The 97,881-nt window shown below is 65.7% G+C and carries 91 protein-coding genes; 44 read left to right on the top strand and 47 right to left on the bottom strand.

The window, feature by feature from the left end:
- The 13 genes from EPD66_RS19450 to EPD66_RS19510 all read right to left on the bottom strand — a co-directional run.
- The coding region (locus tag EPD66_RS19450; RefSeq protein WP_142850189.1) for a hypothetical protein at positions 1 to 1,043 on the bottom strand (1,043 nt) is incomplete at its 3' end.
- A gap of 43 nt (positions 1,044 to 1,086) precedes the next feature.
- Positions 1,087 to 2,451, bottom strand: coding sequence for an HlyD family type I secretion periplasmic adaptor subunit (locus EPD66_RS19455; RefSeq protein WP_142850190.1), 1,365 nt, complete (start codon positions 2,449 to 2,451; stop codon positions 1,087 to 1,089).
- Positions 2,452 to 2,499: 48 nt separating this feature from the next.
- Positions 2,500 to 4,680 carry a peptidase domain-containing ABC transporter gene (locus tag EPD66_RS19460; protein WP_142850191.1) on the bottom strand — a complete coding sequence of 727 codons (2,181 nt, stop codon included), beginning with the start codon at positions 4,678 to 4,680 and terminating at the stop codon, positions 2,500 to 2,502.
- Positions 4,677 to 6,386 (bottom strand): peptidase domain-containing ABC transporter, encoded by a 1,710-nt coding sequence (locus tag EPD66_RS19465; RefSeq protein ID WP_185961521.1) that lies wholly within the window; start codon positions 6,384 to 6,386, stop codon positions 4,677 to 4,679. Before EPD66_RS19465 ends, EPD66_RS19460 begins: the two co-directional genes overlap by 4 nt.
- A gap of 320 nt (positions 6,387 to 6,706) precedes the next feature.
- Positions 6,707 to 7,492, bottom strand: coding sequence for an SDR family oxidoreductase (locus EPD66_RS19470; RefSeq protein ID WP_142850193.1), 786 nt, complete (start codon positions 7,490 to 7,492; stop codon positions 6,707 to 6,709).
- Between the two features lies 1 nt (position 7,493).
- Positions 7,494 to 8,426, bottom strand: coding sequence for a dihydrodipicolinate synthase family protein (locus EPD66_RS19475; protein ID WP_142850194.1), 933 nt, complete (start codon positions 8,424 to 8,426; stop codon positions 7,494 to 7,496).
- Positions 8,427 to 8,438: 12 nt separating this feature from the next.
- Positions 8,439 to 9,101: a GntR family transcriptional regulator gene (locus EPD66_RS19480; RefSeq protein ID WP_185961522.1), complete on the bottom strand. Its 663-nt coding sequence runs from the start codon at positions 9,099 to 9,101 to the stop codon at positions 8,439 to 8,441.
- Positions 9,102 to 9,109: 8 nt separating this feature from the next.
- Entirely contained in the window at positions 9,110 to 10,588 is a 1,479-nt protein-coding gene (locus tag EPD66_RS19485) for an amidohydrolase family protein (RefSeq protein WP_255448590.1), read from the bottom strand.
- Entirely contained in the window at positions 10,581 to 11,615 is a 1,035-nt protein-coding gene (locus EPD66_RS19490) for a biotin-dependent carboxyltransferase family protein (protein WP_142850196.1), read from the bottom strand. The genes EPD66_RS19485 and EPD66_RS19490 overlap by 8 nt, the downstream gene beginning before the upstream one ends.
- The gene (pxpB, locus tag EPD66_RS19495) at positions 11,612 to 12,355 is read right to left on the bottom strand and encodes a 5-oxoprolinase subunit PxpB (protein ID WP_142850197.1); all 744 of its coding nucleotides are present in this window, start codon (positions 12,353 to 12,355) and stop codon (positions 11,612 to 11,614) included. Before pxpB ends, EPD66_RS19490 begins: the two co-directional genes overlap by 4 nt.
- An 8-nt stretch (positions 12,356 to 12,363) precedes the next feature.
- Complete coding sequence (locus EPD66_RS19500; RefSeq protein WP_142850198.1) at positions 12,364 to 13,656, bottom strand: TRAP transporter large permease; 1,293 nt, start codon at positions 13,654 to 13,656, stop codon at positions 12,364 to 12,366.
- Positions 13,657 to 13,690: 34 nt separating this feature from the next.
- Positions 13,691 to 14,173: a TRAP transporter small permease subunit gene (locus tag EPD66_RS19505; RefSeq protein ID WP_185961523.1), complete on the bottom strand. Its 483-nt coding sequence runs from the start codon at positions 14,171 to 14,173 to the stop codon at positions 13,691 to 13,693.
- Between the two features lie 94 nt (positions 14,174 to 14,267).
- A complete protein-coding gene (locus EPD66_RS19510) occupies positions 14,268 to 15,269 on the bottom strand; it encodes a TRAP transporter substrate-binding protein (protein WP_142850270.1) in 1,002 nt (333 codons plus the stop codon).
- A gap of 214 nt (positions 15,270 to 15,483) precedes the next feature.
- Between EPD66_RS19510 and EPD66_RS19515 the strand changes: the two genes are divergently transcribed.
- The 6 genes from EPD66_RS19515 (at position 15,484) to EPD66_RS19540 (ending at position 21,056) form a co-directional block, all read left to right on the top strand.
- Positions 15,484 to 16,263 carry a LamB/YcsF family protein gene (locus tag EPD66_RS19515; protein ID WP_142850200.1) on the top strand — a complete coding sequence of 260 codons (780 nt, stop codon included), beginning with the start codon at positions 15,484 to 15,486 and terminating at the stop codon, positions 16,261 to 16,263.
- A 97-nt stretch (positions 16,264 to 16,360) separates the two neighbouring features.
- Entirely contained in the window at positions 16,361 to 17,203 is an 843-nt protein-coding gene (locus tag EPD66_RS19520; protein WP_142850201.1) for a MurR/RpiR family transcriptional regulator, read from the top strand.
- 241 nt (positions 17,204 to 17,444) lie between these two features.
- Positions 17,445 to 18,479, top strand: coding sequence for a TRAP transporter substrate-binding protein (locus EPD66_RS19525; protein WP_221931034.1), 1,035 nt, complete (start codon positions 17,445 to 17,447; stop codon positions 18,477 to 18,479).
- 68 nt (positions 18,480 to 18,547) lie between these two features.
- Positions 18,548 to 19,075 carry a TRAP transporter small permease subunit gene (locus EPD66_RS19530; protein WP_255448595.1) on the top strand — a complete coding sequence of 176 codons (528 nt, stop codon included), beginning with the start codon at positions 18,548 to 18,550 and terminating at the stop codon, positions 19,073 to 19,075.
- Positions 19,072 to 20,376, top strand: a complete 1,305-nt coding sequence (locus tag EPD66_RS19535) for a TRAP transporter large permease (RefSeq protein ID WP_142850204.1) — start codon at positions 19,072 to 19,074, stop codon at positions 20,374 to 20,376. The genes EPD66_RS19530 and EPD66_RS19535 overlap by 4 nt, the downstream gene beginning before the upstream one ends.
- Entirely contained in the window at positions 20,373 to 21,056 is a 684-nt protein-coding gene (locus EPD66_RS19540; protein WP_142850205.1) for an aspartate/glutamate racemase family protein, read from the top strand. The genes EPD66_RS19535 and EPD66_RS19540 overlap by 4 nt, the downstream gene beginning before the upstream one ends.
- Here the strand turns inward: EPD66_RS19540 and EPD66_RS19545 are convergent.
- The 10 genes from EPD66_RS19545 to EPD66_RS19590 all read right to left on the bottom strand — a co-directional run bounded on the left by EPD66_RS19545 (position 21,047) and on the right by EPD66_RS19590 (position 31,801).
- Positions 21,047 to 22,540, bottom strand: coding sequence for a sodium:solute symporter family protein (locus EPD66_RS19545; RefSeq protein WP_142850206.1), 1,494 nt, complete (start codon positions 22,538 to 22,540; stop codon positions 21,047 to 21,049). The two genes, EPD66_RS19540 and EPD66_RS19545, sit on opposite strands and share 10 nt — an antisense overlap.
- Positions 22,537 to 22,719 (bottom strand): hypothetical protein, encoded by a 183-nt coding sequence (locus EPD66_RS19550; protein ID WP_142850207.1) that lies wholly within the window; start codon positions 22,717 to 22,719, stop codon positions 22,537 to 22,539. The genes EPD66_RS19545 and EPD66_RS19550 overlap by 4 nt, the downstream gene beginning before the upstream one ends.
- Positions 22,720 to 23,035: 316 nt before the next feature.
- Positions 23,036 to 23,722 (bottom strand): HAD family hydrolase, encoded by a 687-nt coding sequence (locus EPD66_RS19555; RefSeq protein ID WP_142850208.1) that lies wholly within the window; start codon positions 23,720 to 23,722, stop codon positions 23,036 to 23,038.
- 40 nt (positions 23,723 to 23,762) lie between these two features.
- Positions 23,763 to 24,656 (bottom strand): ABC transporter permease, encoded by an 894-nt coding sequence (locus EPD66_RS19560; protein WP_255448591.1) that lies wholly within the window; start codon positions 24,654 to 24,656, stop codon positions 23,763 to 23,765.
- 22 nt (positions 24,657 to 24,678) lie between these two features.
- Positions 24,679 to 25,617 carry an ABC transporter permease gene (locus EPD66_RS19565; protein ID WP_142850210.1) on the bottom strand — a complete coding sequence of 313 codons (939 nt, stop codon included), beginning with the start codon at positions 25,615 to 25,617 and terminating at the stop codon, positions 24,679 to 24,681.
- Positions 25,618 to 25,632: 15 nt separating this feature from the next.
- The gene (locus EPD66_RS19570) at positions 25,633 to 26,598 is read right to left on the bottom strand and encodes an ABC transporter ATP-binding protein (protein WP_142850211.1); all 966 of its coding nucleotides are present in this window, start codon (positions 26,596 to 26,598) and stop codon (positions 25,633 to 25,635) included.
- Positions 26,595 to 27,593, bottom strand: a complete 999-nt coding sequence (locus EPD66_RS19575) for an ABC transporter ATP-binding protein (protein ID WP_142850212.1) — start codon at positions 27,591 to 27,593, stop codon at positions 26,595 to 26,597. Before EPD66_RS19575 ends, EPD66_RS19570 begins: the two co-directional genes overlap by 4 nt.
- Before the next feature lie 5 nt (positions 27,594 to 27,598).
- Positions 27,599 to 29,236 carry an ABC transporter substrate-binding protein gene (locus EPD66_RS19580; RefSeq protein ID WP_142850213.1) on the bottom strand — a complete coding sequence of 546 codons (1,638 nt, stop codon included), beginning with the start codon at positions 29,234 to 29,236 and terminating at the stop codon, positions 27,599 to 27,601.
- A 50-nt stretch (positions 29,237 to 29,286) separates the two neighbouring features.
- The gene (gene pehA / locus EPD66_RS19585) at positions 29,287 to 30,858 is read right to left on the bottom strand and encodes a phosphoric/sulfuric ester hydrolase PehA (RefSeq protein ID WP_142850214.1); all 1,572 of its coding nucleotides are present in this window, start codon (positions 30,856 to 30,858) and stop codon (positions 29,287 to 29,289) included.
- A gap of 184 nt (positions 30,859 to 31,042) precedes the next feature.
- Complete coding sequence (locus EPD66_RS19590; protein WP_142850215.1) at positions 31,043 to 31,801, bottom strand: MurR/RpiR family transcriptional regulator; 759 nt, start codon at positions 31,799 to 31,801, stop codon at positions 31,043 to 31,045.
- Between the two features lie 454 nt (positions 31,802 to 32,255).
- Between EPD66_RS19590 and EPD66_RS19595 the strand changes: the two genes are divergently transcribed.
- From EPD66_RS19595 to EPD66_RS19605, 3 genes are read left to right on the top strand one after another with little or no spacing between them, the layout of a single operon-like run.
- Positions 32,256 to 33,236, top strand: a complete 981-nt coding sequence (locus EPD66_RS19595) for a TRAP transporter substrate-binding protein (protein ID WP_221931036.1) — start codon at positions 32,256 to 32,258, stop codon at positions 33,234 to 33,236.
- A 55-nt stretch (positions 33,237 to 33,291) separates the two neighbouring features.
- The gene (locus EPD66_RS19600; protein ID WP_142850216.1) at positions 33,292 to 33,852 is read left to right on the top strand and encodes a TRAP transporter small permease; all 561 of its coding nucleotides are present in this window, start codon (positions 33,292 to 33,294) and stop codon (positions 33,850 to 33,852) included.
- Between the two features lie 12 nt (positions 33,853 to 33,864).
- Positions 33,865 to 35,145, top strand: coding sequence for a TRAP transporter large permease (locus EPD66_RS19605; protein WP_142850217.1), 1,281 nt, complete (start codon positions 33,865 to 33,867; stop codon positions 35,143 to 35,145).
- Positions 35,146 to 35,293: 148 nt separating this feature from the next.
- Here EPD66_RS19605 and EPD66_RS19610 read toward each other — a convergent pair whose 3' ends face one another.
- From EPD66_RS19610 to uxaC, 6 genes are all read right to left on the bottom strand, one after another.
- Positions 35,294 to 36,799 (bottom strand): tagaturonate reductase, encoded by a 1,506-nt coding sequence (locus EPD66_RS19610; protein WP_142850218.1) that lies wholly within the window; start codon positions 36,797 to 36,799, stop codon positions 35,294 to 35,296.
- Between the two features lie 41 nt (positions 36,800 to 36,840).
- On the bottom strand, positions 36,841 to 37,473 hold the full coding sequence (gene eda / locus EPD66_RS19615; RefSeq protein ID WP_142850219.1) for a bifunctional 4-hydroxy-2-oxoglutarate aldolase/2-dehydro-3-deoxy-phosphogluconate aldolase: 633 nt from the start codon (positions 37,471 to 37,473) through the stop codon (positions 36,841 to 36,843).
- Between the two features lie 10 nt (positions 37,474 to 37,483).
- On the bottom strand, positions 37,484 to 38,416 hold the full coding sequence (locus EPD66_RS19620) for a sugar kinase (protein ID WP_142850220.1): 933 nt from the start codon (positions 38,414 to 38,416) through the stop codon (positions 37,484 to 37,486).
- A gap of 37 nt (positions 38,417 to 38,453) precedes the next feature.
- Positions 38,454 to 39,395 (bottom strand): DMT family transporter, encoded by a 942-nt coding sequence (locus tag EPD66_RS19625; RefSeq protein WP_142850221.1) that lies wholly within the window; start codon positions 39,393 to 39,395, stop codon positions 38,454 to 38,456.
- 89 nt (positions 39,396 to 39,484) lie between these two features.
- Positions 39,485 to 41,008, bottom strand: a complete 1,524-nt coding sequence (locus EPD66_RS19630) for a UxaA family hydrolase (RefSeq protein ID WP_142850222.1) — start codon at positions 41,006 to 41,008, stop codon at positions 39,485 to 39,487.
- Positions 41,009 to 41,045: 37 nt separating this feature from the next.
- Positions 41,046 to 42,446 (bottom strand): glucuronate isomerase, encoded by a 1,401-nt coding sequence (uxaC, locus tag EPD66_RS19635; RefSeq protein ID WP_142850223.1) that lies wholly within the window; start codon positions 42,444 to 42,446, stop codon positions 41,046 to 41,048.
- Positions 42,447 to 42,975: 529 nt separating this feature from the next.
- Here uxaC and EPD66_RS19640 point away from each other — a divergent pair.
- A complete protein-coding gene (locus EPD66_RS19640; RefSeq protein WP_142850224.1) occupies positions 42,976 to 43,728 on the top strand; it encodes a GntR family transcriptional regulator in 753 nt (250 codons plus the stop codon).
- 155 nt (positions 43,729 to 43,883) lie between these two features.
- Here the strand turns inward: EPD66_RS19640 and EPD66_RS19645 are convergent, their stop codons facing one another.
- The 7 genes from EPD66_RS19645 to EPD66_RS19675 all read right to left on the bottom strand — a co-directional run bounded on the left by EPD66_RS19645 (position 43,884) and on the right by EPD66_RS19675 (position 50,486).
- Complete coding sequence (locus EPD66_RS19645; RefSeq protein ID WP_142850225.1) at positions 43,884 to 44,879, bottom strand: Gfo/Idh/MocA family protein; 996 nt, start codon at positions 44,877 to 44,879, stop codon at positions 43,884 to 43,886.
- A complete protein-coding gene (locus tag EPD66_RS19650; protein WP_142850226.1) occupies positions 44,876 to 45,757 on the bottom strand; it encodes a sugar phosphate isomerase/epimerase in 882 nt (293 codons plus the stop codon). Before EPD66_RS19650 ends, EPD66_RS19645 begins: the two co-directional genes overlap by 4 nt.
- A gap of 25 nt (positions 45,758 to 45,782) precedes the next feature.
- Positions 45,783 to 46,619, bottom strand: coding sequence for a carbohydrate ABC transporter permease (locus EPD66_RS19655; RefSeq protein WP_142850227.1), 837 nt, complete (start codon positions 46,617 to 46,619; stop codon positions 45,783 to 45,785).
- Complete coding sequence (locus EPD66_RS19660) at positions 46,616 to 47,533, bottom strand: carbohydrate ABC transporter permease (RefSeq protein ID WP_142850228.1); 918 nt, start codon at positions 47,531 to 47,533, stop codon at positions 46,616 to 46,618. The genes EPD66_RS19655 and EPD66_RS19660 overlap by 4 nt, the downstream gene beginning before the upstream one ends.
- Before the next feature lie 86 nt (positions 47,534 to 47,619).
- Entirely contained in the window at positions 47,620 to 48,822 is a 1,203-nt protein-coding gene (locus EPD66_RS19665) for a sugar ABC transporter substrate-binding protein (protein WP_221931037.1), read from the bottom strand.
- Positions 48,823 to 48,870: 48 nt separating this feature from the next.
- Complete coding sequence (locus EPD66_RS19670; RefSeq protein ID WP_142850230.1) at positions 48,871 to 49,860, bottom strand: alpha/beta hydrolase; 990 nt, start codon at positions 49,858 to 49,860, stop codon at positions 48,871 to 48,873.
- Complete coding sequence (locus tag EPD66_RS19675) at positions 49,857 to 50,486, bottom strand: GntR family transcriptional regulator (protein ID WP_221931038.1); 630 nt, start codon at positions 50,484 to 50,486, stop codon at positions 49,857 to 49,859. Before EPD66_RS19675 ends, EPD66_RS19670 begins: the two co-directional genes overlap by 4 nt.
- A gap of 156 nt (positions 50,487 to 50,642) precedes the next feature.
- Here EPD66_RS19675 and EPD66_RS19680 point away from each other — a divergent pair, with 156 nt between their 5' ends.
- Positions 50,643 to 51,755 carry an ABC transporter ATP-binding protein gene (locus EPD66_RS19680; protein WP_142850232.1) on the top strand — a complete coding sequence of 371 codons (1,113 nt, stop codon included), beginning with the start codon at positions 50,643 to 50,645 and terminating at the stop codon, positions 51,753 to 51,755.
- 158 nt (positions 51,756 to 51,913) lie between these two features.
- On the opposite strand, the gene EPD66_RS19685 is transcribed toward EPD66_RS19680, so the two are convergent.
- The 3 genes from EPD66_RS19685 to EPD66_RS19695 are packed head-to-tail and all read right to left on the bottom strand — an operon-like array spanning position 51,914 to position 55,836.
- Positions 51,914 to 53,677, bottom strand: a complete 1,764-nt coding sequence (locus EPD66_RS19685; protein WP_142850233.1) for an iron ABC transporter permease — start codon at positions 53,675 to 53,677, stop codon at positions 51,914 to 51,916.
- A 4-nt stretch (positions 53,678 to 53,681) separates the two neighbouring features.
- Positions 53,682 to 54,746, bottom strand: a complete 1,065-nt coding sequence (locus tag EPD66_RS19690; protein ID WP_142850234.1) for a PotD/PotF family extracellular solute-binding protein — start codon at positions 54,744 to 54,746, stop codon at positions 53,682 to 53,684.
- A gap of 16 nt (positions 54,747 to 54,762) precedes the next feature.
- Positions 54,763 to 55,836, bottom strand: coding sequence for an ABC transporter ATP-binding protein (locus EPD66_RS19695; RefSeq protein ID WP_142850235.1), 1,074 nt, complete (start codon positions 55,834 to 55,836; stop codon positions 54,763 to 54,765).
- 266 nt (positions 55,837 to 56,102) lie between these two features.
- Between EPD66_RS19695 and EPD66_RS19700 the strand changes: the two genes are divergently transcribed.
- On the top strand, positions 56,103 to 56,852 hold the full coding sequence (locus EPD66_RS19700; protein ID WP_142850236.1) for a GntR family transcriptional regulator: 750 nt from the start codon (positions 56,103 to 56,105) through the stop codon (positions 56,850 to 56,852).
- A 7-nt stretch (positions 56,853 to 56,859) separates the two neighbouring features.
- Here EPD66_RS19700 and EPD66_RS19705 read toward each other — a convergent pair whose 3' ends face one another.
- The gene (locus EPD66_RS19705) at positions 56,860 to 57,684 is read right to left on the bottom strand and encodes a creatininase family protein (protein ID WP_142850237.1); all 825 of its coding nucleotides are present in this window, start codon (positions 57,682 to 57,684) and stop codon (positions 56,860 to 56,862) included.
- Between the two features lie 43 nt (positions 57,685 to 57,727).
- Entirely contained in the window at positions 57,728 to 58,147 is a 420-nt protein-coding gene (locus tag EPD66_RS19710; RefSeq protein ID WP_142850238.1) for a cupin domain-containing protein, read from the bottom strand.
- 130 nt (positions 58,148 to 58,277) lie between these two features.
- On the opposite strand from EPD66_RS19710, the gene EPD66_RS19715 reads away from it, so the two are divergent.
- The 18 genes from EPD66_RS19715 to EPD66_RS19800 all read left to right on the top strand — a co-directional run bounded on the left by EPD66_RS19715 (position 58,278) and on the right by EPD66_RS19800 (position 76,167).
- Positions 58,278 to 59,456 (top strand): amidase, encoded by a 1,179-nt coding sequence (locus EPD66_RS19715; protein ID WP_142850239.1) that lies wholly within the window; start codon positions 58,278 to 58,280, stop codon positions 59,454 to 59,456.
- Positions 59,457 to 59,461: 5 nt separating this feature from the next.
- Positions 59,462 to 60,241: a cysteine hydrolase family protein gene (locus EPD66_RS19720; protein ID WP_142850240.1), complete on the top strand. Its 780-nt coding sequence runs from the start codon at positions 59,462 to 59,464 to the stop codon at positions 60,239 to 60,241.
- Between the two features lie 41 nt (positions 60,242 to 60,282).
- A complete protein-coding gene (locus tag EPD66_RS19725) occupies positions 60,283 to 61,905 on the top strand; it encodes a CocE/NonD family hydrolase (protein WP_142850272.1) in 1,623 nt (540 codons plus the stop codon).
- 23 nt (positions 61,906 to 61,928) lie between these two features.
- On the top strand, positions 61,929 to 62,309 hold the full coding sequence (gene hpxZ / locus EPD66_RS19730) for an oxalurate catabolism protein HpxZ (protein ID WP_221931040.1): 381 nt from the start codon (positions 61,929 to 61,931) through the stop codon (positions 62,307 to 62,309).
- Between the two features lie 41 nt (positions 62,310 to 62,350).
- Positions 62,351 to 63,934: a gamma-glutamyltransferase family protein gene (locus EPD66_RS19735; RefSeq protein ID WP_142850241.1), complete on the top strand. Its 1,584-nt coding sequence runs from the start codon at positions 62,351 to 62,353 to the stop codon at positions 63,932 to 63,934.
- A 136-nt stretch (positions 63,935 to 64,070) separates the two neighbouring features.
- Entirely contained in the window at positions 64,071 to 65,051 is a 981-nt protein-coding gene (locus EPD66_RS19740) for a LysR substrate-binding domain-containing protein (protein ID WP_221931041.1), read from the top strand.
- Positions 65,052 to 65,237: 186 nt separating this feature from the next.
- Positions 65,238 to 66,092, top strand: coding sequence for a VOC family protein (locus EPD66_RS19745; protein ID WP_142850242.1), 855 nt, complete (start codon positions 65,238 to 65,240; stop codon positions 66,090 to 66,092).
- A 28-nt stretch (positions 66,093 to 66,120) separates the two neighbouring features.
- Positions 66,121 to 66,843 carry a class II aldolase/adducin family protein gene (locus tag EPD66_RS19750; protein ID WP_255448592.1) on the top strand — a complete coding sequence of 241 codons (723 nt, stop codon included), beginning with the start codon at positions 66,121 to 66,123 and terminating at the stop codon, positions 66,841 to 66,843.
- A gap of 143 nt (positions 66,844 to 66,986) precedes the next feature.
- Positions 66,987 to 67,550, top strand: coding sequence for a TRAP transporter small permease (locus EPD66_RS19755; RefSeq protein WP_185961525.1), 564 nt, complete (start codon positions 66,987 to 66,989; stop codon positions 67,548 to 67,550).
- 3 nt (positions 67,551 to 67,553) lie between these two features.
- Positions 67,554 to 68,813: a TRAP transporter large permease gene (locus EPD66_RS19760; RefSeq protein WP_255448593.1), complete on the top strand. Its 1,260-nt coding sequence runs from the start codon at positions 67,554 to 67,556 to the stop codon at positions 68,811 to 68,813.
- Positions 68,813 to 69,757, top strand: coding sequence for a 3-hydroxyacyl-CoA dehydrogenase NAD-binding domain-containing protein (locus tag EPD66_RS19765; RefSeq protein ID WP_142850245.1), 945 nt, complete (start codon positions 68,813 to 68,815; stop codon positions 69,755 to 69,757). Before EPD66_RS19760 ends, EPD66_RS19765 begins: the two co-directional genes overlap by 1 nt.
- A 34-nt stretch (positions 69,758 to 69,791) precedes the next feature.
- Positions 69,792 to 70,760 (top strand): TRAP transporter substrate-binding protein, encoded by a 969-nt coding sequence (locus EPD66_RS19770; protein WP_142850246.1) that lies wholly within the window; start codon positions 69,792 to 69,794, stop codon positions 70,758 to 70,760.
- 118 nt (positions 70,761 to 70,878) lie between these two features.
- Positions 70,879 to 72,390, top strand: coding sequence for a 2-hydroxymuconic semialdehyde dehydrogenase (locus EPD66_RS19775; protein ID WP_142850247.1), 1,512 nt, complete (start codon positions 70,879 to 70,881; stop codon positions 72,388 to 72,390).
- A gap of 9 nt (positions 72,391 to 72,399) precedes the next feature.
- On the top strand, positions 72,400 to 73,188 hold the full coding sequence (locus tag EPD66_RS19780; protein ID WP_142850248.1) for a 2-keto-4-pentenoate hydratase: 789 nt from the start codon (positions 72,400 to 72,402) through the stop codon (positions 73,186 to 73,188).
- Positions 73,189 to 73,191: 3 nt separating this feature from the next.
- Entirely contained in the window at positions 73,192 to 74,136 is a 945-nt protein-coding gene (locus EPD66_RS19785; RefSeq protein ID WP_142850249.1) for an acetaldehyde dehydrogenase (acetylating), read from the top strand.
- Between the two features lies 1 nt (position 74,137).
- Entirely contained in the window at positions 74,138 to 75,178 is a 1,041-nt protein-coding gene (gene dmpG, locus EPD66_RS19790; protein ID WP_142850250.1) for a 4-hydroxy-2-oxovalerate aldolase, read from the top strand.
- Entirely contained in the window at positions 75,175 to 75,963 is a 789-nt protein-coding gene (locus tag EPD66_RS19795; protein ID WP_255448594.1) for a 2-keto-4-pentenoate hydratase, read from the top strand. The genes dmpG and EPD66_RS19795 overlap by 4 nt, the downstream gene beginning before the upstream one ends.
- A gap of 6 nt (positions 75,964 to 75,969) precedes the next feature.
- On the top strand, positions 75,970 to 76,167 hold the full coding sequence (locus tag EPD66_RS19800) for a 2-hydroxymuconate tautomerase (protein ID WP_142846222.1): 198 nt from the start codon (positions 75,970 to 75,972) through the stop codon (positions 76,165 to 76,167).
- Between the two features lie 76 nt (positions 76,168 to 76,243).
- Here the strand turns inward: EPD66_RS19800 and EPD66_RS19805 are convergent, their stop codons facing one another.
- On the bottom strand, positions 76,244 to 77,017 hold the full coding sequence (locus tag EPD66_RS19805; RefSeq protein WP_142850251.1) for an FCD domain-containing protein: 774 nt from the start codon (positions 77,015 to 77,017) through the stop codon (positions 76,244 to 76,246).
- A 229-nt stretch (positions 77,018 to 77,246) separates the two neighbouring features.
- Here EPD66_RS19805 and EPD66_RS19810 point away from each other — a divergent pair, with 229 nt between their 5' ends.
- From EPD66_RS19810 to EPD66_RS19850, 9 genes are all read left to right on the top strand, one after another.
- A complete protein-coding gene (locus EPD66_RS19810) occupies positions 77,247 to 78,272 on the top strand; it encodes a TAXI family TRAP transporter solute-binding subunit (protein WP_142850252.1) in 1,026 nt (341 codons plus the stop codon).
- Positions 78,273 to 78,347: 75 nt separating this feature from the next.
- Positions 78,348 to 80,357: a TRAP transporter fused permease subunit gene (locus tag EPD66_RS19815; RefSeq protein WP_142850253.1), complete on the top strand. Its 2,010-nt coding sequence runs from the start codon at positions 78,348 to 78,350 to the stop codon at positions 80,355 to 80,357.
- A 6-nt stretch (positions 80,358 to 80,363) separates the two neighbouring features.
- Positions 80,364 to 81,725, top strand: coding sequence for a Rieske 2Fe-2S domain-containing protein (locus tag EPD66_RS19820; protein WP_142850254.1), 1,362 nt, complete (start codon positions 80,364 to 80,366; stop codon positions 81,723 to 81,725).
- 3 nt (positions 81,726 to 81,728) lie between these two features.
- Positions 81,729 to 82,244 (top strand): aromatic-ring-hydroxylating dioxygenase subunit beta, encoded by a 516-nt coding sequence (locus tag EPD66_RS19825; protein WP_142850255.1) that lies wholly within the window; start codon positions 81,729 to 81,731, stop codon positions 82,242 to 82,244.
- Positions 82,245 to 82,258: 14 nt separating this feature from the next.
- On the top strand, positions 82,259 to 83,305 hold the full coding sequence (locus EPD66_RS19830) for an alcohol dehydrogenase catalytic domain-containing protein (RefSeq protein WP_221931042.1): 1,047 nt from the start codon (positions 82,259 to 82,261) through the stop codon (positions 83,303 to 83,305).
- Positions 83,306 to 83,317: 12 nt separating this feature from the next.
- Positions 83,318 to 84,346 carry a 2Fe-2S iron-sulfur cluster binding domain-containing protein gene (locus EPD66_RS19835; protein ID WP_142850256.1) on the top strand — a complete coding sequence of 343 codons (1,029 nt, stop codon included), beginning with the start codon at positions 83,318 to 83,320 and terminating at the stop codon, positions 84,344 to 84,346.
- 118 nt (positions 84,347 to 84,464) lie between these two features.
- A complete protein-coding gene (locus EPD66_RS19840) occupies positions 84,465 to 85,244 on the top strand; it encodes a hydroxypyruvate isomerase family protein (protein ID WP_142850257.1) in 780 nt (259 codons plus the stop codon).
- A 165-nt stretch (positions 85,245 to 85,409) separates the two neighbouring features.
- Positions 85,410 to 86,462 (top strand): glycosyltransferase family 4 protein, encoded by a 1,053-nt coding sequence (locus EPD66_RS19845; RefSeq protein WP_142850258.1) that lies wholly within the window; start codon positions 85,410 to 85,412, stop codon positions 86,460 to 86,462.
- Between the two features lie 21 nt (positions 86,463 to 86,483).
- Positions 86,484 to 88,679 (top strand): amylo-alpha-1,6-glucosidase, encoded by a 2,196-nt coding sequence (locus EPD66_RS19850; protein WP_142850259.1) that lies wholly within the window; start codon positions 86,484 to 86,486, stop codon positions 88,677 to 88,679.
- 31 nt (positions 88,680 to 88,710) lie between these two features.
- Here the strand turns inward: EPD66_RS19850 and EPD66_RS19855 are convergent, their stop codons facing one another.
- Positions 88,711 to 89,436 (bottom strand): SDR family oxidoreductase, encoded by a 726-nt coding sequence (locus tag EPD66_RS19855; protein ID WP_142850260.1) that lies wholly within the window; start codon positions 89,434 to 89,436, stop codon positions 88,711 to 88,713.
- A 121-nt stretch (positions 89,437 to 89,557) separates the two neighbouring features.
- On the opposite strand from EPD66_RS19855, the gene EPD66_RS19860 reads away from it, so the two are divergent.
- A complete protein-coding gene (locus tag EPD66_RS19860) occupies positions 89,558 to 90,523 on the top strand; it encodes a LysR family transcriptional regulator (RefSeq protein ID WP_142850261.1) in 966 nt (321 codons plus the stop codon).
- A 39-nt stretch (positions 90,524 to 90,562) separates the two neighbouring features.
- Here the strand turns inward: EPD66_RS19860 and EPD66_RS19865 are convergent, their stop codons facing one another.
- Positions 90,563 to 91,474, bottom strand: a complete 912-nt coding sequence (locus EPD66_RS19865) for a LysR family transcriptional regulator (protein WP_142850262.1) — start codon at positions 91,472 to 91,474, stop codon at positions 90,563 to 90,565.
- Between the two features lie 95 nt (positions 91,475 to 91,569).
- Here EPD66_RS19865 and EPD66_RS19870 point away from each other — a divergent pair, with 95 nt between their 5' ends.
- Complete coding sequence (locus tag EPD66_RS19870) at positions 91,570 to 92,451, top strand: alpha/beta fold hydrolase (protein WP_221931043.1); 882 nt, start codon at positions 91,570 to 91,572, stop codon at positions 92,449 to 92,451.
- Positions 92,452 to 92,718: 267 nt separating this feature from the next.
- On the opposite strand, the gene EPD66_RS19880 is transcribed toward EPD66_RS19870, so the two are convergent.
- Positions 92,719 to 93,351, bottom strand: a complete 633-nt coding sequence (locus EPD66_RS19880; RefSeq protein WP_185961527.1) for a TetR/AcrR family transcriptional regulator C-terminal domain-containing protein — start codon at positions 93,349 to 93,351, stop codon at positions 92,719 to 92,721.
- Between the two features lie 141 nt (positions 93,352 to 93,492).
- On the opposite strand from EPD66_RS19880, the gene EPD66_RS19885 reads away from it, so the two are divergent.
- The gene (locus tag EPD66_RS19885; RefSeq protein ID WP_142850264.1) at positions 93,493 to 94,122 is read left to right on the top strand and encodes an MSMEG_1061 family FMN-dependent PPOX-type flavoprotein; all 630 of its coding nucleotides are present in this window, start codon (positions 93,493 to 93,495) and stop codon (positions 94,120 to 94,122) included.
- Positions 94,123 to 94,306: 184 nt separating this feature from the next.
- Positions 94,307 to 95,287, top strand: a complete 981-nt coding sequence (locus EPD66_RS19890; protein ID WP_142850265.1) for an MBL fold metallo-hydrolase — start codon at positions 94,307 to 94,309, stop codon at positions 95,285 to 95,287.
- 174 nt (positions 95,288 to 95,461) lie between these two features.
- On the opposite strand, the gene EPD66_RS19895 is transcribed toward EPD66_RS19890, so the two are convergent.
- Entirely contained in the window at positions 95,462 to 96,385 is a 924-nt protein-coding gene (locus tag EPD66_RS19895) for a LysR family transcriptional regulator (protein WP_142850266.1), read from the bottom strand.
- A 540-nt stretch (positions 96,386 to 96,925) separates the two neighbouring features.
- On the opposite strand from EPD66_RS19895, the gene EPD66_RS19900 reads away from it, so the two are divergent.
- Complete coding sequence (locus EPD66_RS19900; protein WP_142850267.1) at positions 96,926 to 97,156, top strand: DUF6429 family protein; 231 nt, start codon at positions 96,926 to 96,928, stop codon at positions 97,154 to 97,156.
- 15 nt (positions 97,157 to 97,171) lie between these two features.
- Here the strand turns inward: EPD66_RS19900 and EPD66_RS19905 are convergent, their stop codons facing one another.
- Positions 97,172 to 97,600: a Mor transcription activator family protein gene (locus EPD66_RS19905; protein WP_142850268.1), complete on the bottom strand. Its 429-nt coding sequence runs from the start codon at positions 97,598 to 97,600 to the stop codon at positions 97,172 to 97,174.
- Positions 97,601 to 97,881 lie beyond the last annotated feature (281 nt).

The following is a 97,881-nucleotide window of genomic DNA, read 5'->3' on the forward strand; positions in this document are numbered from 1 at the left end:
ACCAGCAGGCTTTCCGAGCCGTCGGTATCGACCAGGGCGCTGTCGATCTCCAGCGCGATCCACTCGTTCTCCACCCCGGCGGCATCGTCCACCGCCAGCGTCGGCGCATCGGCAACGGCTTCGATGAAGACTTCCATCTTGGCCGAGATGATGGCCGTGCTGCCATTGGCTTCCCGGCTGATCGCCTCCACCAGGAAGACATGCTCTCCGCTGTGATGTTCGGGGCGGACCAGATAGAGATTGGTCAGTTCCTGGGCGGTGAAGGTCCAGACGCCGGGCGCGACCTGAACGCCCACAGCACGTCCGGTTTCGTCGCTGAAGGAGAAACCTTCCGGCACGTCGCGCAGCGTCACCGAAAGGGTTTCCCGGCCTCTGTCGCTATCGTTCAGCGAGGCGCGGATGTCCAGGCGAATCGGCTCGTCTTCGAGTCCCGAGGCATCGGACACCAGAAGAGTCGGCGTCTGGGCGACAGGCGGTTGCCCGTCCTCGTCTTCCGGCAGGGGGGCATCGCCCGGCGGGGGTTCCGGAACCTCCAGACTGGGGAGGGGCTGCCCGGCGGCGGCGGTCATGCCGGTCCAGTCATCATCGCCAAGGGTCGGTGGGAGAACGTCGAGCGTCCGGACCATATCCTCAGTCCGGGGAAGATCGTCCTCCTCCTCTTCCTCGTCTTCTTCTCTCTGATCGGCAGCAGGCTGTGCCGTGCCGGGCTGGACCGCATCGAACTCGGCTTCGACCACATGGTCCGTTTCCGTGGGCCGGTAGTCGTCGCCTACGATGGTCGAGGGATTGGCAAGAGTGCTGCCGACAGCAGCTTGATCCGCAAGGATGCTCTCCAACGTCTGACGCCGTCCGCTCTGGACATTGGCATGGGAGAACAATTCCTCGCGCTGGGCCTCCTGGCTGTCGGGCGAGAGGTCGTGCTCGACGGCATCATCGAGGGGAGAATGGCCTTTGCCGTGCAAATGCAATTGCTCGGCGACATCGACCTCGCCTTCAGCCGGGTTTTCAATGACTGCTTCGCCGTTCGGCTTCACGTCTGCCATTTCAATTCCCCCTCTTCATGAAACAGGTTTCTTGTCGTTCCGATCAGCGTTCGCGGAAGGCGTGGGTCAGCGAGACATGGATCGGTTTCAAGAGATATTGCAGCAGGGTCTTCTGGCCGGTCAGGATGTCTGCCTGAACGGTCATGCCGGGCAGGATCGCATTCTGATCGGGGTCATTGCCGACATAGCTGCGGTCCAGACGCACGAGGCCGCGGTAATAGGGCTGGCCGTCCTTTTCATCCACATAGGTCGTCGCCGAGACGCTCTCGAGTTGGCCCGGAACCGAGCCGTAGCGGACGAAGTCATAGGTGGCGAACTTGACCGTCACCGGCTGTCCCTCATGGACATGGCCGATGTCACGCGGCGACAGCTTCGCCTCGACCAGCAATTCGTCATCGACGGGCACGACTTCCATCAGCAGGCCGCCGGCCGGGACCACGGCGCCGCCGTTGCGCACCTGCAGGTTCTGCACGAAACCGCGGGCGGGCGAGAGGACATCCAGGCGGCGCACCTGGTCTTCCAGGCGCCCGATGGCCTCGTTGAGCTGCGACAATTCGGCGGTCACCGTGCCCAATTCGCCCAAAGCGTCCTGGCGCATGTTGGAATCCAGGTCGATGAGGCGTTCGCGCAATTCCTCGACGCTGCGCTGTGCCGTCTCGCGCTGCCCTTCCAGGCGCGAAATCTCGCTTTCCATGGCGGCATGCTGGCGGCTGATCTCGAAGAAGGCGATCTTGGTCGCATGGCCGGCGTCGAACAGTGTGCGGCGCATCTCGACTTCCTCGGCCAGCAAAGCCAGTTGCGAGCGGGTAGCGGTGATCTGGCGCGATGCCGCATCCATCTCGGCCTGTTCCTGGGCCAGTTCCCCGAGCAGCACGGCGCGGCGGGTGGACCAGCGTTCCAGATTGGCGCGATGGATGTCGATCTGGTCGCGCACCAGATGGGAATAGCGGTCATCGGCGAAGGAGAAATCCGGCTCGCGCCCTTCGGCGAAGGCGCGCAGGCGTTCGGCGCGCAGCCGCAATCCCACCTGCCGGGCCCGCACCTGTTCCAGTTCCGCCTCGGCCTGGACCGGATGCAGCCGCACCAGCGGCTGACCGGCCTCCACCATCTCCCGGTCGCGGACCAGGACGTCCTGCACGATGCCGCCTTCCAGATGCTGCACCACATGGACCTTGGTCCGCGGTACCACCGAGCCCGTGGTCACGGCCACTTCGTCGACTTGCATGAAATGGGCCCAGACCAGGAAGGCCAGGACGATGGCGCAGACGATGGCGACGGCCAGCGAGGCCAGCCAGGACATACCGCGCTCCTCCAGCAGGACGAACTGCGCCAGATAGCGGATCTGGCGGCCGCCACGGCGAATGGGACGCAGCTCTGCGCTTCCGGCTGGGGGGCTGGCGGTGGTCATGGCGAACTCTCCAAACGCGACAGGTTTTATTCTGCTTACAACTTGAAACTAAAAGAGACTGGGCGGCAGGCGTTCCAGCACCTGTTTCGCCGGTCCCATCATCCGGACCTGCCCCTGCACCATGACGACGATCTTGTCGGCCAGGCGCAGATGGCTGGGACGATGGGTGACGAGGAAGACGGTGGAATGACCCTTCATGCGTTCCAGGACCTTCATGAATTGCTGGTCGCCGATGAAGTCCAGGCCGTTGGCCGGTTCGTCGAACAGGGTGACCGGCGCGCGCTTGAGATAGGCCCGCGCCAGGGACAGGCGCTGCAGCAGGTTCGAGGGCAGGCGGCGTGTGCGGCCGTCGCCGATGCGCGTCTCGAAGCCCTGCGGCAGGGCCAGGATCTCGTCCAGGCATCCGGCCTCATTGCAGGCCCAGCGCAATTCCTCGTCCGAGGCGGTGGGCTTGGCCAAGCGCAGATTTTGGGCGATGGTGCCGAAGAAGACCTCGCAATGCTGCGGCACATAGGCCACGGCCGAGCGCAGGTCGATGGGATCGACCTGGCGGATGTCCACATCGTCGAGGCGGATGCTGCCCGCCTGGGGCCGGTACATGCCGAGGATCAGCTTGAGGATCGTGGATTTGCCCGAGCCGTTGGGGCCCACCACCGCGATCACCTCGCCCGGCTCGGCGGTGATACTTACGCCCGCGACGGCCGGATCGGATTCGGCCACATAGCGCATGGAAACCTGATTGAGCACCACCTTGCCCTTGTAGGTCTGGGGCGGCTGAGAGGACGGGCTTTCCGGACGTTCCGGTTTGACCTGCATCAGGCGGTTGATCTGGGTGATGGAAGAGCGCATGCGCTCGATCTGCGATAGGGTCGAGAAGCCGGTCTGCAGCGGCCGCAGCACCCACCAGACTAGGATCATCGAGGCCATCAGGGCGCCCACCGTCATCGTCCCGTCGAGCGCCGACAGCACCCCCCAGGCCAGGGTGATCAGCCCGGCGAAGATGACGATGCCCTGCGCCACGGCCGAGGAAAGGGCGGTCATCTGCGCCGAACGGTGGCTCGCCAGGGCAGCCTCGGCGGAGAGGGCGCGGAAGCGTTCCGCCCAGGCTCCCTCGGCGCTGGCGCCCTTGATGTCGGTCATCTTGGACAGCGCCTCGACCAGGAATTCCTGGCGCCGTGAAGCGGCTTGGCCGGCGGCGTTTACCGCCTTGCGCACGAAGGACAGGATCACCAGGCCGACCGCCACGTACAGCAGGATGGCGGCGATGGGCACCAGGACGATGGGACCGGCCAGGATCGCCATGACGATCAGGAAGATCGTGGCGAAGGGCAGTTCGAAGACGACGGTGGCGAGCGAGCCGGTGAAGAATTCGCGGATGACCTCGAAATCCTTCAGCCGCGCGACCTGCGAGGAAATATTCGCCATTTCCGTATAGGGCGGCGCCAAGCCGATGAGGCGCTGGAAGATGGCGGTGCCCAGGATGTGGTCGAGCCTTGCCCCCAGATAGGCGATCATGCGCGCGCGCAGGGCCTTCAGGGCGAAATCGCCGATCAGGGCGATGGCGATGCCGGCCAGCATGAATAGCAGCGTGATCTGCGACCCGGTGGCGACCACCTTGTCGTAGACGCCCATGATGAAGAGCGGCGTCGCCAGGACCAGGATATTGGCGATCAGGGTGACCGCCAGGGCCCGCAGGATCAGCGGCCGGAAGCGCCGGATCACGCTGCCGACGAAGGGGCCGGTCTCGGTCTGGGCCTGCGGCTTCTCGGTATTGGGCTGGAAGACATAGACCAATCCCCGCGCCTTGGTGGCGGGAATATCCACGTAATCCTGACGGTCGGGGTCGAAGACGTGGAGCGTCTCGCCGTCATGGCGGACAATGACCTTCGCGGCTCCCTCATCCGGCACGAACAGGCAGGGCGCCAGACGGGGGTCCATGTGGTCGAGGCGCAGCTTCAGGGACCGGCTGGTATAGCCCAGTCCCGCCATGACGTTCAGGAAATCCGTCACGTCCAGTTGATCGACGAAATGGGGCAGGGTCTCGGCCACGCGGCGGGTATCCCCCTCCCAATCCAGCGCGGCGAGCAGCGGCAGCAGGCAGGCGGCCAGATCGGTGACGGCCTTGAAGCCGCCCAGCGAACCCGAAAGCAGGTGTTCCTGAGACAGGACCTCGGCCTGGCGGGGAGTCGACCAGGAAAGGGCCGGAGCGGTCTGGGCGACGGTGCTCATGCCACCACCTCCGCGGTCTTGTCGCCGGACAGCGGGGGCGTCGCCGGAGCCCGGCCGCGCAGGGACGGATCCTCGCGCGGGTTCAGCCGGCCGTCGACGATTTCATAGCGGCGGTCGGCCAGTTTCAGCAGCGACGGGCGCAGGGTGACCAGGATCATGGTGATCTCGCCCTTCAATTCCTCCAGGGCCTGGCGCAGGCGTTCGTCGCCTTGCCCATCCATGGCGGTGTTGGCTTCATCGAACAGCAGGACGCGCGGCTTCAGGGCCAGGACACGGGCAATGGCGATGCGCTGGCGGATGCCGCGCGGCATCGAATCCGAAGCGCCGTCGGCAATGCGGGTCAGGAAGCCCTGGGGCATGGTCGCCACCAATTCGTCCAGTCCCAGCCGGTGGGCCGCTTCCAGCGCCGGTTTGCGCAATTCCTTGCGGAACATGGTCAGGTTGTCGAGCAGGGTGCCGCGGAACAGCTGCGCTTGGCTGGCGAGATAGCCGATGCCGCCATGGGCCAGGGACTCGCGGTCCCAGTCGCCGATCGGTACGCCGTCGAGCAGAACCTGCCCTTCGTTGGGCTGGATGCTGCCCCGGATCAGGCCGAGCAATGCCGATTTGCCGCAGCCATTGGCCCCGGAAATGCCGATGCATTCGCCCGGCGCCACCGTCAGGTCGAGGCCGGAGAACAGGTCTTCCTCGGCGCCTTCCCAGCGAAAGCGCACGGATTTCAACTCGATGGCGCCACGTACCTTGGCACGGTGAGGGTTGGCCGGGCGGGCGGGATGGGGCAGGGCGAAGATTTCCTCGGCCCGCTGGCGGGACAGGCGCACTCCCTGAAGGCGTGTCCAATAGGAAACGGCGCGCTGGATCGGCTGCATGGCCCGGCCGGCGAGCAGGGTGCAGGCCGCCAGCCCGCCCACCGTCAGGGCATTGTCGATGACGAAGGTCGAGCCGTAGGCGACCACCGCCACCATGGTCAACTGTCCGAACAGGCCCGACACGGCGAGCGCAGAAGTGTTGCGCATGACGATGTCGTGATTGGCTTTGGCGACCGCTTCCTGCAGGCGCACATAGCGTTGCAGCATCTGGCCTTCCATCGCCATGGACTTGACGCTGTGGATGCCGCCCAGGACCTCGATGTTGAAGCTCAGCCGGCGGTCGCGCACCGTGTTGTATTCGGCGATGGCCTTGCGCAGGCCGGTGGCCTGGCGCAGCACGATCAGCCCGAAGAGAAGGAGAAGGGCCAGCGGCACCAGGACCAGCGACCCGGCCAGCAGCCAGATCAGCCCCAGGAAGACCGCGACGAAGGGCAGGTCGAGCGCCAGGGTGACGCCGTTGTCGGCGACATTCTCCTTGATCGCCGGAATGGCCGACATGCGCTCGAAATGAACGCCCGTGCCGTCGCGTTCCAGCACATGCTCGGGCGTGCCCAGCAGATGGTTGAAGGCGGCGACGGACGCGGCATGCTCGAAGCGGGCACCGACCCAGCCGGTGATGGCCGAACGCGCCACACGCAGCACCGATTCCAGGATGAAGGCCGTGGCGACGCCCAGGACGAGAAGCAGCAGAGTGCCGTGGGAGGCATTGGGGATGATGCGGTCATAGACCTGCAGCAGCGCGAAAGGCAGGGCCAGGGCGAGGAGATTGAGGAAAAGCGAGGCGAGCGCAAGGATGGGAAGGCTTTTCCGCAGCAGTCCGAAGCTGCGCAGCGTCACTTTTGTATCAGACTTCCGATCCTTCGCGTGCATACCCTGTTTCCTTGGACCAGCATCAATGGCTTGAGACTTTCCCCTAAAGGAGAGGTCCCTAGCGGACAGGTGGCACGACCATACCTCGCCTACTCCACATTAGGAGAAGAAGTATCAATTTTATCTATTCTGTCTATTTCCGAAATGTAAAAAAATGTGACGAAAAGTGTTTGCATTCCCCGTTCGACTCCTCCGGCAGGCTCCCGGGCCGGAGAACGCCTCAAAAAGGAAAGGCTCCGGCGGGCCATGCCGCCGGAGCCTTTCTTCTTCCTTCAGGCCGGGTCTGCTCAGATCGAGCGGATCAGGCCGCCATCGACGCGGATCACCGAGCCGGTGACATAGCTGGCCGGTGCGCTGCACAGGAAGGTGGCGACCGAGGCGAATTCCTCGACACTGCCGTAGCGCCCGGCGGGGATGGTGGCGCGGGACTGGGCGGCCACCTCCTCGACGCTCTTGCCGCTGCGCTTGGCCGCGCCTTCGTCCAGTTCGGCCACGCGCTCGGTGCCGATACGGCCGGGAACGATGACGTTCACGGTCACCCCGTCGCGTGCCACTTCCTGGGACACGGTCTTGGCCCAGGCTACCAGCGAGGCCCGCAGGGCGTTGGAGATGCCCAGGTTGGGAATCGGCTGGACCACGCCGGAGGAGGCGATCAGCAGAACGCGGCCCCAGCCATTGGCCTGCATGCCCGGAAGCGCGGCGCTGCCCAGCTCGATCAGGCGCAGGACCATCTGCTGGAACTGTGCCGACCAGGTTTCAGAGGGCACGCCCAGGGTGGGGCCGGCCGGCGGGCCGCCGGAATTCAGCACCAGGACGTCCACGCCGCCCAGCTTCTGCCCGGCGGCCTCGATGATGGCCTGTGCGGCCTTCTCGTCGGCCAGATCCACCGAGAGGATTTCGGCGGACCCGCCCTTCGCGGCGATCTCGTCCGCTGCCGCCTGCAGCCGGTCGAGCGACCGGCCGCAGAGCAGGACCTTGGCGCCTTCGGCGGCAAGCTGATCGGCAATTCCCCTGCCCAGGCCGCGCGTGGCGCCCAGAACGACGGCGCGCTTGCCTTTCAAGCCTAGTTCCATGTCAGTTCCATCCCTTCATCTTCTTTTCCATGCGGGCGATCATGGCGGTCAGGTCGTCATGATCCTCGGCGCTGAACACCGGACCCGGCGCCCGCACCTTCGACGAGGCCAGGATGCCACGACGATGCAGGATTTCCTTGCGCACGGCCAGGCCCATGCCGGGCTGGTATTCGTGGCGCAGCAGGGGCAGGTAGATGTCGTAGAGGTCTTCGGCCTTCTCGGTCTCGCCCTTGCGGAACAGATCGACCACCTGGACCAGCACTTCGGGATAGGAGAAGCCGGACATGGCGCCGTCGGCGCCGCGGCGCATTTCCTGGCACAGATGGATGGCGCCGTTGCCGCACAGGATGCTGATGCGGCGCTGGCCCTTGGCCTCCAGCTTGCGGATCGCCGACAGCTTGTTCAGGCCGGGGAATTCCTCGTGCTTGAGCATGACGAATTGCGGGAATTCCTCGATCAGGCGCGACAAAGCGGGGACAGAAATGCTGACGCCGGTGAATTGCGGATAGTCCTGGAAGACGACCGGCACGTCCGCGCCCAGGGTCTGGAAGACGGTGCGGAAATAGTTCACCACCTGCTCGTCGGTCTTCAGGCCGGTGCCGGGCGCGATCATCACCCCGGCGGCGCCGGCGTCCATCACGTCGCCGACGAAATTCTTCATGTTGTCCAGGCCCGGAGAGCTGGCACCGACGACCACCGGCACGCGGCCGTTCACGCGCTTCAGCACGTGATTGGCATAGAGGCGGGATTCGTCGGCGGTCAGCTTCTGCGCTTCGCCCATCATGCCCAGGATGGTGAAGCCGGTGACACCGCTGTCGATGTAGAACTCGACCAGGCGGTCGGTGCTCTCCAGGTCCAGCCGTCCGTCTTCGCTGAAGGGCGTGACGGAGATGATGTAGACGCCGCTGGTGTCGCCGTTGATGGAAAAGGCCACTCTTACCTCCTGCTAAATCTCTCCGAGCTTTCGGAGAATTGCGTGTTTCACGTTTTCGATATGACGCTCCATGGCCTTGCGGGCCTTGGTCTCGTCGTGGTCGGCGATGGCGTCCAGGATGGTGAGATGCTCCTGTGCGCCGGGATCGCGCCGTTCCGGCAATTGGCGGGTGTTGAAGATGCGGGTCTTCAGGCGCAGGTTCTGGACCATCTGCATCAGCATGGCGTTGCCGGTCGCCGCCGCGATGCTGTTGTGGAAGTCGTCGTCCACCCGCCAATGGTTCTCGCTTTCCGGCTCCGCTTCCCGCTGCAGTTCCTGCAGGGAACGGCGGAGACGGTCGATGGTCGCCGCATTCATCCGGCTCGCGGCCAGGCGGGCGCCTTCGCCTTCGAGCACGCGCCGGATATGCAGCACCTCGATGATCTCGCGGACCGGGATGTCGCGGACCTGGAGCAGGCGGCCATGGGCACGTTCGACGATGCCGTCGCTTTCCAGCTTGTTCAGGGCCTCGCGGACGGGAGTCCGGCTCATATCCATCAGGTCGGCCAGGCGGCGTTCCTGCAATTGCGCGCCGGCGGGCAGTTCGCCGCTGATGACCATGGCCAGCAGGCGTTCGAAGGCGATGCTGGCGAGGCGGCGATCGGCGAGGCCGTCGGTCGAAAGAGCTTCAATCATGGCAGTTCCTATCCTTGCGCCTGAGCCGCAGGAGAGCGGCGCAGGAAGCGGCCCGCGCGGGCGGGCCCGACGGAGGTGTCTTGCCATGCGATCTGGCCGTTGACCATCACCAGATGAATACCCGCCGCCGGTTGTTGCGGCTCGTCATAGCTCGCCCTGTCCTTGACGGTGGCGGGATCGAAGACGGTGATGTCGGCGAAATAGCCTTCGCGGATCAGCCCGCGCTCGGGCAGACCGAAATTCGCCGCCGCCAGGCCGGTCATGCGGCGCACCGCCTCTTCGGTCGTCAGCACCTTCTCCTCGCGGGCGTAATGGCCCAGAACGCGGGGAAAGCTGCCCCACAGCCGCGGATGGGGATGCCGGTCATGGGGCAGGCCGTCCGAGCCGATCATGGTATGGGGGAAGGCGAGGATGCGCTTGATGTCTTCCTCGTCCATCATGAAGTAGATGGCCCCGCCGGGCAGCAGCCGCCGCGCCGCTTCCTCCCCGGAACAGCCCCAGTCGCGGGCGATGTCGGCGATATCGCGTCCGGCTTGGTCGGGATGGGGTTCCGACCAGGATAGCCGGACGCGCATCGAGCCGTCGCAGCGTTCCGGCAGCAGCACCGTCGAGGCGGCGGCGTAAGGATAGAGGTCGAGCATGACCTCCTGCTCGTCCATGGCCTGCGAGATGCGGGCCAGGGTCGTCTTCGACAGGCCCCAATTCTCGGCGCCGTTGATCTTGTGGTGGGAGATGACGACCGGCACGTTGGCGGCGCGGCCGATGGTCAGGGTTTCCTCCACCGAATCCACCACGCCCGAGGCCTCGTCGCGCATATGGGTGGCATACAGCCCGCCATGCCTGGCGACCACCTGGGCGAGCGCGATCACTTCCTCGGTCGGGGCCTGGCGGGCGCCCGCATAGAACAGGCCGGTGCTCATGCCGCTGGCGCCGTCGCGCAGGGCCTCGTCCAGGCGTGCCGACATGGCCTCGATTTCCGCCTCGGTGGCGGGGCGGTGGCAGAAATCCATCACCGAGGCGCGCAAGGTGGTGTGGCCGACCAGGGCGACGACATTGACCGCCGGGCGGGCCTCCTCCACCGCCGCGACGTAATCGCGGAAGCGGTGGAAGCGGAAGACGCCGGCTTCGCCCAGGATGCCGAGCGGCGCGACGAGATCGGTATCCTCGGCGCGGAAGGGGGCGAGGCTGGCGCCGCAATTGCCCACCACCACCGTGGTGATGCCCTGGCTGACCTTGGCGGGCATGGCGGGATCGATCAGCACCGCGCGGTCGTCATGGGTATGCACGTCGATGAAGCCGGGGGCGATGGCCAATCCGTCCAGGTCGATGACGCGGCGGGCCTCGATGCCTCGGCCGTCGCCGACATGGACGATGCGGTCGTCCCTGATGCCCAGGCAGGCGGCATAGGCGGGGGAGCCGGTGCCGTCGACGATGAAGCCGCCCGTCAGAAGAAGGTCGCAAGGCATGGAGGAAGGGGTATCAGACAACGGAAGGCTCCCAGGTCTCGTCCAAGGTGGAGACGGCACCACTGATCAGATTGACGGAGAGCAAGAACGAACTGTCGCGGCTGTCGCCCACCGGGGCGATGGCGGCGATGGCCTGTTCGAGACTTGCGCGATATTCCCGCAGCGCCCGATGCGCCTTGGGGATGGTGACGGCGGCGAAGCGGAAGGATGTCCCCGGCTGCAACTGCGCCAGCCGGCCCAGATCGGCGCCGATGACGGTGGCGATCTTGGGATAGCCGCCGGTGGTCTGGCGGTCGGCCAGCAGGGCGATGGGCTGGCCGTTGCCGGGAACCTGGATGCTGCCGATGGCGATGCCGTCGGAAACGATGTCGAAGCCGCCTTTATGCTCCATCACCGGGCCGTCCAGGCGGCTGCCCATGCGGTCGCTCTTGCCCGAGACGGTGAAGCTTTCGCCCAGGAAGGCCTGGAGGCTGGCGGCGGTGAAGTAATCGTCCTGCGGCCCCAGGATGACGCGGATCGGCCCTTCGTCCCGGCGGCGGGCCGCCTCGGGCAGGGCGAGGTTGGGGCGCTGCGGCAGGCCGGATTCGCGCAGCGGCAGTGCGGTATTGGCGCCCAGCGGGGCGGGGATGGGGCCGATTCCGTAGCGGACATGGGTCGAGCGGCTGCCCATCAGCGGCGGCAGGTCGAAGCCGCCCGCCACGGCGAGATAGCCGTAGACGGCATCGGGTGCGCCACCGATCTCGACCACCGATCCCGGCTCCAGGTCGAGGGAGCGCCAGGCGGAGAGCTTCCGGCCGTCCACGGAGATGGCGAAGTCGCCTCCCGTCACGGCGATGCGGGCTCCCTCGTCGCAGCGGAAGCGGCCGCCGGTGAAGGCGAATTCCAGGCAGGCCTCGCTTTGGTCGTTCTCCACCAGGGCGTTGGCGAGGCGCAGGGCGGCCTCGTCCATGGCGCCCGATTCCGGCACGCCGAGGGCGAGGAAGCCGCGCCGTCCCAGGTCCTGGACGGTGACGCAGGGGCCGGACTGAAGGATTGTGAGCGTGCTCATGCCGCCTCCTCCGATTCGGCCACGTCCTCGCCCTTTTCCGCCAGGGCCGACAGGCGGTCGAATTCCGCCGGGGAGATGGCGTGGAAGGAGACGAAATCGCCGGCGGCGAACAGCACGGGATGGTTCCGGCGCGGATCGAAGGCGCGCACGGGCGTGCGCCCCAGCAGGTTCCAGCCGCTGGGCGTGGGGATCGAGGCCACGGCGGCCTGCTTGCCGCCGATGGAGATCGAGCCTGCCGGCGTCATCATGCGCGGCGACTGGCGGCGCGGCGTGTGCAGGCTTTCGGGCAGACCGCCCAGATAGGTGAAGCCGGGGGCGAAGCCGATCATGAAGACCCGGAAGGACGCCCCGCTATGCAGGGCGATGACCTCGTCGGTGGTGAGGCCGTGCTGGCGCGCCACGTCTTCCAGGTCCTCGCCATGCTTCCCGCCATAGGCCACCGGCACATGCCAGCGGCGCGCCGCCTTGCCTTGCGCTTCGGTCGCCGCGGCCAGGGGGGCGATAGCGGCGACGAGCGCTTCGCGCTCCACCGCCAGCGGGTCGTAGCGCAGCAGCAGCGAACGATAGGTGGGCAGCACCTCCTGCACGCCCGCCAGCCGGGCCGCGCTCACCGCCCGGGCCAGCGCGACCACCTTCAGGTTGATCTCTTCCGACACGTCCTGGCCGAACTCGCAGACCAGATGGCCGTCTCCGGCATCCAGGAAGCGGGGGGTGGAGGGGTGGTCCGTCTGTGTTCCCATGTCCTGCGTCATCCCATGCTGTTCGGCAAAAAGGTAACGATTCCAGGGAAAACAGCCAGGAAGAGTGTGAAGAACACCATGATCAGGAAGAAGGGGAAGGTAGCCCAGGCGATCTCACCGATCTTCATGCCGGTCAGCGACTGGATGACCACCAGGTTGAACCCCACCGGCGGCGTGATCTGGGCCAGTTCGATGACCAGGATCATGAAGACGCCGAACCAGATCGGGTCGAAGCCGGCGGCGACCACCAGGGGCAGGGTGACGGGCAGGGTCATGACCATGATCGACAGCCCTTCCAGCACGCAGCCCAGCACCACGTAGAAGGCCAGCAGCAGCACGATCAGGGCCAGCGGCGACAGCTCGAACTGGGTCAGCCATTCCACCGCCATGCGGGGAATGCCCAGGAAGCCCAGGGCCACCGACAGGAAGACGGCACCGGCGATGATCAGGCTGATCATGCTGATGGTGCAGGCCGCGCCGATCAGGGCGTCGAGCAGGCCGCGCAGGGTCATGGTCCGCTGCAGCAGGGCAATGGCGAGCGATCCGGCGACGCCGACGGCGGCGGCTTCGCTGGGGCTGGCGATGCCGGCATACATGGAACCGACGACGGCGAGGATCAGCGACAGCACCGGCAGCAGGTCGACCAGGGCGCGCAGGCGCTGGCTCCAGGGCATGGCGGGTTCGGCGGCGGGCACCGTGGCCGGACGCAGCATCGAGGCCACGGCGATATAGATCATGTAGAGCGCGGCGCAGAGCAGGCCGGGAATGATGCCCGCGATGAACAGCTTGATGATCGAGGTCTGGGACAGTACGCCATAGATGATCAGCATGGTGCTGGGCGGGATCAGGAAGCCCAGTGTTCCCGCCCCGGCCAGCGAGCCGATGACGAGGTTGCGGTCATAGCCGCGCTTCAGCAATTCGCTGGCGGTGATGCGGCCGACCGTGGCGGTGGTGGCGGCCGACGAGCCCGAAACGGCGGCGAACAGGGTACAGCCCAGGACATTGGCATGGATCAGGCGGCCGGGCAGGCGGGTGGTCCAGGGGGCGAGGCCGCTGAACAGCATTTCCGACATGCGGGTGCGGAACAGGATTTCCGCCATCAGGATGAACAGGGGCAGGGCGATCAGTTCGGCCCCCGTCGTCGAATTGTAGACGACCTGTCCCAGCAGGCGTTCGACCGGCATGCTGCGGAACATCATCAGCAGCGAGGACCCGACTCCGAGCAGGGCCATCGCCACCCAGACACCCGTGCCCAGGAAGAGTGCAAGCAGCCCGATAAGTGCGACGACAGGAATGGCCATGACTGTTGTTCCGTCCTATGACGCCAGGGGCGCTCTAATCTTTGTCGAGGACCGAGGCTCTCGCGAGGTCCGCGGGATAGCCGCACAGGATGCGGGCGATGCGGGCGAAGAGCTGGATTTCGAAAATGACGATGCCGGCCAGCATGACGGTCTGGGGAATGACCAGGGGCGTCAGCATGGGCGTCGAGGCCACCGTGCCGTTGCGCCAGGATTGCAGGGTCATGGTGGCGAAGGCATAGAGCAGCAGGCCGACGATGGCCGCCGAGACCAGGGTGGCGAAGATGTCCAGGCCGTCGCGGGCGCGCGGCGACAGGTGGTCGAGCAGCAGGGTGATGCGGACATGCGCGCCGCGCTCCAGCGCCGGTCCGGCGGCGAGGAAGGTCACGGCTCCGGCCAGGTAACCGGCATATTCCCAGGTGAACTGGACGCTGAAGCCGAAGAAGCTGCGGGTGACCACTTCGAAGGACACGAGCAGGAAGATCAGCGCCAGGGCCAGCGCGGCCAGATAGACGCTCATCGTCGAGACGGCCCGGATCCAGCGGAGGGGGAGAGGGAGGCTCCTGCGAGCCTCCCGTCCATGGACCGGTTGGGGGGCGAGATCCATCGCCATCTCAGCGCCCGGTTTCCTTCAGGTAGTCGGCGATGATCTGTCCCGACGAGCCGCCGACCCGGTTGATGAAGTCCTGCCAGATGGGCTTGCCGGCGGCTTCGAGTTCTTCCGCGAAGCTGCTGCCGACTTCGGTGACGGTCATGCCGTTGCTGGCCAGCGTGGCGGTGTTGTCGGCATCCACCTTGGCGGCGGCTGCCCAGAATTCCGGCTGCAGGCGGGCGGCGACCTCTTCGATGGCGGCGCGGTCGGCCTCGGAAAGCTTGTTCCAGCTATCCATGTTGATGGTCATGACGTCGGAGGCCTGCTGCCAGTTGAAGCGGCTGAAATGGCTGAGCAGGTCCCAGAAGCTGCCGTCCACGCCCGAGGAGCTGGAGGTGGTGACGCCCTTCAGCGCGCCCGAGGCCAGGGCGGGCATGACCTCGCCCCAGGGCAGCTGCACCGGAGAAGCGCCCAGCGCCGAGAAGAAGCGGCTGCCGTTCTGGTCGATGGTGCGGATCACCACGCCTTTCAGGTCGGCGGCGGATTCGACGGGCTTGCCGGTAAAGACGCCCTGGCCCGGCCACGGCACGGCGAACAGGAATTTCTGGTTGAATTGCGCGGCGATGCGTTCGTATTCCGGCCAGATATGCTTGTGCAGGATCGCCGCGTCTTCCTGGTTGCGGGTCAGGAAGGGCAGGGACTCGATGCCCAGGAACGGAGCATCTCCGACCTGCTGGGTGATCAGCATCTGGGCCATGGGCACCAGGCCGTCCCGCACCGAGCGCATCAGTTCCGGGCCCTTCAGCCCCAGTTCCCCGCCGGCATGGATGCGCAGGGCCACGTTGCCGTTGGTGGCCTTCTCGACTTCCTCGGCGAAACGATGGGCGTTGGTAACGTGGTAATTGCCTTCCGGCCAGACCATCGCGACATCCAGAACGGTCTTGGCCTCGGCTTCGCTGTGGAAAGCGCCGAAAGAGGCTATGGCGGCAACACCGCAAAAGGTGGCCCGGGCGATGAATTTCATAATCACGCGCAGTCTCCTGCCTAGGGTCGTTGAGGGCAGTTTGAGTTCCGAAGGCGGCGTCGCCACATACCGTTCAGCGCACCGTCGGTATACCAATGACATTCCAGCGGCGCAAGGTCAACAAACAATGACCATTCCCGGGGCATTTTTTTATGTGCTTGTTTATTGAGCAGGATGGCGCTTAAAGTGGCGTTACCGAACCAATGGGGAAACCATGCGTACGATCGATTTGAACTGTGACTGCGGCGAAAGCTACGGGGCCTACACCATGGGCAACGACGAGGAGATGCTGAAAATCGTCTCCTCGGCGAATATCGCATGCGGATTCCATGCCGGAGATCCGCTGGTGCTGCACCGCACGCTCAGCCTGGCGAAGGAAAACGGGGTCGGGGTGGGGGCGCATCCCTCCTTCCTCGACCAATGGGGCTTCGGGCGGCGCCGGATCGAGGTCGACAATCTGCGGGAGCTGGAGCAGATCCTGGTCTATCAGATCGCCGCCGTCCAAGGCGTGGCGCAGACCCTTGGCCTGAAGGTGCGCCATGTGAAGCCGCATGGCTCGCTGGGCAACATGGCGGCGGAGGATTACGACCTCGCCCTGGCCATCGGCCGGGCGATCAAGGCCGTGGACCCGACGATGCTCTACCTTACCTCGCCGGGCAACCAGACCCAGCGCGCGGCCGAGGACCTGGGACTGCCCATCGGCATGGAGATCTTCGCCGACCGCGCCTATGACGAGGCGGGCAACCTGATGTCCCGCCGCCGCGAGGGGGCGATCATCCACGATGCCGATTATGCCGCCGAGCGCATCCTGCGCATCCTGGAGGAAGAGGCGATCACCACCGTCGACGGCAAGAAGATCCCGGTGAAGGCCGATACCATCTGCGTCCACGGCGACAATCCCAATGCCGTGGCGATGGCCCGCAAGCTGCGCGACCGCTTGGTCGAAGCGGGCTACGAGATCCGTCCCATGTGGAAGACCAAGGCGGAAGCCTGATTCCGCCGGGTGGAGGGCTTCAGGACGGGGGAGGGTGGATTGCCGGTTCGGTGTTTCCTGTCCATACTCCGTGAAATTCCAGTTTCCGGGTATGGCCATGGCACCTGCTGAACGATCCTTTCTCTCCCGCGTCCGCAACGCCTTGCCGGACCTGCATCCGGCGGAAAGGCGGCTGGGCGAGTTCCTCTGCGATTTCCCGGGGGAATTGGCAAGCTACTCGGCCCAGGAACTCGCCAAGCTCGCCAATGTGTCCAAGGCCACGGTGTCGCGCTTCGTGCGGCGTCTCGGCTATGAATCCTATGAAGAGGCGCGGCGGCATGCGCGGGCCGAGGGGCAGACGGGATCGCGGCTCTTTCTCGCCCTGCCCTCCGGCGATGGCGCGGAGGCGTCGCTGGCCGCCAATATCGAACAGGGCAAGGCCAATCTCGACCGCACCTTCGCCACCATCTCCCAGGTGGAAATCGATGCCGTCGCGCGGGCCATGCTGGCGGCGCGCAAGGTCTGGGTGCTGGGCTTCCGCGCCAGCCATCCCTTCGCGACCTACCTGCAATGGCAACTGACGCAAGTTATTGAAAATATTGTCGCGATTCCCTCCGGGGGGGAAACGCTGGGCGAGCATCTGGTGAGCATCCGCCCGGAGGATTGCGTCATCGTCTTCGGACTGCGGCGGCGTGTGGCGCGGATGGAGCCGATCCTCAAGGTCATCGGCCGGTCGGGCGCCAAATTCCTGTATGTCACCGACGAGGGGCTGGACCCTTATCGGGAAGCCGACTGGCATTTCCGCTGCCAGACCCTGGCCCCCGGCCCCCTGTTCAATCACGTTGCCGTCATGGCGGTGTGCCATCTGCTGGCGACCCGCGCCATAGAGATTGCCGGAGCCGAAGGGCGGGGGCGTTTGCGCGGTATCGAGATGCTCAACGACATGCTGGACGAACTGTAACCGGCGCAGCTCTGCCCTCCGAATAGACACCTCCTTCCGACACCGCTTATTTTTTAAGCAGAAGAATCTTTGCCGGTCCAGCGTCCCCGGGGCGGGTTGGGAGGATAAGGCTTTGGGTGGTCATGAAATTTCAGTTTCTCAGTAAACCGGCATGAAACATGCATCGTCATTCCCGAAGGCGCATGCGGTCCGGGGCAGGGTCGTGCGGCGCCGAAAGGTCCCATGCTGGAAGGAGACACACGTGGTCAAACCCATTCTTCTCGCGGCCGCCGCCGCCATCTCCTGCGTCTCGGTCGCCCAGGCCGAAACTCTGTCCTTCACCGTGCTCGGCCAGCCCGCCGGTTCGGGCAAGATCGCCCAGGACAAGGAAGCGCCCTTCTTCGAAGCCCTGGCCCAGCATTCGGGCCTCGACGTGACGGTCCAGTACCGGCCGGTCGATGTGGCGGGCATCCCGGATTCGGACGGTCTGCGCGTGTTGCGCTCGGGGCTGTTCGACATCGTCTCGCTGCGCGGTCCGCAGGTCAGCCGTGACGAGCCCACCATCCTCGGCCTCGATCTCGTCGGACTGAACACCAGCTTCGCGGCGGGCAAGGTCCATACCGAGGCCTTCGTCGATACGGTGGACGCCCGCCTGCAGGAACGTTTCAACGCCAAGCTGCTGGGCGTCTGGCCTGCGGGTCCCCAGGTCATCTTCTGCAAGCCCGAGATCGGCGGCCTTGCCGACCTGAAGGGATTGAAGGTCCGCGTGGGCGACCAGAGCGCGGCCAATTTCATGGCAGGCCTTGGCGCGACCGGGGTGCCGATGCCGTTCGGCGAGGTGCAGCAGGCCCTGTCGCGCGGCGTGGTCGATTGCGCCATCACCGGCCCGGCTTCGGCCAATTCCGCCGGTTGGCCGGAAGCCGCTACCACCGTCCTGCCGCTGGCGCTGCAACTGGCCGTCAACGGCTATGCCATCAATCTCGACACCTGGAACAAGATGTCGCCGGATGCCCAGGAAAAGCTCCAGGCGGCCATCGACGGTCTGGTGAGCGATATCTGGGCCTATTCCGAGGAACTCTACGAAGACGCCATGCGCTGCAATGCCGGCGCCGAGCCCTGCACCCAGGGCAAGAAATATGCGCTGAAGGAGGTGCCGGTTTCCGAGGCCGATATCGCCACGGTCTCCGCCGCCGTCAGCGGAACTTCGCTGCCGGTCTGGGCCAAGCAATGCAATGCCGTCTATGCCGGGTGTGAAGAGGAATGGCGCGCCAAGGTCGGCGCGAAGCTGGGTCTCTGATCTGCCGTGAATGAGGGAGAAGAATAGTGAGAAGGTTTTCTCGGTTCGCAGGAATCGTGTTCGGCGTGATGATGATTTCTCTCTCCTTCGTGATTGCGGCGGAGACGATCCTGCGGAAGTTCTTCTCCTTCTCCTTCGGCGGGGTCGATGAACTAGGCGGCTATGCCGTCGCCATCGCCGCGCCCCTGGCCTTTACCGTGGCTGCGGTCGAGCAATCCCATATCCGCATCAACCTTCTGTACACGCGCCTGCCGGAAGGGGTGAAGGCCGCGCTCAATGCCCTGGCGGCGGTTTCGATGGGGATTCTGTCGCTCTATCTGCTGCATTTCACCCTCCGCACCGTCCGGGATACCCAGGCCTACCAGTCCATCGCCCAGACTCCCTGGGCGACACCGCTGATCTATCCGCAATCCATCTGGCTGGCGGCGATGGCCCTCTTCGCCGTCGCCGCCGTGATCCTGTCGGCAAAGGCCTGCTACCTGCTGCTGCGCCGGGACTGGACGGGCCTGAACCGCCGCTTCGGCCCCGGCTCGGTCGAGGAGGAGCTTCAGGTCGAGCTGGATGACCTGAAGAAGCGCGGGGAAGCGAAACAATGAGCATTCTTTTCGTGGGCATCGGCTTTCTCGCCATGCTGCTTCTCATGTTCCTGAGCGTGCCGGTCGCCGTCGTCATCGTCGCGGTGGGGGCGGTGGGCGGCTATCTCGTCTATGGGGCGCCGCTGGTCGATATGATGGGCGGCGTCATCTGGAGCAGCCTCAACAGTCCCTACATCCTCGCCATTCCCCTGTTCATGATGCTGGGCGAGCTGCTGCTGCGCGGCGGCATCGCCGACCGCATGTATGACGCGCTGGCGGTCTGGCTGGGACGGCTGCCGGGCGGCCTGTTGCACACCAATATCGCCACCTGCACCTTGTTCTCGGCGACGTCGGGCTCGTCGGTGGCGACGGCGGCGACGGTCGGCACCATCGCCCTGCCGGCGCTGGAGCAGCGCAACTATCCCCTCAAGCCCTCGCTGGGCACGCTGGCGGCGGGGGGAACGCTGGGCATCCTAATCCCGCCCAGCATCAACCTGCTGGTCTATGGCGCGCTGGCCAATACCTCGGTGGGGCAGCTGTTCGCCGCCGGCCTCATCCCCGGCCTGCTGCTGGCCTTCAGCTTCTCGGTCTATATCTTCCTTTTCGAGCGCGGGGCGGGACGGAATGGCGGCAAGGCCGCGGAAATTCCGCTTAGCGTCAAGTTGTCCTATCTGCGCTTCCTGGTCCCGCCCTTCATCATCTTCGGCGTGGTCATGGGCAGTATCTATGGCGGCCTTGCGACTCCCACCGAATCCGCCGCTTTGGGCGTGGTCATCGCGCTGGGCTTCGTGTGGTGGAGCGGGCGCCTGTCCCTCGACCTGCTGGTCACCTGCTCGTTGCAGGCGGCGCGGACCACCGGGATGGTGGTGATCGTCCTGGCCTGCGCCCTGCTGCTCAATGTCACGATTTCCATGCTGGGCGTCACCCAGGCCGTCACCCAATGGGTCGGCTCCTTCGGTTTCGACCGGCTGACCCTGCTGCTGGTGATGATCCTCTTCTACCTGATCCTGGGCGCCTTCATGGATGCGATGTCGATGCTGGTCCTGACCGTTCCCATCGCCGTGCCGATGATGGCGGCGGTGGGCGTCGATCCCATCTGGTTCGGCATTTTCATCGTGCTGATGTGCGAGATCGCCCTGATCACCCCGCCGGTCGGCATGAACCTTTTCGTGGTGCAAGGGGTGCGGCGGGACGGCGGCAGCTTCGCCGACGTGATCTGGGGATCGCTGCCTTACGTCTTTATCATGCTGGGCTTCACAATCCTGCTGATCATCTGGCCGCAGATCGTGATGTGGCTGCCCGACATGCTGGCGGGCCGATGATGAGGCCGCACTTCACGAGACGCCTGCTGGTCATCAATCCCAACACCAATCCCGCCGTTACCGGGCTGATCCGCGAGGCCGCGCGCGAAGCGGCGGCACCGGATGTCGAGATCCTCGCGGTCAACCCGGCGCAGGGGCCGTTCTCGATCGAGACGCGCCAGCACCGCGCGTCCGCCGTGCCCCAGGTCCTGTCCCTGATACGCCAGCAAAGTCACGGGAAAATCGATGGCTGCATCCTGGCCTGTTTCGACGATATCGCCGTCGCCGAAGCCCGCGAGATGCTGCGTGTGCCGGTGGTGGATCTGTGCGAGGCGGGAATCGCGGCAGCCCTTTCCCTGGGCAAGCGCTTCGCCGTCGTCACCACCTTCGATGGCGCCGTCCCGACCATCACCCGTCATATCGCCCGCTTCGGCGCCGCAGGCCAAGGCTGTGTGCGGGCCGCCGGTATCGGCGTGGCGGCGGCTGCGGCGCAATCGGCAGAGACGGAAGCGCTGCTGCTGGACACCATCGCGCGTGCCATCCGCGACGACGGTGCCGAGGCGATCCTGCTGGGCTCGGGCGGCTTGGCCGGTGCCGCGCCGAGGCTGGCCCGGCGCTTTTCCATCCCCGTCATCGACGGGGTGGCGGCGGCCATCTGGAAAGTGTCTTCCAGCGAGCCGGTTTTTCTTCCCTACCGTTGAGAAACAGGCGGGGCCGTTTTCCGCCCCGGGGCTCCGTTCCTGACGGTGCCGAGGAAGTCCTCGGCGACCTGGAGCGGGGCCCTGGTGGCGAGGCTGACGGCGACGAACAGGACGGTGGAGACGATGATCCCCCATACCCCGGCGGGCAGGCCGAGGAAGGAATTGCCGGTCATCTGGACGTAGAGGACGAACAGGCCGGTGCCGACGACGCTGGCCAGCACCCCGGCCGCCGTGCCGCCCTTCCAGTAGAAGGCGCCGATGGTCGCCGGAACGATCACCACCAGCCCCGCCGAGGCCGCCACGGACAGCACCGCGATCAGGTCGAGCTGCAATTGGGCGAAGGCCCAGGACAGGATGGCGATCGCCGGGATGACGACCTTGCCGACCCGCAATTGCAGCTTTTCCGTCGGTTCCTTGCTGAGATTGCCGTAGACGTCGCGGGCGAACATCGACGACAGGGTGAGCAGGATTGAGTCGATGGTCGAGATGGCCGCGGCCATGATCGCCACCATCACCACCACCCCCAGAACGGGCGGCACGAATTCCGACGACAACAGGGTCGGCGTCGCCATGTCGGCGCGTTCCAGCCCGGGGAAGGCGGCCAGGGCGGCGAAGCCCCACAGCACCGAGATCAGCGTGTAGAGGAAGCCGAAGACCAGGAAGCCCATCAGCATGGCGCGCATCGACCGCAGCGAGGACGGCATGAACAGGCGCTGGCTGACCTGGGGGTTGGACAGGCAGAAGAAGAACCAGGGAATGGTCAGGCCCAGGAAGGTCACGAAGCTGAACAGGCCCGGCCCCGGCACGCTCAGATGGCTTGGCTTCTCCGCCGCCAGGGTCTCGAACAGGCCGGTGAAGCCGCCCAGCTGGGCCAGCACCACGATCACCACCACGGAGGAGGCGATGATCATCAGCAATGCCTGCAGCGAATCGGTCCACATCACCGAGCGGATGCCGGCGATATAGGAAAAGACGATGGCGACGAAGGTCGCCAGCATGACGCCGGTGGTGAAGGGAATGGCGCCGTTGGTCATCCCGCTCATCAGATAGCCGATGCCGGTCAGCTGCACGGCGGCATAGGGAATCAGGAAGACGCAGCTGAACACGGCGACGACGACGGCGACCATCTTGCTGTCATAGCGGTGGCCCAGCATCTCGCTGGGCGTGACGAAGCCGTATTTCTTGCCCACCACCCAGAATTTGGGCCCGAAGATGGCGACCATGGAGACGCCGGCGAAATAGATGATCTCGAAGCCGAGCGCCCCGACGCCGCCGGCATAGGTCAGCCCGGCCAGTCCGACCATCATGAAGGCGCTGAAGGTCGTGGCGCTGTAGCTGAGGGACGAGACCAGCCCGTTCATCTTCCTGTTGCCGAGGAAATAGGCCGTCATGTCGAGCGCCCGGCCCTGGCGGGCGAGAAGGGCGACGGCGGTGGCGATGACCACATAGAGGCCGATGCCCCACCAGATCGCGGCCGCGCTCATTCCCCGTCCTCCCAGTGGCGGGTGAGATGGTGATTGGCGAAGATGACCAGCAGCCCGATCACGCTCCAGAACAGGAAGGCACCCCACCAGGCCTGGACGTCGCGCAGCAAAGTGTAGGGGACGAGATAACTGAGGATGATCAGGACACCCCAGAACAAGAGCCATTTGTTGACAGCCATGGACGACCCTTCTTCACATTGCGCTGGCGCTGTTTGTCGGGAACAGGGCTCGGAACGACTTGGACAGGGCTACTCGGCAGGGAAGGCCGGGCCGAATATCCTGAATGCAAATAATCGGAAAGACTTCGCCGAGTCCAGGGATTCGCCCAAGGCAATAGGCCGCCCGTGCAGAGAGGCAGGGGCGGCGGATTGTCTTAGTGTCATGATTTCAAAGAACTTTCGTCGCTCCCGCGAAAGCGGGAGCCCATGTCGGCTTCGGAAGGCGCAGCGGCAGCATGGATGCCCGCCGGTACGGGCATGACGGAAATGATTGATGTCAGGCCGAGGCCTGGAGGGCGGTCATGTCGGTATGGGTGGCGATGATGCGGTTCAGTTCGGCCATGTCGCGGAAGGTGGCGCTGACGCCCTGGCGCAGCAGCTTTTCTTCATGGCCGTCGCGGATATGGCTGGCGCCGCAATAGCCGAAGCAGGTCATTCCGGCCATGCGGGCGGCGATGGCGCCGAGCGGGCTGTCCTCGATCACCAGGCAGCGGGCGGGGGACACGCCGAACTGGGCGGCGGCGTGAAGGAACAGGTCGGGCGCCGGTTTGGGGCGGCTCACATGGTCGGCGCTGTAGACATGCCGTCCGAACAGGGAAGCGAGGCCGGTGACCGACAGGCTGTGGGCGATGCGGTGGACGGGGCTGTTCGAGGCGACGCAGACGGGGACGTCTAGGGCGGCGATGGCGTCGGCCACGCCCAGGCAGGGCGCCAGGGAGTGGGCGAACAATTCCTCCCGCCGCTGGCGGTAAAGGGTGAAGAAGGTCTCCGTGGGGCGGATGCCGTAATATTCCTCGACCCAGTCGCACATGGCGCCCTCGGACAGGCCGACCAGGGATGTCAGGATGTCCTCGGCGCTCATGGGGATGCCGCAGGCGGCGAAGGCCTCGGCCTCCGCCTCTGCCGACAGCACTTCGCTGTCCACCAGAACGCCGTCGCAGTCGAAAATAACCAGATCGAACATTATCGAGCCTTGGATAGAGAGAAGAACCGGGAAAGGGAAATCACCGCAGGGTCGGGTCCAGGCGGTCGCGCAGCCAGTCGCCGAGCAGGCTGACGGCCAGGGTGGTGAGGATGATGGTGATGGCCGGGGCCAGCATGATCCACGGCGCCGTCGTCAGGTATTCCCTGCCATAGCCGACCATGCTGCCCAGGCTGGTCTGCGGCGGCTGGACGCCGAGGCCGAGGAAGGACAGGCCGCTTTCCATCAGGATGATCTCGGGGAAGACGATGGTCATCGAGACGATCAGGGTGGAGGCGGTGTTGGGCAGGATGTGGCGGAAATAGACCCGCGCGGGCGAGGCGCCGAGCTGGCGCACGGCGGCGGCATAGCCCTGGCCGCTGGAGGACAGCGCCAGGCCGCGGGCGATGCGGGCATAGCGTTCCCAACCGAGCAGGCCCATCAGGCAGACGAACAGCACCAGCGAATTGCCGAAGAAGGCCAGCACCGCCAGGGCCAGGATCAGGAAGGGCAAGGCGGCCTGGAAGTCGGCCAGCATCAGGACGATTTGCTCGACGACGCCCCGGAAATGCGCCGCCAGGAAGCCCAGCGTGGTGCCCAGCACCGCCGACAGCACGGCCGCGCCGAAGGCGATCAGCAGCGAGACGCGGATCGAGACGATCAGGCGCGACAGCACGTCGCGGCCCAGTTCATCGGTGCCCAGCCAATGGCCGGGCGTGCCGGGCGGGGCCAGGCGGTTGCGTAGGTCGAGGGCGGTGATGCCGTAGGGCGCCAGGATATCGGCCAGCAGGGCGACCAACACCATCGCCACCACCCAGCCCCCGGCCAGCCAGACCGCCAGCGGCACCGGCGGACGGCTCGGGCGGAAGCTGCCGGCGGGATGGCTGGCTTCGGTGCTTTCGGACATCTGGTCCGGGGAAATGGGCGTGTCTTTCATCGCAAGGCTCCCTCCGGGCATCTCAATGTCCGCCCCGGGCGGCGGGGGCTTGGCGCAGGCGCGGGTCGAGCACGCCGTACAGCAGGTCGACGATCAGGTTGGCGGCGACCATGGTGGCGGCGACCAGCAGCAGGATGGTCTGCACCACGGCGAGGTCGCGGTTGGCCACGGCGGTCACCAGCATCCGGCCGATACCGGGCCACGAGAACACGCTTTCCACCACCACCGCCCCGGCGATCAGATTGCCGACCATGAAGCCGATGATGGTGACGGTGGGGATCATGGCATTGGGTAGGACATGCCCGACCACCACCCGCCGCCACGGCACGCCCTTGGCGCTGGCGGTGCGGACATAGGGCTGGTTCAGGACCTCCAGCATGGCGCTGCGGGTGAAGCGGGCCAGGATGGCGGCGCCGCCGATGCCCAGGGTCAGGACCGGCAGCACGGCATGCAGCAGGGTCTGGTTGCCGCCCGAGGGCAGCCAGCCCAGCTTCACCGCAAACAGCAGCACCAGCAGCAGGCTCAGCACGAAGCTGGGCACGGTGAAGCCGGCGATGGCGAGGACCATCACGGCGCGGTCGATGGCGCTGTCGCGGTGCAGGGCGGCATAGATGCCGGCGGGAATGCCCAGGCCGATCTTGATCAGCAGGGCCGGAACCGTCAGCGCCAGCGTCGCCGGCACCCGGTCCAGCACCATGTCCAGGGCCGGGCGGCCGTCGCGCATGGACATGCCCAGATCCCCCTGCGCCAGGGCGCCGAAATAGGCGAAATACTGGACCCAGATCGGCTCGTCGAGGCCCCAGGAGGCGCGGAAGGCGGCGATGGCTTCCGGCGATGCCTCGGCGCCCATGATCAGCATGGCGGGGTCGCCGGACAGGCGCAGCACCACGAAGGCGAAGGTGACGACCAGGACGATGGTCAGCGCCGCCCGGCCGAGTCGCAGGGAGAGAAAGCGCAGCATGGGCAGGGGACTCCGTTACTGGCGGGAGACGAGATGGCAGGCAACCCGCCTTGTCCCGTCCACGGGCGTCAGGGACGGCAGGCTGTCCCGGCAGCGGGCCTCGGCGACCGGGCAGCGCGGATGGAAGGCGCAGCCGGAGGGGCGGTCGGCGGGATTGGGCGGATCGCCCTGCAACGGCTGCCGACGGATCTTGCCCCGCCCCGGTTCCGGCGAGGCGGCGACCAGGGCCTGGGTATAGGGGTGGAGCGGCGCCTGGAAGAGGTCTTCGGCCGTCCCTTCCTCGACGATGCGGCCGAGATAGATGACGGCGATGCGGTGGCTGATCTGCCGCACCACGCGCAGGTCGTGGCTGATGAACAGCATGCCGATGCCCAGGTTGTCCTGCAGCTTCTGCAACAGGGTCACCACCTGGGCCTGGATCGAGACGTCCAGGGCCGAGACCGGCTCGTCGCAGACCAGCAGGCGCGGCTCGGTCGCCAAAGCGCGGGCGATGACGGCGCGCTGGCGCTGGCCGCCCGAGAGTTCATGGGGATAGCGCGCGGCATGGACCGGGCTCAGCCCCACCAGGGACAGCAGGGACAGGGCGCGTTCGTCCCGTTCTTCCCGTGCGCCGATATCGTGGATGTCGAGCGGTTCCCGCACCTGCACGCCGATGGTCAGGCGGCGGTCGAGGGCGGCGAGCGGGTCCTGGAAGATCATCTGCATGCGGGTGCGCTGGCGCCGCCAGGCGGGCGAACCGGTGGGCGGCAGGGGTTCGCCCTCGAAACGAACCTCGCCCGCATCCAGCGGTTCCAGCCCCAGCACCATCCGCCCGGTGGTGGACTTGCCGGAGCCGGATTCGCCGACGAAGCCCAAGGTTTCGCCCGGCGCGACGCTAAGATCGACGCCGTCCACCGCATGGATGTCGAGGACGCGGCCGAACAGGCCCTGGCGCATCCGATAGGTCCGGCCGAGATTGCGGGCGTCCAGCAGGGCGCTCACGCGGCGTCTCCGGTCATGCGGCCGCTCGTGCCGCTTGCCGCGGGCGAGGCGGTATCGTTCAGGCAGTTGACGCGGCGGCCCCGCCCGGCCTCGCGCAGCCGGGGCTGGGTGCTGCGGCAGGCATTGATCCGGCGGGGGCAGCGCGGCCCGAAGGCGCAGCCGGGCGGCAGGGCGCGCATGTCGGGCACCGTGCCCGGAATGGGATCGAGCGGCTGGCGCGGCCCGGTCAGGCGCGGCAGGGCGCGCAGCAATCCCTCGGCATAGGGGTGGAGGGGACGGGCGAAGAGGTCGTCGGAAGGGGCTTCCTCGACGATCTGCCCGGCATACATCACCGCCACGCGGTCGCAATGCTCCGCCACCAGCCCGAGATCGTGGCTGATGAGCACCAGGGCCATGTTGCGCTCGCGCCGCAGTTGGCCCAGCAGGTCGAGGATCTGCACCTGGATGGTGGCGTCCAGGGCGGTGGTCGGCTCGTCGGCGATCAGCAGGTCCGGATTGCCCGCCAGGGCCATGGCGATCATCACCCGCTGGTTCTGCCCGCCCGACAATTCATGCGGATAGGCGTTCAGGCGGCGGGCGGCGTCGGGAATGCCGACGATATCGAGTAGCCGCTTCGCTTCCGCGCGGGCGGCCTCGCCGGTCAATCCCTGATGCAGGCGCAGCGCCTCGGCCAATTGGCGGCCGATGCGCAGCACCGGGTTGAGGGCGCTGGCAGGATCCTGGAAGATCATGCCGATGCGCCCGCCCCGGATATCGTCAAGAAGGGCGGGCGGCGCCCCGATCAGTTCCGTGCCGCCGATGCGGGCGCTGCCTTCGACCCGTGCCTTGCGCGGCAGCAGGCCGAGGGCGGCGAGCCAGGTGATCGACTTGCCGCATCCGGATTCGCCGACCATGCCCAGCGCCTCGCCGGGCGCGATGTCGAGGGAAAGGCCACGCAAGGTGGCCACCCCATCGAACGCGACCCGCAGGTCACGCAGGGAAAGCAGCGCCGCCATCGCCGTCAGCCCCAGTTGCCGGCGCGGAAGTCCACGGCGAAGGCCGGGGCCGCCTTCCACTTCAGCGCCTTGGGCTTGGCGGTGAAGGTGGCGTTCTGGTGCAGCACCGTATAGGCCGGATCCTCGCGTTCGCAGATTTCCATCATGCGGCGGAAGGCCTTCTTGCGTTCGGCGTGGTCGGTGGAGGTTTCGAGCACGGCGGCCAGCAGGTTGGCTTCCTTGTTCTCCCACTCACCGACCTGCTGCTGCTGGCCGTTGGGGCCGTGCTGGTTGACGATCGAGGAGACCGGATCGCTGAAGGGGGCGGAATTGGACCAGTCGCGGACCGCGCGGGTGGGCGAACGTTCCAGGATCTGCGACCAGTTCTCCTTCATCTCGATCTGGACGTTGAGGCCGACCTGGCGCCACATCTCGACCAGCACCTGCGCCGTCGGGACCTGGGCGGTGTAGTAGTTGTTGAGCAGGCGATAGGGGATCGGCTCGCCCTTGTATCCGGCCTGCTTGACCATGTCGGCGGCAAGCTTGGGATCGAAGGCCGGAACGTCCCAGTCCGAGACGAACATGTCGCCGTAGTAATCCCATTGCAGCCCCTTCGGCACCACGGTCCGGCCCGCCCACAGGGCGTCGACGATGGCCTGGCGGTCGATGGCATGGGTCATGGCGCGGCGGATCAGCGGGTTTTCGAGCTGCGGGTGATGCTTGTCGAAAACGATCAGGCGGTGGTTGAGGATGGTGCCGCCCTGGACCTCGAAGGCGGGATTGGCTTCGATCTCGGCGATCTGGTCCGGCGGGATGTCGCAGGCGAACTGGTATTCGCCCGACAGCAGGCCGGCGATACGGCTGGGGACTTCGCTGACCGCGACGAAGCGGATCCGCTTGAGCGGCGGGCGGCCGCCCCAGTATTCGTCATGGGCTTCCAGCGTCAGCGAGGTGTCGGGCACCATCTCCACCACCTTGTAGGGGCCGGTGGTGATCGGCTTGCGCGCCCAGTCGAGATAGCTGTTGGCCTCTTCCCAGCCCCGGCGGCTCATGATTTCCGAACCGTAGCGGGCGATGCGGCCTTCCAGGGTGACGTCGGGCGAGGCGTTGACGAAGCGGACGGTGTATTTGTCCACCGCCTCGACGCGCACCAGGTCGGGCCAGTTGCGGCGGGCGACGGCGGGCACCTCGGGGGGCAGTTCCATGCCCGCGCGGGGCTGCGGGATGCCGTCGCCGGAGACGGAGACGGTGGTGCGGTTGGCCGGTTCGGTGGTGCCGAAGGCGCGTTCGCGGCTGAAGCTGAAGACCACATCCTCGGCGGTCAGTTCATCACCGTTGTGGAACTTGACGCCCTGGCGCAGGGTCAGTTCGACTGTCTTGTCGTCGATGCGCCGCCATTCGGTGGCGAGCAGCGGAACGGGCTCCAGCTTGTTGCCCCAGTTGCGGCCGATCAGACCTTCCCACAGCGAGGAGAAGAACACCCGCTCGCCCACATTGGACTGCTCGCGCAGGACGTCCAGCGTGTTGGTGTTGGTGATCTTCTGGACGGCGATGGTGATCGAGGGGCGGGGATCGGCGGAAGCGAGGGCGAAGCGCGGCAGCAGCAGGGTGCCGCCGGCGGCACCGGCGACGCCCAGGAAGGAACGGCGGGACAAGTCGAGCATGGTTGATCTCCGCATACGGGAAGACGGAAGACGAAAAACGGTGGAGCAAATCAGCGGGTGCGGGCGAGCAGGGCCTCGCTGGCGGTGACCCGCTTTTCCAGGCCGCGCGGCGTGGCGCGGTAATGGGTCAGCGTCCGTTCGGCATGGCGCAGGCGCCAGGACAGCGCCTTCTGGGCGTAGTCCTTGACGAGACCGGCATAGGCCGGGTCCTCGGCCAGGTTGGTGAACTGGTGGGGATCGTCGCGCAGGTCGAAGAACAGCGGCGGCAGCGCGGCGAAATGGACGTATTTGTAGCGTTCGTCCTGCACGACGCAGAGGCTGGCCTCGTCCATGCTCACGCCCGTGCCGGTCTCGGCGGCGGAATAATGGATGTCGCGGAAGTCGTATTCGTAATGCAGCTCGGTGCGCCAGTCGGCGGGGCGTTGGCCGTGCAGCAGCGGCAGCAGCGAGCGGCCGTCGCAGGCGCGCGGGACCTCGCCGCCCAGCCAGTCCAGGATCGTCGGCATGATATCGACGCTTTCGGTGAAGGCGCTTTCCACCGCACCGGCGCGGGCGTCGTTGCCCGGCATCTTGATCACCAGCGGGATGCGGAAGCTCTCGTCGAAATAGCCGATCTTGCCCAGCAGGTAGTGGTCGCCCAGCTGTTCGGCATGGTCGCTGGTGAAGATGATCAGGGTATCGTCCCACTGGCCGGTCTCGTCGAGATGGGCGAAGACCTTGCCCAGGCCGTCATCGACTTCGCGCATCAGGCCGCAATAGGTGGCGCGCATCTGGCGGATGGCGGCTTCGTCCATGGCGGCGCCGGAGCCTTCGGCACCTTGGAAGAAGGAGCCCTGGCGGATGTTGTCGATGTAGAAGCGCAGCAGCGGATGCTGGGCGGCCTCGGAATCCGGCGTCTCGGCGCGGATCGGGGCGGGCATGTCCTCGGGGCGATAGAGGGCGTGATAGGGCGCCGAGGCGACGAAGGGCGGATGCGGCCGCCAATAGCCGAGATGCAGGAAGAAGGGGTTGCCCCGCTTGCCGTGCAGATAGCGCAGGGCGCAATCGGTGAAATAGCTGGTGTCGGACAATTCGCGCGGGATGCGGGCGGGGCGGTCGGTGGCGCCGGGAATGGAGTCCTCGCCCTCGGGCAGCCAGATATCGGTGCGTTCCGGCGGCAGGGGGTAGCCCTGGCCTGCGACCCAGCCGAAATAGCCTTCCATGTCCGGCTCGAAGGAGCCGACCGAGCGGAAGCCTTCCATGATGTCGCCGAGTTGCAGGAAGCGCGGATCGTTGACGCTGGTGGCGCGCGGATCGGGTGTGGTGGTGGTGTAGCCGATCAGGGCCGGGTCATAGCCGACTTCGCGCAGCGCCATGCCGAGGGTGAAATGGCGGCTGTCCAACGGCACGGTGTTCTGCACCGCCCGGTGGTTCATCATGTACAGCCCGGTCAGCAGGCTGGCCCGCGCCGGGCCGCAGGGCACCGCCGTGGTGACATGGTTGCGGAAGGTCACGCCCTCGCGGCACAGGCGGTCGAGATTGGGCGTCTCGAGGAAGGGCTCGCGCCCTTGCCGGCGCATCAGATGGGGGATGAAATCCGCCCGCCATTGGTCCACGACGATGAGAAGGACATTCTTGCGCATGCTGTCTCGGTCCTGAGCAGGAGAGGCGATGGTGTGGAGATTTTCTCCATATTGACCCGTGCCTGTGGCCGGGGTGGCGCCGCGTCGCTGCTATAGGTGCCAAGAAAAAGGCAAGGCGTAAAAAGAAGGAATCGTGAAATCTGGGCGGGCTATGCGGAAAGTAAGGGTGAAAAACTCCGAATTCTTATGACCGTGCGATGGCCGAGGCCAGGGTCTCCACCACCAGCAGCTTGGCGAAGGCCGCGCCGAGCTGTCCGTTCACCGGCGGCGGATCGACCGGCACGGTGATCAAGGCGAGGTCGCAGCGGCGGGCCAGCGGGCTGGCGGCGCGGCTGGTCACGGCGGCGGTATAGACGCCTGCGGATTTGGCGGCCTGCTGGAATTGCAGGGTGGCCGGGGTCACACCGGTCTCCGACACCGCGATGGCGGTGCAGCCCGAATCCAGCCCGACCATGATCTCGTGGGCCAGCAAGGGGTCCTGATAAGCCTGGGCGACCAGTCCCAGGCGCTGCAGGCGGTAGGACAGCATACTGGCGACCATGCCGGAGATGCCGCCGCCGAAGATGTCGATGCGGCGGCTGGTCTTCAGGCGCTGCGCCAGGGCCTCGACGGTGGCGGGGTCGAGGCCCTGTGCCGTCGCCGTCATGGAGGCGGTAAGCTGCGCCGCCAAAGCGCTGCCCTGCTGGCGGGGGGCGAGCGCATCGGCCTGGCGGTGGGCCAGGTCGGCGGCCAGGTTCAGCTTGAAATCGGCGAAGCCCCGATAGCCGAGCAGGCGGCAGAAGCGGATGACGCTGGCTTGGCCGCTTTGGGAAAAGGCGGCGACTTCGTCCAGCGACGAACGCAGCACCTTGTCGGGATTGTCCAGCACGTATTTCCCGATGCGCGACAGGGCCTCGGGCATGTCCTCGATGGCGGCCCGGATGCGGATAAGCGCGGTGGTCATAAAATTCTCTCTAGCACGGCGTCGGCGGTCGGAGGCGGTGCGGGCGCCACCGGTTTCCTCGGCCAGAATGGCCGATAAGGAACATTACGCAACAAAATTAGATCTTTTTTGTGTTACCACCGATAGCTTGCGGCGCGGGGATATTCGCCTGCGCCTAACCCCGGGTGGAGGAATGGCGGCGGATTCTCAAGGCGGGGAAGAGGATCGCAACTTCAGGATTATGGCCTAGCGCCTTCCTGCAAGGGACGCGCGGGGAGTCCCGGCTGGGTAATTTTATTTCAACGGCTTGCGGCTGGCGGCAGCATTCGGTGGGAATGGTTCCATTGCCTTGGATTTTTCTATCTGGTATATTAGTATATGTGACGCTGGCCTGCCGTTCCGGCCATTGCAGTGCGCAAGACGCTCTTAGCAGTCCCTCCTGCCGGGAGCAACAGAACCAACGAAGAGGAAAACCATGAAAGCAGTGATGAAGCTGGTCGCAACCGCAGCCGTGGGGATCATGGCCACTGTCGGTGCTGCGCAGGCCCAGCAGGTAACCTTCCGTTCCTCCGACACCCATCCCGCCGACTATCCGACCGTCCAGGCCGTCGAATTTATGTCCGAAATCCTGAAGAAGGAAACGGACGGCCGCCTGAGCATCCAGGTCTTCCATTCCGGCCAGTTGGGTGAGGAGCGGGATACCGTCCAGCAGACGCAGTTCGGTGTGATCGACATGCTGCGCGTCAATCTGGCGCTGCTGAACAACATCGCCCCGATCACCCGCGTGCCCGGCCTGCCCTTCCTGTTCCGCTCGGAAGAGCACATGTACAAGGTGATGGACGGCGAGATCGGGCAGGAAATCATGAAGGCGCTGGAGCCGCATGGTCTGGTCGGCCTGGCCTATTACGATTCCGGCACGCGCAACTTCTACAATTCCCGCCGTCCCGTGCGCACGCTGGAAGACATGAAGGGCCTGAAGATCCGCGTCCAGCAGTCGGACCTGTTCATCGACACCATGCGGGCCCTGGGCGCTAACCCGACGCCGATGCCCTTCGGCGAAGTCTATAGCGGCCTGCAGACCGGCGTGATCGACGGCGCCGAGAACAACTGGCCCAGCTATCACAGCACCCGCCATTTCGAGGTCTCCAAGTATTACTCGCTGTCCGGCCACACCATGGCGCCGGAAATCCTGGTGATGTCCAAGCGCAGCTGGGACAAGCTGTCGGCCGAGGACCAGGAACTGGTCCGCAAGGCTGCCCAGGAATCGGTCGCCAAGATGCGCGAGCTGTGGAAGGAGCGTGAAGCCCAGTCCCGTGAAGCGGTCATCGCCGCCGGTGCGGAAATCCATGAAGTGGACATGGATGCCTTCATGAAGGCGGTCGAGCCGGTCTATGCCAAGCATGTCACCGACCCGCAGATGCAGGACATGGTTGAGCGCATCCGCGCTGTGCAATAACGCCATGTGTGCCGCGCCGGCTTGCCGGCGCGGCTTTTTCATTTAGAGAAGTAGCATGAAATCTCTGCTCCACTTCCTGACCCGTCTGCTCGATGTGGTCAGCCGGCTGGCCTTGTGGATCGGTGCGACGGGCTTGTTCCTGATGACCGCCGCCGTCGCTTGGCAGGTCTGGGGGCGTTTCGTCCTCAATGACACCCCTTCATGGACGGAACCCGTTTCCCTGTTCCTGATGCTCTGGTTCATTCTGCTGGTCGCTGCGGTCGGAGTGCGCGAGCGGTTTCACCTTGGTCTGGACCTGTTCCGCGACATCGTGCCCGAGCCGGTGCGCGTGGCCATGGACCTTTTCAGCTTCGTCATCGTCGGCGTGTTCGGCGGTACGATGGCCTATTACGGCATGGATCTGGTGCGCGGAACCTGGGCCGCGACCATTCCCGTCCTCAACATTCCCGAAGGCACGTCCTATCTGGCGCTGGTCTTCTCGGGCGTCCTGATCGTGCTGTTCTCGATCGAGCGGGTCCTGGTCCTGCTGGTCGAACGCCGGGCACAGGCCGGTGCCGAAGCCCTGGCCCAGGCGCATGCCGATGCCGCCCTCAAGCTTTCCCAGCAGACTAAGTAAGGACTTCGCATCATGGAACTGACGGTCCTTTTCGGCACCTTCGCCGTGCTGCTGGTGCTGGGCGTGCCGATTGCCTTCGTCCTCGCCATTTCCTCCCTGGCGACCATCCTCTACATGGGCCTGCCGCCGCTGATCGTTTTTCAGCGCATGTCCTCGGGCATGAACGCTTTCGCCCTGATGGCGATTCCCTTCTTCATCTATGCCGGCGAGTTGATGCTGCGCGGCGCCATCGCGGAAAAGCTGGTCCGGCTGGCGGCGGCGATGATCGGCCATCTGCGCGGCGGGCTGGGGCTGGTCAACGTCACCGCCTCGACCATGTTCGGCGGCGTTTCCGGCTCGGCCGTGGCCGATGCCTCGGCGGTCGGCGGGCTGATGATCCCGCAGATGAAGAAGCGCGGCTATGACGTGGATTATTCCGTCAACGTGACGGTGACCTCGGGCATCATCGCCCTGATGATCCCGCCCAGCCACAACCTGATCATCTATTCGATCTCGGCGGGCGGCATGATCTCGATCGCCGACCTGTTCACCGCCGGTATCCTGCCCGGCCTGCTGCTGGCGGTCATGCTGATGGTCGCGGCCTATTGGGTGGCCCGCAAGCGCGGCTATCCGGCCGAGGCCTTCCCCGGCTGGGCGATGCTGGGGCGCATCTTCGTCGCGGCGGTGCCCGGCCTGCTCCTGATCGCCATCATCGTCGGCGGCGTGCGCTCGGGTATCTTCACCGCGACCGAAAGCTCGATGATCGCGGTGGTCTACGCCCTGCTGATCACCCTGCTGGTCTATCGCAGCCTGAGCTGGAGCGACTTCGTCATCGCCACCACGGGGGCCGCGAAGACCACCGCCATGGTGCTGCTGGTCATCGGTTCGGCGGCGTCCTTCGGCTGGCTGCTGGCGCTGTTGCAGGTGCCCACGGCGATGGTCGAGCTGATGCAGTCGGTCAGCGACAATCCCCTGATCATCTTCCTGCTGATCAACCTGCTGCTGCTGGTGCTTGGCTGCTTCATGGACATGTCGCCGCTGATCATCATCACCACGCCGATCTTCCTGCCGGTCATCACCTATTTCGGCATGGATCCGGTGCATTTCGGCATCGTGCTGATCCTCAACCTCGGGATCGGTCTGGCGACGCCGCCGGTGGGATCGCTGCTCTTCGTCGGCTGCGCCGTCGGCAAGATACCGATCATGCAGGCGGTGCGGACCATCTGGCCCTTCTACCTGGCCTGCATCGTCACCCTGCTTCTGGTGACTTATATCCCGGAAATCTCGCTCTTCCTGCCGCGTGTCCTGGGATAAGCGGCTCTCTCCCACCTCGACCCGGCTGCCGTAAGGCAGCCGGGTCTTTTTTTGCCCGCTTCTCCCGCTTGAAGCGCGACGAGCCAAAAAAGAAGCCCCGCCGAAGCGGGGCCCAAGTTTAGGGAGGAAACGAAGAAAAAAGCTGGGGTCAGGACCGGACCAGCGCGGCCATCGCCTGCGCCATGCCCTTGGCCTCGATGGCGGCCAGGGATTCGGTGACGCGGGCGGCAAGGCCGGGGATGCGGGTTAGGTCCTCGCCCCACAGCCGGGTCTCGGCCAGCAGGGTGGAGACCAGCGCCTGCGGATCGGCGCCATGGGCGGCCCAGGCGTCGCGCAGGATGGCGATCACGGCGGCGTCATCGCGGATGGGATAGCTGCCGGCGTCGCGGCGGCCGGTATAGGCGCCGTCCACCATCTCGCCGCGATAGAAGCGCAGCAGGGCGGCCAGCGAGAAGGACAGGCCCGCCGGGGCCTCGCCATGGGCGGCGACGGAATCCTTCAGGCTGGGCAGGACGCGGACCTGCCACTTCGACACGGAATTCAGCGCGATCGAGATCAGTTCGTGCCGGATATAGGGATTGCCGAAGCGCTCCATGATGGTCTTGGCGTAGTCCTGCCGCTCGGCCTCGGGCAGGGGCACGAAGGGCACGATCTCCTCGAACATCACCTTGTTCAGATAGGCCGAGACGGTGGGGTCGTCCATCATCGACTTCACCGTGTCCAGCCCGGCGACGAAGGCGGGCAGGGAGGCGGCGGTATGGGCGCCGTTGAGGATGCGCACCTTGCGGGTGCGATAGGGCTGCAGGTCGTCGGTCCAGACCACGTTCAGCCCCGCCTTGTGCAGCGGGAAGCGCTCGGCGATCTCGGCGGGGCCTTCGATCACCCAGACATGGAAGGGCTCGCCGGCCACGGTCAGGCCGTCCTGATAGCCCCAGCGGGCGAACAGCTCTTCCGCTTCGTCGCGCGGGAAGCCGGGGACGATGCGGTCCACCAGGGTATTGAGGAAATGATTGTGCTGTTCGACCCAGGCGGCGAAGCCGTCTTCCACGCCCCAGCGTTCGGCATGGCGCAGTACGATGCGCTTCAGCGTGGCGCCGTTGGCCTCGATCAGTTCGCAGGGCAGGATCACAAGGCCGCTCTCGGCGCTGCCGCCCAGGGCCTTGTAACGGGCCAGCAGCAGGGCCGCCAGCTTGGCCGGATAGCTGTCGGGGCAGGTGCCGTCCTTATAAGCCTCTTCCACATCGGCGATGCCGGCTTCCGTGGTGTTGGAGACGACGAAGCGCAGATCGGGCGAGACGGCATGGGCCAGCATCCGGTCCCATTCCCGATAGGGATTGAGGGTGTCGGAGACGCAGCTGACGACGCGGCGGGTTTCGACTTCCTTGCCGTTCTCGATCCCGCGCAGCAGCACCGTATAGAGGTTGTCCTGCTCCTTCAGGAGACCGGCGATGCCCTGATCCAGGGGCTGGGCGATGGCAACGCCCGCCTTGAGGTGACCGGCGCCGTTGGCGACGTCGATCATCCAGTCGACGAAGCCGCGCAGGAAATTGCCGTCGCCGATTTGCAGGACGGCGACGGGAAGGACGGGGGCGCCGGCAGTATGGTCTGCCGCGATCTTGCCGCTGGCGAGGTCTTGCCGGTTCAGGCGCTGCATGCTGAAAATCTCCTTGGACGGCTTATTATCGGATGTCGGGATCAGGGGACGAGGGCGGTGGCTTCGCGGGCCAAGCGCTCGATCTCGTCCCAGCGCTTCTCGCGCACGGCATCGGCGGGGGTCAGCCAGGTGCCGCCCAAGGCGAAGACATTGGGCAGGGCCAGGATCTCGGTGACCATCTCGGCGCGGATGCCGCCCGTGGGGCAGAAGCGCACATCCTGCAGCAGGGGAGCCATGCCCTTCAGGGCGGGCGCGCCGCCGCTGAGCATGGCGGGGAAGAATTTCTGCTCCAGGAAGCCGTGCTCGCGGGCGATCAGCGCCTCGCTGACGGTGGCGATGCCCGGCAGATAGGGCAGGCCGGTGTCATGGGCGGCCTGGGCCAGCTTGTCGGTCAGGCCGGGGCTGACGAGGAAGCGGGCACCGGCATCGCGGGCCTGGGCGAAATGTTCGGGCCGCGTCAGCGTGCCCAGGCCGACGACGGCTTCGGGCACCTTGGCGGCGATGGCCTCGGCGCAGGCCAGGGCGGCTTCCGTGCGCAGGGTCACTTCCAGCATGCGCAGGCCGCCCGCGACCAGGGCGCGGGCCAGGGAAACGGCATCCTCGGGCTGGTCGAGGACGAGGACCGGGACGATGCGCGGACCGGTGATCAGGGGTTCGAAAAGCGGTGTGGTCATGACGGCCTCCTTACAAAGGGGCAAGGCTGTGCATCGCCTCGCGCGGGATGATGGCGCCGCGATGCTGGATGACCTGGGCGGCCAGGCGATGGGCGGCGCGGGCGGCCTCGAGGGGGGATTTGTCCTGCAGGCGGGCGGCGAGATAGCCCGCGCTGAAGCTGTCACCGGCCGCCGTGGTATCGACGACCGTCTCGACCCGTTCGGCGGGGACGACGACGTCTCCGTCCTCGCTGCAGAGGATGCAGCCCGGGTCCTCGCGCTTCAGTACGATCTCGGGAATGCGGAAGCCGCGCAGGCGGGCCAGAACGGCGGCCTCGTCGGCATCATCGTAAAGCTCGCGCAGGTCGCAGACGCCGGGCAGGGCGATGTCGGTGTGACGGAACATCTCGTCATAGGCGCGGCGCGCGGTCTCGCGGTCAGGCCACAGCCGGGGGCGCCAGTTGGTGTCGAAGGCGATGCGTCCGCCGCGGCGGCGCAGGCGCTCGGCCAGGGCGAAGAAGCGTGCCCGTCCGGCCTCGCCCCAGATCGCCAGGCTGATGCCCGAGAGATAGAGCAGGTCATAGCCTTCGAGCGCGGCTTCGAGCGCCGGGGTTCCCGGCAGGGCGAAGAGGTCGCGGGCCGGGGCCTGGTCGCGCCAGTAGAGGAAGCGCCGCTCGCCCGCCGCATCGGTCTCGATCATGTAGAGGCCGGGCAGGCGTCCGCGCACGCGCAGCACATGGCCGGTGCCGATGCCTTCCGCCTCCCACGAGGCCTGCATCTCGTCGCTGGTGGGATCGTCGCCCAGGGCGGTGACGTAATCGACGGGAACGCCCAGGCGGGCCATGTAGATGGCCGTGTTCAAGGTGTCTCCGCCGAAGCCCATGGAAAGCAAGCCGTCCGGGCGGCGGCACAATTCCACCATGCATTCGCCCAAGGCGGCGATGCGGCGCGGTGAAGGAGGCATTCCCGTTTCTCCCATTCTTTTTCTGTATACTAGTATATCAGTCTATTTTTGCGCAAGAGCGAAGGGCCATGCGCTGGTGGGCGGCGATCCGTTCGCGATGGGCCGTATAGAGGCCGCTGGCGATGATCACGCCGGTGCCGATAAAGGTCCAGAGATCCGGAATGGCGTCGAAGACCAGATAGCCGAGCACGGCCGCCCAGACGAGCTGGATATAGGTATAGGGCGCCAGGACCGAAGCCTCGGCGAAGCGATAAGCACGGATCAGCAGGAACTGTCCCAGCGCCGAGATTCCGCCGATGGCGGCGGCCACGCCCAGCTGGGCCGGGGTCGGCACGACGAAGCTGAAGGGCACCAGGATCGTCATCACCACCAGCCCGGTCACGGCGCTCCAGATCAGGGTGGTGGAGGCGCCGTCATGGCCGGACATCTTTCGCGTGATGACGATGCCCAGGGCGAAGGCGACGGCGGACAGAAGCGGAAAGATGGAAGCCATCTGGAAGGACTCGCCGCCCGGCCGCAACACGATCATGACGCCCGTCAGCCCGACCAGGACGGCGACCCAGCGCCGCCAGCCGACCTTCTCTCCCAGCAGGGGAATGGAGAAGGCGGTGACGAAGGCCGGTGCGACGAAGCTGGCGGCGGAGGCTTCGGCGAGCGGCAGATAGCCGATGCCGGTGATGAAGAAGACGGCCGCCACCGCCATGGCGAAGCCGCGCAGGAGCTGCAGGCTGGGGCGGGCGGGATAGAGAACCCGGCGGCCCTGGTGGAAGGCCACCGGCAGGATGAACAGCGTGAAGGCGAGATAGCGCAGCCAGGCGATCTCGACCGGCGGCAGCGACTGGTTGAGATATTTCGCCAGGGCGTCGGAGCAGGAAAAAAGGGCAACGGCAGTGACGACGAGAAGAATGCCTTGGACCGGCTCGTCGGCGCGCAGGGAAGTCACGGGGGCCTGGGCCGCCGGTTCCGGAGTCCCGCTCATAGGGGTTCTTCCTGTGGAGGTGAACGGAAGGAAGGCCCGCGCGCCTGCATCCCTTGCGGGAGGCGTCGCGGACCTTCCAGCCCGTCAGCTTACATCACCGCGCCCATTTGCCACGGAGCGAATTCATCCGAGCCGAAGCCCAGTTCCTCGCTCTTGGTCTTGCGGCCCGAGGCGGTTTCCAGGATGAGTTGGAAGATCTGCTCGCCCACTTCCGCGATGGTGGCATCACCGGTGGCGATGGTGCCGCAATCGATGTCCATGTCGTCGGGCATGCGCTGGAACAAGGGCGTGTTGGTCGCCAGCTTCAGGCTGGGCGAGGGCTTACAGCCGAAGACCGAACCGCGCCCCGTGGTGAAGCAGATGACATTGGCGCCGCCCGCCACCTGGCCGGTGGCCGAGACGGGGTCGTAGCCGGGCGTGTCCATGAAGACCAGCCCCTTGCCGGTGACCGGCTCGGCATAGCGCACGACATCGACCAGATTGGTGGTGCCGGCCTTGGCGACCGCGCCCAGCGACTTTTCAAGGATAGTGGTCAGGCCACCCTTCTTGTTGCCGGGCGAGGGGTTGTTGTTCATCTCGCCGCCGGTGCGGGTGGTGTATTCCTCCCACCAGCGGATGCGCTCGACCAGCTTCTCGCCGACTTCGCGGGTGGCGGCGCGGCGGGTCAGCAGATGCTCGGCGCCATAGACTTCAGGTGTTTCGCTGAGGATGGCGGTGCCGCCGTTGCGCACCAGCAGGTCGACGGCATGGCCCAAGGCGGGATTGGCGGTGATGCCCGAATAGCCGTCCGAGCCGCCGCATTGCAGCCCCAGGACCAGATGGCTGGCCGGGACCGTCTGGCGGGTCACGTCATTGACCTTGGGCAGCAGCTTCTCGATGAACTTGATGCCTTCGCGCACCGAGGTGCTGGTGCCGCCGGATTCCTGGATCGACAGGGTGTGCAGGCGCTCGCCCGGGGTCAGCCCCTCGGCCTCGACCAAGCTGTCCACCTGGTTGACCTCGCAGCCCAGGCCGAGCAGCAGCACCGCGCCGAAATTGGGATGGCGAGCATAGCCGGCGATGGTCCGGCGCAGGGAATCGATGGCCTCGCCCTGGTTGGCCATGCCGCAGCCATAGCCATGGGTCAGCGCCACCACGCCGTCGATATTGGGATAATCGGCCAGGGCATTGCCCCGGAAGTGATCGGCGATCATGCGGGCGGCGGTGGCCGAGCAATTCACCGAGGTCAGGATGCCGATATAATTGCGCGTCGCCACCTGCCCGTCGGGGCGGACGATGCCCTGGAAGGTGGCGCGCTCGGCCTCGGGGATGAAGTCGGTCGGCACGGCATCGGCGCCGAAGGCGTAATCCCGCGAGAAATTGTCGCCCATGCTCACATTGTGGACGTGCACATGGTCGCCGGGCGCGATGGCCTCGGAGGCGAAGCCGATGATCTGGTTGTACTTGCGTACCGGCTCGCCCGGCGCGATGGCCTGGACGGCGATCTTGTGACCGGCCGGGATCGTGGTCCTGGTGACGGCATCGCTGCCGGGGACGGGAGTCTCCGGCAGGATGTCCATGCCCGCGACGACGACATTGTCGGCGGGATGCAGGCGAATCGTCAGTGAAGCCATGGCATTTCCTTCCCTGTGTGAGCGCGGGCGGCCGTCCTCACAGCTTGTATGCTTTTTTAGCCAGATTGTAGGCGAGGTCCTTCGCCAGTTCGTGGGCTTCGTCCTCGGGCAGGCGATGCTCCGCGACCAGGCGCGCCAGGAAGGCGCAGTCGATGCGGCGGGCCACGTCGTGGCGCGCGGGGATCGAGCAGAAGGCGCGGGTATCGTCGTTGAAGCCGACGGTGTTGTAGAAGCCGGCGGTCTCGGTGACCATCTCGCGGAAACGGCGCATGCCTTCCGGGCTGTCGTGGAACCACCAGGCCGGGCCCAGGCGCAGGGCGGGATAATGACCGGCCAGCGGCGCCAGTTCACGGGAATAGGTGGTTTCGTCCAGCGTGAACAGGATGATGGTCAGGTCGCGCTCGTTGCCGAAGCGGTCGAGCAGCGGCTTCAGCGCGCGGACATATTCGGTCTGCGAGGGGATGTCGGCGCCCTTGTCGCGGCCGAAACGCTCGAAGACCTGCGGGTTGTGGTTGCGGAACGAGCCGGGATGGATCTGCATGACCAGCCCGTCCTCCAGGCTCATGCGCGCCATTTCCGTCAGCATCTGGCCGCGGAACAGCTCGGCCTCGGCCGGGGTGACGTTGCCCTTCAGCGCCTTGTCGAACAGGCGGGCGGCCTCGTCCTGGGGCAGATCGGCGGTGGTCGCGGTGGGGTGGCCGTGGTCGGTCGAGGTGGCGCCGAATTCCTTGAAATAGGCGCGGCGCTTAGCCAGGGCGGCCAGATAGCCGGTCCAGGTGGCGGTGTTCTCGCCGGTCAGGCCGCCCAGGGCTTCCACATTGGCGGCGAAGCCTTCGAATTCGGGGTCGACCACCGGGTCGGGACGGAAGGCGGTGACGACGCGGCCGGTCCAGCCGCTGTCACGGATGGCGCGGTGGTGCTCCAGCGTATCCAGCGGGGATTCGGTGGTGCAGAGGACTTCGATGTTGAAACGCTCGAACAGGGCGCGGGGGCGGAATTCGGGACGGTTCAGGCAGTCCTGGATCTGGTCGTAGATGCGGTCGGCGCTTTCGGCGCTCAAGCGCTCGGTGACGCCGAAGACGGTCTCAAAAGCGTGTTCCAGCCACATCCGGGTCGGCGTGCCGCGGAAGAGGTGCCAGTTGGACGCCAGGATGCGCCAGATCTTGCGCGAATCCGTCTCCACCGGGCTGCCGTCGAGGCGGCGCACGCCCAGGCTCTCGATGCTGATGCCCTGGCTGTAGAGCATGCGGAAGGCGTAGTGGTCGGGCTTGACGAAAAGCGATGCCGGGTCGGGGAAGGGCTCGTTCTTGGCGAACCAGGCCGGATCGGTATGGCCATGCGGGCTGATGATCGGCAGGTCTCGGACCTCGGAATACAGGCTACGGGCGATCCCGCGCTGGATGGGGTCGCTCGGGAAAAGCCGGTCGGGGTGGAGCATCGCTTCTCTCTTGGCTGTCTGTGTGTCTGTGTGGGGCAGGGTCTGCCCGGATCATTCCGCTTAAAGTATACTAATATATCAGTCGCATCTGCAAGCCTTTGCCTGAGCGTCCGGCCGGGAATTAAGGGCTAGGCCATCGGTCCTGGCGGCGGTCCTGCGGCGGCTGCGTTCCGGACAGCGAAGAGCGGGGCTTTCCGCTCTGCGCCAAGGGGTTGGCCCGCCCCGGCGGGAGATGGCGGCGGCGAGGCCGGTACGCGGAGCCTGCCGCTGTGGTTGCGTGAGCCAGGATGATATGCGACCTGACCAATATGTTTAATCTCCACCGGGTCGAAAGAGGTTGGAGGACGGAGAGGGAATAAATATACTAGTATATATGTTGCCGCAGAGGCTGCGGATACGGTTTCGAGGTGCTTGCATCAGGCTCGCCAAAACGACGGCCATATTCTAAGACTCCCTGAGGGCTGATCCGTCGACTGCATTGTTTTAAAACCGTGCCACTTTCAAGAACAGGTGCGGAAAGGAAGGCTGAATGGAACTGGAAGCGAAAAAGGCCGAATCCGCGCCGGCTGGCCGTCGCCAGCGGGTGAAACCCGTGGCGCGGCCGGCGCAGCGGGGCACTTCGATTGCCGCCGTCATCTACCGCGACCTGCGCCACGAGATCGTCTCGTTGAGCCGCAAGCCGGGCGAGGCCATTTCGGAAAAGCAGATCGCCGAAACCTATGGTGTCAGCCGCACGCCGGTGCGCGAGGCGATGCTGAAGCTTGCCGACGAATCCCTGATCGAGATCTTTCCGCAATCGGGCACCTTCGTCTCGCGCATCCCGCTGGCGGCCCTGCCGGAATCCATCACCATCCGCCGCGTGCTGGAAGAAGCTTCGGTGAAATATGCCGCCGAACGCGCCTCGCGCAGCCAGATCGTCCAATTGCAGGCGATCATCGAGCGGCAGAGGGAAGCGGAAGCGACCGAGGATTACGAGGCGTTTCACCAAGCCGACGAAGCCTTCCATGCCGCCCTGGCCGAAGCGGCGGGCCTGCCGGGATTGTGGGGCGTTGCCCAGCAAGTCAAGGTCCAGGTGGACCGCTACCGCCGCCTGACGCTGCCGGTGCTGGGGCGGATCAAGGTGGTTATCGCCGAACATGAAGCCATCCTCGAAGCCGTTGCGTCCCATGATCCCGAGCGGGCGGTCCAGGCGCTGAACGTGCATCTGGACGACCTGCAAGGCACGATCGAGGAGGCGCGGGACAAGCATCCCCTTTACTTCTCCATTCCCGAGGAAAACTGAGCGCTTGTTCATGCTTCGAGACAACCCGTTGGGTTTCCTCAGCATGAGGTTTGTTTTATTAGCCTCGTCCTGAGGAGCCGCCTTGGCGGCGTCTCGAAGGACGGGGCGGGCCAACGCCGGGGCAGGAGGGGCGGAGCCTCCTGCCCCCACCGGGATCACAGGTTCAGCGAGCGCCGCAAGGCGTCGAGATGGACCATGGCGGTAACGCCGTCGACGATGGTCGGGGCGTTGGACTCTTCCCCGCGCAGCGCCTTCACCACATCGGCCAGCAAGGCGTGGTAGCCCTTGAAGTCCTCGTTGGCCGCCGCCGTGAAGTTCGGCTTCCAGGTCAGCGTGTCCACGTCATTGGCCAGGGTTGCTGCCGGGTCTTCCGACTTGAAGGGCGGGTTGCGGTGCCAGCGCACCTCGATCACGTCGTCGATTTCCAGGCGGTTGTGGTCGCCCATGATCTCGATTCTTTCGACCGGCGTGCCGCGCGACTGCACCGTGCCCATGGCGATGCTGCCGATGGCGCCGCATTCGAAATCGATGGCGGCATGGAACAGCAGGCGGCCCGGGCCGTTCTCGACCTTGCGCGCCCGGATCTCGCGGATCGGCGAGACGAAGAAGGGCGCCAGGTCCATGTAGTGGACGCAGTGATGCAGGAAGAAGCCGGTATAATCGACATTGCCGGCGAAATAGGTCGGCGCCGTCATGTAATAGCCGGTCAACCCCAGCACCCGTCCGAACTCGCCCGAGGACAGGACGTTGCGGGCGATCTTGTTGCCCACCGAATAGCGCTTCATGAAGCCCAAGGTCAGCGCCTTGCCCGCCTTTTCCGAGGCGGCAAGCAATTCGCGGGCTTCCGCGGCATTCGAGGCCGGGGGCTTTTCCATGAAGACCGGCAGGCCGCGCGCCAGGGCGGCCTTGCCGAAGGCCAGATGCTGGGCCGGGCCGACGGCCATGCCGACGGCGTCGATATCCTTCCTGGCGATCAGCGCCTCGGCATCGTTGGTCAGTTCGCTCACGCCGAACTGACGCCCGGCAGCGGCCAGCCTTTCGCCATTGGTATCGCACAGGGCCACGATCTGGACGTCATGGCGCATCAATTGCGGCAGCAGCATCTGGGTCGCATGAATGCCGCAGCCGATCCAGCCGATCTTGAGAGTCATCGCCGATACCTCGTGAGGGACAAGTGGGAACGCATGAACTCGACGCTGGCGGCCAGGCGCTCGCTTTCGTCTTCATGCGGGGCGCGCCATTGGGCGAAGGGCACGCCGAAGCGGTCGTCGTTGCGGCGGAAGGGCTCCAGCGAGATCGGGCCCTGATAGCCGACCTCGTGCAGGGCGCGGCAGACGGCCACCCAGTCGGTGGCGCCGGTGCCGGGGAAGCCGCGATGGTTTTCATTGGCCTGGAAATGGATCAGGCGCGATCCGGCCAAGCGGATGGCCTCGGGGATCGAGGACTCTTCCATATGCATGTGGAAAGTATCGAGCATCACGCCGACGGCCGGGTGATCGACCGCGTCGAGCAATTCCATGGCCTGCAAGGTGGTGCACAGCACGTCGCTCTCGAAGCGGTTCAGCGGCTCGACGGCCAGCTTCACGCCGACGCTTTCGGCATGGTCGCCGGCAGCCTTCAGCCCGGCCACGCAGCGTTCCTTGCGGGCCAGCCGCTCCTGCTCGCTGACCGGGGCCGGGGGGCGGCCGGCGAAGACCAGCGGATTGCCCGTCAGCGGACCGCCGACGATGGGCGCTTCCAGGGCGGCGGCGCAATCGGCGGCATAGCGCAGGTAATCAACCCCGGCCTGATGGGCGGCGGGATCGTCGCTGGAAAGGTTGCGTTCCAGGTTGACGCGGGCCGCCAGCACCACGTCCAGCCCGGCATCGGACAGGGCGCGGCGCGTCTCTTTCAGGTCCAGCTCGCCCTTTTCCGGGACGAGGAGTTCGACGAAGTCGAAGCCAAGCTGCTTCATCTTCCCGAAGAGGGGGAAATGCTCGGCCGTGAAGGGCCGGGCGTATTGCATCGAGATTAGACCGATAGGGTTCATGATGGGTTGACCTTAAAGCAAGGACTTAGCCTTTGACGGCCCCTTGGGTGAGACCGCCGACGAGGCGGCGCTGGACAAAGAGGAACAGGACAACGGCGGGCAGGGCGCCGACCACGCCGCCGGCCGATAGCAGGCCCCATTCGATCTGGTATTCGCCGATCAGGGTCTGGATCGCCACGGTCATGGTGCGCGTGTTGCGGCCGCCCAGGGTCAGGGCGTAGAGATATTCGTTCCAGGCGGTGATGAAGATGTAGATGCCGGTCGAGATGATGCCGGGCAGGGCCAGCGGCAGCACCACGCGGCGCAGGGCCGCCAGCCGCGAACAGCCGTCGGTCATCGCCGCTTCGTCCAGGCTGCGCGGAATGGCGTTGATGTAGCTGGTCAGCATCCACACCGAGAAGGGAATGGCCACGGTCGAATTGGCCAGGATCAGTGCGATATGCGTATCCAGCAGGCCCAGCCGCCGCATCAGGATGAACAGCGGCAGGATCAGCAGCACCACCGGGAACATGTTGACGACCAGGAACTGGGTCATCAGCACGTTGCGGCCGGGAAAGCGGAAGCGCGAGATGGCATAGGCCGCCGTTACCGACACGGTCAGGCCCAGCACCACCGTTCCCAGGGCGACGATCAGGCTGTGCCCCATATTGGTGAGGAAGGAGGTGCGGGCCAGCAGGCGCTCGTAATTCTCGAAGGACCAGCTCAGCGGCGTCACCGCCACGCCCTGCGCCGACAGGTGCTGCGCCGGAGTCATGGAGGTGAAGAACATCCACAGATAGGGCCCGATGGCGAAGAAGACGATGGCCAGGACCGGGATATGGGTGGTCAGCAGGCTGCGCCAGAGCGGCTCTTTGCGTTTCATCGGTCGGCCTCCTTGCGGGTGCGGGCGAGATAGAGCGCCACCACGCCGGCCAGCAGCAGGGTGAAGACCACGGCGATGGCCGAGCCATAGCCGAAATCGAGATTCTGGCGGGCCTTGACGAAGGCGTAGAGCGGCAGGGTATGGGTGGCATAGCCGGGACCGCCGCCGGTCATGACGTAGATCACGTCGATGGAATTGGCGACCCAGATGATGCGCAGCAGGGCGGCCGTGATCAGCACCCCGGCGAGGCCGGGCAGGGTGATGTGGATGAACTGCTTCCACGAGCTGGCGCCGTCGATCGAGGCGGCCTCGTAATGGCTTTTCGGAATGCCCTGAAGCCCGGCCAGGATCATCACCATGAAGAAGGGGAAGCCCTGCCAGACCAGCGTCACGACGATGGCATAAAGCGCGCGGTCGGGATCGGCCAGCCAGGGCACCGCCGTCTGGATGATCGACAGGCGCAGCAGCAGGTCGTTCAGCACGCCGGTATTGGAATCATAGATCCAGCGCCACATCAGGGCGATGACCACGCTGGGCAGCGCCCAGGGGATGATCACCAGCGCCCGGGCCAGCCCGCGCCAGAAGAAGGTGCGGTTCAGCAGGATGGCGGCGACCAAGCCCAGGGCCATCTGCAGGGGAACGGTCAGGCCGATCCAGATGGCGGTATGGCCCAGCGAGATCCAGAAGACCTCGTCCTGCATGAGCCGGACGTAATTGTCGAAGCCGACGAACTGGGTCGCCCTCGGCCGGGACAGCACGAAGTCGTAGAGGCTGGTGACCAGGGCCTCGATCATCGGCAGGAAGACGATCAGGAGCGTCACCAGGACCGCCGGGGTCATCAGCACATAAGGAAGAAGCCTGCGCCGCGACGGCATGCGCACGCCATCCAGCGCTGCGATCGCTTGGTTGCTCATCGCATCACCCATTATGGAAACAGGAAAACAAGGGTGGTGGGGAAGGCCCGGCCGCGACGGTCAGCCCGTCGCAGCCGGGGCAGGCATCACTGCGCGTAGAGCGCCTCGATCTCCTGCATCATCCTCTCCGCCGAAATGCGGCCGGTCAGGGCGCGCTGCATGGTCGTCGGCCAGACGGTGTTGACGAAGTCCGAAGTCTCCTGCGTTTGGGGCAGCAAGGCGGCGAAGGGCATCGAGGCCACGGTGGCATCGACGAAGCGCTTGTCGTGCAGCGTCCAGTTTTCCGAACCGCTCTTGGTCACGGTCAGCTGGCCGGTGGCCTGGTTGAACAGCACGTTGTTCTCGGCCTCGGCCAGGAAGGAGATCCACTTCCAGGCGGCGTCCTTCACCTTGGACGAGGAGAAGATCGCCAGCGATTCGTCGCCATAAAGGGTCCAGGGCTTCTCGCCGCATTGCGGCACCGGCACCGCCGAGACCTTGTCGCCCAGGGCCTGGGCGATGTCGTTGGCCGAGCCGATATGGTGGATGGTCATGGCCGTCTTGCCCGCCTTGAAGGCGCCGATGATTTCCTGGAAGCCGTCATTGGGGGCGGACGGCGGGAAGACCTTGTGCTCGCGGAACAGGTCGACCAGCCATTGATTGGCCTTGATCAGTTCCGGCGTAGTCAGGCCGCCCTTCTCGAACTTGGCGCCATGGCCCAGGACGAAGGTGCCCCAATGGTCGTGGCCGCCCCGGCCGCCGCGGAAGCCGAAGCCGTAGATATCGGGCGTGCCGTCGCCATTCTCGTCGATGGTCAGGGTCTTGGCGGCGTGCAGGAATTCCTCGCAGGTCTTCGGCGGGGTGAGGCCGGCCTGCTCGAACAGATCGGTGCGGTAATAGAGGTAAAGAACCACATACTGGACCGGCAGGTAGTATTGCTTGCCGTCCGGTCCTGCATTGATTTCCAGGATGTTGTCGATCAGGTCGTCCTTGCCCGCCCAGGCCGCGATGCGGTCATCCAGCGGCTCCAGGGCCTCCATGTCCACCAGGCGCGGCTGGGCGAACAGCTTGACCATCGCCGCATCCGGGGCGTTGCCGCCGACCAGATTGGTGTAGAGCGAGTCGTAATAGCTGTTCCAGGGAACGTTCTCGGCGTCGATCTTGATGCCGGGATTGGCTTTCTCGAACTTCTCGACCAGTTCCGACATAGGGTTTTCGGGATTGTCGAAATGGTACCAGAAATGAACTGTTTCTTGAGCATTCGCGGCGCCGGTCAGCATCAGCGCCGCCGCCATTCCGAATGTCGCCATGATTTTTTTCATTTGTTCCTCCCTAGGAAAGAGTAGGCGCTCTTTGTACTAGTCGGTCGCCCTCCTCATCTGCCGCGCCGCCTCGCCGGCAGCCGCCAGAGACTGGCGGGCGGCGGCGAGGGAATGGGTCATCTGCAGGAAGCCGTGAATGACGCCGGGCACCACCGTCAGCGGGTCCTTGCGCCCCAGGGTCTCGAGGCGGGCGGACAGGGACAGGGTGTCGGAAAGCAGGGGGTCGATCCCGGCCGCCAGCAGGAACAGCGGCGGCAGCCCGGCCAGCGCCGCGTCGTCGGCGCGCAAAGGGGAAGCCAGAACGTTGTCGCGGGCGGCGTGGTCGGGCAGGTACCAATCCCAATAGCGTTGCATCTTGGCCGTGGTCAGGCCCGGACCCTGGGCAAAGAAGCGGTGCGAGGGGGTGTCGTGATCGGCGGCGAAGACGCCGTAGAAGAACAATCCACCCGCCGGCAGGGGGCGTCCCTGTTCCTGTTCATGCAGCATGGCGGCCAGGACCAGGTTGGCGCCCGCCGAATCGCCCGCCACCAGCAGCGGGCCCGGCGTCAGGCCGAAATCTTCGGGCCGCTCCTGCACGGCGCGCAGGCTGGCGATGACGTCCATCAGCCCGGCAGGGAAGGGATGTTCCGGCGCCAGCCGGTAATCGGGCAGCAGCACGGGGAGCCCTGAGTCGCAGGCCAGCACGCGGGCGCAGCGTTCGTGGGATTCGGGGCTGCACAGGGCGAAGCCGCCGCCATGGGCGAAAAGGATCGCGCCGCTTCCGGCATTGGGCGGGACCAGCACCTTGATGCGGCAGGGGGCGGAGGACAAAGCGGGGTCGGCCGGTATCGTAATCTCGCTGACCGCCGCCATGGGCGGCAGATCGGTGTTCCAGCGCCTGTTGCCTTCTTCCGTCATCGCCCGCCCTTCGGCGGGCGGCAGCAGGGTGGGATCGGGGACCGGCCCCAGCTCGCGGGCGAGCTGCTCGAGGAGGGCGGCCATCTCGGCCGACAGGGTGGCGTCCAGTTCGGGGGATTGGGCGGTCATGGCAGGATACCGCTGTCGGCGAAGATGTCGTCGCCGACATCGACGATGGTGGCGATATGGTGGCCCAGCAGGCGCACCGCCTCGTCGCCGTCGCGGCGGGCCACGGCCTCGACGATGGGCCAATGGCGCTTGGCCGTCATCATCAGGTCGCGGACCTCGTCGGATTGGGCGATCTTGAAGCGGTGGTTGTGGACCAGGCAGCGATGCAGGATCGGCTGGAGGGCCGGTAGATTGGCGTCGCTGAACAGCCGCCGGTGAAAGTCGCGGTCGATTTCCGCCAGCAGGTATTCGTCATTCGCCTCTGCCGCTTCCTCCATGGCGCGGACCAGCGCGGCCAGGTCGTCGTTGAGGCGGCGGCTGGGGGATTTGACGGTGCGGCGGATGGCGCGGCATTCCATCATGTGGCGCAGGCGGAACATCTCCACCGCCTCGTCGGCGGTGCAGGTCGACACATGGGTGCCCCGGCGCCCCTGGCGGACCACCAGCCCCTCGTCTTGCAGGCGCAGCAGGGCTTCGCGTACACGGCCCTGGCTGCAGCTGAAGCGGGCGGCGAGGTCGAGTTCCGTCAGCGCTTCACCGGGCTCCAGCTCGCCGAGCATGATGTCGCGCTTGAGCGTCTCAAACACGTCATCCATATGCGCGGACCGGGAAAAAGCCTCCCCGGAAGAGCGGGCAGGTGAAGCTGGGGGCATGCGTCGAGCCTCGTTCCATCGGTTATTGATATTGACATTGATAATCCGCGTACGATAACAAGGCAAGAAAGAATTGAAGGAGGAAGGGTGATGGCTGCAATTACCCTGGAAAGCGTCCGCAAGGCGTATGGGGACTTTCAGGTCGTGCACGGTATCGACCTGGCGATTGCCGAGGGTGAATTCGTGGTCCTGGTGGGGCCGTCCGGCTGCGGCAAGTCCACCTTGCTGCGCATGATCGCGGGCCTGGAGGACATCACCTCCGGGACCATCCAGATCGGGAACCGCATGGTCAACCACTTGCCGCCGTCCGAGCGCAACATCGCCATGGTGTTCCAGGATTACGCGCTCTATCCGCATATGAGCGTGGAGGCCAATATGGGCTTCGGGCTCAGCATGCGCGGCGCCAAGCCCGCCGAGATCAAGCCCCGCGTGGCCGAGGCCGCGCGCATCCTGAAGATCGAGCCCTTCCTCGAACGCCGCCCGGCCCAATTGTCCGGCGGCCAGCGCCAGCGCGTCGCCATGGGCCGGGCCATCGTCCGTCATCCCGACGCCTTCCTGTTCGACGAGCCGCTGTCGAACCTGGACGCCTCGCTGCGGATCGAGATGCGCCTGGAAATGGCCAAGCTCCATCGCAGCATGCAGGCCACCACCGTCTATGTGACCCATGATCAGGTCGAGGCGATGACGCTCGCCGACCGCATCGTGGTCATGAATGCCGGGCGGGTCGAGCAGGTGGGGCCGCCGCTGGAACTCTACCGCCGCCCCCAGACCCTTTTCGTCGCGCGCTTCATCGGCAGCCCGACCATGAACACCATGCTCTGTCCGGTCGAGGCCAGCGCCAACGGCATGGCCCTGCGCCTGCCGCTTCAGGCGGTGCCGGTGCATCTGCCCGGCAATGGCGCGGTGACGGATCAGGTCATCCTGGGCATCCGGCCCGAGGACCTGTCGCCCTGTTCCGAATCCGAGGCCTGGTGGACGGGGGAAGTCTCCGTCGTCGAGCATCTGGGCAGCCAGGCCTTCGCCCATGTGGATGTCGGGGCGGAACGCCTGCTGACCGTCGAATTGTCCCGCGAATCCACTGTCGCGGCGGGCGACCGCCTCAGCCTGCGCGGCTCGCTGCCCCATCTCCACCTGTTCCACGCAGAAACCGAACGGCGCCTGTCGGTCGCCACGCCGGAACTGGTGGTTCCCAAGGTCTCGTAGGAAAAAGAGCCGCACTGATTCCGCCCGGATTCCGCCCGTTCCATTCGTCACCCCCGCGAAAGCGGGGGTCCATGTCGGGGCCCAACGGGATATGTACCGTTAAAAAGCGGCTTCATGGATTCCCGCTTTCGCGGGAATGACGAGGATGAGGCCCCGCCTCAGCGGTGCCAGACGCGGTCCAGGCGGACGAAGCGGTTGACGCCGATGAGCAGCAGCACGGTCATCAGGATGATCAGGGTGCTGACCGCATTGACGGTGTTTTCCAGGCTGAAGGTCGCCTCGGCATAGATCCGCACCGGCAGGGTCTGCATGCGGGCCGTGGTCAGGAAGGCCGTGACCGTCACCTCCCCGAAGGAAATCAGGAAGCCGATGATCCCCGCCGCCAGCATGCCCGGCGTGAGCTGCGGCAGGATGATGTAGCGCAGACGGTCGAAGGGGCCCGCGCCCAATCCGGCCCCGGCCTCTTCCAGGGTCTTGTCCAGCTGCGCGACCGAGGTGCGCAGCAGGGCCAGGGTGAAGGGGGCGATCAGCACCACATGCACCGCCAGCAGGCCCAGGAAGGGCGGGATCTCCATGAACCATTGCAGCAGGCGCAGCATGCCCAGGGCGATGGCGATGCCGGGCAGGGCCAGCGGCAGCATGAACATCGCCATGATGATCTCGCGCCCGGGCAGGGGGTGGCGGGCCAGGGCGAAGGCCGCCGGCAGGCTGAGAGCCAGGGCGACGATCACCGAAGCGAAGGCGAGCTGCAGCGACACGATGAAGGCGTCGATGTAGCGGACATTGTCGAAGATCAGCCCGTACCATTTCCAGGTGAAGCCGACGAAGGTGGCGACCGTGGCCTGCGGGCTGTCGTTGACCGAGCTGACGACCACCAGGACCATGGGGAAGAGCAGCATGGCCATGGATAGCAGAAGCAGCAGCCGGGCGACCCACGGCCCCAGAGCCTCGATGACGGCGGAGGCGCCATGGGCCAGCGCCGTGGGCAGTTCCAGGCGGGGCAGGGACAGGGGGCGCTTGCCTGAGGTCCAGGGCATCAGCCGCCCGATCACCCAGCCGATCAGGGCGCTGGCGGCCAGCGAGGCGACGAGCATCAGCATCGCCATGGCCGAGGCCTTGGGGTGGTTGAGCAGTTGGATGGCCTCTTCGAAGACCACCATGCCGCTGGTCCAGACATTCTTCCCGCCCAGCAGGGTGGCGCTGACATAGGCGGTCGAGGTCATCAGGAAGACGATGACCAGCCCCGAGCGCAGGCCGGGCAGGGAAAGCGGCAGGATGACGGAGAAGAAGCGCTGGATGGGCGGCGCGCCCAGGCTGGCGGCGGCTTCCTCGACCCGCCGGTCGACCGATTGCAGCGAGTCGTAGAGCGACATCACCATATAGGGCAGGAAGACCTGGATCAGGGCGACGCCGACCGAGAACCAATTGAACAGCAGCCGTGGCTCGGGCAGGCCGAAGAAGGTGACGATCTGGGAGACGACGCCCGCCGGCGAGAGGATCAGCATGATCCCCAGCGAGCGCACCACCACATTGGTCAGCAGCGGCACCAGGATCAGCGCGACGCCCGCCGCCCGCCAGCGCGGCGGCAGCCTGACCAGCCATAGGGCGATGGGATAGCCGAGGACGGCCGAGATCACGGACACGCCCGCCCCCAGCAGCAGCGTGTCGAAGAAGATGGTGCGGTAATAGCCGTCGCCGATGATCAGCCCGTATTGTTCCAGGGACGGGAGCAGCGACAGCGGCTCGAACAGGTCCGCCGTGGGCTGGAAACTCAGCAGGGTGACCACACCCAGCGGCAGGGCGAAGGCGGCCAGCAGCCAAAGCCCCAGGGGGGCGACCAGCAGGCCGCCCAGGGCGGACCGCCGCCTCGGCTTGGGCGATGAAATCGCTTCGGTGGAAAGCAGGGCAGCGGTCTGGGTCATGGCGTCAGCTCGTGATTTCGCGGTTGAAGCGCTGGGTCCAGGCCGACTGGTTCTTGACCACCACGTCCCAATCGAAATCGACCAGGGTCGCCACCTGTTCCTCGCCGACGATCAGTTTTTCCCGCAGGTCGTCGGGCATGGTGATGTTCTTGACGGTGGGGCTGTAATAGATCTCGCGGCTATAGGCGAGCTGGCAGGGTTCGGACAGGTGCAGGTTGACCCATTCCTCGGCCAGCTTCTGGTGCGGCGTGCCCTCGGTGATGCAGGCCACGTTCATCGCCACGGCTTGGCCTTCCTCGGGCGTGGCGATGGCGATGTTGGGATTGCGGCTTTCGGCGTAGGAGCGGGTGAAGCTGCCGAATTCGATGGAAACATCGCCGATCTTCTGGTCGAACATGGTGAACAGCTGGTCCTGGCTGCCTTGCAGCGCGGGGAAGGGCTTCAGTTCGGCGATCTTCTTGAAGGCGATGTCGATATCGGTCTCGCTGCCGCCCCAGACCTTGGCGGTCATCAGCAGGGCCGCCGTGCCCTGGGCGCCGGGATAGGTCGGCCAGATGATGCGGCCGCGCAATTCGGGGCGCCACAAATCCTTCCACGAGGTGATCGGCTCCACCTTGGTCTTGTCGTAGACGATGGTTACCGGGTTGAAGGCCACGCCGTAGCCGCCCTGGCGGGCGATGTCGTAGAGATGCTCGTAGGCCGGCACGGATTCGCTGGCGGGCTGGGTCACGCGGTCGCGGACGGCCTGGCGGCTTTCGAAGATGTTCAGGTAGATCACGTCGAAGCTGGGGCGGCCGCGTTCGGCATAGGCGCGGCTGCGGCGGTCGGGAGTGCCGCCCAGCACGAAGTTGATCCTGACGCCGTATTTCTCTTCGAGCGGCTTGGCGATGAATTCCCGTGTGATTCGTTCCTGGGCTCCGCCCCAGATGCCGACGGTCAATTCGTCGCCCTTCTTGATCTGGGCATTGGCGGAACGGGTGAAGATTGCCGGTGTCACCAGGGCGGAGCTTGCCGCCAAAGCGAGTTTTCCGAAGCGACGGCGGGAGATGTTGCTGGAAAAGTCGGTCATGTAGTCCTCAACTCCATTAGGCGTGAGCCAGGGGTTCCGAAAGAAAGGCCACGGCGGAAGAATCGCCGAACAGCCAGATGGCGGCGCCGGTTTCGGGAGGCGTCTCGGAGGAGGGGCGGATGAGGCGGATGGACTGGCCGGCGGCCTCCACCGTCATTTCCACGTCGTCGCCCAGATAGGTGACTTCCCTGACCTTGGCCTCGGTCATGAAGGGCTGGCTGCGTTCCGGGGGATTGTGCGACCAGCCGAGGCGGGCGGCGCGCAGCACCATGTGATTGGCGCCCAGCGGCGCGGCTTCCGGCAGGGTGGCGACGAGGCCGCAATCGGCGACGAAGACCTTTCCCTCGGGGCCGGGAACGGCTTTCCCCCGCAGCACCGTGCGGGCGCCGAGGAAGGAGGCGGTGAACAGGCGGTGGGGACGTTCCGACAGGGTGACCGGCGGCGCGTCCTCGACCAGTTCGCCGCTAGCCATGACCACGATGCGGTCGCTCATGCTCAGGGCTTCGTCCTGGTCATGGGTGACGAACAGGGTGGTGATGCCCAGTTCCTGCTGGATGCGGCGGATCTCCACGCGCATTTCCGCGCGCAGCGTGGCGTCCAGATTGCTCAGCGGCTCGTCGAGAAGCAGCACGTCGGGACGGATGACCAGGGCGCGGGCCAGGGCGATGCGTTGCTGCTGCCCGCCCGAAAGTTGCGCGGGATAGCGCTCGGCCAGATGGGCCAGGCCGACGATCTCCAGCGCCTCGCCGACGCGCTGACGGCGCTCGGCGGACGGCAGGCGGCGCATCTTCAGGCCGAATTCCACGTTGCCGAAGACGGTCATGTGGGGGAACAGGGCGTAATTCTGGAAGACCATGCCGATATTGCGGCGGTGGGGCGGCTGGCGATGCACCTGCTGGCCATCGATCAGGATCATGCCGCGTGTCGGCTCGATGAAACCGGCCACCATGCGCAGGGTCGTCGTCTTGCCGCAGCCCGAGGGGCCGAGAAGGCTGACCAGCTGGCCGCGCTCGATCTCGAGGGAAAGGGACTTCACGGCAAGCGTCTCGCCGTAGCGCTTTTCCAGACTGACTAAGGACAGATAGCTCATCGTCGCTCCCATAAGTGCTGGAAGCTTCTTCGCAAGCGCTATGCCAATGCACGGCGGAACGGGGAGAGGGACGGGATTCCGGGAAAGTTCGTTCGCGCAGAAAATATGCACGGATGGTGTGCTTCCGTAATTATGCATATTTTTTGTGCATAAATGACCCCATTGTGCGCAATCATGCGCCCGAGGCGTTTTCCGTGGCCTTCGGTTGACACTGCCGGAGGGGTGAGGGATGACTAGGGCCGGCAGTAAGAAAGAAGGGGCGGAGGATGGTGAAGAAAGGAGGCGTCAAGGCGGTCCTGCCGGACCAGATGCGTCTGGAGTTGGCCGACGACATCCTGACCGGCCGCATAAAGCCGGGCGCGCGCCTGAGCGAGCAGCATCTGGCGGAGCGGTTCGGCGTCTCCCGGACGCCCGTGCGCGAAGCGCTGAAGCAGCTGGCGGCGACGGGGTTGGTGGAAAGCCGCCCCCATTGCGGCGTGGTCGTGGTCGCCATTCCGGCGGATCATTTGGGCGAGATGTTCGAACTGGTCGCCGATCTGGAAGCGATTTGCGCCCGCAACGCCGCCATGCGCATGACGCCGCAGGAAAGGCGCGCCTTGCAGGTGATCCACGAGCATAGCCGGGAATGCGTGCTGGCCGGGGATTTCGAGAGCTATGACGCAATCAATCTAAGCTTCCACGAAGCCATCTTGAAGGGCGCCCATAACCGCTATCTCAGCGATTGCGCCTTCGCCGCCCGTGCCAGGATCGCCCCGTTCCGCCGCGCGCAATTCCGCTTGCTGGGCCGCCTGTCCCAGTCCTTCGTCGAGCATGACGCCATCATGGATGCCATTCACAAAGGGGATGGCGGCGGGGCTGCGTCCTTGATGCTCAAGCATGTGGCCGCCTCGGCCAGCGCCTCCGACAAATATCTGTCCGCCATGCCGGGTCTTCTCGAAGGGGCGGAGGCCCGGGAGGAAAGGAGCGCCCCCGAAACCGAGGGCGCGAAAGATTGCACACAATACTCAAAAGTGTGAATAAAAACTAATCAGACTCCTTCGGAAACTGTTTCGTTTTTAGGCATTCCAGCGGGAAGCGGGCGACTTCCTCGACCAGTTCCACGAAGCGGGCGGCGGCATGGTCGGCCACCAGCGCGCCTTTCTCGGCGCTGGCCGCCGTGGCGTCGCCGCAGGCGCCATGGGGATTGAGGTCCTGGGTCTGCCAGCCGAAGCCCACGCGTCCTTCCGGCGTCAGGAAACGATATTCCCCTTCCATTTCCTCGGAGAGGGAGACGAAATTCAGCGCCTCTTCCATCTTCACCAGATCGGGGCGCAGATGCAGCATCAGCGAGGTTTCCACCGCGCCGCCATGGATGCCGTGCTTCAGTTCCTCCTTGGTGAAGAGATCAGGCGGCATGCCCATGCGCGACCAGCCGACCGTCACCACGAACATGCCCAGGCGCACGCGCAGGTCGCGGGCGACGATATCCATGATCTGGGGCTGGCCGCCATGGCTGTTGAGCAGCACCAGGCGGCGGAAGCCGGCACGGTGGACGGATTCGCCGATCTCGGTGCAGACCCGCGTCAGCGTCTCGGCCGACAGGGTCAGCGTGCCGGTAAAGCCCAGATGTTCGTTGCTTTTGCCGACCGCCTGCATGGGCAGGACCAGGGCCTGCATGTCGCCGGGCATCTTCGTCAGGGCCAGGTCCAGCAGGCCCTGGTTGATGCAGGCATCGACATAGACCGGCAGATGCGGGCCGTGCTGTTCGATGGCGGCGACGGGCAGGATCACCACCGTCCGGTCCTTGTCCATCGTCTCGAAATCGCAGGTGGTCAATTCGTGCCAGTAGCGGCGCGGGGCGAGGCTCATTTCAATACTCCCGTGGAATGGTTTTTCGCGGATTCCTGCCGCTTCAGCGGCCTTCGAGCACGGCCAGGTCCTCGGCGTCGAAGCGGGTCGGAATGCCGTGGCGGATCAGTTCGGCGAAGTCCTGGTTGGGGATCATGGTGGTCAGGCAATACATCTTGCCCTTGCCGGTATTCTCGACCTCATGCACCGAGCCGGCGGGAAGGACCAGCACGTCCCCGGCCTTGAGCGTGGTCTCGTGGCCGTCGCATCTGGCTTTCCCCTCTCCCTTCAGGACGAAGAACATCTCCTGCGCCGCCGAATGGCTGTTGGGAGGGGTCTTGCCGCCTTCCTCGAAGATCTCGATCACGGTGATCCAGGGCACGCCGTCGCCCACGGTATCGACGACGATGCCGAAGTAGTTCGAGTCGTCTTCGGTGATGCGGTAGCAGGGATAATCGGCGAGGGACTTCTTGATCGGCGTCATGACGCTCTCTCGGTTTGGGATGCGGATCGCTTTCTCGCAGCAATGTTCGTGCCACCCCTTTCGATGGGACGGGGCGGCGGATCTGGCATGAAGATTGAATGTCTCCGAAGCGTTTTGTTCAGGAGGAGACATGAACGACCCCCTCAATGCCTTCTGCCCCGGCGCCCAGCCCTCTTTGATGGGACGGCCCGGCGGTCCGCTGTCGGGTCTGAGTTTTGGCGCCAAGGATCTCTTCGACGTCGAAGGCTGGATTACGGGGGCGGGAAATCCCGACTGGGCGCGGACCCATGCCCCGGCCGAGCACACCGCCTCGGCGGTCTCGGCCCTGCTGGCGGCGGGCGCGACCCTGGTCGGCAAGACCCAGACGGATGAACTGGCTTACAGCCTGAACGGCGAGAACGCCCATTACGGCACGCCGGTCAATCCCCAGGCGCCGGAGCGGATCCCCGGCGGCTCGTCCAGCGGATCGGCCTCGGCCGTGGCGGGTGCCCTGGTGGACACGGCGTTGGGTACTGATACCGGCGGTTCCATCCGCATTCCGGCCTCCTATTGCGGTATCTTCGGCATGCGGCCCAGCCATGGTGTCATCCCGGCCGACGGGCTGGTGCCCTTGGCGCCCAGCTTCGACACGATCGGCTGGTTCGCCCGCGATGCTTCCATCCTGCGCAAGGTCGGCGAGGCGCTTCTGCCCTCCGGCCGGGGCGGCGTGCCGGTCAAGCGCATCCTGCTCGCCGAGGATGCCTTCGCCCTGCTCGATGCCCCGGTGCGGGATGCCCTGATCCCGGCGTTGGCCCGTTTCCCCCTGGAGGATTCGGTGATCGTCGCGCCGGAGGGGCTGGCGGAATGGCTGCCGGTCTTCCGCATCCTCCAGGGATGGGAGATCTGGCAGACCCATGGCGCCTGGATCCGCGCCACCGATCCCGCCTTCGGTCCCGGCATCCGCGAACGTTTCGACTGGGCCTCCACCATCACCGGGGAACAGGTCGCCGCCGCCCAGGCCAAGCGGGCCGACATTCGTGCCCGGATGGAAGCCCTGGTGCCGCCGGGAACGGTGTTGTGTCTGCCCAGTGCACCCGGTCCGGCCCCCTTCCTGCGGACGCCGCCCGCCGAGCTGGAAGCCTTCCGCAACCGGGCGCTCAGTCTGACCTGCATCGCCGGGCTGTCGGGCCTGCCGCAGATTTCCCTACCGGGGGTCAAGGTCGAGGGCTGTCCCATCGGCCTGTCCCTGATCGGCGCGCGGGGCAGCGATCTTTCCCTGCTGGCCTGCGTCGAGCGCCACAGCCTTCCGCAACCCGCCACCGAGCAGTGACCGCCATGACCTTTTCCCAGAAGAAACTGCCCTTGGGCTCCTCCGCCGCGAATCAGTGGCAGGTTTCCGAAACCGCCGTCGACCTGGTGCGACGCCCCGTGGCGCCCCGGCCCGTCAGTGTCCGGGGCGAGCCGCAATCCCTGACGCTGGACCTGGCGCGCAGCGCCATCGTCGTCATCGACATGCAGAACGACTTCTGCCACCCCGAGGGCTGGCTGGCCCATATCGGCGTCGATGTCGCCCCCGCCCGCACTCCCATCGATCCCTTGCGGAAGGCGCTTCCGGCCCTGCGCCGGGCCGGGGTGCCGGTCATCTGGGTCAATTGGGGCAACCGGCCCGATCTGCTCAATCTCAGCCCGTCGCTGCTGCATGTCTACAAGCCGACCGGCGAAGGGGTGGGGCTGGGCGACCCCCTGCCGTCCAGGGGCGCACCGGTCCTGCAGAAAGATTCCTGGGCGGCGGCGGTGGTCGACGAACTGCCGGTCGAGGAGGGCGACATCCGCGTCGACAAATACCGGATGAGCGGTTTCTGGGACACGCCGCTGGATTCGATCCTGCGCAACCTGAAGGTAGAGACCCTGCTCTTCGCCGGGGTCAATGCCGATCAATGCGTCCTCTGCACGCTGCAGGACGCCAATTTCCTGGGCTATGACTGCATCCTTCTCGAGGATTGCAGCGCCACCACCTCGCCCGATTACTGCTGGCAGGCGACGCTTTACAACGTGAAGCAATGCTTCGGCTTCGTGACGAACAGCACCGACCTGCTGGCGGGGCTGGCCGAATGAACAGGCCGCCCTTTGCCGTGACGGGCCCGGAAACCGTCTCCATGACCACCCGCGACGGGGTGCGGCTGGATGCGGATCTCTATCGTCCCGACGCGGCGGGGGAATTCCCGGTCCTGCTGATGCGCCAGCCCTATGGACGGCGCATCGCCTCGACCGTGGTTTTCGCCCATCCCCGCTGGTATGCCGCCCAGGGCTATCTGGTGGTCATACAGGATGTGCGCGGGCGGGGCAGCTCCGAAGGCCGGTTCCGCCTCTTCGCCGACGATGTCGCCGATGGCGGCGAAAGCGTCTCCTGGGCGGCAAGACTGCCCGGTTCCAGCGGGCGCGTCGGCATGTACGGCTTTTCCTATCAGGCCAACACCCAATTGCTGGCCCTGGCCTCGGGCGCGCCGGAATTGGCTGCTTTGTGCCCGACCATGACGGGCTGGGACATGCATTCCGACTGGGCCTATGAAGGCGGCGCCTTCTGTTTCGCCGGCGGTCTCGGCTGGGGCATTCAGATGGCGGCGGAACAGGCGCGTCTGGCCGGGGACGAAGAGGCCTTCCAGGCCCTTTTCGCCGCCTCCCGCGCCTTGCCCGTCCATGCCGCCCGCCCGGCCTGGCCGCCGGTGATGGAGAAGTACGGCCATTACGGCCATTACCCCGATTGGATCGAAAACCCGGCCCCCGGCGACTATTGGGACGGCATCGCCCCCCGTGCCGCCCTGGAGGGCAAGGCGATGGACGTGCCTATGCTGCATATCGGCGGCTGGTACGATTCCTTCCTGATGGGGACATTGAACTGCTACCGGGCGGCCAGGGCGCGTTCTTCCGCGCCGCAGAAGCTGGTCATCGGCCCCTGGACGCACCTTCCCTGGGGGCGGCGTGTCGGGGGCGTGGATTTCGGCCCCGAGGCCGTGGCCGCCATCGACCGGTTGCAGCTTGCCTGGTTCGACCGCTTTCTGAAGGGCGTGGAGAACGGTATCGAGGACGAGTCGCCGGTACGGCTGTTCGACCTCGCCGCCCGGACGTGGCGGACCTTCGAGGACTGGCCGCAGCCCCGGCCCCTGGCCCTGTTCACGGACAGCGACGGGCTGGCCGCCACCACGCAATCGGGCGTCCTTGCAGCGGACCGACCGGCAGAGATGGCCGAGGACAGTTTCGTCCATGATCCCTGGCGTCCGGTTCCCTTCCTCGGCGGCCACAATGCCCAGCCGGGGGGAATGCAGGAACGCGGCGCCGTCGACGACCGCAGCGATGTCCTGTGCTTTACCACCGCGCCGTTGGACCGGGACATGTGCTTGGCCGGAGAAGTGTCGCTGACGCTGTCGGTGAGCGCCGATTGCCCGAGTTTCGATATCAGCGCGATTCTCTCCCAGGTCACGCCCGAGGGGAAGGTCTACAACCTCACCCAGGGCTATCGGCGCGTGGATGGCGTCCCTGTCGGGCCGGTCACGCTTTCCCTGCGCGCCCTTTGCGCCACCCTGCCGGCGGGCCATGCCCTGCGCCTGTCCATCGCCGCCGCCAATTTCCCGGCTTTCGCCGTCAATCCGGGAACGGGCCAGGCCTTCGCCGAGGCCCGCTCCATCGACAATCAGGTCGTGACGCTGACCGTCACCCATGGCGGGACGGCACCGTCGCGGCTCGACCTGCCGCTTTGCCCGTCCGCGACCGGCTTTCGCTGACAATCCCAAACAGGAGACGAGACGTGCCCGAGATCAATCTGCCGGACGTTCTGGCCGAAGTGACCGACGCCTTCATGGAATACGAGAAGGCCCTGGTGACCAATGACGTGGAGGTCCTGGACAAGCTGTTCTGGAACAGCCCGCACACCTTGCGCTACGGCGCCGGAGAAAATCTCTACGGCTACGAGGAAATCGCCGCCTTCCGCGCCGCCCGCCCGTCGAGCGGGCTGGACCGCAGCCTGACCCGCACCGTCATCACCACCTACGGCCGGGATTTCGCCACCGCCAACACGGAATTCGTCCGCCCCGGCATCGCCAAGATCGGCCGGCAGAGCCAGACCTGGATGCGCACCCCCGAAGGCTGGCGCGTGGTGGCCGCGCATGTCTCCTTCATGGCGGCCTGAGACGCCGCCAGAGCCTGGTTTCCAAAGCGAAGGATTTCCCCATGCTACATACGCGCACCTCTCTCTCGGGCATGGTCACGGCGCCCCATCATCTGGCGGCCCAGGCCGGTGCCGACGTGCTGCGCGAGGGCGGCAATGCGGTCGAGGCGATGGTCGCCGCGGCTTCGACCATCGCCGTCGTCTATCCGCATATGAATGCCATCGGCGGCGATGGCTTTTGGCTGATCGCGGAACCGGGCAAGGCGCCGGTGGCCGTCAGGGCCTGTGGGCCTGCGGCCCGGGCGGCCTCTCCCGCCTTCTATCGCGAGCGGGGCATGGCGGTGATCCCGGCGCGCGGTCCCCAGGCGGCCCTGACCGTAGCCGGGGCCGTCGGAGGCTGGGCCGAGGCCCTGGCGGTGGCGGCGCCTTGGGGAAATCCCCTGCCGTTGCAGCGCCTGCTCGGCGATGCCGTCCGCCATGCCCGGGACGGCATCGTGGTCACGCCGTCCCAGCACAGGCTGACCCGGGATAAACTGCCGGAATTGCAGGATGTGCCGGGCTTTTCCGATGTCTTCGCGCAAGGCGGGGCACCGGCTGTCCATTCCGTCCTGCGTCAGCCCGCTTTGGCCGAGACGCTGCGCCGCCTTGGTGAGGCCGGGCTCGACGATTTCTATCGGGGCGACGTGGCCCGCAGTAATGCCGCCTTCCTGGAGCGCATCGATAGCCCGCTGCGGCTGGCCGATCTCGAAGCCTATCGTGCCCGGCGGGTGAAGCCGCTCGGTCTCGACCTGCCGATGGGGTGCGTCTTCAACATGCCGCCGCCGACCCAGGGCGTTTCCTCGCTGATGATCCTGGGCCTGTTCGAGCGTCTGGGCGTCAACAGCGCCGAGGGCTTCGAGCATGTCCACGGCCTGGTCGAGGCGACCAAGCGGGCCTTCTTGCTGCGCAACGCCTATGTCGGCGATCCGGACCGGATGAGCGCCGATCCGCAGGTCTGGCTGACGCCCGCCGTCCTGGCCCAGGAAGCCGGACGGATCGACCGGACGCGGGCGGCGCCCTGGCCGCAGCCGACCGTTCCCGGCGATACCGTCTGGATGGGCGCCGCCGACAAGGACGGGCGCGTGGTCAGCTATATCCAGAGCATCTTCTGGGAATTCGGCAGTGGCGTCGTCGTACCGGAAACCGGCGTGCTGTGGCAGAATCGCGGATCGAGCTTCACGCTGCATGACGGCCCCAACGCACTGGCCCCGGAACGGCTGCCCTTCCATACGCTGAACCCGGCCATGGCCCAGTTCGCCGACGGCCGCATCCTGGCCTATGGCACCATGGGCGGCGAAGGCCAGCCGCAGACCCAGGCGGCGGTGTTCAGCCGCTATGCCCTGTTCGGCCAGGACCTGCAGGCGGCGGTAACCGCCCCGCGCTGGCTGCTCGGCCGCACCTGGGGAGCGGAGACCACGACGCTGAAGCTGGAGAACCGCTTCGATCCGGAGCTGATCGCGCAATTGCGGGAGGTCGGGCACGACATCGAGGTGGTCGGGCCGTTCGAGGACATGATGGGCCATGCCGGGGGCGTCGTCTTCCATCCCTCGGGCGTGATCGAAGGGGCCAGCGACCCGCGCTCGGACGGTTCCTGCGCGGCGGTTTGAGCCGGTGTTGCCCGTCCTGAGTGGAGGCGAAGCCTGAAAAAGGCCACTTGCCGCACCTCCGCTTCCCCTCCAAGATCGGGGAACAGCCTGGGCGCTTCCGGTCCGGGGCCTGGAAAGGACGGGTGACGTGACGTTGATGAAGCTAGAGAATTGGTCCCGGCGTGCGAAAATTCAGCATCTTCGGACCATTCTCGCCGTCGCGGACAACCCCAGCTTGCTGGAGGCCTCGAAGGAGCTGGGGCTGACCCAGCCGGCGGTCACGAAAATCATCCGCGAGGTCGAGAAAAGCCTCGGCGTCGAGCTGTTCATCCGCACGAGCCGGGGCACCCAGCCGACGGAATTCGGCCTGCTCCTGACCAAGCATGCCCGGCTGATCTTCTCGCAGCTCGACCGGGCGGTCGAGGAGATCGTCGACGTCAAGGAGGGGGCGCGGGGCCGGGTGACCGTCGGCGCCCTGATCGCGGGCAGCGCCTCGATCCTGCCCCGGGCCGTCGCCCGTATTCACCGGGAAAAGCCGGGCATTCGCATCACCGTGATCGAGGGGACCTACGATTTCCTGATCCCCATGCTCACCCGCAACGACCTCGATTTCATCGTGGGGCGGCTGCCGTCCTACCGCTACCGGCGGGATGTGGAGGTCGAGGCGCTGTATCAGGAAGAGGTCGCCCTGGTGGTCCGCCCGGGTCATCCGGCGCTCGCGCTTGAAAAGCCGACTTTGCCGCAGCTTCTGGACTGGCCGTGGATCCTGCCGCTGCCCGATACCACGCTGCGGCAGCAGATCGAGGCGGCCTTCCACGATCTTGGCCTGGATCTTCCGGCCTCGCCCTGCGATTCGATCTCGGTGGTGACCAATCGCAGCCTCGTCCTCGAGGAGGACTTCATCTGCGCCTTCCCCTGGCGGGTCGTGCGGGTGGAGGTGCAGGCGGGCATGCTCCAGCGGCTCAATCTTTCCTCCGCCCTGTCCTTCGGTCCCGTCGGCATTTCCCGTCACAAGGGCGTGGCCCTCTCGCGTGCCGCCGAATCCCTGATCGATGCCATCCGCCTGGCCGGGAAAGAGGAAAGCCAGGCCGCCGGTCCCTTCTCCGGCCCGGCCGAACGGGACCGGAAAAGCCGCTAGATCCGGCCATGCCGGGGCGGCTCTTGTTATGCCGCGCGGTTATAGAAGCGGGAGAAACATTCATTTCCCTTCATAGCCGCTCTCTTGTTAGCCTCCATACAAACAGAGCTGCCGCCGCATAAGGCAGCCGCGAACAAAGAACCAAAGAAGGAAGCCACAGGCCGCTGTGGCCCCAGGGAGAACACCATGATCGATCTGCATCAGGTCTGTTATGCGCGCTTGGGCACCCGCGATCTCGCCGAAGCCGTGCGCTTCGCGACGGAGATCGTCGGTCTCGAACTCGTCCGTCAGGAAGGCAAGCGGGCCTATCTGCGGGCGGATAACAGCGATCATACCCTCTGCTATTTCGAGGGCGACCCGCGGGACCATACCCTGGCCTTCGAACTGTCCTCGGCCGACGCCCTCGACGCCGCGGCGGCCGAACTGGAGCGGGCGGAATACCGGGTCGTCATGGGCACGCCCGACGAGGCGGAAGAGCGGCGCGTGTCGCGCTTCATCGCCTTCCGTGACCCCACCGGCAACAAGATCGAACTGGTCGTGCGGCCCCAGCGCATCGGACGGCGCTATTTCCCCGCCCGCGATGCCGGCATCACCAGCTTCAGCCATGTCGGCCTGTGCAGCACCAATCCGCCGCGCGACGAGGTCTTCTGGACCACCATCTGCAACGGCCGGGTCAGCGACTGGATCGGCACCTCGCCCCTGCTGCGGATCGACGAGGTTCATCACACGCTGGCGCTGTTCCCCACCGACCGGCCGGGTATCCAGCATATCAACCACCAGGTCGAATCCATCGATGACGTGATGCGGTCCTGGTATTTCATGCAGCGCCACAACGTCAACGTGGTCTTCGGGCCGGGCCGGCATCCCACCTCGGGCGCCATGTTCCTCTATTTCGAGGGCCCCGAGGGCATGATCTTCGAATACTCCACCGGCGTCGCCCTCATCCACGACGAAGCCTCGCATCATCCGCGTCAGTTCCCGGCCGCGCCGGAAGGCTTCTGCATGTGGGGCTCCAAGCCGAACATCAAAGAATTCAAATAAGCCGGAACAAGTGGAAGGCAGGACGTCCATGACCAAGATGACTGTGTCTGAACAGGCCCAGCCGGTGCCTTATGCCGTCTCCGCCCGCGAAGAGGCGGAAGTGCTGGTGCGCCGTGCCGCCCGCGCCCTGGCGCGCCACGGCCTGGTCCATGCCTATGGCCATTGCAGCCTGCGCCTGGATAGCGACCATTTCCTGGTATGCGCCGCCAAGCCCATGGGGCTGATCGAGCCGGGCGAAGCCGGGACGGTGGTCCCCGTCCATGGCCCGCTGCCCGAGGGCGTGCTGGGCGAGGTCCGCATCCACCAGATGATCTATCGCCGCCGTCCCGATGTCGGCGGGGTGGTGCGCAGCATGCCGCCCAAGGCCATGTCGCTCAGCACCCTGCGGCGCACGCCTTCGCCGCGCCATGGCTTCGGTTCGTATTTCGCGCCGCGCCCGCCGCTGTGGGACAATCCCATGCTGCTGCGCGACGACGCCCAGGCCGCCGCTTTGGCCGAGACGCTGGGCGACGGGCGGTCGCTGGTGATGCGCGGCAACGGCGTGGTCACGGCCGCCGAGACCTTGGAACAGGCGGTGGTTTTCACCTGGTATCTGGAAGATGCCGCGCGGGTCGAGCTGGATTGCCTCGCCGTCGGGTCCGCCGCCGAGCCGGCCTTCCTGACGCCCGAGGAAACCGTTCTGCGCGCCACCGGTGCCGGGCGCATCTACGAGCGGATGTGGGACTACCTGACTAGCGGTGATCCGGAATGACAGGGCGAGGCCAGGGTCCCGCGAACTGCGCCTCCTATTCCATCCCTGCCGAGCCCTCGTCCCTTCCTCAGGCGGCAGAGGATAAGACACGCTCCCAGGAGGCGGCGGTTCAACCCGGAATCGGCGGCGTTTCCCCCAGCCCTATGGGGGAGGAACTGCCGTTCCCTGTCCTGAAACGGGCCAGCCGCGCCCTGGCGACCGTGGAAGAGCGCCTGGCCGCTATCCTGGCCGCCGTCGTCTTCCTGCTGCTGCTGGGCAATATCGTCACCCGCTCGGCGGGCATGGCCGTCTTCTGGATCGACGAGGCGGCGGTGCTGGCGATGGTGTGGATGGCGTTCTTCGCCGCCTCCAGCGCCATCGAGCGCGGCAGCAATATCGCCGTCACCCTGTTCTCCGATGCGCTGCCGCTCTTGGGGCGGCGGCTGGCGGCGGTTGCCGTCGATGGGATCATGCTGCTGTTCATTCTGGGCTTCGCCCTCATGGTCTGGCGCTGGTTCGACCCGCTGGGCGTACTGGCGGCCGGGGGTGACCTGGAGGAATTCTCCGCCACCACCTTCAACTTCATCTACAGCGAGCCGACGCAATCGCTGGACATGCCGAAATTCTGGTTCTGGACGGTGCTGCCGCTCTTCGTGCTGGGGGCGTCCTTCCACTGTCTGTCCAACTTGCTGTCCAGCCTGGGCGTTTTGCTCGGAAAGGGGAGGTGAGTGATGGTCCTGGTTTCCTTCCTGTCCATTCTCGCCCTCGGCGTTCCCGTCGCCTATGTGCTGGTCATCACGGCGCTGATCTACATCCTGCTTAGCGGCAACGAGGTTCTGCTGCTGTCTTTCCCCCAGCAATTCTTCGGAGGGCTGGAGAATTACGGCCTGCTGGCCCTGCCGCTGTTCATCCTGGTCGGCGAGTTCATGAACGAGGGCGGCATCGCCCGGCGGCTGATCGCCATGGCGGCGGCCTTCATCGGGCCGGTGCGCGGCGGCCTGGCCTATGTCAACCTGCTCGCCAACATGATGATGGCCTCGATCCTGGGTTCGACCGTGGCCCAGATCACCATCATGACCCGCATGGCCGTGCCGGAGATGGAACGGGCGGGCTATTCCAAGGACATGGCGGTGGCGATCACGGCGGCGGGCGGCCTGCTCTCGCCGATCATTCCGCCTTCCATGCTGTTCGTGGTGTTCGGCGTCATCGCCCAGATTTCCATCGGCGATTTGTTCATCGCCGGCATCATTCCCGGCCTGTTGCTCTCGGCCAGCTTCTTCGGCGTTCTCTACTGGCTGGGGATCAAGCACGGCTTTCCCCGGATCAAGGCGGCGACGCCGTCCGAACGTCTGGGCGCCATCCGTGACGGCCTGCCCGCTGCCCTGATCCCGCTGACCATCATCGGCAGCATCCTGGGCGGCATCGCGACGCCGACCGAGGCCGCCGCCCTGGCCGCCGTGGCCGCCTTGCTGGTCGGGCGCTTCGTCTACCGCGACCTGGATTTGCGGCAGATCGGCCCCGCCTTCCTGCGAACGGCGCGCAATTCGGCCATCGTGCTGGTGCTGATCGCCGCCGCCCAGGTCTTCGGCTGGGTGATCACCTACGAGAACCTGCCCGCCCTGGTCGCCGGCTGGCTGCAATCGGTCTCGGACTCGCCGCTGGTCTTCCTGCTGCTGGTCAATGCCGTCCTGCTGGTCATCGGCATGGTGATCGACCCGCTGGCGGCGCTGATCCTGATCGTGCCGGTCCTGCTGCCGATCGCCACCGATGTCTATGCCCTCAATCCCTTCCATTTCGGCGTGATCGTCTGCCTCAACCTGGTGCTGGGGCTGCTGACGCCGCCGGTGGGGTCGGGGCTGTTCACCGCGGCGGTGATGTCCGGGGTCAAGGCCGAGCGGCTGGCCTGGGTGGCCTTGCCCTTCCTGGTCGCGACGGCGCTGGTCCTGCTGCTGCTGATCCTGGTGCCGCAGCTCGTCGTGGGGCTGCTGTGATGAGGCCGGTCGGGACAGTCGCCGTTCTCGGCGGCGGCACCATCGGGGCCGGATGGGCCGGGCTGTTCGCCGCCCATGGCCTGACGGTGCGGGTCGCCGATCCGGGCGAGGGCGTGGCCGGGCGCGTGGCCGAGGCGGTCGCCAACGCCCATGCCGTCGCCCGCGCCCTGGGCCAGGGCGTCCAGGAGCCCAGTTCTCCGCAGGTCACCGCCTCGCTGGAAGAGGCCGTGTCGGGGGCGGATTTCATCCAGGAGACGCTGCCCGAACGCCTGGCGCTGAAATACGACGTCTTCCGCGCGGTGGAAGAGGTGGCGGGGCCGGATGTCGTCATCGCCTCCAGTTCCTCGGGGCTGAGCCCCAGCGAATTGCAGCAGGGCCTGCGCCATCCCGAGCGGCTGGTCATCGGCCATCCCTGCAACCCGCCCTACCTGATGCCGGTGGTCGAGGTGGTGGGCGGCGGCAGGACCAGCGCCGAGGCGGTCGCGCAGGCGCTGGCCTTCTATCGCGGTCTGGGCAAGCAGGCCCTGCATGTCCGGCGCGAGGCGCCGGGCCATCTGGTCAACCGGCTGCAGGCGGCCTTGTGGCGCGAGGCGGTGCATCTGGTGGCCGAAGGCTATGCCTCGGTCGAGGATGTCGATGCCGCCGTGACCCAGGGGCTGGGGCCGCGCTGGGCGGTCTGCGGACCGCATACGATCTTCCATTTGGCGGGTGGTCCCGCCGGCATGGAGAAATTCCTCAAGGACCTCGGCGGCGAGGTCGAGAGATGGTGGGCCAGCCTTGGCCAGCCCTCGCTCACGCCCGAGGTCCAGGCCGCCCTGATCGACGGCATGGCCGCCGCCGCCAAGGACCGCCCGGTGGCGCAACTCGCCGCCGAACGGGACCGCGTGGTGGTCGGCGTCTTGAAGGCCGTCGCCGCAGAACGGCGCAAGGCCAACGCAGAATAAGGGCTGAAAAAGCCTGGGAATGTAGGAGGAAACCATGAATTTCAAGAAAATCGCCATCGCCGCCGTGACCGCCCTGGCTTTCACGTCCAGCGCTGTGGCGGCCAAGGATTTGCGGCTGGGCCTGATCACGCCGCCTTCGCATCAATGGAGCAAGACGGCCACCGAGATGGCCGAGGAGATCGCCAAGGAAACCAATGGCGAGATCAACATCCTGATCTTCCCCTCCGGCCAGCTCGGCACCGAGGCCCAGATGATGCAGATGTTGCAAAGCGGGGCCTTGGACATGGCCTTCCTGGCCATCGGCGAGGTGGCCAACCGCCGGGCCGATTTCGGCGCCTTCTTCGCGCCCTTCCTGGTCAAGGACGTGGACCAGGCCAGCCGTCTCCTCCGTGGCGAGACGGCTCAGAAGATGCTGGAGGACCTGCGGCCGCTGGGCCTGGTCGGCCTGGGCTACGGCATGGCCGGGATGCGCCAGATCGTCATGCGCGGCAAGGTCGCCAGCCAGCAGGACTTGGCAGGGCGCAAAGTCCGCACCATGCCGATCCAGGCCGAGCGCGATTTCTGGTCGAAGGTGGGCGCCGCGCCGACGCCGATCCCGCTGCCCTCGCTTTATGACGCCTTCGCCAACGGGCAGGTCGACGGCATGCAGATCGACTTCGAGGGCACCTGGAACACCCGCTATGTCGATCATGCCGGCACGGTCATCGAATCCAATCACATGATGCTGCCGATGGTCGCCGTCGCCTCGGCCCGTACCTGGCAGGGCCTGACCGAGGAACAGCGCGACCTGATCCACCGGAAGGCCGCCGAGCGTCTGGACGATATGGTGAAGTCCTACGCTACCATCGACCAGGACTACCTCGACAAGATCAAGGAACATGGTGCCAACGTGATCAAGGTCGACCGCAGCTTCTTCGGCCCGTCGGTCGATGCCTGGTACGAGGAATGGCGCGCCAAGGCTCCGTCCCTTGAAGCGCTCGAAAAGGAAGTGGCCGCCTATTAAGGCGGATTGAGAGGCTGCGGCGGCGGGATCTTCCGCAGCCTTTCGACCAGACGAAAACCATCCGGAATGTTCAACGTGTCCGTCGCATCGGCGGGACCGAACAGGGGAGAATTGTTTGATGTCCCTCAACACTGCTGAGATCGCACAGGCTTCCAAGCTCGATGGAGCCCGCCGTGACGCGCTGCATTTCATCGACGGCGCGTTCACGACGGGGAGCACGGGGCGGAGCTGGCAGAATCGCAGCCCGATCGACAACAGCGTGATCGGGCTGGTGCACGAGGCGGGCGAGGCCGAGGTCGATGCCGCCGTGACGGCGGCGCGGCGGGCGCTGACGGGCGAGTGGGGCAGGATGAGCGTGGAGGCGCGCTGCACCCTGCTGGGCGCGGTGGCCGATGAGATCAACCGCCGCTTCGACGAGTTCCTGGCCGCCGAATGCCTCGATACCGGCAAGCCGGTCAGCCTGGCCAGCCATATCGACATCCCGCGCGGCGCGGCGAACTTCAAGATGTTCACCGATGTCATCAAGACCGTCTCGACCGAATTCTTCCCCACCCCCACCCCCGACGGCACCGGCGCGATCAATTACGCCTTGCGCAAGCCCAAGGGCGTGATCGGCGTGATCAGCCCGTGGAACCTGCCGCTTCTGCTGATGACCTGGAAGGTCGGCCCGGCCCTGGCCTGCGGCAATACCGTGGTGGTCAAGCCGTCGGAGGAGACGCCGCTGACCACCACCCTGCTGGGCGAGGTGATGAACGCGGTGGGGATGCCCAAGGGCGTGTTCAACGTCGTCCACGGCTTCGGCCCCAATTCGGCCGGTGAGTTCCTGACCCGCCACAAGGGCGTGGACGCCATCACCTTTACCGGCGAGACCCGCACCGGCGAGGCGATCATGAAGGCCGCCGCCGACGGCGTGCGCCCGGTTTCCTTCGAGCTGGGCGGCAAGAACGCCGCCATCGTCTTCGCCGATGCCGATCTCGACAAGGCCATCGAGGGCACCATGCGCTCGGCCTTCGCCAATTGCGGCCAGGTCTGCTTGGGCACCGAGCGGGTCTATGTCCAGCGCCCGGTCTTCGAGGACTTCGTCGCCCGCCTCAAGGCCGGGGCGGAGGGCTTGAAGCTCGGCCATCCCGAGGACAAGGGCGTCACTCTCGGCCCGCTGGTCAGCCAGGAGCATCGCGACAAGGTGCTGTCCTATTACCGCAAGGCGGTCGAGGAAGGCGCCATTGTGGTGACCGGCGGCGGCATCCCCGAGATGCCCGCCCATTTGGCCGAGGGCGCCTGGGTGCAGCCGACCATCTGGACCGGCCTGCCCGAAACGGCCGCGGTGGTGCGCGAGGAGATCTTCGGCCCCTGCTGCCATATCCAGCCCTTCGACACCGAGGAAGAGGCGATTCATCTCGCCAACGATACCCCCTACGGCCTGGCCTGCGCGGTCTGGACCGAGAACCTGTCGCGCGCCCATCGCGTCGCTGCGCGCATGGAGGTGGGGCTGTGCTGGGTCAATTCCTGGTTCCTGCGCGACCTGCGCACGCCCTTCGGCGGCTCGAAGGCTTCCGGCATCGGCCGCGAGGGCGGGCTCCACTCGCTGGAGTTCTACACCGAGCTGTCCAACGTCTGCATCAAGCTGTGAGGCCGTCCCATGTCTGAAGCGAATATCCAAGAAGCCGCCGACCGGCTGTGGCAGGCGGCGCAAAGCGGCCAGCCTTGCGCCCCGGTGCGCGACCTGATCGAGGGCGGCGACATCCAGGCCGCCTATGCGATCCAGGAGATCAACACCAAGCGAGGCCTGGAGGCCGGGCGGCGGCTGGTCGGGCGCAAGATCGGCCTGACCAGCAAGGCGGTGCAGGCCCAGCTCGGCGTCGACCAGCCCGATTACGGCATGTTGTTCGCCGACATGGCGGTGGCCGAGGGCGAGGACATTGCCTTGTCCGCGGTCAGCCAGCCCAAGGTCGAGGCCGAGATCGCCTTCATCTTAGGGGCCGATCTGGATGACGAGCGCGTCACGCCCACCGATGTGATGAATGCCGTGGATTATGCCGTCGCCGCCATCGAGGTGGTGGGCTCGCGCGTGGCCAATTGGGACATCCGCATCTTTGACACCATCGCCGACAACGCCTCCTCGGGTCTTTACGTGCTGGGCAGCGAGCCGAAGCGCCTGGGCGAATTCGACCCGCGCCTGTGCGGCATGGTGATGGAGCGCAAGGGCGAGCCGGTCTCGGTCGGCGCCGGGGCGGCCTGCCTGGGCAATCCCCTGACGGCGGCGTGGTGGCTGGCCCGGGTGATGGCCAAGGCCGGACGCCCGCTCAGGAAGGGCGACACCATCTTGAGCGGCGCCCTGGGGCCGATGGTCGCGGCGCAGCCGGGGGATGTCTTCGAGGCCCGCATCAACGGCCTGGGCGCGGTGCGCGCCTCGTTCGGGAAGGAGTGAAGCATGAGCGGCAAGATCAAATGCGCGATCATCGGTTCGGGCAATATCGGCACCGATCTGATGATCAAGATCATGCGCACCTCCAAGAACCTGGAGATGGGCGCGATGGTCGGCATCGACCCCGCCTCCGACGGCCTGGCGCGGGCCGCCCGCATGGGCGTGGCGACCACCCATGACGGCATCGAGGGCCTGACCCGCCTGCCCGAATACAAGGACATCCAGGTCGTCTTCGACGCCACCTCGGCCAAGGCCCACCTGACCAACGACGCCATCCTGCGCCGCGACGGCAAGAAGGTGATCGACCTGACGCCGGCGGCCGTCGGACCCTTCATCATCCCGGTGGTGAACCTCAAGGACAATCTGGACCAGCCCAACGTCAACATGGTCACTTGCGGCGGCCAGGCGACGATCCCCATCGTCCATGCCGTCCGGCGCGTCGCCAAAAGGCTGGTCTATGGCGAGATCGTCGCTTCGATCAGCTCGAAATCGGCCGGTCCCGGCACGCGCGCCAATATCGACGAATTCACCGAGACCACGTCCAAGGCCATCGAGACTGTCGGCGGGGCGGAAAAGGGCAAGGCGATCATCATCCTCAACCCCGCCGAGCCGCCGCTGATCATGCGCGACACCGTCTTCACCCTCTCGCAAGGCGCAAGCCCCGAAGAGATCGAGGCCTCGATCAACGAGATGGTCGCCGAGGTGCAGAAATACGTGCCCGGCTACCGCCTCAAGCAGAAGGTGCAGTTCGAGCATATCGGCGACAATGCCCCGGTCAACATCCCCGGCATCGGCGAGGTCTCGGGCTTAAAGACCTCGGTCTTCCTCGAGGTCGAGGGCGCGGCCCATTACCTGCCGGCCTATGCCGGCAATCTCGACATCATGACCTCGGCCGCGCTGGTCACCGCCGACCGCTGGGCCGAAAGCAAGCTCAAGATGGAGGCCGCATAACATGGCCCGCAAGACCAAGGACAAGCTCTACATCCAGGACGTCACGCTGCGTGACGGCATGCATGCCATCCGTCATCAATACACCATCCCCCAGGTGCGCGCGATCGCCCGCGCCCTGCAAAAGGCCCGCGTGGATTCCATCGAGGTCGCCCATGGCGACGGGCTGCAGGGCTCGTCCTTCAATTACGGCTTCGGCAAGACCACCGATCTCGACTGGATCGAGGCCGTGGCCGGCGAGCTGACCGAGGCGGAAGTGGCGGTGCTGCTGCTGCCGGGCATCGGCACCGTCCATGATCTCAAGGAAGCCTATTCCGCCGGGGCACGTTCCGTGCGCGTGGCCACCCATTGCACCGAGGCCGATGTCTCGCGCCAGCATATCGAGGCGGCGCGCGAGATGGGCATGGACACCATCGGCTTCCTGATGATGAGCCACATGATCCCGGCCCAGGAGCTGGTCGCCCAGGCCAAGCTGATGGAAAGCTATGGCGCCGAATGCGTCTATGTCGTCGATTCCGCCGGCGCCCTGCTGCCCGACCAGGTGGCCGAGCGGGTGCGGGCCTTCCGCCAGGAGCTGAAGCCCGAGACCGAGATCGGCATCCATGCCCATCACAACCTCTCCATGGGGGTCGCCAATTCGGTGGCCGCCGTCCAGGAAGGGGCGGTGCGGGTCGATGCCTCGCTGGCCGGCATGGGGGCGGGCGCGGGCAATGCGCCGCTGGAAGTCTGCATCGCCGTCTTCGAACGCATGGGGATCGAGACCGGCTGTGACCTGCACACGCTGATGGATGCCGCCGACGATTTGGTGCGCCCGCTCCAGGACCGCCCGGTGCGCGTCGACCGCGAAAGCCTGTCGCTGGGCTTTGCCGGGGTCTATTCGAGCTTCCTGCGCCATGCCGAGAATGCGTCCAAGACCTACGGCATCGATACCCGCCAGATCCTGGTGGAACTGGGCCGGCGCCGCATGGTCGGCGGCCAGGAGGACATGATCGTCGACGTGGCCCTGGATCTGGTGGCCCGGCAAAAGGAAGGAGCGGCACAATGAGCACGATGGAGATCAAGCGCGACATGGCCAGCCTGGCCGCCGTGGTCGACGAGGCGGCGCGCACCGCCACCGCCATTCCGCAATTGACCGAGCGGGTGCCGGACCTCACCGTCGAGGACGGCTATGCCATCCAGGCGCTGTCCCTGGCCCGGCGCCTGGGCCGGGGCGAGCGGCGGATCGGCGTCAAGATGGGCCTGACCAGCCGCGCCAAGATGGCCCAGGTGGGTGTGGACGAGGTGATCTGGGGCCGCCTGACCGATGCCATGCGCCTGGAAGAGGGCGGGGCGATGAGCCGGGCCAATTACGTTCATCCGCGCATCGAGCCCGAGATCGTCTTCCTGATGAAGAAGCCTCTCTCGGGCGAGGTCAGCCCGCTGGAGGCGCTGGCCGCCGTCGAGGCGATCGCGCCGGCGATGGAGGTGATCGACTCGCGCTACCAGAACTTCAAGTTCGCGCTGCCCGACGTGGTCGCCGACAATTCCTCCTCCTCGGGCTTCGTGCTGGGCAATTGGCACAAGCCTGAGACCGCCATCGACAATCTCGGCATCATCCTCGAAGCCGACGGGCGGGCGGTGCAGGTGGGATCGACGGCGGCCATCCTCGGCCATCCCCTGCGCTCGCTGGTCGCCGCCGCGCGCTTGGTCTCGCGCTGGGGCGAGCGGCTCAATCCCGGCGACATCGTGCTGGCCGGCGGGGCGACGGCCGCCCATGCCCTGGCGCCGGGCATGCATGTCCGGGCTGTCTACCAGAATCTGGGCGCGGTGTCGCTCACCGTCACGGAGTAGCCGATCATGCCTGTCGTCGACATCACCCTGATCGAGGGGCGGACGCCCGAGAAGAAGCTGGCCCTGATCCGCAAGGTCACCGAGGCCGTGGTCGAAGCCATCGACGCGCCGCGCGACTCGGTCCGCGTCATCCTGCGCGAGGTGCCCGGCGAACACTTCGCCGCAGGCGGAAACCCAAAGAAAATGCCTCCCGGCCTGGAATAGTCACGGACCAGCCGGGGACTTGGGTGGTGCGTCCTTCTCTTGTCCCAGGACGCACCGCCCCTTTTCCCGTTTCCGCCTATTCGGCGGCCTTGGTGGTGGAAAGGGAAATGGCCGATTTGGCGCGGGCCAGTTCCTGTTCGAGGAAATGCCTGTCTTCAGGCGACAGGGGCTCGGTATTGCCGCCCAGGGCGCCGTCCTGAAGGTTCTTCTCCAGCAGCAGGAAGGAGGTCTTCGACATATGGGCAGAGATCAGGGCGCAGGCGGTATCGGCATCGCGGGCCAGCGCCGCTTCCATCATCTTCCTGTGTTCGTCGAGATGGTCGCGGTGGGGCAGCTGGAGCTTCGCCATGGTCAGGCGGCGATAGCGGGTGTTCAGGTCGAAGAAATGGCCGCTGAGATGCAGCAGCCACGAGGATTTGCAGCCGGCGATCAGCGCCCGGTGAAAGGCACCGTGCCGTTCCTCCCAGGCATCGTCATAGCCGCCTTCGGGACAGTCGCGATGATATTTGGCAAGATGATGGAAGGCGCCGACCAGATCGGCTTCCCAACGGTCGTCGCCGCGTTCGATGGCCTGCCGCAGGGCGGCGGCCTCGATCATCTGGCGCATCCGCATCACGTCGGCAAGATCGGTCAGGGAAATGGGCGAAACCCAGAAGCCGCGCTGTCCTTCGGTGTAGACCAGGCGCTCGGCGACCAGACGCGACAGCGCTTCCCGCAAGGGCGTCACCCCGACCTGGTAGCGCTCTTGCAGGTCATCGAGCCGCAGTTTCATGTTCGGCTCCAGCGCACCCGTGATGATGTCGCGTTTCATCCGGTTGAACGCTTCGGAGGCTATCGTTTTGTCAGCCATGAGACCTCACACTTCGGTATATCGGCGCGTCGCCTCGCTGCCGCAATGGGCTTACATATTTCAGCATAATTTGTGAGAAAAGAAAAAAATATATTTTTTCTTGCAATCTTCTCCCACTCCCGTACTCTGTTATCAGACCTCGAATACGAGGCAAGTACCGCCGGTCAACACGGCGGAGGAGGCTTTGAAGGAGCGTGACTCCTGATCGCTCCGCAATGGGAGAAACGTCATGAAAAAAGCGCTGCTAGCGGCTGCCGCCGCCGGTATGGTGTCGTGGACTCTTTCCGGTGCCGCGATGGCGGCAGAGCGTGCCCAGATCATTACCGCGCCAGTGGGCTCTATTGTCCATACTGTGGGGTCGGCTATTGCCAGCGTGGTTTCCCAAAATACCGATCTCGATCTGCTGGCCGTCCCGATGTCGGGACCGCAGGTGCTGGTGCCGCAGCTCAATTCCGGGCGAGGCGAGTTCACGCTGATCAACGCCGCCGACGCCTACGAGGCCCTGCGCGGCGAGCCGCCCGCCTATCGTGCCCCCAATGCCAACCTGCGCCTGGTCGCCGTCGGTTTCACCAATGAACTGGGGCTGATCACGCCGCGCAATTCCCCCATCCGCACCGCCGAGGACATTCGCGGCAAGAGGGTGACGGGGGTATTCTCCGCCCATCAGACCTGCCAGAAACTGGCGACCGCCCAATTGGCCAATCTGGGCCTGACCTGGGATGACGTCCGGGTCGTTCCCGTCACCCATTCCCGCCAGGCCGTGCAGGCGATCGGCGAGGGCCGGGCCGATGTGGCGATGTGCGTTCCCCTGGGCCAGGCGATCGTGCGCGAGGTCAATGCGCAGACGCCCATCCGCTTCATCAGCATGAATGATGCCGAGGATGCGGTGCAGAAGGTCCGCCAGCACTTCCCGACCGGCAGGCTGGTGAGCTATCCGGCGGGTAGCGCGGACGGCGTTCTCGAGGACGTGAATATCTGGAGCTATCCCTTCTATCTCGTCGCCCACAAGGACGTGTCGCCGGATGCCGTCCATACCGTCCTGACCACGTTGGCGGAAAACATGGACGACCTGCGCGCCGTCAGCGGAGTCTTCAACCGCTGGGACCCGCAGGCCATGGCCGATCCCGACATGACCATCCCGGTCCATGAAGGCGCCGTCCGCTTCTTCACCGAGCGGGGCCAGTGGGATGACGCCCTGCAATCGGCCCAGGAAAAGCTGCTCGACGAGACGCAGACGGTCGCAGGCAAAGGCTGACCGCCGGAAGGCGGCCCCTGGGAAAGCGGCTGCCTTCTTCCCGTCCTGACCACCGATGCTGTCTGGGAGTCCCCCATGTCCGATCGTAATGCGAGTCCGGAAACGGAGAGCCATGTCCGCGTCCTGCCCGGACCCTGGCCTGTCGTGGCCCGTATCCTTCTTGCCGCGATTCCCCTTTTCGGGATCGTCTATGCCTTCAAGCTGCCCTCCTATGTCGGTTATTCCATGTGGAGCGAGCAGGCGGCCCTGCTGGTCCTGGGAATGGGGCTGGCGGCGTCCTTCCTGCTGGTCCCGGCCAGGAAGACGGAGACCCCGCAGGGGCCTTCGGCGCTGGATGTCGGCTTTGCCGCGCTCAGCCTGATCGTCACGCTGCGCACGACCTTTCAGTACGAGGAACTCGTTGCCTCGGGCTTCCTCGGTACCGGTGCCGCCTATTACGTCACCATCCTGTCCGCTGCCGCCACGATCCTGCTGATCCTCGAGGCGCTGCGGCGTCTGACGGGATGGATCATGGTGGTGCTCGTCGCGGTCTTCCTGGCCTATGCCTATGGCGCCAATGTGATGCCCGGCCCCTTCCGGGGAAATGCGCCCGAAACCGATTTCCTGCTGGCCTATCTGCATCTGGATTCTGCGGGCGTCCTGGGCACCGCGCTGTCGGTCGTCGTTACCACGGTGATTGCCTATGTCCTGCTGGGGGTCGCGCTGTTCCGCCTGGGCGGCGGCGAGATGTTCCTCAATCTCGCCTTGGCGGTGATGGGGCGCTTCAGCGGCGGTTCGGCGAAATCGGCGGTCATGGCGTCTTCGATGTTCGGGGCGATCTCGGGCAGCGCCGTCGCCAATGTGGCGACCACCGGCATCGTCACCATTCCCCTGATGAAGAAGGGCGGCTATCGCCCCGCCCAGGCCGGTGCGGTTGAGGCCGTGGCCTCGACGGGCGGGCAGCTTCTGCCGCCGATCATGGGGGCGGCCGCCTTCATCATGTCCGACTTCCTGCAGGTGCCCTATACCCAGGTGGCGCTGGCCGCGCTGCTGCCGGCCCTGATCTTCTATTTCGCGCTGTTCATGCAGATCCATCTCTATGCCGCCCGGCACGGCATCCGACCGCTGGAGCCGCAGGAACGCCCGCGCGTCAAGGACAGCCTGAAGCGCCACTGGCCCTTCCTGGTGCCGCTCGTCCTGCTGGTCTATCTGCTGTTCTTCCGGGGCTGGCAGCCCGAACAGGCGGCGCTGGCGAGCCTGGTCCTGGTCGTCGCCGCCGCGCTGGTGGTGCGCGAGGTGCCGGTCACGCTGAAATCCCTGTTCGCGGTGCTGGAGAGGGCGGGGCGCAGCCTGCTCGAGATCATCGTCATCACGGCGGCGGCGGGGTTGATCATCGGCGTCCTGTCGATCACCGGGCTCAGCTTCTCGCTCGGCGTCTCCATCGCCGAGGCCAGCGGTTCTAACATCCTGCTTCTGCTGCTAGTCACGGCGCTGACCGCCATCGTCTTCGGCATGGGGATGCCGACCACCGCCGTCTACGTGCTGATGGCGACGCTGCTGGCGCCCGCCCTGGTGGCGGCCGGGGTCAATGCCATGGCGGCCCATCTGTTCGTCCTTTATTTCGGCGTGCTGTCGATGATCACGCCGCCGGTCTGCCTGGCCTCCTTCACGGCGGCGTCGCTGGCCCGCGCGCCCTTCATGCGCACCGGCTGCGAATCCCTGCGCTTCGGCGCCGTCGCCTTCATCGTGCCCTTCCTGTTCGCCAGCGAGCCCGCCTTGCTGCTTCAGGATGCTTCCTGGACCCAGGTGGGCCAGGCGCTGGTGACGGCGATCATCGGCTGCCTTCTCTTCGCCGCGGCGATCGAAGGCTATCTCTTCGACCTTCTGACCCTTCCCTTGCGCCTTCTGGCCGGTCTCGGCGGGCTGCTGCTGCTGATCCCGGCCTCGGCGGAGTACCTGCCCATGGCTGCGGGAAGCGACCAGGTCGGCTTCGTCATTGGCGCCGTGGTCCTGGTCGTGAACTGGTGGCGGGGGCGTGCCATGCGGGGCGAGAGACGCAGCGTCTCGGCCCTTTCCCCCATCGGCAAAGAAAATCCTACGGAGTAAACAGCCATGAACAACATCACCCTCAAGTCGCACCCGGACTCGGCGCGCACGGCTGGCCGCAATGCCGGGGACATGGTGGATGACCGCATCGAGGACGGTGTCTTCCGTGTCGATCGCAGCGTCTATACGGATCGCGACATCTTCGCGCAGGAACTTGCGCGCATCTTCACCCGGACCTGGGTCTTCCTCTGCCATGAAAGCCAGGTGCCCGAGCCGGGGGATTATTTCTCGACCTATATCGGCGAGCAGCCCGTCTTCGTCATTCGCGGCAAGGATGGCGAGGTCCGCTCCTTCCTCAATGCCTGCGCCCATCGCGGCGCCGTGCTGACGCCCCGCCGCCAGGGCCGGGCGCTGACCCTGACCTGCCGCTTCCATGGCTGGTGCTTCAATGCCGAAGGGCGCTGCACCAAGATCAAGAACGAGAAGGAAGGCTGGCCCGAAGCCTCCATCCGCAGCGAGATGTCGCTCAAGCCGGTGGCGCGGGTCGCCAGCTACAGGGGCTTCGTCTTCGGCTGCCTCGATCCGGATGTCGCCGATCTCGAAACCTCGCTGGCCGGGGCCAAGGAATTCATCGACCTGCTGGCCGACCAGTCGCCCGAGGGTCTGGAAGTGGTCAGCGGCAGTTCCGACTACATCATCCGCGGCAATTGGAAGATGCAGGCCGAGAACGGCGTCGACGGCTATCATGTCGGCACCGTCCACCGCGTCTTCGCCTCGGCGATGGCCAATCGCGAGCAGCGCGACGGCGTGGAAGGCGTGCGCAAGACCGAGGCGGGCCGCATCGCCGGCGGCGTTCCCACCGGCTGCTACGACCTGGGCCAGGGCCATATGATGATCTGGGCCGGCCGCTCGACGCCCGAGGCCGCGCCGCTATGGGAAGCCCGCGACCGCCTGCTCGCCACCTATCCGGAGGGCAAGGTGCGCTGGATGATCGAGCGCGGGCGCAATCTCTGCCTCTTCCCCAATGTGCTGCTGATGGACCAGCCCTCGACCCAGATCCGGGTGTTCCGTCCGCTCGATGTCGACCGCACCCTGGTCAGCGTCTATTGCATCGCCCCCAAGGGCGAAAGCCCCGAAGCCCGCGCCGCCCGCCTGCGCAAGTTCGAGGACTTCTACATGGTGACCGGCATGGCCACGCCCGACGATCTGGCGGCGCTGGAGGATTGCGAAAGCGGCGCCAAGGCGACGGGGGCGCGCTGGAACGACATGACGCGCGGCCTCGCCACCATGACCGAAGGCCCCGACGAGGTGGCGGCGGAACTGGGGGCGAAACCGGTGACCAGCAATTCCTGCTGGGATTTTGAAACGCTCTATCACGGCTTCTATCGCCGCTGGAGCGAATTGATGACCGAGACGCAGGAGGGCTGAGGGATGACGATGGTTGAAACGAAGGCGGCGCCGGTCACGCGCGATGCCGTGGAAGAGCTGCTGTTCCTCGAGGCCGATCTGCTCGACCGGCGCCAATGGGACGAATGGCTCTCGCTCTACACCCCCGACGCGGTGTTCTGGGTGCCGTCCTGGCGCAACGAGGACCAGACGGTCGAAAATCCGGAACTGGAGCTGAACCTCATCTACATCAATGGCCGTGGCGGGCTGGAAGACCGCGTCTTCCGCTTCGATTCCGGCGATTCCTATGCCTCGCTGCCCCTGCCGGCGACCAGTCATGTCGTCGGCTCGGTGCGCCTGCTCCGCCAGACGGACGAGCAGGTGGAGGCCGGCGCGAAATGGATCGTCGCCACCATGAGCCATCGGCGCGGCACGCAGATCCGTTCCGGCTGGTACGACTATGTCCTGCGCCGCACCGAGCATGGCCTGCGCATCGCCCGCAAGAAGGTGACCCTTCTCGAGACGGCCATCGACGGCACCATCGACGTCTACAATCTCTAGGAAAGGCGGTCATCATGGAAATGCTCGCCTTGTGCAAGACGGAATCCGGTCCGGCCGGCGTGGGGCTGCGCCGGGTCCGGATTCCCGAGCCGGGGCCGGGGGAGATCCTGGTCAAGGTCCGCTTCGGCGGGCTCTGCGGCACCGATATGCAGATCTACCACTGGGCGCCGCGCATGGCCCGCCGCATGACCGCGCTGCCGCGCGTCCTGGGCCATGAAATCAGCGGCACCGTCGCGGCGGTCGGGGAAGGCGTCTTCTCCGTCGCCCGGGGCGACCATGTCAGCCTGGAAAGCCATCTGTCCTGCGGTAAATGCCGTCAGTGCCTGATGGACCAGGCTCATCTCTGCCCCCATACGCAATATCCCGGCATCGATTTCGATGGCGGATTCGCGGAATGGGTGGTGGTTCCGGCCCGCATCGCCTGGGTCCATCCCCCCGGCGTGTCCGATGAGGTGGCGACGCTGATGGAGCCCTTCGGCATCGCCGTCCATGCCTGCCTGGAAGGCACCGGCGTGGCCGGGCAGGCGGTGCTGGTCAGCGGCTGCGGCCCCATCGGCCTGATGGCGGTGGGCGCGGCACGGGCCCTGGGGGCGAGCATGATCATCGCCAGCGATCCCAATCCCTTGCGGCGGCACAAGGCGCAGGAGATGGGGGCCGACCGGCTGGTCGATCCGGGCGAGGAAGACCTGCTGGCGGTCGCGAAGGACATGACCGGCGGCTATGGCGTCGATGTGGCGCTGGAATTTTCCGGGGCGGAGGCCGGGTTCCGTGCCTCCATCGCCTCGGTGCGCAAGGGCGGCGACTTCCGCCTCGTCGGCGCGCCCTCCCATCCGATCAGCCTCGACCTGACGCAGTGGCTGCTGCAATGCCCGACCATCCACAACATCCATGGCCGCCGGATCTGGCGGACATGGCAGCAGGCGGTGGACCTGCTGACGCGCAAGCGGATCGATCTCGGCCCCCTGGTGTCGCATGTCCTGCCGCTGCGCGACGGCGTGCGGGCCTTCGACCTCGTGCTCCAGGGGCAGGCGGTCAAACCCCTCCTTGAAATGACAGACTGAAGCGGGGCGAGCATGCATCAGACGAAGACGGGCCATACCGTCACCTGCATCTTCGAGAACGGCCATGCGGCGCAACTGTCCATCCGTCCCAGCGAGACCGTCTATCAGGCGGCGCTGCGCGCGGGCCTGTCGCTGGAAACCGATTGCCGCGAAGGCGGCTGTGGCGTGTGCAAGGCGACCTTGTGCAGCGGGCAGGGCGACCTGGGCGATTTCAGCGACGAAGCCCTGTCGGACCAGGAGGTCGAGGAAGGCTTCATCCTGACCTGCCAGTTCCGCCCCGCCTCGGATGTGGTGATCCAGTTCCCCTACGACGCCGAACAACGGGAAAAGGCCGCCGTTACCGGCAGGCTGCAGACGGTGGAACGCGCCGCCGAGGACGTGATGCGGCTGGTCATCCGCCCCGAGGAGGGCTTCCCGCCTTTCCTGCCCGGGCAATATGCCAATATCGCCGGGCCGGGGATGGCGGGAACTCGCAGCTATTCCTTCGCCAATGCACCGGGACAGGCCGAGGAACTGGAATTTTTCGTCCGGCTGCTGCCCCGGGGCGAGATGAGCGATTATCTGCGCGAGCGGGCCAGGCCGGGCGATGCGATCCAGCTTTTCGGCCCGCTGGGCCAGTTCTTCCTGCGCCCCCCGGTCCGGCCGGTCCTGATGGTGGCCGGGGGAACCGGCCTCGCGCCCATGCTCAGCATGGTGCGGCAGATCGCCCAGAGCATCGATGCGCCGCCGCCGGGGACGCTGCTTTACGGCGCCAACCGCCCGGAAGAGCTGTTCGCGGAAGAGGAACTGGCCGCTTTCGGCGACTGGCTGACGGTTCACCGGATCGTGAAGGAGGCGCCGGCAGGCGATTGGACGGGCCCTTGCGGCTTCGTCACCGATTTCCTCGAGGCGGAAATTCTGTCCGTCGCGCGGGAAAGCGACGCCTATCTCTGCGGCCCACCCGCGATGATCGACGAGGCCCGGCGGCGGCTGACGGCGGCAGGCGTACCGGCCAAGCGCATCCATGCCGAAAAATTCGTCGCGGCGGTTTCGAAACCGTGAGGGAATACCAAGCCTCTTGTCCTTGGCCGTGAATCCGGCGACCCTGCCATGGGGCAGGCCGTGCGACCATTGAGCGGAACGCCATCGGCCGTCCTTCTGGTCATGCGGAGGGGGACAGATGGTGGCGCTTTCGGCGAATTTGGGCTTTCTCTTTACCGACCGGCCGCTGCCCGAGGCCATTCTCGCGGCCAAGGCGGCCGGTTTTTCCGCCGTGGAATGCCATTGGCCTTATGATTTCGATCCGGCGGAGATCAAGGCGGCGCTCGATGCCACCGGCCTGCCGATGGTCGGCATCAATACCTTGCGGGGCGATCTGGCGCGCGGCGAGAACGGGCTTGCGGCCTTGTCCGGCCGCGAAGAGGAGGCCCGCGCCGTCATCCGCCAGGCCGTGGAGTACGCGGCGGCGATCGGCGCGGCCAATGTCCATGTCATGGCGGGCAGGAAGGGGCATGGGGCCGAAACGGCGACCTTCGTCGCCAATCTGCGTTTCGCCGCCGAACTGGCGGGCGCACATGGCATCGGTATCCTGATCGAGCCGCTGAACCCTCATGACGCCCCGGACTATTTCCTGAATTCCATCCAGACGGCCCGCGCCGTCATTGAAACGGTCGGGGCGCCCAATCTGAAGATCATGTTCGATTGCTACCACCAGCAGCGTCTGGGCGGCGAGTTGATCGGCACCTTCCTGCGCCACAAGGACCTGATCGGACATGTCCAGTTCGCTTCGGCGCCCGATCGTGCCGAGCCCGACCACGGCGAGGTCGATTACGCTTGGCTCCTGCCAGCACTCCGGCGGCTCGGCTATGCGGGCCGGTTCGGCGCGGAATACAGGCCCGTGAGCGGCAGCATGGACTGGATGAGGATGTTCCATGCCGAAGATGGAGCCCCGGCCGGATAGCTTTTCCTCGCTATTCCCCCGGTCCTGCAGGGCATCCATCCAGGATGGCTAGGCTTGCGGAGGCGGCGGATCCCCTTAGATATTTGCCGCCGTGCTCGCCGCTGCTCGACCGAGGGCGGTGACCGGTCTTCACGTTGATGCTTGCTTGAAAGAGGAGTATTGCCGATGAAGATCGCGCAGATTGCCCCGCTGGCCGAGGCCGTCCCTCCCAAGCTGTATGGCGGGACCGAGCGGATCGTCTCCTATCTCACCGAGGAACTCGTCCGCCAGGGACATGACGTCACCTTGTTCGCCAGCGGCGATTCCGAGACCGCTGCGACGCTGGTGCCGTGCTCTCCGAAGGCGCTTCGCCTCGACCCGGATGTCCGCGACCCGGTTCCCCATATCCTGACCATGATCGAGGAGGTCCGCCGCCGGGCAGGCGACTTCGATATTCTGCACTTCCACATTGACTTGATGCATTTTCCGACCTTCCGGGAGATCGCGCAGCGGACCGTGACGACGCTGCACGGGCGGCTGGACCTGCCCGACCTGCAGCCCTTCTATCGCAGCTTCCCGGACTTCCCGCTGGTATCGATTTCCGACGACCAGCGCCGCCCGATGCCCCCCGGCAATTGGGTGGGCACCGTCCATCACGGCCTGCCGCGCGATCTTCTGACCTTCACGCCCTTCCCGCGCGAGGGTTATCTCGCCTTCCTCGGCCGGATCTCGCCGGAGAAGCGTCCCGATCTGGCGATTGAGATCGCGCGGCGGAGCGGGCTGCCCCTCAAGATGGCGGCGAAGGTGGACGAGGCCGACCGCGACTATTTCGAAAGCCGCATCCGGCCCCTGCTGGACGACCCGCTGGTCGAATTCATCGGCGAGATCGGCGAGTCCGAGAAGAGCGCTTTCCTGGGCAATGCCCGGGCGCTGCTGTTCCCCATCGATTGGCCCGAACCCTTCGGCCTGGTCATGATCGAGGCGATGGCCTGCGGTACCCCCGTGATCGCCTTCCGCCGCGGCTCCGTCCCCGAGGTGATCGAGCACGGGCTGACCGGCTTCATCGTGGAAACGGTCGAGGAAGCCGTCCAGGCGCTGGACCGCCTGGACGAGTTGAGCCGGCTGGAAGTGCGCCGTCGCTTCGAGAAGCGATTCTCCGCCGAGAGGATGGCGCGGGATTACCTGGCGATCTATCGCTCGCTGACGGAGCCTTCCCGGCAGCCGCTTCAGGTCGCGTGACGGAACGGCGGAGGAGGTTCCATGACCCAGACCCTGCCCCAGGGCGAACTCGGTACGATGCCGGGGGGCACGCCCGTCTTCTACATCCCGGCCACCGCCTCCCTGCAGGAGCGGCGGCCGCGCACCTTGAAGCATGGCGATACCTTTGCGGTCTTCGACCATAACGGCGACATCGTTTCCGGGCCGGGCAGTCCGGAGGGGCTGTTTCATTCCGATACCCGGCATCTCTCGCATATGGACCTGACATTGCACGGGGCCCGGCCTCTGATGCTGAGCTCGACGCTGCGGGCCGACAACGCCACGCTCACCTGCGACCTGACCAACCCGGACATCTACCGGGATGGTGAACTGGTCCTGGAGCACGACCTGGTGCATGTCAGGCGGACGAAGTTCCTCTGGCGCGGGGCCTGTTTCGAGCGGCTGGGCATCCGCAATTTCTCGGGCGCGAAGCAGCAACTGCGGCTCGATCTGCATTTCGCCGCCGATTTCGCCGACCTCTTCGAGGTGCGCGGCAATGTCCGCAAGAAGCGGGGGACGATGGCTTCCCCCAGTGTCGACGAGGATGCCGTCGTCCTCCGCTATACCGGGCTGGACGGGAGACAGCGCCTGACCTGCCTGCGCTTCGAGCCGGTCCCCGACCGGCTGAGCGCGGAGAATGCCTCCTTCGACATCACGCTGCCGCCGCATGGCAATTGCACGATCTTCATCGAGATCACCTTCGCCGAGCCGGACCGCAGCGCCTCGCCCGCCCGGCTGTTTCGCTCCGGCCTGCGCGAGGCCCGCCACGCCTTGCGCGATTCCTCGTCCCGCATGACCGCCGTGGCGACCTCGAACGAGATCTTCAACGAGGTGGCGCGGCGTGCCGTGGCCGATCTGCGCATGCTGGTCACGGACACGCCGGAAGGGCCTTTCCCCTATGCCGGGATACCCTGGTTCAGCACCGCCTTCGGGCGGGATGCGATCATCACGGCGCTGGAATGCCTGTGGATGGACCCCGATCTCAGCCGTGGCGTCCTGCGCTTCCTGGCGGCGCGCCAGGCGGCGACGGAGGACCCGGAGGCGGATGCCGAACCCGGGAAGATCCTTCACGAGACGCGCCAGGGCGAGATGGCGGCCCTGGGCGAGGTCCCCTTCCGCCGCTATTACGGCAGTGTCGATTCGACGCCGCTCTTCATCGTTCTCGCCGGGGCCTATTACCAGCGCACAGGCGATCTGGAGACCATCCGGACCATCTGGCCCAATATCCAGGCGGCGCTGTCCTGGATCGACCGATATGGTGACCGGGACGGCGACGGCTTCGTCGAATACGGCCGCCGCACGGAGCAGGGCTTGGCCAATCAGGGCTGGAAGGACAGCCATGATTCCATCTTCCACGCGGACGGCCAATTGGCGCGGGGGCCGATCGCCCTGGTCGAGGTGCAGGGCTATGTCTATGCCGCGAAGCAAGCCGCCGCCGCGCTCGCCCGCGCCTTGGGCGAGGTCGGGCAGGGCACGCAGCTGGAATTGCAGGCCGAGGCCCTGCGGGAGCGTTTCGAGGCCAGCTTCTGGGACGAGGAGCTGGGGACTTATGTCCTGGCGCTGGACGGCGACAAGCGGCCTTGCCGCGTCGTCTCCTCCAATGCCGGCCATGCGCTGTTCACCGGCATCGCCGCCCCGGAACGGGCGAGGCGCGTCGCCTCCACCCTGATGGACAGCCGTTCCTTCTGCGGCTGGGGCATCCGCACGATCGCTGCCGGCCAGTCCCGCTACAATCCCATGAGCTATCACAACGGCTCCGTCTGGCCGCATGACAACGCCCTGATCGCGCTGGGCTTCGCGCGCTACGGCCTGATGAACGACGCCGCCCGCCTACTCGACGGCCTCTTCGAAGCGGCGAGCCATATGGATCTGCGGCGCCTGCCCGAATTGTTCTGCGGCTTCGCCCGGCGGCCGGGACGAGGGCCGACCCTCTATCCCGTGGCCTGCATCCCCCAGGCCTGGGCGGCGGTGGCGCCGTTGGCGCTGCTCCAGGCCTGCCTGGGGTTGCGAATCAAGCCGGAGAGCGGCGTGGTCTGCTTCGAACGCCCCGTGCTGCCGCGCTGTCTCGACGAGGTGACGATCCGGGGCCTGCGCCTGAACGCGGGTAGCATCGACATCCAGTTGAAGCGCCATATCAACGACGTGGCGGTGACCGTCCTGGACCGTAGCGCGGAGATCGAGGTGGTCAGTATCCGCTAGAGCGCCGATACGGAAATCATATCTTCGCCTCCTATTTGCTGGCCGTCGGGCGGACGACGATTTCGCTGACATCGACATCGGCGGGCTGCTCGATGGCGAAGCGCACGGCGCGGGCGATGGCATCCGGCTGCAAGGCGATGGCGCGAAAGGTCTTCATCGCCTCGGCCGCCACCGGATCGGTGATCGTGTCGGCCAGTTCGCTCTCGACGACTCCGGGATGGATACAGGTGACTCGGATATTGTCGTGCTCCTGCCGCAAGCCGTCGGAGATCGCCCGCACGGCGAATTTTGTGGCGCAATAGACTGAGGCGGTGGGCGAGACCACCAATGCGCCGATCGAGGCGATGTTGACGACATGGCCCGAGCCTCTGGCGGTCATCTCGGGCAGCACCGCCGCGATGCCGTAGAGCACGCCCTTGATGTTGACGTCGACCATGCGGTCCCATTCCTCGACCTTCAGAGAGGCCAGGGGCGAGAGCGGCATGATGCCGGCATTGTTGACGATCACGTCGACGCGGCCGAAGGCCTGGCGCGCCGCCTCGGCGAAGGCGGCGACATCCTCGCGGCTGGTGACGTCCAGGCGGTGGGTCAGGGCCGTGCCGCCTTTTCCGTTGATCTCTTTGGCTAAGCTTTCGAGCCGATCGGTGCGGCGCGCGCCGAGCATAAGTTTCGCGCCGGCAGCGCCAAGTTCGCGGGCAATGGCGGCGCCGATGCCGCTCGATGCGCCGGTAATGAGGATGACCTTGTCGAGGGACATGACATTCTTCCTTCGCGGTTGAGAAGAGGGCCGCCATGCAGCGGTTGCCACGAAGATAGTTCTGCCCCATTGTCGCGATAAGACGACAATATACGACCACGCTGGGAAGAGATTCTAACCAATGCAGCCGGACTTCAACGCCTTCGCGGTCTTCGCCCTGGTGGCGGAGGAAAAGAGCTTCCGTGCCGCTGCCGGCCGCATGGGCGTCACCCGCTCGGCGGTCAGCCAGACCATCCGGCGGCTGGAGGAGAGCCTGGGGATCGCGCTCGTCCGGCGCACGACGCGCAGCGTCAGCCTGACCGAGGAGGGCGAGCGTCTCTATTCGGATCTGACGCCCGCTTTGGCGGAGATGCGGACGGCGATCGAGGCCGTTGGCAATCTGCGTGGACGTCCGCGCGGGCAATTGCGCCTGGCGGTCTCCTCGATTGCCGAACGCTTCCTGTCGGGCCCCTTCCTCGCGCGCTTCGCCGAGGCCCATCCCGAGATCCAGCTCGACATCACCGTCACGGACGAGGAATTCGACATCGTCGCGGCGGGATATGATGCCGGCGTCAGACTCGGCGAGGTGATCGAGCAGGACATGATCGCCGTTCCGGTCGGCGGCGAGGTACGGCAGATCGCTGTCTGCGCGCCCGCCTACCGCATGCGTTTCGGGACGCCGTCACATCCCCGCGAACTGGCCGCCCATCGCTGCATCGGCTGGCGCCCCGCGCCCAAGGCCGCCCCTTATCGGTGGGAATTCACCGAGAACGGCAAGGAATTCAGCGTCTCCGTGGCGCCCGAGATCACGACCAACGACATGGCGCTGATGATCAAGCTGGCCCTTGCCGGTGCCGGCATCACCGGCGGCATCGAGGACAGCTTCCGCCCCTGGCTCGACCGCGGCGAACTCGAACGGGTACTCGAGGAATACTGCCCCCCTTTCCCCGGCTTCTACCTCTACTATCCAAGCCGCCGCAACCTGGCACCCAAGCTCAGGGCCCTGGTCGAGCATCTGCGAAGGGACAGGGAAGGTTTGGTGGAGGAGGGAGGAGAGAGGGGAGGCGCCTTTGTGGCGCCACCGGGAGGCTTCGGTCGTTCAGAATAAAAGGCAAGGCGTCCGTTGAGAAATCCTTCAGGGCCAGGATTACAGGCGCAGAGATCCGCCGAATGCCCGTCGCAGTCGTGGCACGGCATGGTCGATGAAAGCGCGTACGGCGCCACCACTGCCCCGACGCGGCTGGAAGACCAGATGCACCGGAATCGGCTCGGGTTCGTAATCTTGAAGAAGGGGAACCAGAGACCCGTCCGCGATCTGCCGTTCAACCTGATAGGATAAGGGGCGCACGATCCCCATTCCCCGCTCGGCGGCCTCGATCGCCGCAGCTGCGCTGTTCAGCGCGAGGCGGCATGTCACCCGGACCGAGCGAACGCGGCGTGCAGAGGCGCCCTCGCGATAACGCCAAAGCTCCTGGGCTCCGGCTTCGTTCAATCCGATGCACCAATGCTCCAGCAAGTCCGAGGGATGTTCCGGCGGCGGGTGTTGGGCGAGATAGGCTGGAGCGGCGCAAGTCAGTCTGCGCACCTCGCCGATCCTGACCGCCGTCATGGACGAGTCCGGCAGATCCGCAAGGCGAACGGCGACGTCCACGCCCTCTCCGGTAAGGTCGACCATGCGGTTCAGGAGGAGCACGCGAACCTGCACATGGGGATGCGCGGCCAAAAAGCTCTCGACGACAGGCATCACATTCAGGCGCCCGAACAATTCCGGTGTCGTGACGACCACGCTGCCGCTGATAGCGATGTCTCGCGATCGCGTTTCCAGATGGGCGAGTTCTTCGAGAATGAGCCTGTATGTCGCGGCATGGCGGGCACCGGCCTCGGTGACAGAAAAGCGCCGCGTCGTACGCACAAGAAGCCGTTCACCAGCGCTCGCCTCGAGACGTGCGACGGCCCGTGTCACCGACGCCGGAGAATAGCCGAGCTTGCGGGCGGCGGCTGCGAGTGAGCCGGTGTCAACGATCGCGACAAATATCGACATCGCTTCGAGACGGTCCATCAGTATTTCCAATTCTGAAACTAAGCCTTACAAGATTCCCTAATTATACCGGATACAGAAATACACTAGCTTTCATCGAAAGATGAAAGGATTGTATGATGACAACACGCTATGGGGTCCAACATGTCGGCGACGTCGACGTTTTCTACCGCGAGGCGGGGTCAAGGGACGCGCCGGTGATCCTGCTGCTGCACGGCTTTCCGACCGCGAGCCACATGTTTCGAGACCTGATCCCTCTTCTTGCGGATCGTTTTCGGCTCATCGCGCCGGACCTGCCCGGTTTCGGACAGACCAAGGCTCCGCCGCGCGGGACGTTCGACTACACTTTCGACCGCCTTGCCGATGTGATCGAGGGCTTCACGGAGGCCATGTCGCTCGATCGCTACGCGCTCTATATCTTCGACTACGGAGCGCCGGTGGGCCTGCGTCTGGCGATGCGCCATCCTGAACGGGTATCCGCGATCATCTCGCAGAACGGCAACGCCTATGTCGAGGGGTTCAGCGATGAATGGGGGCCGTGGGAGGCCTATTGGCGCGAGCCGAACGCCGTGAACCGAGAAGCATGCCGCCCCTCGCTCGCGCCGGACACGATCCGGAACTGGCAGTATGGCACCGGAGCCAATCCGGACCTTTTGTCGCCCGACGGCTACGAACTCGACATCGCCTACATGGCGCGGCCGGGTGCGGAGGAGATCCAGCTCGATCTGATCCTCAACTATCACAGCAACGTCGCGCTCTATCCGGCCTTCCAATCCTATTTTCGCGAGCACCGTCCGCCGCTTCTCGCTGTCTGGGGACGTCATGATCCGGCGTTTCTGCCCGCCGGCGCCGTCGCTTATCAGCGAGACCTTCCGGATGCGAGGGTTCATCTGCTCGACGCCGGGCATTTCGCGCTGGAAACGCATGCGGAGGAGGTGGCGACATTGATGCGCGCGTTCCTCGACAGCGCGATCGATCCCGCCACCGTGAAAACATAGCGCCGTTCCAGGAGTGAAGCCGGCTTCATGGCATGAACTGCTCATTGTTTGAGATGAGCTTTCATGCCCGATGAGGCCCTTGTTCCGAGAGGCGGATCCCGAAGCGCTGGCGAAAGAGATTCGGCGGCAGGCCGGTCAGCTTCTGGAAGACCTTGCGGAAGGCTGCGGGATCGCCATAGCCCACCGACCATGCGATGCCCCACCTTGGATCCCCGTTTTCGCGGGGATGACGGGAAATTGGAGCTATGGGCGTTTTTCCGCAGCCTGCTAAGCCGCGCCGGGCTGTCCGATGGCCTGGCTATACATCTGGAGGGCGACCTCGAAACGCTCATCGAAGCTGCCGCTCAAGAGGGAAGCGGCATACGCGGCCAGGAGCGGAAATTTCTCGAAGCGGGAGGATCTGAAGAGCGCAAGCGTCTCCTGGTCCGGTTTGCCTTCGGGCCATTTTTCGTGGAAACGTTGCTCTTCGATGCAGAATCCGATGATGAAGGCCGAGAGGTTGAAGAGCTGGTGGACCGCCTTGTCCGGCTCCAGGCCCGCCCGCACGAGGCGATCCAGCCACCATTCCCCAAGCACGAGCACGTTTTCGCTGGCTTCGTAGCGCCCGGCAAAGACCTGCGCCCCGTCGCGATATGTCAGCAGGGCTGCGCGGAAGGCCCGCGCCACGGTGAAGATGTCCGCCCCCTCCTGGAGGCGGGCGTCGAGCGCCGGGGCGATGATGGCGTCCGCCATCGCGTCGAGCAGCGCATCCTTCGAGGCGAAATGCCAATAGAGAGTGGGGGCCTGGACCTTCAGCCTTTCGGCGAGCATGCGCATGCTCAACCCCTCGATCCCGACTTCGTCGAGTGCGGCGAGCGCGGCCATCACAATGCTGTTCCGATCGATTTTTCTCTGGCTCATGGCATCTCCCTCTTGAAACTCTAACACCGTTAGATTTACCCTAACAAGGTTAGAGTGGTGGGACTCATGTGAATGCGGCCGTGCTGATCCGGCCCGAGGACTGCCCTGCCGGCTCGCGATCAGTGGAAAGAGGTGGACCTCATGAATGCTTCCGACCCTAACGTCGTCAGCACTGTCGAACAGCTGCGCGAACTCTATGACATGCCTGCGGACATGATCCTGAAGGTCAAGCAGCCCTATCTGCACGAACATGCTATTCACTACATCGCGCTGGCTCCCTTCATCTGTTTCGCATCGGGAACGGATGAGGGCTTCGATGCGTCGCCCCGTGGCGGGACACCGGGCTTTGTCCGCGTCCTTGATCAGAAGACGATCGCCCTTCCCGATTGGCCCGGGAACAACAAGCTCGAAACGATGACAAACCTGCTGCGCAATCCGCGTTGCGGCGTGTTGTTCATGGTGCCGAAGCTGGATTCGTTCCTGCGCATCAACGGGGTCGCGGAACTTTCCCGGGCCCCCCAATTGCTGTCGTTGTTTTCCGAGAACGGCAAGACACCCAAGCTCGTGATCCGCATCAGCGTCGCGGAAGTCTATTTCCATTGCGGCAAGGCTTTTCGCCGATCCGGGATCTGGATGCCGGAAAGCTGGCCCGATGTAAGCGGTTTTCCGAAAACCGGCAAGATCATCCAGGACATCGTCAAATTGCCGGAGGAAACGGCGGCGGTCATCGAAGACACCTACCAGCACGGCCTCAAGACGGAATTGTATTGAGCTTTCTTACAGGAGGCCTATCCGCCTGATACGCCATGGAAAATGCGACATGCGCGCGAAGGGGGCGCATGTCGCGGGACGTATAAATTTTCCGGATAGGTCTCATCGGGCGAAGCGATTTCCATCGGCTTTCCGCAGCCTTTAAGTCAGGCCCATCGCGTTCAGCAGTCGAAAGAGGGTTCTGATGAAACTCCGCTCATTTCTTGCAAGCACTGCGGTGGTTCTGGCGCTTGTTGGTACTGCCCCCGCCTTTGCGGAAACCGTATCTTCCGCAGCAATTGCCGGCTACGTCCAGGTCGCCGACCACTACACCTTCCCGCTCGGGGATATGAAGATCGTCGCCCTTTCTGATGGGACTGTCCCGCAAGACCTGCACCAATTGCTGACAGGAGCGTCGCCCGAGGAAGTGGACGGATTGCTTGCGCGCTCCTTCCAGTCCAATCCCGTCGAGGCTTCCATCAATGCCTATCTCATCGAGGAGGGCGACCGGCGCATTCTTGTCGATGTGGGCTCGGGCCAACTGTTCGGCCCCGGTAATGGCGGCAAGCTCTTCGACAGTCTCGCCGCCATCGGCGTGTCTCCGGGCGACATCACGGATATCCTGCTCACCCATATCCATACCGACCATACCGGAGGGCTCGTGCTGGATGGCAAGGCGGCATTCCCCAATGCGATCGTCCATGTCAGCGCTCCCGAACTGTCCTTCTTTCTGGATGCCTCGAATTCCGAGAAGACGGGATACGCCCGGCAGTATTTTGACGAAGCGGAGCAGACGGTCGGGGTCTATGAGAGGGCCGGCAAGGTCAAGACCTTCCAGGACAACGAGACGATTCTGCCCGGAATCCTGGCCACGATCCATCCCGGCCATACGCCGGGAAGCGCGTTCTTCACGGTGACGAGCAAGGGGGAAACGATCGTTTTCGTCGGCGATATCCTCCATGTCGCCTCCGTCCAGCTTCCCCAGCCCTCCGTCACGATCCTCTACGACGTCGACCCTGACGCGGCGGAAGCGACACGCAAGGCGGCCCTCGCCGACCTTGCCAGGACGCGTCAACTGATCGCCGCGCCGCATCTTCCCTTTCCGGGCGTGGGATATGTCCGCTCCGAAGGGGGCGAGTCCTATTCCTGGCATCCGGTCGAGTACCGGAACCGCGCAGGCCGGTAGGGATTTCCTCCGGCAGCACCCGCCGCCGGAATCACGGAGGAGAGCGGGTTAGAGCCGGTTCCGTTCGAACGGAACCGGCTCTAACCTCTGCGTGACGCGCCCCTCACGGGGCCGCTCAAACGCCGCGTGGGCTCATCGCGCTTTTCGTCTGATTTCATCAGAACGAAAAGCGCTCTAGGAACGCCCCTGGATTCTCGCGGCGGCGAATATCTGTTCCCGCAGCCACGTATGAGCAGCATCGCTGCTCATACGCTGATGCCAGAACGCACTCATCTGGAAGCGGGGCAGTTCCAAGGGGGGATCGAGCAGGTCGAGCGTGGTGTTGAAGCGCTGCAGGAAACGGCGTGGCAAGGTGCAGATGCAGTCGCTGTTCATCAGCACCAAGGGGGCCAGCGCATAATTCTGGACCGACACGGAGACGCGGCGCTCCCGCCCAAGAGCGGCCAGGGCCTGATCGATCATGCCCGTGAAGCTGCCGCCGCTGGTCGAGATCAGGAGATGATCCAGGGCGCAGAATTCGTCGAGCGTGAAGGGTCTGTTTCCTCGCGGGTGCTGCCGCCTCTGGGCCGTGACGAATTCCTCGTCGAACAGCGTCCTGCTGATCAGGCCGTCCGGGACATCGCCCGCCGCGCCGATGAAGATATCCACATTCCCCTCTGCGAGGTCGGCGGCGACTTGCCCCTTGTTCGGAACAACGAAGGCCAGCCGAAGATGAGGCGCCTTGGCCTTGAGCAGAGGGACAAGGTCCGGGGCAAGGAGCGCAGCGGGATTGTCCGTGGCGGCGATCCGGAACACCCTGGTGCTTGTGGCCGGGGCGAAAACCTGCGCGAGATTGGCGAAGTCCCGCAGCTGTTCGATGATCCTGGCCAGCTCAGGCTGAATGGCCGTCGCGTGGGGTGTCGGAACCATCCCCCGTCCAGAGGCCGCCGGAATGAGGAGAGGATCATCGAACAGCTGCCTCAGGCGCGTGAGACGCGCCGACAAGGCCGGCTGCGAGATGCCGAGCCGGGCCGCAGCATGTGTAACATTCTGCTCTTTCAACAGAGCATCGAGGGCAAGCAGCAAGCCGCCATCGATGTCGTGCACGCGGTCACGCAATTGGAATCAGCCCTCATCCAGCAGGAAAAGCACATGGGCGCTGCTATAGGATACGCAGCTATGCTGCTATAAGGATATACGTGCTCCCGGCCCATTCCCGCCAGCCTCAACATGGGAGGCGAGACGCAGGTGCTGACCTATCGTCGTCAACCGGGCCCCCATGCTTGGGGCGCAGGCGATCAACAGAGGCCCTTCCTCGCCTTAGCTTCGGCGCACCGACCGGACCGGCCATAACGGTTTCATGCCCCCGGACAGAAGGTGCGCGGTTGCCGGTCTAGGGATGAATTGTCGGCAGGGCATCGGGCTCTGGCGTGGAAACGACGGTTCGCCGCACCGTCTGGTGGAGTGCGGTAATGGGCGGCGCTGTCATGCCATTCAAAGGCTTACAGGAATGATGGCGGGCCGTGCGGGATAGCGATGAGAACTATGTCTACTCCATCGCCCTCCATGACCCTACTAAATAGACGATTGACGGCGGTTACGCTGCCAATGATCTTTTGTGCGTGGCGCACATCATGAAACGACGCGAGGTATTGGCGGATGGAAATCGACAAGGAAAAGGTTGACGATGCAATCTTGGCCCTGCTGTTCCTGTCGCTCGACCGCGACGGGCGCTCGTGGAAGAGCTTCGATTGGGACGCCATGAACCGGCTGCACGAAAAGGGTTACATCGGTAATCCTGTCAGCAAGATGAAATCCGTCATCTTGACCGATGAAGGTGCGGAGCGGTCGGAGCAACTGTTTCGGGCGCTGTTCTGCAAGCCTGAATAGGCGAACTGCATCCGTTTACGAGCGCCTACGCACACGACCAAAATCGTGCTGCTGCCATTCCTCAATCGTCCACATGCCCGGCGGCTTAGTGGGTTCCTTGCCGGCGAGTGCCATCCATTTCACGATTGCGCGCCACGCCCTGTCATCGCAACGGAAATTGCCTCGCCAGAAACCGCGCTCCTGGACATCATCCGGCGTGAAGTCCGCCTTGCCGCAAAACTCGGCAAGGATTCTTCGCTCATGCGGTTCCAGATGCAGGGGGTTCGGTTGATCCGGGCGGCTGTCAGCCTCGGCCAATTCCGTCTGGCGCTGTTCTCTCCTGTCCTCCCGCTCGACTATCTGGCGCACACGTTCACGCGAGATCCGGTAATCCCGTGCTAGGGCCGGAAAGGTCTCGCCAGCTCGCCGGCGTCTTAGAATCTCCCGATTGCGTTCTTCGGTCATGGCGAAGCCGCCTCGCCAACTACTCTGACAGTATCGGCATACTACACTCTTTGCTCACCAGATGAAGATGCGATCAGGATGGCAGGGTTTCAGGCCAGCCCCTTCCCATATCCTGATCCTGTCCATTCGCCCGGCCTCCGCTTTGCTCTGGCCGGGCCGGTCGCTTGGGGGCGCTGCCCCCTGGCGCGGCACAAGGGCGGCCGGGCGGTATCCCCAGCCTTCCGCGCGGATGCCAGCTTTCGCACCTTCGTTATGACTTCGATCCGCTTGTGCAGGCCGGG

Origin of the sequence: Telmatospirillum sp. J64-1 (assembly GCF_006980715.1) — a bacterium.
GTDB classification, from domain to species: domain Bacteria; phylum Pseudomonadota; class Alphaproteobacteria; order Rhodospirillales; family Magnetospirillaceae; genus Oleiliquidispirillum; species Oleiliquidispirillum nitrogeniifigens.

Coding starts and splice junctions, on each gene's coding strand:
- eda (WP_142850219.1), bottom strand. CDS start 37,473: ATGACCACACCGCTTTTCGAACCCCTGATCACCGGTCCGCGCATCGTC.
- EPD66_RS19555 (WP_142850208.1), bottom strand. CDS start 23,722: ATGTTCGATCTGGTTATTTTCGACTGCGACGGCGTTCTGGTGGACAGC.
- EPD66_RS19815 (WP_142850253.1), top strand. CDS start 78,348: ATGTCCGATCGTAATGCGAGTCCGGAAACGGAGAGCCATGTCCGCGTC.
- EPD66_RS19830 (WP_221931042.1), top strand. CDS start 82,259: ATGGAAATGCTCGCCTTGTGCAAGACGGAATCCGGTCCGGCCGGCGTG.
- uxaC (WP_142850223.1), bottom strand. CDS start 42,446: ATGCTCCACCCCGACCGGCTTTTCCCGAGCGACCCCATCCAGCGCGGG.
- EPD66_RS19620 (WP_142850220.1), bottom strand. CDS start 38,416: ATGCCTCCTTCACCGCGCCGCATCGCCGCCTTGGGCGAATGCATGGTG.
- EPD66_RS19755 (WP_185961525.1), top strand. CDS start 66,987: ATGGGGGAGGAACTGCCGTTCCCTGTCCTGAAACGGGCCAGCCGCGCC.
- EPD66_RS19520 (WP_142850201.1), top strand. CDS start 16,361: ATGGCACCTGCTGAACGATCCTTTCTCTCCCGCGTCCGCAACGCCTTG.
- EPD66_RS19850 (WP_142850259.1), top strand. CDS start 86,484: ATGACCCAGACCCTGCCCCAGGGCGAACTCGGTACGATGCCGGGGGGC.
- EPD66_RS19605 (WP_142850217.1), top strand. CDS start 33,865: ATGGAACTGACGGTCCTTTTCGGCACCTTCGCCGTGCTGCTGGTGCTG.
- EPD66_RS19880 (WP_185961527.1), bottom strand. CDS start 93,351: ATGAGCCAGAGAAAAATCGATCGGAACAGCATTGTGATGGCCGCGCTC.
- EPD66_RS19805 (WP_142850251.1), bottom strand. CDS start 77,017: ATGGCTGACAAAACGATAGCCTCCGAAGCGTTCAACCGGATGAAACGC.
- EPD66_RS19455 (WP_142850190.1), bottom strand. CDS start 2,451: ATGACCACCGCCAGCCCCCCAGCCGGAAGCGCAGAGCTGCGTCCCATT.
- EPD66_RS19745 (WP_142850242.1), top strand. CDS start 65,238: ATGATCGATCTGCATCAGGTCTGTTATGCGCGCTTGGGCACCCGCGAT.
- EPD66_RS19735 (WP_142850241.1), top strand. CDS start 62,351: ATGCTACATACGCGCACCTCTCTCTCGGGCATGGTCACGGCGCCCCAT.
- EPD66_RS19870 (WP_221931043.1), top strand. CDS start 91,570: ATGATGACAACACGCTATGGGGTCCAACATGTCGGCGACGTCGACGTT.
- EPD66_RS19650 (WP_142850226.1), bottom strand. CDS start 45,757: ATGAACCCTATCGGTCTAATCTCGATGCAATACGCCCGGCCCTTCACG.
- EPD66_RS19685 (WP_142850233.1), bottom strand. CDS start 53,677: ATGACCCAGACCGCTGCCCTGCTTTCCACCGAAGCGATTTCATCGCCC.
- EPD66_RS19835 (WP_142850256.1), top strand. CDS start 83,318: ATGCATCAGACGAAGACGGGCCATACCGTCACCTGCATCTTCGAGAAC.
- EPD66_RS19670 (WP_142850230.1), bottom strand. CDS start 49,860: ATGACCGCCCAATCCCCCGAACTGGACGCCACCCTGTCGGCCGAGATG.
- EPD66_RS19470 (WP_142850193.1), bottom strand. CDS start 7,492: ATGGAACTAGGCTTGAAAGGCAAGCGCGCCGTCGTTCTGGGCGCCACG.
- EPD66_RS19690 (WP_142850234.1), bottom strand. CDS start 54,746: ATGACCGACTTTTCCAGCAACATCTCCCGCCGTCGCTTCGGAAAACTC.
- EPD66_RS19720 (WP_142850240.1), top strand. CDS start 59,462: ATGACCTTTTCCCAGAAGAAACTGCCCTTGGGCTCCTCCGCCGCGAAT.
- EPD66_RS19760 (WP_255448593.1), top strand. CDS start 67,554: ATGGTCCTGGTTTCCTTCCTGTCCATTCTCGCCCTCGGCGTTCCCGTC.
- EPD66_RS19890 (WP_142850265.1), top strand. CDS start 94,307: ATGAAACTCCGCTCATTTCTTGCAAGCACTGCGGTGGTTCTGGCGCTT.
- EPD66_RS19865 (WP_142850262.1), bottom strand. CDS start 91,474: ATGGACCGTCTCGAAGCGATGTCGATATTTGTCGCGATCGTTGACACC.
- EPD66_RS19660 (WP_142850228.1), bottom strand. CDS start 47,533: ATGAGCAACCAAGCGATCGCAGCGCTGGATGGCGTGCGCATGCCGTCG.
- EPD66_RS19535 (WP_142850204.1), top strand. CDS start 19,072: ATGAGCATTCTTTTCGTGGGCATCGGCTTTCTCGCCATGCTGCTTCTC.
- EPD66_RS19625 (WP_142850221.1), bottom strand. CDS start 39,395: ATGAGCGGGACTCCGGAACCGGCGGCCCAGGCCCCCGTGACTTCCCTG.
- EPD66_RS19640 (WP_142850224.1), top strand. CDS start 42,976: ATGGAACTGGAAGCGAAAAAGGCCGAATCCGCGCCGGCTGGCCGTCGC.
- EPD66_RS19725 (WP_142850272.1), top strand. CDS start 60,283: ATGACCACCCGCGACGGGGTGCGGCTGGATGCGGATCTCTATCGTCCC.
- EPD66_RS19580 (WP_142850213.1), bottom strand. CDS start 29,236: ATGCTCGACTTGTCCCGCCGTTCCTTCCTGGGCGTCGCCGGTGCCGCC.
- EPD66_RS19500 (WP_142850198.1), bottom strand. CDS start 13,656: ATGGCCATTCCTGTCGTCGCACTTATCGGGCTGCTTGCACTCTTCCTG.
- EPD66_RS19785 (WP_142850249.1), top strand. CDS start 73,192: ATGAGCGGCAAGATCAAATGCGCGATCATCGGTTCGGGCAATATCGGC.
- EPD66_RS19860 (WP_142850261.1), top strand. CDS start 89,558: ATGCAGCCGGACTTCAACGCCTTCGCGGTCTTCGCCCTGGTGGCGGAG.
- EPD66_RS19885 (WP_142850264.1), top strand. CDS start 93,493: ATGAATGCTTCCGACCCTAACGTCGTCAGCACTGTCGAACAGCTGCGC.
- EPD66_RS19590 (WP_142850215.1), bottom strand. CDS start 31,801: ATGACCACCGCGCTTATCCGCATCCGGGCCGCCATCGAGGACATGCCC.
- EPD66_RS19770 (WP_142850246.1), top strand. CDS start 69,792: ATGAATTTCAAGAAAATCGCCATCGCCGCCGTGACCGCCCTGGCTTTC.
- EPD66_RS19515 (WP_142850200.1), top strand. CDS start 15,484: ATGCGTACGATCGATTTGAACTGTGACTGCGGCGAAAGCTACGGGGCC.
- EPD66_RS19530 (WP_255448595.1), top strand. CDS start 18,548: ATGATGATTTCTCTCTCCTTCGTGATTGCGGCGGAGACGATCCTGCGG.
- EPD66_RS19845 (WP_142850258.1), top strand. CDS start 85,410: ATGAAGATCGCGCAGATTGCCCCGCTGGCCGAGGCCGTCCCTCCCAAG.
- EPD66_RS19550 (WP_142850207.1), bottom strand. CDS start 22,719: ATGGCTGTCAACAAATGGCTCTTGTTCTGGGGTGTCCTGATCATCCTC.
- EPD66_RS19600 (WP_142850216.1), top strand. CDS start 33,292: ATGAAATCTCTGCTCCACTTCCTGACCCGTCTGCTCGATGTGGTCAGC.
- EPD66_RS19795 (WP_255448594.1), top strand. CDS start 75,175: ATGAGCACGATGGAGATCAAGCGCGACATGGCCAGCCTGGCCGCCGTG.
- EPD66_RS19765 (WP_142850245.1), top strand. CDS start 68,813: ATGAGGCCGGTCGGGACAGTCGCCGTTCTCGGCGGCGGCACCATCGGG.
- EPD66_RS19510 (WP_142850270.1), bottom strand. CDS start 15,269: ATGAAATTCATCGCCCGGGCCACCTTTTGCGGTGTTGCCGCCATAGCC.
- EPD66_RS19595 (WP_221931036.1), top strand. CDS start 32,256: ATGAAAGCAGTGATGAAGCTGGTCGCAACCGCAGCCGTGGGGATCATG.
- EPD66_RS19750 (WP_255448592.1), top strand. CDS start 66,121: ATGACCAAGATGACTGTGTCTGAACAGGCCCAGCCGGTGCCTTATGCC.
- EPD66_RS19800 (WP_142846222.1), top strand. CDS start 75,970: ATGCCTGTCGTCGACATCACCCTGATCGAGGGGCGGACGCCCGAGAAG.
- EPD66_RS19705 (WP_142850237.1), bottom strand. CDS start 57,684: ATGAGCCTCGCCCCGCGCCGCTACTGGCACGAATTGACCACCTGCGAT.
- EPD66_RS19575 (WP_142850212.1), bottom strand. CDS start 27,593: ATGGCGGCGCTGCTTTCCCTGCGTGACCTGCGGGTCGCGTTCGATGGG.
- EPD66_RS19680 (WP_142850232.1), top strand. CDS start 50,643: ATGGCTGCAATTACCCTGGAAAGCGTCCGCAAGGCGTATGGGGACTTT.
- EPD66_RS19715 (WP_142850239.1), top strand. CDS start 58,278: ATGAACGACCCCCTCAATGCCTTCTGCCCCGGCGCCCAGCCCTCTTTG.
- EPD66_RS19900 (WP_142850267.1), top strand. CDS start 96,926: ATGGAAATCGACAAGGAAAAGGTTGACGATGCAATCTTGGCCCTGCTG.
- EPD66_RS19545 (WP_142850206.1), bottom strand. CDS start 22,540: ATGAGCGCGGCCGCGATCTGGTGGGGCATCGGCCTCTATGTGGTCATC.
- EPD66_RS19695 (WP_142850235.1), bottom strand. CDS start 55,836: ATGAGCTATCTGTCCTTAGTCAGTCTGGAAAAGCGCTACGGCGAGACG.
- EPD66_RS19855 (WP_142850260.1), bottom strand. CDS start 89,436: ATGTCCCTCGACAAGGTCATCCTCATTACCGGCGCATCGAGCGGCATC.
- EPD66_RS19645 (WP_142850225.1), bottom strand. CDS start 44,879: ATGACTCTCAAGATCGGCTGGATCGGCTGCGGCATTCATGCGACCCAG.
- EPD66_RS19655 (WP_142850227.1), bottom strand. CDS start 46,619: ATGAAACGCAAAGAGCCGCTCTGGCGCAGCCTGCTGACCACCCATATC.
- EPD66_RS19740 (WP_221931041.1), top strand. CDS start 64,071: ATGAAGCTAGAGAATTGGTCCCGGCGTGCGAAAATTCAGCATCTTCGG.
- pxpB (WP_142850197.1), bottom strand. CDS start 12,355: ATGGGAACACAGACGGACCACCCCTCCACCCCCCGCTTCCTGGATGCC.
- EPD66_RS19480 (WP_185961522.1), bottom strand. CDS start 9,101: ATGATTGAAGCTCTTTCGACCGACGGCCTCGCCGATCGCCGCCTCGCC.
- EPD66_RS19565 (WP_142850210.1), bottom strand. CDS start 25,617: ATGCTGCGCTTTCTCTCCCTGCGACTCGGCCGGGCGGCGCTGACCATC.
- EPD66_RS19540 (WP_142850205.1), top strand. CDS start 20,373: ATGATGAGGCCGCACTTCACGAGACGCCTGCTGGTCATCAATCCCAAC.
- EPD66_RS19630 (WP_142850222.1), bottom strand. CDS start 41,008: ATGGCTTCACTGACGATTCGCCTGCATCCCGCCGACAATGTCGTCGTC.
- EPD66_RS19700 (WP_142850236.1), top strand. CDS start 56,103: ATGGTGAAGAAAGGAGGCGTCAAGGCGGTCCTGCCGGACCAGATGCGT.
- EPD66_RS19905 (WP_142850268.1), bottom strand. CDS start 97,600: ATGACCGAAGAACGCAATCGGGAGATTCTAAGACGCCGGCGAGCTGGC.
- EPD66_RS19710 (WP_142850238.1), bottom strand. CDS start 58,147: ATGACGCCGATCAAGAAGTCCCTCGCCGATTATCCCTGCTACCGCATC.
- EPD66_RS19505 (WP_185961523.1), bottom strand. CDS start 14,173: ATGAGCGTCTATCTGGCCGCGCTGGCCCTGGCGCTGATCTTCCTGCTC.
- EPD66_RS19825 (WP_142850255.1), top strand. CDS start 81,729: ATGACGATGGTTGAAACGAAGGCGGCGCCGGTCACGCGCGATGCCGTG.
- EPD66_RS19610 (WP_142850218.1), bottom strand. CDS start 36,799: ATGCAGCGCCTGAACCGGCAAGACCTCGCCAGCGGCAAGATCGCGGCA.
- EPD66_RS19460 (WP_142850191.1), bottom strand. CDS start 4,680: ATGAGCACCGTCGCCCAGACCGCTCCGGCCCTTTCCTGGTCGACTCCC.
- dmpG (WP_142850250.1), top strand. CDS start 74,138: ATGGCCCGCAAGACCAAGGACAAGCTCTACATCCAGGACGTCACGCTG.
- EPD66_RS19490 (WP_142850196.1), bottom strand. CDS start 11,615: ATGAGCACGCTCACAATCCTTCAGTCCGGCCCCTGCGTCACCGTCCAG.
- EPD66_RS19780 (WP_142850248.1), top strand. CDS start 72,400: ATGTCTGAAGCGAATATCCAAGAAGCCGCCGACCGGCTGTGGCAGGCG.
- EPD66_RS19810 (WP_142850252.1), top strand. CDS start 77,247: ATGAAAAAAGCGCTGCTAGCGGCTGCCGCCGCCGGTATGGTGTCGTGG.
- pehA (WP_142850214.1), bottom strand. CDS start 30,858: ATGCGCAAGAATGTCCTTCTCATCGTCGTGGACCAATGGCGGGCGGAT.
- EPD66_RS19560 (WP_255448591.1), bottom strand. CDS start 24,656: ATGAAAGACACGCCCATTTCCCCGGACCAGATGTCCGAAAGCACCGAA.
- EPD66_RS19775 (WP_142850247.1), top strand. CDS start 70,879: ATGTCCCTCAACACTGCTGAGATCGCACAGGCTTCCAAGCTCGATGGA.
- EPD66_RS19820 (WP_142850254.1), top strand. CDS start 80,364: ATGAACAACATCACCCTCAAGTCGCACCCGGACTCGGCGCGCACGGCT.
- EPD66_RS19840 (WP_142850257.1), top strand. CDS start 84,465: ATGGTGGCGCTTTCGGCGAATTTGGGCTTTCTCTTTACCGACCGGCCG.
- EPD66_RS19665 (WP_221931037.1), bottom strand. CDS start 48,822: ATGGCGACATTCGGAATGGCGGCGGCGCTGATGCTGACCGGCGCCGCG.